Source organism: Streptosporangium amethystogenes (assembly GCF_000721075.1).
Lineage (GTDB): Bacteria > Actinomycetota > Actinomycetes > Streptosporangiales > Streptosporangiaceae > Streptosporangium > Streptosporangium amethystogenes.
The window spans coordinates 571,675-685,773 of the sequence record NZ_JOEQ01000004.1 but is presented as its reverse complement, the minus strand read 5'-3'; the positions used below and the strand labels follow the sequence as shown (position 1 = coordinate 685,773).

104 protein-coding genes (2 of these 104 cut by a window edge) are annotated in these 114,099 nt (G+C 70.6%); 70 read left to right on the top strand and 34 right to left on the bottom strand.

From position 1 onward, the window contains the following. The 7 genes from IG98_RS0107835 to IG98_RS0107805 all read left to right on the top strand — a co-directional run. Window positions 1-63 carry the 3' end of an ABC transporter substrate-binding protein gene (locus IG98_RS0107835; RefSeq protein WP_030907716.1) on the top strand. Its footprint begins 1,242 nt before the window's first position, so 63 of the gene's 1,305 nt are visible here — the last part of the coding sequence; its start codon lies beyond the left edge, outside the window; the stop codon is at window positions 61-63. Window positions 64-143: 80 nt separating this feature from the next. Next, window positions 144-1,022 (top strand): carbohydrate ABC transporter permease, encoded by an 879-nt coding sequence (locus IG98_RS0107830; RefSeq protein ID WP_030907713.1) that lies wholly within the window; start codon window positions 144-146, stop codon window positions 1,020-1,022. Next, a complete protein-coding gene (locus IG98_RS0107825; protein WP_030907710.1) occupies window positions 1,019-1,834 on the top strand; it encodes a carbohydrate ABC transporter permease in 816 nt (271 codons plus the stop codon). The genes IG98_RS0107830 and IG98_RS0107825 overlap by 4 nt, the downstream gene beginning before the upstream one ends. An 83-nt stretch (window positions 1,835-1,917) precedes the next feature. Then, window positions 1,918-4,845 carry a glycoside hydrolase family 3 protein gene (locus IG98_RS0107820; protein ID WP_030907708.1) on the top strand — a complete coding sequence of 976 codons (2,928 nt, stop codon included), beginning with the start codon at window positions 1,918-1,920 and terminating at the stop codon, window positions 4,843-4,845. A gap of 163 nt (window positions 4,846-5,008) precedes the next feature. After that, window positions 5,009-5,875 carry an aldo/keto reductase gene (locus tag IG98_RS0107815; protein ID WP_030907706.1) on the top strand — a complete coding sequence of 289 codons (867 nt, stop codon included), beginning with the start codon at window positions 5,009-5,011 and terminating at the stop codon, window positions 5,873-5,875. Between the two features lie 206 nt (window positions 5,876-6,081). Continuing rightward, complete coding sequence (locus IG98_RS0107810; protein WP_030907703.1) at window positions 6,082-6,537, top strand: Hsp20/alpha crystallin family protein; 456 nt, start codon at window positions 6,082-6,084, stop codon at window positions 6,535-6,537. A 105-nt stretch (window positions 6,538-6,642) separates the two neighbouring features. After that, complete coding sequence (locus IG98_RS0107805) at window positions 6,643-6,954, top strand: MerR family transcriptional regulator (protein WP_030907701.1); 312 nt, start codon at window positions 6,643-6,645, stop codon at window positions 6,952-6,954. Between the two features lie 52 nt (window positions 6,955-7,006). Here the strand turns inward: IG98_RS0107805 and IG98_RS0107800 are convergent, their stop codons facing one another. Next, window positions 7,007-7,453 carry a hypothetical protein gene (locus tag IG98_RS0107800; protein WP_030907698.1) on the bottom strand — a complete coding sequence of 149 codons (447 nt, stop codon included), beginning with the start codon at window positions 7,451-7,453 and terminating at the stop codon, window positions 7,007-7,009. 535 nt (window positions 7,454-7,988) lie between these two features. On the opposite strand from IG98_RS0107800, the gene IG98_RS0107795 reads away from it, so the two are divergent. After that, window positions 7,989-9,071 carry a GRAS family protein gene (locus IG98_RS0107795; RefSeq protein WP_157594197.1) on the top strand — a complete coding sequence of 361 codons (1,083 nt, stop codon included), beginning with the start codon at window positions 7,989-7,991 and terminating at the stop codon, window positions 9,069-9,071. A 57-nt stretch (window positions 9,072-9,128) separates the two neighbouring features. On the opposite strand, the gene IG98_RS0107790 is transcribed toward IG98_RS0107795, so the two are convergent. From IG98_RS0107790 to IG98_RS0107780, 3 genes are read right to left on the bottom strand one after another with little or no spacing between them, the layout of a single operon-like run. Continuing rightward, on the bottom strand, window positions 9,129-10,028 hold the full coding sequence (locus IG98_RS0107790; RefSeq protein WP_030907691.1) for a carbohydrate ABC transporter permease: 900 nt from the start codon (window positions 10,026-10,028) through the stop codon (window positions 9,129-9,131). Further along, complete coding sequence (locus IG98_RS0107785; RefSeq protein ID WP_030907688.1) at window positions 10,025-11,047, bottom strand: ABC transporter permease; 1,023 nt, start codon at window positions 11,045-11,047, stop codon at window positions 10,025-10,027. The genes IG98_RS0107790 and IG98_RS0107785 overlap by 4 nt, the downstream gene beginning before the upstream one ends. Continuing rightward, window positions 11,040-12,734 (bottom strand): extracellular solute-binding protein, encoded by a 1,695-nt coding sequence (locus tag IG98_RS0107780; protein WP_211263891.1) that lies wholly within the window; start codon window positions 12,732-12,734, stop codon window positions 11,040-11,042. The genes IG98_RS0107785 and IG98_RS0107780 overlap by 8 nt, the downstream gene beginning before the upstream one ends. A 211-nt stretch (window positions 12,735-12,945) precedes the next feature. Here IG98_RS0107780 and IG98_RS0107775 point away from each other — a divergent pair, with 211 nt between their 5' ends. From IG98_RS0107775 to IG98_RS0107765, 3 genes are all read left to right on the top strand, one after another. Then, the gene (locus IG98_RS0107775) at window positions 12,946-14,151 is read left to right on the top strand and encodes an ROK family transcriptional regulator (RefSeq protein WP_030907682.1); all 1,206 of its coding nucleotides are present in this window, start codon (window positions 12,946-12,948) and stop codon (window positions 14,149-14,151) included. Window positions 14,152-14,321: 170 nt separating this feature from the next. Next, entirely contained in the window at window positions 14,322-17,093 is a 2,772-nt protein-coding gene (locus IG98_RS0107770; protein ID WP_030907680.1) for a glycoside hydrolase family 3 protein, read from the top strand. Next, a complete protein-coding gene (locus IG98_RS0107765; RefSeq protein WP_030907675.1) occupies window positions 17,090-18,094 on the top strand; it encodes a LacI family DNA-binding transcriptional regulator in 1,005 nt (334 codons plus the stop codon). The genes IG98_RS0107770 and IG98_RS0107765 overlap by 4 nt, the downstream gene beginning before the upstream one ends. 127 nt (window positions 18,095-18,221) lie before the next feature. On the opposite strand, the gene IG98_RS51835 is transcribed toward IG98_RS0107765, so the two are convergent. The 3 genes from IG98_RS51835 to IG98_RS0107750 form a co-directional block, all read right to left on the bottom strand. After that, window positions 18,222-19,580, bottom strand: coding sequence for a hypothetical protein (locus tag IG98_RS51835; RefSeq protein ID WP_030907672.1), 1,359 nt, complete (start codon window positions 19,578-19,580; stop codon window positions 18,222-18,224). 273 nt (window positions 19,581-19,853) lie between these two features. After that, window positions 19,854-21,608 carry an acetyl/propionyl/methylcrotonyl-CoA carboxylase subunit alpha gene (locus tag IG98_RS0107755; RefSeq protein ID WP_030907669.1) on the bottom strand — a complete coding sequence of 585 codons (1,755 nt, stop codon included), beginning with the start codon at window positions 21,606-21,608 and terminating at the stop codon, window positions 19,854-19,856. Between the two features lie 91 nt (window positions 21,609-21,699). Next, on the bottom strand, window positions 21,700-22,422 hold the full coding sequence (locus IG98_RS0107750) for an SDR family NAD(P)-dependent oxidoreductase (RefSeq protein ID WP_030907666.1): 723 nt from the start codon (window positions 22,420-22,422) through the stop codon (window positions 21,700-21,702). A 173-nt stretch (window positions 22,423-22,595) separates the two neighbouring features. Between IG98_RS0107750 and IG98_RS0107745 the strand changes: the two genes are divergently transcribed. Continuing rightward, window positions 22,596-22,868: a WXG100 family type VII secretion target gene (locus IG98_RS0107745; RefSeq protein WP_030907662.1), complete on the top strand. Its 273-nt coding sequence runs from the start codon at window positions 22,596-22,598 to the stop codon at window positions 22,866-22,868. Between the two features lie 47 nt (window positions 22,869-22,915). Here the strand turns inward: IG98_RS0107745 and IG98_RS0107740 are convergent, their stop codons facing one another. Next, complete coding sequence (locus IG98_RS0107740) at window positions 22,916-27,475, bottom strand: type VII secretion EssC family protein (protein WP_030907658.1); 4,560 nt, start codon at window positions 27,473-27,475, stop codon at window positions 22,916-22,918. A 156-nt stretch (window positions 27,476-27,631) separates the two neighbouring features. After that, a complete protein-coding gene (locus IG98_RS0107735; RefSeq protein ID WP_030907655.1) occupies window positions 27,632-27,982 on the bottom strand; it encodes a hypothetical protein in 351 nt (116 codons plus the stop codon). A 329-nt stretch (window positions 27,983-28,311) separates the two neighbouring features. Here IG98_RS0107735 and IG98_RS0107730 point away from each other — a divergent pair, with 329 nt between their 5' ends. From IG98_RS0107730 to IG98_RS0107675, 12 genes are all read left to right on the top strand, one after another. Then, complete coding sequence (locus tag IG98_RS0107730) at window positions 28,312-29,013, top strand: CpaB family protein (RefSeq protein ID WP_051751733.1); 702 nt, start codon at window positions 28,312-28,314, stop codon at window positions 29,011-29,013. Then, entirely contained in the window at window positions 28,976-29,806 is an 831-nt protein-coding gene (locus IG98_RS0107725) for a hypothetical protein (protein WP_245651431.1), read from the top strand. Before IG98_RS0107730 ends, IG98_RS0107725 begins: the two co-directional genes overlap by 38 nt. After that, window positions 29,803-31,104, top strand: coding sequence for a TadA family conjugal transfer-associated ATPase (locus IG98_RS0107720; protein ID WP_037969505.1), 1,302 nt, complete (start codon window positions 29,803-29,805; stop codon window positions 31,102-31,104). Before IG98_RS0107725 ends, IG98_RS0107720 begins: the two co-directional genes overlap by 4 nt. Then, complete coding sequence (locus IG98_RS0107715) at window positions 31,101-31,988, top strand: type II secretion system F family protein (protein ID WP_030907642.1); 888 nt, start codon at window positions 31,101-31,103, stop codon at window positions 31,986-31,988. The genes IG98_RS0107720 and IG98_RS0107715 overlap by 4 nt, the downstream gene beginning before the upstream one ends. After that, complete coding sequence (locus IG98_RS0107710) at window positions 31,981-32,916, top strand: type II secretion system F family protein (protein ID WP_030907639.1); 936 nt, start codon at window positions 31,981-31,983, stop codon at window positions 32,914-32,916. The genes IG98_RS0107715 and IG98_RS0107710 overlap by 8 nt, the downstream gene beginning before the upstream one ends. A gap of 29 nt (window positions 32,917-32,945) precedes the next feature. Then, window positions 32,946-33,173 (top strand): hypothetical protein, encoded by a 228-nt coding sequence (locus IG98_RS0107705; RefSeq protein WP_245651430.1) that lies wholly within the window; start codon window positions 32,946-32,948, stop codon window positions 33,171-33,173. A 163-nt stretch (window positions 33,174-33,336) separates the two neighbouring features. Further along, complete coding sequence (locus IG98_RS0107700) at window positions 33,337-33,717, top strand: TadE family protein (RefSeq protein ID WP_245651429.1); 381 nt, start codon at window positions 33,337-33,339, stop codon at window positions 33,715-33,717. Continuing rightward, a complete protein-coding gene (locus tag IG98_RS0107695; protein WP_051751731.1) occupies window positions 33,714-34,121 on the top strand; it encodes a TadE/TadG family type IV pilus assembly protein in 408 nt (135 codons plus the stop codon). The genes IG98_RS0107700 and IG98_RS0107695 overlap by 4 nt, the downstream gene beginning before the upstream one ends. A gap of 176 nt (window positions 34,122-34,297) precedes the next feature. Further along, the gene (locus IG98_RS0107690) at window positions 34,298-34,705 is read left to right on the top strand and encodes a pilus assembly protein TadG-related protein (protein WP_051751729.1); all 408 of its coding nucleotides are present in this window, start codon (window positions 34,298-34,300) and stop codon (window positions 34,703-34,705) included. A gap of 52 nt (window positions 34,706-34,757) precedes the next feature. Beyond that, window positions 34,758-37,694 (top strand): hypothetical protein, encoded by a 2,937-nt coding sequence (locus IG98_RS0107685; protein ID WP_030907624.1) that lies wholly within the window; start codon window positions 34,758-34,760, stop codon window positions 37,692-37,694. Between the two features lie 218 nt (window positions 37,695-37,912). Next, the gene (locus IG98_RS0107680; protein ID WP_157594196.1) at window positions 37,913-38,569 is read left to right on the top strand and encodes a hypothetical protein; all 657 of its coding nucleotides are present in this window, start codon (window positions 37,913-37,915) and stop codon (window positions 38,567-38,569) included. A 46-nt stretch (window positions 38,570-38,615) separates the two neighbouring features. Next, entirely contained in the window at window positions 38,616-39,551 is a 936-nt protein-coding gene (locus tag IG98_RS0107675; RefSeq protein ID WP_030907618.1) for a hypothetical protein, read from the top strand. 147 nt (window positions 39,552-39,698) lie between these two features. Here the strand turns inward: IG98_RS0107675 and IG98_RS0107670 are convergent, their stop codons facing one another. The 5 genes from IG98_RS0107670 to IG98_RS0107655 form a co-directional block, all read right to left on the bottom strand. Beyond that, complete coding sequence (locus tag IG98_RS0107670; RefSeq protein ID WP_030907615.1) at window positions 39,699-40,205, bottom strand: methylated-DNA--[protein]-cysteine S-methyltransferase; 507 nt, start codon at window positions 40,203-40,205, stop codon at window positions 39,699-39,701. Further along, window positions 40,202-41,623, bottom strand: coding sequence for a DNA-3-methyladenine glycosylase 2 (locus IG98_RS0107665; RefSeq protein ID WP_030907612.1), 1,422 nt, complete (start codon window positions 41,621-41,623; stop codon window positions 40,202-40,204). Before IG98_RS0107665 ends, IG98_RS0107670 begins: the two co-directional genes overlap by 4 nt. Before the next feature lie 102 nt (window positions 41,624-41,725). Further along, the gene (locus IG98_RS0107660; protein WP_030907609.1) at window positions 41,726-42,673 is read right to left on the bottom strand and encodes an NYN domain-containing protein; all 948 of its coding nucleotides are present in this window, start codon (window positions 42,671-42,673) and stop codon (window positions 41,726-41,728) included. Between the two features lie 101 nt (window positions 42,674-42,774). Next, on the bottom strand, window positions 42,775-42,981 hold the full coding sequence (locus IG98_RS54760; protein WP_084195181.1) for an acyl-CoA carboxylase subunit epsilon: 207 nt from the start codon (window positions 42,979-42,981) through the stop codon (window positions 42,775-42,777). Beyond that, window positions 42,978-44,582 carry an acyl-CoA carboxylase subunit beta gene (locus tag IG98_RS0107655; protein WP_030907605.1) on the bottom strand — a complete coding sequence of 535 codons (1,605 nt, stop codon included), beginning with the start codon at window positions 44,580-44,582 and terminating at the stop codon, window positions 42,978-42,980. The genes IG98_RS54760 and IG98_RS0107655 overlap by 4 nt, the downstream gene beginning before the upstream one ends. A gap of 107 nt (window positions 44,583-44,689) precedes the next feature. Between IG98_RS0107655 and IG98_RS0107650 the strand changes: the two genes are divergently transcribed. The 3 genes from IG98_RS0107650 to IG98_RS0107640 all read left to right on the top strand — a co-directional run bounded on the left by IG98_RS0107650 (window position 44,690) and on the right by IG98_RS0107640 (window position 49,778). Further along, entirely contained in the window at window positions 44,690-45,472 is a 783-nt protein-coding gene (locus IG98_RS0107650) for an ABC transporter ATP-binding protein (protein WP_030907602.1), read from the top strand. Next, a complete protein-coding gene (locus IG98_RS0107645) occupies window positions 45,448-47,076 on the top strand; it encodes a hypothetical protein (protein ID WP_030907599.1) in 1,629 nt (542 codons plus the stop codon). The genes IG98_RS0107650 and IG98_RS0107645 overlap by 25 nt, the downstream gene beginning before the upstream one ends. Window positions 47,077-47,141: 65 nt before the next feature. Beyond that, window positions 47,142-49,778 carry a phosphoenolpyruvate carboxylase gene (locus IG98_RS0107640; RefSeq protein ID WP_030907596.1) on the top strand — a complete coding sequence of 879 codons (2,637 nt, stop codon included), beginning with the start codon at window positions 47,142-47,144 and terminating at the stop codon, window positions 49,776-49,778. 48 nt (window positions 49,779-49,826) lie between these two features. On the opposite strand, the gene fdhD is transcribed toward IG98_RS0107640, so the two are convergent. Beyond that, on the bottom strand, window positions 49,827-50,714 hold the full coding sequence (gene fdhD / locus IG98_RS0107635) for a formate dehydrogenase accessory sulfurtransferase FdhD (protein WP_084195180.1): 888 nt from the start codon (window positions 50,712-50,714) through the stop codon (window positions 49,827-49,829). 152 nt (window positions 50,715-50,866) lie between these two features. On the opposite strand from fdhD, the gene IG98_RS0107630 reads away from it, so the two are divergent. From IG98_RS0107630 to IG98_RS0107595, 9 genes are all read left to right on the top strand, one after another. Then, window positions 50,867-51,691, top strand: a complete 825-nt coding sequence (locus IG98_RS0107630) for a biotin--[acetyl-CoA-carboxylase] ligase (protein WP_030907590.1) — start codon at window positions 50,867-50,869, stop codon at window positions 51,689-51,691. A 33-nt stretch (window positions 51,692-51,724) separates the two neighbouring features. Further along, window positions 51,725-52,243 (top strand): PH domain-containing protein, encoded by a 519-nt coding sequence (locus IG98_RS0107625; RefSeq protein WP_030907587.1) that lies wholly within the window; start codon window positions 51,725-51,727, stop codon window positions 52,241-52,243. Between the two features lie 6 nt (window positions 52,244-52,249). Beyond that, window positions 52,250-53,290 carry an adenylate/guanylate cyclase domain-containing protein gene (locus tag IG98_RS0107620; RefSeq protein ID WP_245651428.1) on the top strand — a complete coding sequence of 347 codons (1,041 nt, stop codon included), beginning with the start codon at window positions 52,250-52,252 and terminating at the stop codon, window positions 53,288-53,290. Window positions 53,291-53,371: 81 nt separating this feature from the next. After that, a complete protein-coding gene (locus IG98_RS0107615) occupies window positions 53,372-54,457 on the top strand; it encodes an S-(hydroxymethyl)mycothiol dehydrogenase (protein WP_030907581.1) in 1,086 nt (361 codons plus the stop codon). Further along, window positions 54,454-55,071: an MBL fold metallo-hydrolase gene (locus IG98_RS0107610; protein WP_030907578.1), complete on the top strand. Its 618-nt coding sequence runs from the start codon at window positions 54,454-54,456 to the stop codon at window positions 55,069-55,071. Before IG98_RS0107615 ends, IG98_RS0107610 begins: the two co-directional genes overlap by 4 nt. Window positions 55,072-55,197: 126 nt before the next feature. Next, window positions 55,198-55,419, top strand: a complete 222-nt coding sequence (locus IG98_RS48410) for a (2Fe-2S)-binding protein (protein ID WP_342666797.1) — start codon at window positions 55,198-55,200, stop codon at window positions 55,417-55,419. 15 nt (window positions 55,420-55,434) lie between these two features. Next, a complete protein-coding gene (bfr, locus tag IG98_RS0107605) occupies window positions 55,435-55,917 on the top strand; it encodes a bacterioferritin (protein ID WP_030907574.1) in 483 nt (160 codons plus the stop codon). Between the two features lie 251 nt (window positions 55,918-56,168). Continuing rightward, a complete protein-coding gene (locus tag IG98_RS0107600; protein WP_012888073.1) occupies window positions 56,169-56,837 on the top strand; it encodes a response regulator transcription factor in 669 nt (222 codons plus the stop codon). 3 nt (window positions 56,838-56,840) lie between these two features. Then, on the top strand, window positions 56,841-58,118 hold the full coding sequence (locus IG98_RS0107595; RefSeq protein ID WP_030907569.1) for an ATP-binding protein: 1,278 nt from the start codon (window positions 56,841-56,843) through the stop codon (window positions 58,116-58,118). An 8-nt stretch (window positions 58,119-58,126) separates the two neighbouring features. Here IG98_RS0107595 and IG98_RS0107590 read toward each other — a convergent pair whose 3' ends face one another. Beyond that, window positions 58,127-58,660 (bottom strand): GtrA family protein, encoded by a 534-nt coding sequence (locus tag IG98_RS0107590; RefSeq protein WP_084195178.1) that lies wholly within the window; start codon window positions 58,658-58,660, stop codon window positions 58,127-58,129. A 286-nt stretch (window positions 58,661-58,946) separates the two neighbouring features. On the opposite strand from IG98_RS0107590, the gene IG98_RS0107585 reads away from it, so the two are divergent. The 5 genes from IG98_RS0107585 (at window position 58,947) to IG98_RS54215 (ending at window position 63,036) form a co-directional block, all read left to right on the top strand. Continuing rightward, entirely contained in the window at window positions 58,947-59,891 is a 945-nt protein-coding gene (locus IG98_RS0107585) for a DUF8094 domain-containing protein (RefSeq protein ID WP_030907561.1), read from the top strand. Between the two features lie 126 nt (window positions 59,892-60,017). Next, complete coding sequence (locus tag IG98_RS0107580) at window positions 60,018-61,175, top strand: 5-(carboxyamino)imidazole ribonucleotide synthase (RefSeq protein ID WP_281178446.1); 1,158 nt, start codon at window positions 60,018-60,020, stop codon at window positions 61,173-61,175. Window positions 61,176-61,362: 187 nt separating this feature from the next. Continuing rightward, a complete protein-coding gene (gene purE, locus IG98_RS0107575) occupies window positions 61,363-61,866 on the top strand; it encodes a 5-(carboxyamino)imidazole ribonucleotide mutase (protein ID WP_030907546.1) in 504 nt (167 codons plus the stop codon). Window positions 61,867-62,274: 408 nt separating this feature from the next. Next, complete coding sequence (locus IG98_RS0107565; protein ID WP_030907543.1) at window positions 62,275-62,511, top strand: DUF397 domain-containing protein; 237 nt, start codon at window positions 62,275-62,277, stop codon at window positions 62,509-62,511. A 390-nt stretch (window positions 62,512-62,901) separates the two neighbouring features. Next, window positions 62,902-63,036: a hypothetical protein gene (locus IG98_RS54215; protein WP_281178444.1), complete on the top strand. Its 135-nt coding sequence runs from the start codon at window positions 62,902-62,904 to the stop codon at window positions 63,034-63,036. 286 nt (window positions 63,037-63,322) lie between these two features. On the opposite strand, the gene IG98_RS0107555 is transcribed toward IG98_RS54215, so the two are convergent. Then, window positions 63,323-64,642, bottom strand: a complete 1,320-nt coding sequence (locus IG98_RS0107555; RefSeq protein WP_030907540.1) for a UDP-glucose dehydrogenase family protein — start codon at window positions 64,640-64,642, stop codon at window positions 63,323-63,325. 145 nt (window positions 64,643-64,787) lie between these two features. On the opposite strand from IG98_RS0107555, the gene IG98_RS0107550 reads away from it, so the two are divergent. The 4 genes from IG98_RS0107550 (at window position 64,788) to IG98_RS0107535 (ending at window position 68,393) form a co-directional block, all read left to right on the top strand. Next, window positions 64,788-65,951: an acyl-CoA dehydrogenase family protein gene (locus IG98_RS0107550; RefSeq protein ID WP_030907534.1), complete on the top strand. Its 1,164-nt coding sequence runs from the start codon at window positions 64,788-64,790 to the stop codon at window positions 65,949-65,951. 190 nt (window positions 65,952-66,141) lie between these two features. Further along, window positions 66,142-66,528, top strand: a complete 387-nt coding sequence (locus tag IG98_RS0107545) for a hypothetical protein (protein ID WP_030907532.1) — start codon at window positions 66,142-66,144, stop codon at window positions 66,526-66,528. 183 nt (window positions 66,529-66,711) lie between these two features. After that, the gene (locus IG98_RS0107540) at window positions 66,712-67,641 is read left to right on the top strand and encodes a type II CAAX endopeptidase family protein (RefSeq protein ID WP_037969502.1); all 930 of its coding nucleotides are present in this window, start codon (window positions 66,712-66,714) and stop codon (window positions 67,639-67,641) included. 92 nt (window positions 67,642-67,733) lie between these two features. Further along, window positions 67,734-68,393, top strand: coding sequence for an HNH endonuclease family protein (locus IG98_RS0107535; protein ID WP_030907528.1), 660 nt, complete (start codon window positions 67,734-67,736; stop codon window positions 68,391-68,393). Between the two features lie 510 nt (window positions 68,394-68,903). Here the strand turns inward: IG98_RS0107535 and IG98_RS0107525 are convergent. Together IG98_RS0107525 and IG98_RS0107520 are read right to left on the bottom strand one after the other, a co-directional pair. Further along, a complete protein-coding gene (locus tag IG98_RS0107525) occupies window positions 68,904-69,383 on the bottom strand; it encodes a DUF2231 domain-containing protein (protein WP_030907526.1) in 480 nt (159 codons plus the stop codon). Window positions 69,384-69,529: 146 nt separating this feature from the next. Beyond that, window positions 69,530-70,483, bottom strand: coding sequence for a rubrerythrin family protein (locus IG98_RS0107520; RefSeq protein ID WP_030907524.1), 954 nt, complete (start codon window positions 70,481-70,483; stop codon window positions 69,530-69,532). 376 nt (window positions 70,484-70,859) lie between these two features. On the opposite strand from IG98_RS0107520, the gene IG98_RS0107515 reads away from it, so the two are divergent. Next, window positions 70,860-71,189, top strand: coding sequence for a hypothetical protein (locus IG98_RS0107515; protein ID WP_211263890.1), 330 nt, complete (start codon window positions 70,860-70,862; stop codon window positions 71,187-71,189). A gap of 120 nt (window positions 71,190-71,309) precedes the next feature. Here the strand turns inward: IG98_RS0107515 and IG98_RS0107510 are convergent, their stop codons facing one another. Both IG98_RS0107510 and IG98_RS50180 read right to left on the bottom strand, forming a co-directional pair. Further along, window positions 71,310-71,654 carry a hypothetical protein gene (locus IG98_RS0107510; RefSeq protein WP_051751726.1) on the bottom strand — a complete coding sequence of 115 codons (345 nt, stop codon included), beginning with the start codon at window positions 71,652-71,654 and terminating at the stop codon, window positions 71,310-71,312. A gap of 30 nt (window positions 71,655-71,684) precedes the next feature. Continuing rightward, on the bottom strand, window positions 71,685-71,927 hold the full coding sequence (locus IG98_RS50180) for a hypothetical protein (protein WP_157594195.1): 243 nt from the start codon (window positions 71,925-71,927) through the stop codon (window positions 71,685-71,687). A gap of 476 nt (window positions 71,928-72,403) precedes the next feature. Here IG98_RS50180 and IG98_RS0107505 point away from each other — a divergent pair, with 476 nt between their 5' ends. From IG98_RS0107505 to IG98_RS0107495, 3 genes are all read left to right on the top strand, one after another. Beyond that, a complete protein-coding gene (locus IG98_RS0107505) occupies window positions 72,404-72,997 on the top strand; it encodes a DUF305 domain-containing protein (protein ID WP_030907517.1) in 594 nt (197 codons plus the stop codon). Window positions 72,998-73,127: 130 nt separating this feature from the next. Further along, window positions 73,128-73,400 (top strand): hypothetical protein, encoded by a 273-nt coding sequence (locus tag IG98_RS0107500; RefSeq protein WP_157594194.1) that lies wholly within the window; start codon window positions 73,128-73,130, stop codon window positions 73,398-73,400. A 59-nt stretch (window positions 73,401-73,459) separates the two neighbouring features. After that, the gene (locus tag IG98_RS0107495; protein WP_030907510.1) at window positions 73,460-74,491 is read left to right on the top strand and encodes a LacI family DNA-binding transcriptional regulator; all 1,032 of its coding nucleotides are present in this window, start codon (window positions 73,460-73,462) and stop codon (window positions 74,489-74,491) included. Window positions 74,492-74,568: 77 nt separating this feature from the next. On the opposite strand, the gene IG98_RS0107490 is transcribed toward IG98_RS0107495, so the two are convergent. From IG98_RS0107490 to IG98_RS0107480, 3 genes are all read right to left on the bottom strand, one after another. Further along, the gene (locus IG98_RS0107490) at window positions 74,569-74,964 is read right to left on the bottom strand and encodes an STAS domain-containing protein (protein ID WP_051751723.1); all 396 of its coding nucleotides are present in this window, start codon (window positions 74,962-74,964) and stop codon (window positions 74,569-74,571) included. A 353-nt stretch (window positions 74,965-75,317) separates the two neighbouring features. Next, complete coding sequence (locus IG98_RS44600) at window positions 75,318-75,686, bottom strand: STAS domain-containing protein (protein ID WP_051751794.1); 369 nt, start codon at window positions 75,684-75,686, stop codon at window positions 75,318-75,320. Between the two features lie 57 nt (window positions 75,687-75,743). Then, window positions 75,744-77,246 carry an LCP family protein gene (locus tag IG98_RS0107480; protein WP_030907502.1) on the bottom strand — a complete coding sequence of 501 codons (1,503 nt, stop codon included), beginning with the start codon at window positions 77,244-77,246 and terminating at the stop codon, window positions 75,744-75,746. A gap of 66 nt (window positions 77,247-77,312) precedes the next feature. On the opposite strand from IG98_RS0107480, the gene IG98_RS0107475 reads away from it, so the two are divergent. Continuing rightward, window positions 77,313-78,332 carry a glycosyltransferase family 2 protein gene (locus IG98_RS0107475; protein ID WP_030907499.1) on the top strand — a complete coding sequence of 340 codons (1,020 nt, stop codon included), beginning with the start codon at window positions 77,313-77,315 and terminating at the stop codon, window positions 78,330-78,332. A 25-nt stretch (window positions 78,333-78,357) separates the two neighbouring features. On the opposite strand, the gene IG98_RS0107470 is transcribed toward IG98_RS0107475, so the two are convergent. Then, complete coding sequence (locus IG98_RS0107470) at window positions 78,358-79,707, bottom strand: bifunctional cytidylyltransferase/SDR family oxidoreductase (protein ID WP_030907496.1); 1,350 nt, start codon at window positions 79,705-79,707, stop codon at window positions 78,358-78,360. A 155-nt stretch (window positions 79,708-79,862) separates the two neighbouring features. Between IG98_RS0107470 and IG98_RS0107465 the strand changes: the two genes are divergently transcribed. The 8 genes from IG98_RS0107465 (at window position 79,863) to IG98_RS0107430 (ending at window position 87,969) form a co-directional block, all read left to right on the top strand. Continuing rightward, on the top strand, window positions 79,863-81,491 hold the full coding sequence (locus IG98_RS0107465; RefSeq protein WP_030907494.1) for a CDP-alcohol phosphatidyltransferase family protein: 1,629 nt from the start codon (window positions 79,863-79,865) through the stop codon (window positions 81,489-81,491). A 214-nt stretch (window positions 81,492-81,705) separates the two neighbouring features. After that, entirely contained in the window at window positions 81,706-82,329 is a 624-nt protein-coding gene (locus tag IG98_RS0107460; protein ID WP_030907491.1) for a DUF5941 domain-containing protein, read from the top strand. Window positions 82,330-82,435: 106 nt separating this feature from the next. Further along, window positions 82,436-83,170 (top strand): phosphocholine cytidylyltransferase family protein, encoded by a 735-nt coding sequence (locus IG98_RS0107455; protein WP_030907488.1) that lies wholly within the window; start codon window positions 82,436-82,438, stop codon window positions 83,168-83,170. 5 nt (window positions 83,171-83,175) lie between these two features. Continuing rightward, window positions 83,176-84,216, top strand: coding sequence for an iron-containing alcohol dehydrogenase family protein (locus IG98_RS0107450; protein WP_030907485.1), 1,041 nt, complete (start codon window positions 83,176-83,178; stop codon window positions 84,214-84,216). After that, window positions 84,194-84,961, top strand: a complete 768-nt coding sequence (locus IG98_RS0107445; protein WP_030907483.1) for a CDP-alcohol phosphatidyltransferase family protein — start codon at window positions 84,194-84,196, stop codon at window positions 84,959-84,961. Before IG98_RS0107450 ends, IG98_RS0107445 begins: the two co-directional genes overlap by 23 nt. A gap of 196 nt (window positions 84,962-85,157) precedes the next feature. After that, entirely contained in the window at window positions 85,158-86,039 is an 882-nt protein-coding gene (locus IG98_RS0107440) for a glycosyltransferase family 2 protein (RefSeq protein ID WP_030907480.1), read from the top strand. A 12-nt stretch (window positions 86,040-86,051) separates the two neighbouring features. Then, window positions 86,052-86,927 (top strand): sugar kinase, encoded by an 876-nt coding sequence (locus IG98_RS0107435; protein WP_030907477.1) that lies wholly within the window; start codon window positions 86,052-86,054, stop codon window positions 86,925-86,927. A 109-nt stretch (window positions 86,928-87,036) separates the two neighbouring features. Further along, window positions 87,037-87,969: a ribonuclease Z gene (locus tag IG98_RS0107430; protein ID WP_030907473.1), complete on the top strand. Its 933-nt coding sequence runs from the start codon at window positions 87,037-87,039 to the stop codon at window positions 87,967-87,969. A gap of 198 nt (window positions 87,970-88,167) precedes the next feature. Here the strand turns inward: IG98_RS0107430 and IG98_RS0107425 are convergent, their stop codons facing one another. From IG98_RS0107425 to IG98_RS0107405, 5 genes are all read right to left on the bottom strand, one after another. Beyond that, the gene (locus IG98_RS0107425) at window positions 88,168-88,905 is read right to left on the bottom strand and encodes an acetoacetate decarboxylase family protein (RefSeq protein WP_030907470.1); all 738 of its coding nucleotides are present in this window, start codon (window positions 88,903-88,905) and stop codon (window positions 88,168-88,170) included. Further along, window positions 88,890-89,978 carry a glycosyltransferase gene (locus IG98_RS0107420; RefSeq protein ID WP_051751722.1) on the bottom strand — a complete coding sequence of 363 codons (1,089 nt, stop codon included), beginning with the start codon at window positions 89,976-89,978 and terminating at the stop codon, window positions 88,890-88,892. The genes IG98_RS0107425 and IG98_RS0107420 overlap by 16 nt, the downstream gene beginning before the upstream one ends. Before the next feature lie 49 nt (window positions 89,979-90,027). Then, window positions 90,028-91,932, bottom strand: coding sequence for an acyltransferase family protein (locus tag IG98_RS46640; protein ID WP_051751719.1), 1,905 nt, complete (start codon window positions 91,930-91,932; stop codon window positions 90,028-90,030). 419 nt (window positions 91,933-92,351) lie between these two features. After that, the gene (locus tag IG98_RS0107410; RefSeq protein ID WP_030907461.1) at window positions 92,352-93,968 is read right to left on the bottom strand and encodes an LCP family protein; all 1,617 of its coding nucleotides are present in this window, start codon (window positions 93,966-93,968) and stop codon (window positions 92,352-92,354) included. A gap of 156 nt (window positions 93,969-94,124) precedes the next feature. After that, window positions 94,125-95,585, bottom strand: coding sequence for a hypothetical protein (locus IG98_RS0107405; RefSeq protein ID WP_245651426.1), 1,461 nt, complete (start codon window positions 95,583-95,585; stop codon window positions 94,125-94,127). A gap of 254 nt (window positions 95,586-95,839) precedes the next feature. On the opposite strand from IG98_RS0107405, the gene IG98_RS0107400 reads away from it, so the two are divergent. From IG98_RS0107400 to IG98_RS0107385, 4 genes are all read left to right on the top strand, one after another. Further along, entirely contained in the window at window positions 95,840-98,020 is a 2,181-nt protein-coding gene (locus IG98_RS0107400; RefSeq protein WP_051751717.1) for a hypothetical protein, read from the top strand. A gap of 162 nt (window positions 98,021-98,182) precedes the next feature. After that, entirely contained in the window at window positions 98,183-99,082 is a 900-nt protein-coding gene (locus tag IG98_RS46635) for a permease-like cell division protein FtsX (protein ID WP_157594193.1), read from the top strand. A 142-nt stretch (window positions 99,083-99,224) separates the two neighbouring features. After that, window positions 99,225-100,118 (top strand): glycosyltransferase family 2 protein, encoded by an 894-nt coding sequence (locus IG98_RS0107390; RefSeq protein ID WP_030907449.1) that lies wholly within the window; start codon window positions 99,225-99,227, stop codon window positions 100,116-100,118. After that, window positions 100,119-101,189 carry a glycosyltransferase family 4 protein gene (locus tag IG98_RS0107385; RefSeq protein WP_030907445.1) on the top strand — a complete coding sequence of 357 codons (1,071 nt, stop codon included), beginning with the start codon at window positions 100,119-100,121 and terminating at the stop codon, window positions 101,187-101,189. 13 nt (window positions 101,190-101,202) lie between these two features. Here IG98_RS0107385 and IG98_RS0107380 read toward each other — a convergent pair whose 3' ends face one another. After that, window positions 101,203-102,168 carry a lysylphosphatidylglycerol synthase domain-containing protein gene (locus tag IG98_RS0107380; RefSeq protein ID WP_063766170.1) on the bottom strand — a complete coding sequence of 322 codons (966 nt, stop codon included), beginning with the start codon at window positions 102,166-102,168 and terminating at the stop codon, window positions 101,203-101,205. Window positions 102,169-102,346: 178 nt separating this feature from the next. Here IG98_RS0107380 and IG98_RS0107375 point away from each other — a divergent pair, with 178 nt between their 5' ends. The 4 genes from IG98_RS0107375 (at window position 102,347) to manB (ending at window position 106,486) form a co-directional block, all read left to right on the top strand. Then, complete coding sequence (locus tag IG98_RS0107375; protein ID WP_030907439.1) at window positions 102,347-103,186, top strand: class I SAM-dependent methyltransferase; 840 nt, start codon at window positions 102,347-102,349, stop codon at window positions 103,184-103,186. A 7-nt stretch (window positions 103,187-103,193) separates the two neighbouring features. Beyond that, on the top strand, window positions 103,194-104,162 hold the full coding sequence (locus tag IG98_RS0107370) for a lysylphosphatidylglycerol synthase transmembrane domain-containing protein (protein ID WP_245651425.1): 969 nt from the start codon (window positions 103,194-103,196) through the stop codon (window positions 104,160-104,162). A gap of 90 nt (window positions 104,163-104,252) precedes the next feature. Continuing rightward, window positions 104,253-105,374, top strand: a complete 1,122-nt coding sequence (locus IG98_RS0107365) for a glycosyltransferase family 4 protein (protein WP_030907434.1) — start codon at window positions 104,253-104,255, stop codon at window positions 105,372-105,374. Between the two features lie 32 nt (window positions 105,375-105,406). Then, window positions 105,407-106,486 (top strand): mannose-1-phosphate guanylyltransferase, encoded by a 1,080-nt coding sequence (gene manB, locus IG98_RS0107360; RefSeq protein ID WP_245651424.1) that lies wholly within the window; start codon window positions 105,407-105,409, stop codon window positions 106,484-106,486. Window positions 106,487-106,537: 51 nt separating this feature from the next. Here manB and IG98_RS0107355 read toward each other — a convergent pair whose 3' ends face one another. Then, window positions 106,538-106,738, bottom strand: coding sequence for a hypothetical protein (locus IG98_RS0107355; protein WP_030907428.1), 201 nt, complete (start codon window positions 106,736-106,738; stop codon window positions 106,538-106,540). A 221-nt stretch (window positions 106,739-106,959) separates the two neighbouring features. On the opposite strand from IG98_RS0107355, the gene IG98_RS0107350 reads away from it, so the two are divergent. The 3 genes from IG98_RS0107350 to IG98_RS0107340 all read left to right on the top strand — a co-directional run bounded on the left by IG98_RS0107350 (window position 106,960) and on the right by IG98_RS0107340 (window position 111,951). Next, the gene (locus IG98_RS0107350) at window positions 106,960-109,584 is read left to right on the top strand and encodes a bifunctional FO biosynthesis protein CofGH (RefSeq protein WP_084195175.1); all 2,625 of its coding nucleotides are present in this window, start codon (window positions 106,960-106,962) and stop codon (window positions 109,582-109,584) included. A gap of 101 nt (window positions 109,585-109,685) precedes the next feature. Then, the gene (locus IG98_RS0107345) at window positions 109,686-111,416 is read left to right on the top strand and encodes a substrate-binding and VWA domain-containing protein (protein WP_245651423.1); all 1,731 of its coding nucleotides are present in this window, start codon (window positions 109,686-109,688) and stop codon (window positions 111,414-111,416) included. Window positions 111,417-111,696: 280 nt separating this feature from the next. Next, the gene (locus IG98_RS0107340) at window positions 111,697-111,951 is read left to right on the top strand and encodes a hypothetical protein (RefSeq protein WP_030907419.1); all 255 of its coding nucleotides are present in this window, start codon (window positions 111,697-111,699) and stop codon (window positions 111,949-111,951) included. A gap of 212 nt (window positions 111,952-112,163) precedes the next feature. Here the strand turns inward: IG98_RS0107340 and IG98_RS46630 are convergent, their stop codons facing one another. Further along, a complete protein-coding gene (locus IG98_RS46630; RefSeq protein WP_030907416.1) occupies window positions 112,164-112,892 on the bottom strand; it encodes a hypothetical protein in 729 nt (242 codons plus the stop codon). After that, window positions 112,889-113,227 carry a hypothetical protein gene (locus tag IG98_RS0107330; protein ID WP_030907413.1) on the bottom strand — a complete coding sequence of 113 codons (339 nt, stop codon included), beginning with the start codon at window positions 113,225-113,227 and terminating at the stop codon, window positions 112,889-112,891. Before IG98_RS0107330 ends, IG98_RS46630 begins: the two co-directional genes overlap by 4 nt. Window positions 113,228-113,625: 398 nt before the next feature. On the opposite strand from IG98_RS0107330, the gene IG98_RS0107325 reads away from it, so the two are divergent. Further along, window positions 113,626-114,099 carry the 5' portion of a helix-turn-helix domain-containing protein gene (locus IG98_RS0107325; protein WP_051751716.1) on the top strand. The gene runs 357 nt beyond the window's last position, so the window shows 474 of its 831 coding nt (coding positions 1-474); it begins with the start codon at window positions 113,626-113,628; its stop codon lies beyond the right edge, outside the window.

The following is a 114,099-nucleotide window of genomic DNA, read 5'->3' as shown; positions in this document are numbered from 1 at the left end:
GACGCGGTCCTGGACGAGATCGCCGCTCCGTACGCCGAGAACCTCGCCGACATCGGTAACTGACCCCTCCCGCGGCCCGCGCCGTGACGATCACGGCGTCACGGCGCGGACGGTACGCACAGAACAGAGAAAGGAGACCTCCGATGCCGAGGTCTCGTGACCGCGGGTACCGGGTGTTCCTGCTGCCGAGCGCCGTGCTCTTCACCGCGGTCATCGTCGTGCCGTTCCTGATGAACGTCGGCATCGGCTTCACCCGCTGGCAGGGGATCGGCGACCCGAGGTGGATCGGGCTGGAGAACTACACCCGGCTCCTCGCCGACGAGCGGTTCTGGTCCTCCTTCCGCAACAACGTCGCGCTCATCGTGGCGATGGCGGTCGTCCCGACGCTCATCGGGCTCGTCCTGGCCGCCGCGCTCTTCGACTACGTGGGCAAGAAGGTCGGCCCCCGCGCGGCCGGCGTGCTGCGGGCCGCGTACTACCTGCCGCAGGTGCTGCCGGTCGCGGTGGCCGGGATCGTCTGGGGCTGGATCATGCACCCCAGGTTCGGGGCGCTCAACGAGCTACTCGGGCTGCTGGGGATGGAGCCGAGGAACTGGCTGGGGGACCCGGACTGGGCGCTGCCGAGCGTCATGGTGATCATGGTCTGGTTCCAGATCGGCTACCCGGTAGTGATCTTCATGTCCGGGCTGCAGCGGGTCGACCCCGCGCTGTACGAGGCCGCCGAGATGGACGGTGCCTCGTGGTGGCGGCGGTTCTGGCACATCACCATCCCGCAGATCCGGCCGGAGATCTACGTGGTCCTGCTGACCTGCACGATCGCCGCGCTCAAGGTCTTCGGGCCGATCTTCGTGCTGACCAGGGGAGGCCCCGGCGGTGCCACGCTCGTGCCCTCCTACTTCAGCTACCAGAACTTCTTCGAGAAGGCCAACGTCGGCTACGGCGCGGCGATCGCCACCGTGCTCACCCTGGTGATCATCGCGGTGACGGTCTTCTTCCTGCGGGTTCAGGACAGGGAATCATGATCCGGAAGTACTCGGTCCTGGTCTCGCTGGTCGTGCTGGCCGTCGTGATGCTGGTGCCGTTCGTCATCGTCACGCTCAACGCGGTCAAGTCCCCGGCCGACTACTCCTCGGGCGGGCCGCTGAGCCTGCCGAGCGAGCTGTACCTCGACGGGATCGTCGACTTCTGGAACCGGGTCGACTTCGGCGGCAAGCTCTGGAACAGCCTGCTGATCAGCGGCTCGGTGGCCGTGCTCGCGACGGTCCTGTCGGTGCTCAACGCCTACGCGCTCGGCATCGGCAGGGTGCGCGGGCGGGTGTGGATCCTGGTCGTCTTCCTGGTGGCCAACACGCTGCCGCAGGAGGCGCTGGTCTACCCGCTGTACTACCTGGCCAAGCAGGTCGGCCTCTACGACACCAGGCTCGGGGTGATCATCATCTTCACGGTGATCCAGAGCGCTTTCGGGACCTACCTGCTCTCCTCGGTGCTCGGCCGCTTCCCGCACGAGATCCTGGAGGCGGCGGCTCTGGACGGGGCGGGAAAGTGGCGGGCCCTGTGGCGGATCGTCGTGCCGATCAGCAGGCCCACGCTGAGCGTGCTGCTCGTCTTCTTCTTCATCTGGACCTGGAACGAGTTCTTCCTGCCCCTGGTCTTCCTCATCTCCAACGAGAACCAGACGGTTCCGGTCGCCCTCGGGGTGCTGCAGGGCGACAAGATGATGGACGCCACGATGTCCAGCGCCTCGGCGCTGCTCGGCATCCTGCCCGCGGTCGCCTTCTTCCTCATCTTCCAGCGGACCCTGACCCGCGGTGTGACCGTGGGCGCCGTCAAGTGAGCCCTCAGACGCCGTACGCCGCTCGGGGGCGGACGGCGTCCCCAGACCCGCAGTTCTTCGACTCCCCCTGACCTGGAGGCGAGATGTCCTTATCGACCAGGGCCGTCGCGGCCGTGGCCACGACGGCCCTGACCCTGGGGCTGTGCGCGGCCCCGGCCCGCGCGGCCTACGAGTACCCCTTCCGTGATCCCGCACTCCCGCTGAGCCAGCGCGTCGACGACCTGCTCGGCCGCCTCACCCAGGCCGAGAAGATCTCCTGGCTCCACCAGTACCAGCCCGCGGTGGACCGCCTGGGCATCGGGCTGTTCAAGACCGGCACCGAGGCGCTGCACGGCGTCGCCTGGTCCACCGACATCGACAACGGCGGCGGCGTGGTGACCGCCGAGGGGACCGTGTTCCCGCAGGCCGTCGGCCTGGCCAGCACCTGGAATCCCGACCTGATCAAGAAGGTCGGCGCCGCCGTCGGCGACGAGGCCAGGGGATACCACGCGGAGAACCCCCGGCTGTGGGGCCTGCAGCTCTGGGCGCCGGTGGTCAACCTGCTCCGCGACCCTCGATGGGGCCGCAACGAGGAGGGCTACTCCGAGGACCCGCTGCTCACCGGCGCGATCTCCACCGCGTACGGCTCGGGCATCCAGGGCGACGACCCGGACCACCTGCGGGCGGCCCCGGTGCTCAAGCACTTCCTGGCCAACAACAACGAGGTCCGCCGCGACACGACCTCCTCCAGCCTGCGCCCGCGCGTCCTCAACGAGTACGACGTCCCGGCGTTTCGGACCGCGCTGGAGGCGGGCGCGGCCACCGGTGTGATGACCGCCTACAACCTGATCAACGGGCGGCCCGCCACGGTCACCGACCTCAACTCCACGGTCAGGACCTGGACCGACAGGCCGCTGTTCAACGTCTCCGACGCCGGAGGGCCCAACAACCTCACCGGCTCCCAGGGCTACTTCGCCACCCAGGCGGAGGCCGCCGCCGCCATGCTCAAGGCGGGCGTGGAGAGCTTCACGGTGAACGACACCAACGCCGCCCCGACGGTGGCCGCGGTCAACGAGGCGCTCTCGCGCGGCCTGCTGACCCAGGCCGACATCGACACCGCGGTACGCAACATCCTCGGCATCCGGTTCCGGCTCGGCGAGTTCGACCCGGACGGCGGGCCGTACGGGAAGATCACCAAGGACGTGGTCGACAGCCCCGCGCACCGCGCGCTGGCCCGGCGGACCGCGGCCGAGGCGGCGGTGCTGCTGAAGAACTCCGGGAGGACCCTGCCGCTCAGCCCCGCCAAGAAGGTCGCGGTGGTCGGCCCGCTGGCCGACACCCTCTACACCGACTGGTACTCCGGCAGGCTGCCCTACAAGGTCACCCCGCTCGCCGGGATCAGGGCGCGGTCCGCCGCCGCCGTCACCAGCGAGGGCGTCGACCGGATCGCGCTGAAGTCCGGCGGCAGATACCTCACCGCCGGCACCGGGGCGGGCGCCGACCTGAAGCTCTCGGCGACCACCGCGGGCGCGACCGAGCAGTTCGACGTCTTCGACTGGGGCCAGGGGATCGTCACCCTGCGCAGCGTCGCCAACGGGAGGTACGTCAGCCGGGCGAACTGGTCCACCCTGGTCAACAGCCAGGAACAGCCCACCGGCTGGTTCGTCCAGGAGCAGTTCAGGCTGGAGGCGCAGGCCGACGGCACGACGCTGCTGCGCTACGCCGGCTACGAGACCGCCTACGACTGGTTCGGCCCGAACAAGTACGTCAAGGCCGCGGTCGACGGCACGCTCAGCCTGACCACGGCCGAGGACGCCACCCGCTTCGAGAAGGAGACCGTACGCAGCGGGATCGCCGAGGCGGTCGCGGCGGCGAAGGGCGCCGACGCGGCGGTGGTCGTGGTCGGCAGCATGCCGTTCATCAACGGCCGGGAGGACCACGACCGGACCGACCTCGGTCTCGCCGAGGGACAGCGGGCGCTGGTGGAGGCGGTGCACGCCGCCAACCCGAACACCGTGGTCGTGCTGGAGAACAGCTATCCGACCACGATCGACCGGCTGCAGGAGAAGGTCCCGGCGATCCTGTGGACCACGCACGCCGGAGCCGAGACCGGCAACGCGCTGGCCGACCTGCTGTACGGCGACGCCAACCCGGCCGGCCGCCTCACCCAGACCTGGCCCAAGGCGGGCACCACCCTGCCGGACATCCTCGACTACGACATCGTCAAGACCGGCGCGACCTACCTGTACTCCAAGGCCAGGCCGCTGTACGCCTTCGGCCACGGCCTGAGCTACACCACCTTCGGCTACCAGGGCCTCAAGGCCACCGCGAAGAGCGGCGGGTACGAGGTGAGCGTCAAGGTGACCAACACCGGCTCGCGCGCGGGCGACGAGGTGGTCCAGCTCTACACCCACCAGCACACCTCCCGGGTGGAACAGCCGGTCAAGCAACTGCGCGGCTTCCAGCGGGTGAGCCTGGCCCCCGGCGAGTCGAAGACGGTGAGGTTCTCGCTCAAGACCGCGGACCTGGCCCTGTGGGACGTGACCGGGGGCCGCTTCGCGGTGGAGCCGTCCACCCACGACGTCCTGGTCGGCTCGTCCTCGGACGCCATCCGGCAGCGCGTGACCGTGCGGGTGGACGGTGAGCGGATCGGTCCTCGTGATCTCACCCGGCCCACCCGGGCCGCCGACTTCGACGACTACGCGGGGGTCGAACTGGTCGACGAGACCAAGGTCCGCGGTGACGCGGTCGGCGCCTCGGCGGGCGAGTGGATCGCCTTCAAGGACGCGGACCTCCGGGCCGGGGTCACCGGCGTGCGGCTCGGGGTCGCGGCGAGTGCCGCCTCCTCGGTCGAGATCCGGCTCGGCTCCCCGACCGGCAGGCTTGCCGGAACCGTACCGGTGACCGCCACCGGCGGGATCTACTCCTGGGCCACCGCCGGTGCCCCCGTCACCGGTGTACGGGGCAGGCAGGACGTCTACCTGGTCTTCAGGGGCGCCCTGCGGGTGAAGGACGTGACCTTCACCCGCTGATCCGGCTCCGACCCCGGCTACGGCCCGCTTCCCCGAGGGGAGCGGGCCGTACGTGGTTGGAAGCGGTTTTCCGGGTACGGGCGCTGAAAAGGGAAGCATCGGCCTAGGTAGTGCGTTGTGGCCGTTTCGAACCGTGATTTTGATCAATTCTGAGGAGAACACCATGACGAGTACGGAACGTCCCGCCGAGGCGTCGGGCCAGTTCGCCATCGGGGGCGACCTCACGGTCAACCGCCTGGGGTACGGGGCGATGCAGCTCACCGGGAGGGGCGTGTGGGGGGAGCCGAGCGACCCCGAGGAGGCGGTCCGCGTGCTGCGCCGCGCTGTCGAGCTGGGGGTCAACTTCATCGACACCGCCGACTCCTACGGCCCGTTCGTCTCCGAGCTGCTGATCAGGAAGGCGCTGCACCCTTACCCCGAGGACCTGGTCATCGCGACCAAGGCGGGACTCACCCGGTCGGGCCCCGACGACTGGCGCCCGGTCGGCCGCCCCGAGTACCTGCGTCAGCAGGCCGAGCTGAGCCTGCGCCACCTCGGCGTGGAGCGGATCGACCTGTTCCAGCTGCACCGCATCGACGCGAAGGTGCCCCTCGCCGACCAGGTCGGGGAGCTCGCCCTGCTGCAGCAGGAGGGCAAGATCCGGCACATCGGCCTCAGTGAGGTCAGCATCGAGCAGGTCGAGGAGGCGGGCAGGTTCGCCAGGATCGTCTCGGTGCAGAACCTCTACAACCTCGCGCACCGCGACGCCGAGCCGCTGCTGGAGTACTCCGAGGCCAACGGCATCGGCTTCATCCCGTGGTTCCCGCTCGCCACCGGCAAGCTGGCCGAGGAGGGCGGCCCGCTCGCCGAGGCGGCCAGGGCGCACGGCGCCACCCCGTCGCAGCTCGCCCTGGCCTGGCTGCTGAAGCGCTCCCCGGTGATGCTCCCCATCCCCGGCACCTCGAAGGTCGCCCACCTGGAGGACAACGTCGCCGCCGCCGGCGTCGAACTGACCGACGAGGAGTTCGAGGCCCTGTCCAAGGGGGCCTGAGAGGGGAGGCACGGGACCGCCGGTGGCAGGCTCCCACGCTGCGATCGTCAAGGACGGCCGGTTTCCCGTGCCCCCCGCCGGCGGGAGCCGAGAATTTCCGCGAGGGTACTTGCGTATCGATCTGTCGGTAACTTATAACTTCACTAAGAGCTTTTCGAGAAGGCGGGCTTGAGGATACCTGCCTGTTCACATGGAGGTGGTTACCGATGCTGCTGACGTCGATCGACCCGTTCATCCAGGAGTTCGACCGGCAGTTCGACCGGATCACGCGTCAGGCGTTCGGATCGAGTGATGGCGCCGCGCGCGGGGCCATGCCGCTGGACGGCGTCCGCCGCAAGGACGACGTCCTGCTGAAGTTCGACCTTCCGGGCATCGACCCCGACTCCATCGAGGTGACCGTCGACCGTGGAGTGCTCTCGGTGAGTGCCGGCCGCGAGGAGGAGTACGGGCAGGACGACCGCCTGTTCGTCCGCGAGCGTCCGATGGGCACCTTCACCCGCCGCGTCTACCTCTCCGAGCACCTCGACAGCGACAAGATCGACGCCGCCTACTCCAACGGTGTCCTGGCGGTGCGCATCCCGGTCATCGAGCGGGCCAGGCCCCGCAAGGTCGAGATCCAGAAGGCCGAGCACACCTCGGACCAGAAGTCGATCAAAGCCTGAGAAGGCAGGGTCTGACCGTTCGACCTCCACGGGGTGGGCGCCGGGTTCCGGCGCCCACCCCGCGCGTTTCACACACCTGTCGTCCCCCACAGGAAAGGAGCGGTGATGGTCAGGTTGCCCTTTGACGACGAGCACGCCCCGCTGTACTCAGTCGGTCAGGTCGCCGACATGCTCAATGTGGAGCAGGCGTTCCTGCGCCGGCTCGACGAGCACGACGTGGTCCGTCCCGCCCGTTCCGGCGGCGGCCAGCGACGCTACACCCGCCACGAGATCGGCGACCTCCAGGACGCCATCCAGCTCATCGGCGAGGGCATGAGCCTCGCCGCGGTACGCCGGATCTTCATCCTGCAGCAGCAGGTCGACGACCTGCGGGAGGAGTTGGCCAGGGAGCGCGCCGCCCGCCCGACGGACCGGTGATCCGGGCGGGTGGGACCGCTCAGCCTCCGATAGCGGGAAACCGGAGGCGAGGTCAGCCGCGGGCGCGGTTGACGGCGGTGGAGACCGCCAGCGGGATGGCCAGCAGGCCCAGCAGGGTGAGCTGGGTCGTTCTCGCTTCCAGGCCTCCGCATTCCGCGGGGTCCACACCGAACCAGGGGACCAGCGTCCCGATGGGCGGACCACAGCTCCCGATCGGCCACAGGACCAGCGCCAGGATCAGCGCGAAGAGCAGGACCAGCCATTGCTGCGCGACGGGGGACTCCAGTTCGGGCTCGAAGCGGCGGCGCCACTGGCCGTAGGCCCAGAAGTAGACCGCGAGCGCGAGCAGGTTGAAGATCGTCAGGGGTTCCCGGTCCAGCACGAAATGCGCTGTGGCCGACGCCACCAGGGCGGCGGCGAACCACCAGGCGAAATGCCAGGGCACCGTCCACGGGCCGATCCGCGCCCACCCGGCCCTGTTCTCGATTCCGTTTCCCATGGGGACGAGCATGGTCCGAGCCGCTTGCGGGCGGGTTGGAGCCGGCTAGGGCGGCGAACGCGCCGGTCCGGGCGCCTGGTCGACGGTCCTGCTGAGACCCGGGCATCGCTTGGTGTGCTCCGGCGGAGCTCTAAGCCGATGCCAAAGCGCGTACAAGTCGATTCCAAGAGCGCTGGCCAACTATGCACTTGACGAGGAGAAAACAGGCGGGAAGACGTTTTCCCGACTCAGGGATCTTCTCGTAGGGGCCGACGTCATTCTTTCACGGAAAAGTCACCGGGAGAAACGAGAGGCAGCACGTACGGATCGGTGCGCAGTGGTCCCGTTCGAAACCGAGAATCACTCCGACCATGAACCCAAATGGGCGCCCGAGCCGTCAGACGACCGGCTTTACCGGCCGTGCCCCGCTCCCCGAACGTGCCCGGCCGCAGCGGACGTGTACCGCGGTCTGGCCCCCTTCCGGAGTGCGGCGGAGAAGACACTCGCGGCCCATGCCACCGGGCAGCCGTCACGCACAGAAGTGAAGAGGACCAACGTGAGTGTTCATGCATTCGACATGCTGTGCCGCGCCGTGGAAGAAACGGACGCGGGCCGCACTGACACCGCCCGGCGCTGGCTGGACAAGCTACGCGGCCTGATCGCCCCCGAGAAGGTGGGCGATGACTTCCTCTACCTGCTCTACCACGACGCCTTGGCCCGTCGGCTCGGCACTCACCAGGATGAGCGGGACAATCTGTATCTGTGCCGTTTCGAACGGCCGCAAATCGAGTTGTTCGACCTGGTGGCCGAACACCTGCCGGTGGTGACTCTGGCCGGTCGTATCGGCGGCGCGCTGCTCGCCGGTCACCTCGCCGGACGGGAAACGGCCACCCTGATGTCGGTGGGCATCGGCTCGGGAGGCCAGGAGACGGTGGTGCTCGCCGCGCTCGCGAATCGCGGCCAGGCCCCCGGGCGGCTGACGGTGATCGGGGTGGACCCCGCGGTGGGCAGCCTCCACCAGGCCGAACGATCCATCCGTGACACTGGTGTCCCGCTGGACTTCCATCAGGTGCCCCGCTTCGCCGAGCAGATGACCGACGAGGACTGGGAGCTGGTGCGCCGGGCACCACGCCCGCTGGTGGTGAACGCCGCGTTCGCGCTGCACCACCTGCGGGACGCCGCGTCCGGCGTCGACGAGAGGAACACGTTCCTGGCGAAACTGCGCGATGCGGAGCCGGACGGCGTAGTGCTGTGCGAGCCGGACTCCGATCACCATCGGGTGGCACTGCCCGAGCGATTCCACAACTCGTGGCGGCACTTCCACTCCGTCTTCCGGCTGATAGACGCGCTGGACGTCTCGGCCGCCGACCGTAACGCGATGAAGCTGTTCTTCCGGCGTGAGGTGGTCGACATCGTCGGCACGGCGGACGACGAGGAGCGCTACGAACGTCACGAGCCGACCGAGACATGGCTCGCGCGACTGCGTGAGGCCGGTTTCCGGCCGATGCCCGCGCCCGCGGAGTCAGTGTCGGAACCGATCCCTCCCGCTTTCATCCGCCAGGATCCGGACAGTGTACGAATCGGGTTCGACGGCGAGCCGCTCCTGTCCGTCATCTACGCGGTGCCGGCGCACGGGTAGGTGACGGCCGACCGGCACGGGCCGGCAGGTCCGTGCCGCTTGCGGATGATGTGCGGCCTACCCCTTGATGGCGCCGATGATGACCCCCTTGGTGAAGTGGCGTTGGACGAACGGGTAGACGAAGAGCACCGGCAGCAGTGCGACGACGACGATGGCCATCTGGATGGCCAGGCTCGGCGGCAGGCTCTGGCCGGGGAGGGTGCCGACGCCGCTCTGGCCGACGATCAGGGACTGGCCCTGCAGGACGTACTGCCGCAGTACCACCTGCAGTGGCCACTTGGCGTTGTCGTTGAGGTAGAGAACGGCGTTGAAGAACGAGTTCCAGTAGCCGACCGCGTAGAACAGGCCGATGACCGCCGTGACGCCCTTGGACATGGGCAGCACGATGGTGCGCAGGATGCGGAACTCGTTCGCGCCGTCGATGCGGGCGCTGTCGGTCACCTCGTCCGGGATGTTCATGAAGAACGCCCGCATCACCACCAGGTTGAACGCGGTGACCGCGCCGGGCAGGATCAGCGACCAGTACGTGTCGATCAGTCCCAGCGAGCTGACCAGCAGGTAGTTGGGGATCATCCCGGGGCCGAACAGGAAGGTCAGCAGCACCAGGAAGAGCATCGGCCGGTGCAGCAGCGAGCCGGGCCGGGACAGCCCGTAGGCGGCCAGCACGGTGACGGTCAGGCTGATCGCGGTGCCGACCAGGGTCACGCCGAGGCTGACCAGGACCGACCGGGTCACCACGCCGCCTGCGAACAGTTCCTGGTAGGCGGCGAAGGAGAGCCCGCTCGGCACGGTGACCAGGCCGCCGGCCTCGGTCACCGCCTCCTGGGTGGACAGGCTGGTCAGCGCGACCATGTAGATCGGGAACAGCACGCCCACCGTGATGAGCGTCAGCAGGAGCCCCTTGAGGAGCGCGCCGACGCGGCTGGGCCGCTCGGCCCAGGGGGGAAGAGTCGTCATGATCGTTTGTAGATTCCCTGCTCGCCGAATCGATGGGCGACCCTGTTGGAGATCAGGATCAGCACCAGCCCCACCAGGCCCTTCACCAGACCGGCCGCGGCGCCGTAGCTCCACTCGCCGGTGAGCAGCGTGCGCCAGTACACGAAGGTGTCCAGCACCTCGGCGGCGTCCCTGCCGACCGCGTCGCGCTGCAGGAAGAACTGCTCGAAGCCGACGTTCAGCGCCTCGCCGAGGCGCAGGATCAGCAGCAGCACGATGACCGGGCGCAGGCCGGGCAGGGTGATGTGCCAGAGCCGCCGCCAGCGGCTCGCGCCGTCGACGGCGGCGGCCTCGTAGAGGTTCTGGTTGATGGCCGCCAGTGCGGCCAGGAAGATGATCGTCCCCCAGCCGGCGTCCTTCCAGACCGTCTCAGCGGTCACCAGCACGAGGAACGTGTCCGGATTCGTCATGAGGTCGAAGCCGGTGTAGCCGTGGTCGCGCAGCGTCTGCGAGAGCAGGCCCGCGCCGCCGAACATCTGCTGGAACAGCGTGACCACCAGCACCCACGAGAAGAAGTGCGGCATGTAGACGATGCCCTGGATGAACAGGCGCAGCCGGGGCCGCACCACGCTGTCCAGCAGTACGGCCAGCAGGATCGGCACCGGGAAGTAGAAGACCAGCTGGAACGCGGTGATCGTCAGGGTGTTGAGCGTCGCGTCCCAGAAGCTCTCGTCGAACATCAGCCACTGGAAGTTGGTGAACCCCACCCACGGGCTGTCGGCGATGCCCACGTACGGCGAGTAGTCCTGGAACGCGATCACATTGCCGAGCAGCGGGACATAGTGGAAAACGAGCAGCAGCCCGATCGCCGGCAGCGCCATCAGCAGCAGCTGCCAGTCACGTTTCAGTCGCGATCCGAAGGGTCGTGGGCGCGCCCGCCTTGTCCTGGAGCCCCTTTTACGGACATCCTTGGAGGTGCCGGTGCCGGCGGGTGAGGTCAGGTCACCCGCCGGCCCGGTCTTCGCGTGGTCGCTAAGCACGGCCGTTGTCCCGCAGGACCTTCAGGTAGAAGTCGCGGGCCTCGTCCCCGCCGTCCCGCCGCCACTCCGTGACGATCTGCTTGGCGTCGCTCACCGGGCGACGGCCGCGCATGATGTCGGTGAACTTGTCCTCGGTGGGCACCTGCAACCCGGAGTACTTCGACGGTCGCTGGATCCTGATCCCGTCGAAGGGGCCCTTCTCGATGAACGGGAAGCCGGCGTTCTGCCACTCCACGTTGAGCTTGACCGCGTCGGGGTAAGGCCAGTCCACATAGAGCGGACGCCCGCCGAGGAAGCCGTAGGTGTAGGCGACCTCCTTGCGGCCGAGGTCGTTCGTCTCCGGGATGCCGTTCGCGCCCCGGGTGAAGTGCTTGTCCTCCACGCCGAAGTTGGAGAGCTCGTACTCCTTGGTCCCGAACGGCGCCGCGCACCAGTTGAGGATGGCGAGGATCTCCTCCACCTGCTCCTTGGGCAGCCCCTTCTTGACGAAGGTGAAGATGCCCGCCGCGGTGTTGTGGTACATGATCGGCGTGCCGCCGTCGTGGGCGAAGAGCGGGAAGGCACCCAGGCTGAAGTCGGGGTTCTTGCCCCGGTGCTGCTGCAACAGCTCCTTCCAGCCGCCCAGCCCGTCGCGGTAGACGAGGATCTGCCCGGCCCCGATCAGGTCCTTCTCGTTGGCGCCCTTGCTGCCGGCCACGTTCGGGTGGACCAGCTCCTCGGCGAAGACCTTCCGCATGAACTCCAGCATCAGCTCGAACTCGGGGGTCTCGTACTTGTGGACGAGCTTGCCGCCCTCGTACCGCCAGTCCTGCGGGATCCGGAAGGTCGGCCACATCACCTCGTGGATGCTGCCGAACGCCCAGCGCTTGGCCTTGGGGTCGGTGATCTCCTTACCGAGTTGGAACAGCTCGTCGGCGGTCTTGGGGTTGGCGTTCCAGCCGCCTGCGTCGAACAGGTCCTTGCGGTAGAGCAGCGCGAAGGGGTAGGGCTCGGTCGGGAACGGCACCGCCATGAGCTTGTTGTTCCAGACCGACCACTGCCAGGCGGCCGTCGGCAGGTTGGCCAGCAGCGGGTAGGGGGCGACCTTGTCACCCTGCAGGTAGGGGGTGAGGTCCTCGAACGCCTTGTCGACGGCGGTGTTGAAGTCCGCCATCTTGTCGATCTCCCAGCTCGGGATGACCATGATCTCCGGGATGTCCCCCGCGGCGAGCCTGGCGATCGCCTTGTCGCCGTAGACGTTACCGTCGGTGATCTGAAACTCCACGGTGGCGCCGATGTCGGCGTTGACCGCCTGGAAGTAGGAGTTGCTCGCCAGGCCGGGCGGTGGCGGTCCCCAGAGCGGGGTCATGGCCTTGTAGGTGCCGCCCTTGCCGGCCTTCTGGGTGAGCGCCGCGGTGGGGGCGGCCGGGTAGGAGGTGAAGCCGCCGCTGACGTCGGGGACCCCGGGCAGCGTGGAGACCGTGCCGGGCAGGTCGGGCTTGACGCCGGGGAAGGCGGTGTAGGTGGGGGTGAGGGACGTCAGTTTGTCCGCCGCGGCGGCCGTGGCGCCGCCGCCGCCCGGCCGGGGGCCGCTGGGCGCGGAACACGCGGCCAGCAGGCCGCCGCCGGCGACCGCGGCCGCGCTGAGCCCCACCAGGCCGAGGAAGCCTCGGCGGCTGGTCATCGCGCCCTGGGGAAGATCTTTCACGGGGCGCTCCCTTCATTGGTTCGAGACGGATCGGGGGGTGTCGGGGAGCATGGCTCCGGGGTAGAATTAGTTCGTCTTTCGACCAAACAAATTAGTCGAGGGTGACCGTCGCCACAAGGGACCGCCGATCGCGGGCCGGGGGGGCGGTCACAGATTGGTGGACGATGGGGCATGATGGGGCCAGCCTGGCCGAGCGGGAGCGGGACTCACCTTGATCACATCTACGACTGACCCGCGTCCGGCCGACTTCGCCGACGTGCGGGCCACCAACCTCGCCGTGGTGCTGAGGTTCGTGCGCGAGCACGCGCCGTGCTCGCGGGCCGACATCGCGGCGTCCACCGGGTTGAACAAGGCGACCGTGTCGAGCCTGGTCGCCGACCTGATCGACCGTCGCCTGGTCAGGGAGACCGGCCTGACGGAGAACCGCGTCGGCCGCCCGGCCACGATGCTGGTGCTCGACGGCTCGCCGTACGCGGCGATCGGCATCGAGATCAACGTCGACTATGTCACCGCGGTCGCGGTGGACCTGTCGGGGGAGAGGCTGCTCTCCTGGCGGAGGTCCTTTCCCGGCGCCGCGGGCACGGTGGGGCAGGCGATGGCCACCGTCGCCGGGATCGTCCGCCGGGTGGTGAACCGGATGACCAAGCAGGAGCGCCAGGTCCTGGGGCTGACCGTGGGCGTACCCGGACTGATCGGCACCGACGGCACCGTGCGCATCGCGCCCAACCTCGGCTGGCGCGACGCCGACCTCTGCGGCGACCTCACCAAGGCGCTGCGCGACCCGGGTTTCCCGGTCCAGGTCGACAACGACGCCAACCTGGCGGCCCTGGCCGAGCACCGCTTCGGCCCGTATGCCGGGACGGCCAACCTGATCTACCTCACCGGCGAGATCGGGGTCGGAGCCGGGATCATCCTCGACGGCCGGCTGCGCAGGGGAGGCCAGGGCTACGGCGGCGAGATCGGCCACATCCAGCTCGACCCGCTCGGCGCCGAGTGCCGGTGCGGGCGCCTGGGCTGCCTGGAGGCCGTCGCCGGGATCGGCGCCGTGCTGGAGCACGCCACGATCTCGCCCGCCGAGGTCGAGCTCGAACTCGACGAGGTGGTGCGGCTGGCCCGCGGCGGTGACCCGGGCACGCTCGGGGTCCTCGACACCGTGGGCCGCAACCTCGGCAAGGGCGTGGCGGTGCTGGCCAACCTGCTCAACCCCGAGGTGGTCATCCTGGGCGGCTACTACGTACCGCTCGCGCCGTGGCTGCTGCCCGCGGTGGAGATAGAGACGCGGGGACGCACGATCGCGCCGGACGCCGGGGGCTGCCGGGTCGTCGCCTCCACCCTCGGTTATGGCGCGGCGGCGCTGGGTGGTGCCGCGCGAGTGCTCGACTCGGTGGATTCGGGTCGTTTGCCGCGAATCTCTTGACCTGGGCCGCATGGGAGTGCACCCTTCAGGGAAGCTCCGCTCGAAACACGCGCGTAACGCACGGGTGACGACCGGAGTTTTCCCGGACCGATTATCGAAGCGCTTCGACAGAGGCGTTTTTCCAGGACAGAAATCGAAGCGCTTCGACGCTCTCAAAGGGATGGTCCCCGATGAACGAACCGTTCCGTGACCCGGAACTTCCCCTCGCGCAGCGGATCGCGGACCTGCGGGGCAGGCTCACGCTGGAGGAGAAGGTCGGGCTGCTGCACCAGTACCAGCAGCCGGTGGAGCGGCTCGGGCTCGGTCCCTTCCGCACCGGCACCGAGGCGCTGCACGGCCTGGCCTGGCTCGGTCCCGCGACGGTGTTCCCCCAGGCGATCGGACTGGCCAGCACCTGGGACCCCGATCTGGTGCGGCGGGTCGGCGAGGCCACCAGCGACGAGGTGCTGGCCTTCCACCACAAGGATCCGGCGGGGGCCGGACTCAACGTCTGGGCGCCGGTGGTCAACCCGCTGCGCGACCCCCGCTGGGGCCGCAACGAGGAGGGCTACTCCGAGGACCCGTGGCTGACCGGTGTAATGGCGACGGCCTACGCCTCCGGCCTTCGTGGGAGCGATCCCACGGTGCTGAAGACCGCCCCCACCCTCAAGCACTTCCTCGGCTACAACAACGAGACCGACCGTTGCGTCACCTCCAGCAACCTGCCGCCCCGGGTGCTGCGCGAGTACGAGCTCCCGGCCTACCGGTCCGCGCTGGCCGGCGGTGCCGCGGTCGCCGTGATGCCCTCCTACAACCTGGTCAACGGCCGCCCGGCCCACCTCAGCCCGCTGATCGGCGAGGTGCTGCGAGCCTGGGCGCCCGACGACCTCCTCGTGGTCAGTGACGCCTACGCGCCCGCCAACCTCACCGGCCTGCAGGCCTACTACGACGACCTTCCCGAGGCCTACGCGCACGCGATCAGGGCTGGGCTCGACAGTTTCACCCAGGACGACGACCGCACCGAGGCCACCGTCGGGCACATCCACGCCGCGCTGGAGCGCGGCCTGCTCACCGAGGCCGACGTCGACCTCGCGGTACGGCACACGCTCTCCATCCGCTTCCGGCTGGGCGAGTTCGACCCCGCCACCCCGTACGACGACATCACCGAGGCGGTGGTCAACTGCCCCGAGCACCAGGAACTGGCCCGCGAGGCCGCCCGGCGCTCGATCGTGCTGCTGCGCAACGACGGAATCCTGCCGCTGACCTCGGTACGCAGGATCGCGGTCATCGGCCAGCTCGGCGACACCCTCATGGAGGACTGGTACTCCGGGACGCTCCCCTACGCGGTCACCGCCCGCGCCGGGCTCGCCGAGCGCTGCGAGACCGTCTTCTGCGAGGCGGTGGACCGGATCACGCTCTCGGTGGACGGCGGCCACGTCGTCGCCGACCTCGACGGCGGACCGCTCGGCGTCGGTGCCGACCCCGGCCACTTCGACCTGTTCGACTGGGGCGGCGGCTGCTACGCCCTGCGGGCCGTGGCGACCGGGCGCCACCTGTCCGTCGACGACGACGGCGTGCTGGTCAACGACCAGCCGGGACCCAACGGCTGGGAGGTGCGCCAGACCTTCCGCACCGAGGAGCGCCCGCGCGGCACGCTGGCGCTCAGGCACATCTCCACGGGCCGCTACGTCGCGCTGGACGGCGAGGTCTTCCGCCTGGTCGACGACGCCGACGCCGCCGCCTGGCTCAGCGTGGAGCGGGTGGTCAGCGGCGCCGAGGCCGCCGCCGCGCTCGCCGCGACCGCGGACGTGGCCGTGGTGGTCGTCGGGGACCATCCGCTGGTCAACGGCAGGGAGACCGAGGACCGTCTGGACCTGGCGCTGCCCGCCGCGCAGCAGGCGGTGGTCGAGGCGGTGCGCGCGGTCAACCCGAGGACCGTCATGGTGATCAGCAGCGGCTACCCGGTGACCTGGGACGGCGACGACCCGCCCGCGGTGCTGTGGTCCTCGCACGGCGGGCAGGAGTACGGGCACGCGCTGGCCGAGGTGCTGTTCGGCGACGCCGACCCCGAGGGGCGGCTCACCCAGACCTGGTACGGCTCCGCGTGCGAGCTTCCCGACCTGCTCGACTACGACATCATCGCCGCCGACGCGACCTACCAGTACTTCCGGGGCACCCCGCTCTACCCCTTCGGCCACGGCCTCAGCTACACCACCTTCGACTACACCGACCTGGCCGTCGCGGTGCGGGACGGCCGGCTCACCGCCTCGGCCACCGTCACCAACACCGGTGCCCGAGCCGGGGTGGAGGTCGTCCAGATCTACACCCGCCAGCGGAACTCCCGGGTCAAGCAGGCGCTGCGCCGCCTGCGGGGCTTCGTCAAGGTGCGGCTCGCCCCCGGCGAGAGCACCCGGGTCGACTGGGACCTCGACATCCAGGAACTGGCCTTCTGGGACGTCACCGGGGGCCGGTTCGTCGTCGAGGACGCGTCCCACAAGATCATGATCGGTGGCTCCGCGCGCGACATCAGGCTCTGTGCCTCCTTCCACGTCGACGGCGAGCGGATCCCGCCGCGCGACGCCTTCGCGGGCCCGATCGCCGCGGTGGACCACGACGAGTACGACTCGGTGGCGTTCGTGGACGCGGCCAGGGTCTCCGGCGACGCCGTGCGATCCACCGCCGAGGGGGCGTGGATCGTGTTCCGCTCGGTCGACCTGGGGAAGGGGGCCGCCTCCTGCTCGGTCGGCGCCACCAGCGCCGAGGGCGGCGTGATCACCCTGCGCCTGGACGACCCCCTCTACGGCCCCGTGATCGGCGACATCCCCGTCCCCCGCGCCGGCCGCCATGACCTCACCGAGGTGCGCGCCGGGCTTGCGGAGCAGGGGGGAGTCCACGATCTTTATGTGGTGTTCGAGAACGTGGGGATCACCGTGGCCACCCTGAGCTTCTACGAGACCGCATGAGCGAGCGGGCGGTGACCATCAGCGAGGTCGCCAGGCACGCGGGGGTGGCGGTCAGCACCGTGTCCTACGTGCTCAGCGGGAAGCGCGCGATCTCGGCCGACACCCGGCGCAGGGTGCTCGACAGCGTGCGGGTCCTGGGATACCACCCCAACGCCGGGGCGAGGGCGCTGGCCAGCAAGCGGGCCAACGTCATCGCGCTGGTGCTGCCGCTGCGGGTGGGGATGCACGTCCCGGTGCTGATGCAGTTCGCCACCTCGGTGGTCACCGCCGCGCGGCAGTACGACCATGACGTGCTGCTGCTGACCGCCGACGAGGGGTCGGACGGGCTGCGCAGGGCGGCGGCGAGCGCGCTGGTCGACGGGCTGGTCCTGATGGACGTGGAGCTGCACGACAGCCGGGTGCCGCTGCTCAAGGATCTTGCCGAGCCCAGCGTGCTGATCGGTTTTCCCGCCGACTCGGCCGGGCTGACCTGCGTCGACCTCGACTTCGCGAGGGCGGGTGCGCTCTGCGTGGAGCACCTGGCCGAGCGCGGGCACACCGAGGTCGCGCTGCTCGGCGCGCCCTCGGTCGTCTACGAACGGGGCACCGGTTTCGCCCGCCGCACCCGGGAGGGCTTCGCCGCGGCCGTGGCCGACACCGGCCTGAAGGGGGTGGCCCTGTCGTGCGAGGAGAACTTCGACCAGGTGTCCGCCGTGATCGCCGAACTGCTGGACACCAGGCCGGGCCTGTCCGGGCTGGTCGTGCACAACGAGGCCGCGGTCAACCACGTGCTGGGGGCACTGCGCCAGCACGGCAGGCGGGTGCCCGACGACATCGCCGTGGTGGCGATCTGTCCCGACGACATCGCGGAACGCTCCAGTCCGCCGCTGACCTCGGTGCTGATCCCGGCCGAGGAGGTGGGCCGCCAGGCGGTCCGGCTGCTCATGGAGAAGCTTGAGGGCCACGTCGTCCCCGAGGACACCCTGCTCCAGCCCTGGCTCACCGTACGCGACAGCACCTGAGAGCCTCCGTACGGCGGGGATGGACGCCTTCCGGGGCCCGCGTGCTCCGGTGACGACGAAGGGCGCGCTCCCTCGAAGGGGAGGCGCGCCCGGTGTCGTGCCAATCGTCGTCCTGCTGTGGGTGGGGTTACCAGTCGCCCCCGCCGAAGTCCCCGCCGCCGAAGTCGCCTCCGCCGCCGAAGTCCCCCCAGCCGCCGCCGCCGAAGTCGCCGCCACCGCCGAAGTCGGTGCCGCTGTCGGCGACCCCCTGCTCGTAGCCGGCGCCGTAACCGCCGTGGCCGCCGAATCCGCCGCTCAGCATGCTGCCCATCATGGTGCCGACGAGCATGCCGGTCATGACGTCGCCGAAGCCGCCGTAGTAGCCGTAGGCGTAGGGCTGGTAGGCCGGTCCCGCGTCGTAGTACGGGCGGCGCTGGCCGTTGACCATGACCTCGCGGGTCTGCGGCTCGAAGCCGCGCTCGACGGCCTCGGCGTCGGCCGCGCAGGCGGGCACGTCGCGCAGCGCGCCACCGGGCGGGGCCCAGCGCACGTCGCGGACGGAGGGCCCGTGCTGCGGGTTGAAGAAGCACGGGGAGCGCCGCTCGGGCAGCGGCTGGTTGTTGACGCGCGCCTTCACGCAGGCGAGCGCGTAGCGGCCCTCCTCCAGCGCGGTGGTCACGCCGCGGAGCTCGTCGGGGCGCTTGACCGCCGCGAGCTCCACCTTGGCCCGTTCGTAGGAGTCCAGGGCGCGCTGCCAGTCCTGCAGGTGGTCGGCGCCGTTGCCGAGCAGCTTGACGTCGGTGTCGAGGTCGGTGATCTCCTCGCCGAACTTGGTAACGTCCTCGTCCACGGTCTGCTTGACCGCGGCCAGCTCGGCGGCCTCACGGATCTCACGATCCTTCTTCTTCTTTCGGGAGTAGAAGAAGATGCCCGCGCCACCGGCCAGGGCCAGCACCAGGATGCCGACCAGCACACCGCTGCTGGAGCCGCTTGAGGAGCTGGAACCGGAGGAGTTGGCGGGGACACCGGCGCCTTGCGCCGCGTCGCTCGCCAGCTTGGTGAAGTTGATCACGCTGTCGGTCGGACTGTTGGTCTTGGCCCGTCCGAGCAGTTCGTCGATGTCGACGCCCTTGATGTTCGTGACGCCGAACGGGGTCCTGCCGCTCATCACCAGGACCGTCGACTTGGGGCCGACGCTCTTCAGGAGCGAGCTCAGCAGGGTACTCGCCTGGGACTGGCTGGTGATCGAGTTCTCGGGGAGCAACGCCACGTAGACGGAGGAAGACTTTTCGGCCGCGCCGCGCATGGCGCCGACGGCGTTGGCGGGCAGGCCCGCCGCGGGATCGGCGTAGAAGCGGTCCCCGTCCTTGAGCTCCGAGGCGATCGCACTGGGATCTGGCGCCGCGGCGTGGGCCGCCGGGGCGAGCATGAAAACGGCCAGCAGCCCGGCGAGCAGTGCCATGAGCATGGCACCGAAACGGCCTGGCGCGGTTCTTATCGTGGTCACGGCAGAAAGCCTCCTTCGTCCTGAAGACGAATGAGTGGACGTCAGAGTTCCTACATCCCGACCGTATCCTTTTCCGAACCGGGTCAGGCGCCTACCGGGGCATCCGGTGTGTGATCGTCGCGTCACGGTCCGCGCGGGTCCGCGCACCCGAAAACTCCAGCGGGCGTTCCCGGTGCGAGGTCCACGACCTCCCACCGGATCTCCAGGGGTTCCGTCTTCGGAACGGTGTGCCGAAGACGGTGAACGCGGGCGGACACCGCGCCGGGCGGGACCTCAGACGTCCTTGATCTCGCAGATCGTGGCGCCCGAGGTGACGGTCTGGCCGACCTGCGCGGCCAGTCCGGTGATGGTGCCGGCCTTGTGCGCGGCGAGTGGCTGCTCCATCTTCATCGCCTCCAGCACGACGATCGTGTCACCGGCCGCGACGGTGTCGCCGTCGGTGGCGACGACCTTGACGATCGTGCCCTGCATCGGGCTGACCAGCGAGTCGCCGCTCGCGGCCTTCTTGGCCACCCCGCCGCCGCCGCGGCGCGGTGCCTTCGACGCCGCGCCGCCCGAGCCGGGGTTCCCGGCGGCGAACCCCGCGGGGAGCACCACCTCCAGCCGCTTGCCGGCCACCTCGACGGTGATCCGCTGCCGCTCGCCCGGCTCCTCGGCCTCGCCGTGCCCTCCCGCGTGCGGCGCGATCGTGTTGTCGAACTCGGTCTCGATCCACCGGGTGTGCACCGAGAAGGGCTCGCCGGTGAACGCGGGATCGGCCACCACGGCACGGTGGAAGGGCAGCACGGTCGGCATGCCGTCGATCTCGAACTCGGCCAGCGCCCGGCGCGAGCGCTCCAGGGCCTGCGCCCTGCTGGCCCCGGTCACGATCAGCTTGGCGACCAGGGAGTCGAAGGACTGCGGGACGGTCATGCCGGCCTCGTAGCCGGCGTCCAGGCGCACCCCGGGACCGGAGGGGGCGCTCATCCGGGTGATCGTGCCGGGGGCGGGCAGGAAGCCGCGCCCGGCGTCCTCGGCGTTGATCCGGAACTCGATCGAGTGGCCGCGCAGCACGGGGTCGCCGTAGCCCAGCTCCTCGCCGTCGGCGACGCGGAACATCTCGCGTACCAGGTCGACGCCGGCGACCTCCTCGGTCACCGGGTGCTCGACCTGCAGCCGGGTGTTGACCTCCAGGAAGGAGATCGTGCCGTCCTGGCCCACCAGGAACTCGCAGGTGCCGGCCCCGACGTAGCCCGCCTCGCGCAGGATCGCCTTGGAGCTGGTGTAGAGCAGGTCGAGCTGCTCGGAGCTCAGGAAGGGGGCGGGTGCCTCCTCGACCAGTTTCTGGTGGCGGCGCTGCAGCGAGCAGTCACGGGTGGACACCACGACCACGTTGCCGTGGGTGTCGGCCAGGCACTGGGTCTCGACGTGCCGGGGACGGTCCAGGTAGCGCTCGACGAAGCACTCGCCCCTGCCGAACGCGGTGACCGCCTCGCGGACCGCGCTGTCGTACAGCTCGGGGATCTCCTCCAAGGTGCGCGCCACCTTCAGCCCGCGCCCGCCGCCTCCGTAGGCGGCCTTGATCGCGATCGGCAGGCCGTGCTCGGCGGCGAAGGCGACGACCTCCTCGCTCCCGGAGACCGGGTCCTTGGTGCCGGCCACGAGTGGCGCGCCGACCTTCTGCGCGATGTGGCGGGCCTGCACCTTGTCGCCGAGCGCGATGATCGCGGCCGGCGGCGGGCCGATCCAGGTCAGGCCGGCGTCGATGACCGCCTGGGCGAAGTCGGCGTTCTCGGCCAGGAAGCCGTAGCCGGGGTGTACGGCGTCCGCCCCGGTCTCCGCGGCGACCCGCAGCAGCTTGGTGATGTCGAGATAGGTTTCCGCGGGCGTCTGGCCACCAAGGGCGTGCGCCTCGTCGGCCACCCGGACATGGAGTGCGTCCAGGTCCTGGTCGGAGTAGACGGCGACGCTGGCCAACCCGGCGTCCTTGCACGCGCGGGCGATTCGCACCGCGATCTCACCACGGTTGGCGATCAAGACCTTATGCACCGACGTCGTTCCCTTCAGGCGTGCGAACAGGGGGGCTGGCGGGCCTCCAACGGAGTGTAAGCGGCGCCTGATGGCGGAGCGGAGGAGGGTCCTACCTGCCCAGGTACGCGCCGCCGTTGACGTGCAGGACCTGCCCGGTCACGTGGCGTGCCTCGGCGGAGGCGACGAATCGTACGGTCTCGGCGACGTCGTCCGGGGTCCCGGCCCTGCCGTTCCTGGTGCCCTCGACTCTGCGGCGCACCCCCTCCGAGGTGAGACGGCCCCGGAAGAACTCGGTGTCCACGATCAGGCCGGGGGAGACCACGTTGGCGGTGACGCCCCGTGGCCCCAGCTCGGCGGCCAGGTCGGCGGTCCACGCCTCCACGGCCGCCTTGGCCGCGCCGTACGAGCCGGAACCGGTGCCCCTGGCCGCGATGGAACCGATCGTGATGATCCGGCCGCCCTCGGCGAGGCGCGGGATGAGCGCGCTGGTGACCAGTACGGCCGATATCAGGTTGGCGTTGAGGTTGGCCCACCAGCCCTCCGCCACGTCCATCAGGTCGTCGCCGGACGGCACCCGGTCCAGGTTGGTGTTCCCGCCCGCGTTGTTGACCAGCACGTCCACCCGCGCGGGCAGCCGCTCCAGCGCCTCGCCCACCGCCACCGGGTTGGCCGCGTTGAACGCCACGTACGAGACGCCCAGCCGGTCGGCCGCCTCCTTGAGCACCTGCTCGCGCCGCCCGGTGACGGTTACCCGGTCGCCCTGCGCGGCGAACACCGTCGCGATGGCGTAGCCGATTCCGGTGCCTCCGCCCGTCACCACAATCTCACGCACTGCCCATATCTCCTTGAATCACTAAAAATCAAGACAATGAAGAACGTTAGCCTCTCGATGGAGAAGGGAACGTCCATAGCCGCTCGGTATATCCCGGATACCCCTGTGATCCGTACGCCTATCGTGATTTCGTTTGGTGACCAACCCCCGACACCGATCCGAAGGAGACTGGCATGAGCCAGAACTTGCTCGGCGGCAACCCCGCGGAAATGCAGCAGATGGCCACCCAGTTCACCCAGCAGGCCGACCAGGTCAGAGCCACCGTGGCCGCCCTTGACAGGGAGGCGGCGAAGGTCGGAACCGCCTGGACGGGGCCCGGCGCCCAGCGTTTCAGCGAGGCCTGGCAGAACTACCGCGCCGCTTTCCAGCGCATGTCCGAGGAGCTCGGCGAGGCTTCTCGGGTGATCAACACCTACCGCGGCAATATCGAGTCCGCCACGCGATAGGAAACGGCCCGCCGAAATGCCCCGGTTCTTGAAAGACCGGGGCATTTTCATGTGACGGCCGCCTGGATGGGGGTCACCGAGCCCAGGGTCACCAGCAGGCCGCGTCCCGGGGGGCCGCCGACCGCGCCGCGGGGCAGCCGGACCGTGAACAGGTCGCCGTCGGCGGGGCTCTGCACCGAGAGCAACAGGCCGGTGCGCCCCTTGCGGGTCTCGGCCGCGAAACCTCGGTAGGCGGTGGTCAGGTCGCCCGTGGTACCACCGATGATCATGCCGTGCTCGCCGTCCCTGCCGCTGCGGAGCACCTGTTCGAGCGCGGTGCCCAGGGGGGAGTCCGGGGAGATCAGCTCGGCGTCGTCGACGATCACGACATAGCGGTCCTGCCCCGCCACGGCCTCGGGCAGGTCACCGTTCGCGTCCAGCACGGCCAGCACGCCGGGGGTGTCCACCAGCGTGCACAGCGGGCTGCGCCGGGGAGTCACCAGGACAGTGGGGGTGCCCTGGGAGAGCAGGGAGTGGGTGGCGGTCAGCAGCGCCGTGGACCTGCCGGACCTGGGCGGCCCCGCGACGACCGCGCCGGGGCCGTGGGCCAGCAGGTCGACGCCGAGCGGGGCCAGCGAGTCGCCCCCGGCGCCGAACAGCGCCCACAGCGGAGACGGCGGCCGGAAGGAGGGCGCCAGATCCAGGACCTGCGCCGCGGTGACGCGCATCGGCAGCGCGTCCACCCGCATCGGCGGGTCTGCGGTGATCTCCGGTGCCGACCGGGCCAGCGCCTGGAGCGCGGCGACCTGCGCCGGCCCCGAGGGGTCGTCGCAGAGCAGCGCGATCTGGCTCTCGGTGGTGCCGTACTCGCCGACGGACAGCGCGCGGCCCGGCGCCAGGGTGGCGGGCAGGTCCTTGACCGGCAGCCCGGCCAGGCCGTAGTCGGACGGGTCGGCCAGCCGCAGGATCAGCCGGTCGTCGAAGACCGTGGAGATCTGCCCGAGCAGCACGGACCTGTCACCGGTCACCACGGCGCGCAGTCCGACCGCGGGTCCCTCCCGCAGCAGCTGCATCAGCGAATCGATCAGCCGCCCGTAGTCGTAGCCCTCGAACGCGGCGACGAACCCCTCCCACCGGTCGAGCATCAGGACCAGCCACGGCAGCCGGGGGCCGTCCGTGCCGGCGCGCAACTCGGCCAGCGAGGCGTACCCGGCCTCGGCGAGGAGTTGCTGGCGCCGCCCCACCTCCGCGCGGAGCCGGGCCAGCAGCCGTTCCACCCGGTCGAGCTGGTCGCGCGTCACCACGGCACCGCAGTGCGGCATCGCCATCAGGGGCAGCAGCGCCCCCGAGCCGCAGTCGATCGCGTGCACGTGTACGTCGTCGGGGGAGGTCCGGCCGGCGATCGCCCCCGCGAGCGTGCGCAGCGCCGTGGACCGCCCGCTGCGCGAGGCGCCCGCGATGAGCAGGTGCCCCCCGCCCGCGAGGTCGAGCGCCAGGGCCCGCCGGTCCTGCGCCCAGGGCATGTCGGTGACCCCGAAGGCCAGCGGTGGCACCTCCTCGACCCCCGCCCGGTAGGGCAGGCCGGTGGACGGCGCGGAGAGGCCGGGGACGACCATGAGCTCGGGGAGCGGTTCGAGCCAGGGGCTCGGCTGCTCCGCGACCCCGGCGACGCGGGCCGCCTCGACGAGGGCGTCGGCGAGTACGGACAGGTCGGTGACGTGGCCTCCCTCGGTCCCCGCGCGCACCGGCCTGGGGCGCCCCAGAGCCTGCCAGCCGACCTCCGTCACCCGCACCCTGGCCTCGCCGCCCGAGACGCCGGGGCTCCGTCCGCCGATCCGCGCGGTCTGCACCGCCGTCGCCGCGCCCGCGCCCGACTTCACGTAGCACCGGCCGGGAGCGGACTTGGGGATGTACGCGGCGTCCGGGCGGTCGATGACGTCGGCGGACTCGGTGCCCTCGGTGACCCGCAGCGCGATCCGCAGGGACGTGTTGGCCTGGATGTCGGCGGTCACCACCCCGCCAGGGCGCTGGGTGGCGAGGATGAGGTGGATGCCGAGCGAGCGCCCCCGCCTGGCGATGTCGACCAGTCCGGTCATGAAGTCGGGCAGCTCGCTGACCATGGCCGCGAACTCGTCGATGACCAGCACCAGCCGGGGCAGCGGGGCCGGCGGCTCGGCGCGCCCGCGCAGCGGCCTGACCGGCGCGCCGCTCCCGGCGACGAGCAGGTCGCGGGAGGCACGGGCCGTGCGGGCGTCGCGCAGCTCGTGGTAGTCCTCGATGTCCTTCGCCCCCACGGCCAGCAGCAGGCGCTCACGGCGCCGGATCTCGGCGGCCAGGGAGGCCAGGGCCCGCTGGGTCAGGTGGCCGTCGAGGTCGCTGACCATGCCCACGGTGTGCGGCAGCCGCACGCACTCCTTGAACGCGGCGCCGCCCTTGTAGTCGATCAGCACGAACGTCATCTCGTCCGGCCTGTTGGCCACCGCCAGCGAGCAGATCAGGGTCTGCAGCAGCTCCGACTTGCCCGCGCCGGTGGTGCCCGCGATGAGCGCGTGCGGCCCGTCCCTGCGCAGGTCGACCGAGAACAGCCCCTCGGGGCCCACCCCCACCACGGCCTCGGTCGCCCGGCCCCAGCGCTCGGCCAGGGCCGTACCGGAGACCGACGGCAGCTCCAGCAGGTCGAGCAGCCGCGCGGAGCCCGGCAGGGCGAGGCCGGCATCGTCGCGGCTGACGTCGCGGATCGGCGCCAGCGAGCGGGCCAGCCGGTCACACCAGGCGGCCGTCACCTGGTCGGCCAGGATCTCGCCGAGGTCGTCCAGGCCGCCGCCGCGCAGCCGCACGGTGCCGTCGGCCTCCATGGCGGCGACGGTGGCGCACTCCTCGGGCAGCAGCCGCTGGTCGCCGTCCACCGCCAGGGTGTAGACGCCCGCGCGGGGCCCCTGGCGCAGCACCTGGGGCATGCCCGGCAGCGCGCGCAGCACCTGCGCGCCGTCCAGCACCACCAGCACGTCGTAGGGGCGCTCGTCGTAGACGGGGGCGGCGTACGGCTGTTCGGACCCGCCGCCCCCGCCCAGATCGCCCCAGCCGGCCGGTACGCGGCCGAGCCTGGCCGCGGGTCCCGCGGCGGCGTCCTCGCCGAGGCGCTCGTCGATCAGCGCGGCCAGCTCGCCCACCCTGCGGGCCGCGGCCTCGGGGTCGGCGCCGACCAGGGCCACGCAGTCCTCGCCGCCACGCGGGGCGCAGTGCGGCAGCCACCGTACCCAGCTCCACCGCTCCTCGCCGTCACCGTGCGCGGAGAGCACGACGATCGCCAGATCGCGCGGGCTGTGCAGGGCGGCGGCCTGGCCGACCAGCCAGCGTGCCAGCCCGGCCGTCGTCTCCCTGGGCCCGGTCAGACCGGCGACGCCCAGGCGGCGCATGGCGAGTGCCACCGGCACCGCCTGGCAGGTGGGCGGGGCGGGCATCGGGGTGTCGGCCGGCGCGGAGCGCTCGGGGGTGAACTCCAGCTCGGCGGGGAGGTCGGCGAGGCCGACCCGGAGCCGCAGCGCGTCGGGGTCGTGGTCGCGCCGCTCCCAGAGCCGCCGCCGGGGGCCCGTCACGGTGAGCAGCACCTCGGCGGGGTCGGGCGCGGCGGCACGGCGGGCGGTCTCGTCGTCGGCACGGGCGCGCTCCACGGTCGCCTCGAAGACCTTCAGCCGCTCCCGGTACTCCTTGAGTTGTCGGCGGTACTGCTTGCGGCCGTGCCGCCGGTCGCTCCACCACTGGCCGATCATGATCAGCGGGGTCATGAACGCGAACAGCAGGAAGTACGGCGACTGGAGGGCGATGGCCATGCCGACGCCCAGCGCGGCGGGCAGGAACGCGGTCAGCAGTTGCAGCCGCATGGTCTCGGCCCGCCTGGGCTCGGCCGGCACCTCGAAACGCCGCGCGCCGCCCGGCGGGCGGAACCTGGGCGGCCGGTTGTAGGCCAGGCCGCCGTCCGGCTGCGCGTCCAGGTGCGCGTCGGGCGGCTCCACCGCCTTGAGGGTCAGCACGCTGCCGCCGCAGCTCAGCAGGGCGTGCTCGGGCCAGGGCAGCGGATCTTCCAGCCGCTCGCGGTCGAGCAGGGCCCCGGCCCTGTTCCCAGGGTCCCCCGGCTCCACGGTGATGGCGTCCGGGGTGAGCCGCACCACGGCGGCCAGCGCGGGCAGCCGGGGGTCGGACACGGCCACCGAGCAGGCGGGGTCGGAGCCGATGGTGTGCACGCCCAGGCTGAGGCGGTGCACCGATCCGGCGGCGGGCCCGCCGACCACCCGGATCTCCACGATCCCGCCGGGCTCCTCGGCGAGGGTGGCCAGGGCGAGCGAGCGGTCCAGGGTGACCAGGTCGCCGTCGCGGAGCAGGCCGAGCGCGGGGGCGTCGGGGTCGAGGGGGCGGCCGTCCAGCCAGAGCGCCGGGGGCTCGGCCCCGGCCGCGTCACGGCCCAGCCCGTACGGGGCCTTGCTTCGCGTCAGCCGCACCACGTTGCTCGGCCGCTCGCCGCCCTGGCCCGCGAGTGACTCCGCGAGCCGTGCCACCGTGGTCGTCTCGTCGCCCTCGACCACGACATCGCGGTCGGCGTGCTCGCTGAGCACAGTGAGCATGATCCGCATCGACGCTCTCCTCGGGTCAGGCCCCGGGTCCACCGTACAGAGTGAAAACGGGGTCCGAGAGGGTGTTCGCGGCAATCTCATGGCTCGCGACCCGGTATGTGGAAAACATCCCAACCTGTGGATAACTCTCCGCAGGTGGCTGCTGTTTATACCGATTTATGGGGATATTTGGTGATTTATCGCCTCGCGGGTGTCGGCCTGCCCGAGGTACGGAGCTGTGGAAAACCTGTTCGGAGAACCGGCGGCACGGCGGGCCGAGGTCCGGGCCAGAAGCTCGCCCGTCTTCTCCTCCAGTAGCCCGGCGTACGCGCTGACCTCGGAGGTCACCTCGGCCAGCCCGACGGCCGCGCGGTGCAGTCCCTCGATCATTCGCTCGGTCATTCGGTCCGTCGTGGGGACGGCGGCGAGGTGTTCGGCCCTGCGGCGGCGCATTCGCCCGGCCGCCGAGCGGAAAAAGAGCCTGACGCGTCCCCCGCCCGAGGCGTCACGCCCGGATGATGTGGCCATCTCTCCAGGGTGCCACATTTTGAACAGGTTCAGGGTTAAGGAGAACGCACACCTGTGAGCAGAGGAGGGTGATGGGGTGCCGTAATGATTGGGGGTAAATGCTGTGACGATTGGTACAAGAGTTAATTGCCGCCCATATCACCTAGATAAGTGTCCCGTCATCTAGCGAAACCGCCACTTTCTTCTGAAGCGGCATTGACAGACGTGTTCCTATCAAACGAGCATGGGTTCTGGTTTTTGTCCGACAGCCCGTCGGCATGGTGCGCATAATGGCGTAAATTCGACCAGTAGTCCCCATATTTATGATCACTCTGGGAGTCCCCCTACCCATGAGGACCAGTGAGAAGCCAACGGGCCGTGTCCCGGTGAACGCCGAGCGCCAGTCGTCGGCGGGCACCCTGTCCGGGCCGGCGTCGCGCAAGCTTCCCGTGCCCCCACGCGAGCGCAAACCAGCCCTCGCCGCCCTCGCCGTCCTCCTCATCCTGGGCGGCGCCCTCGCCACCACCCTGCTCGTGCTGCGCAGCGGCGACCGCGTCTCGGCGATCGCCGTCTCCCAGCAGATCGGTGCGGGCCAGCAGTTCACCGAGGCGATGCTCAAGGAGGTCCAGATCGCCGACACCGGAATCGGCTACGTGGCCTGGTCCCAGCGCGCCCGCGTCGCGGAGAACTTCGCCCGCGTCACCCTCATCCCCGGAACGCTCCTGACCCGCGAGATGGTGGTCTCCGCCAGCAGGGAACTGGGCCCCGGCAAGGCCCAGGTCGGTCTCGCCCTCAAACCCGGACAGTCACCGGGCACCCTGGAGCGCGGGGATCGGGTCCAGGTCGTCTACGTGCCGAGCAGGGGCGGCGGCGCCGGCCAGGAGCGGCGGGTGCTGGCGCAGAGCGCCCTGGTCCACCAGATCGGCACGCCCGGCAGGAGCGGCGCGAACGGCCTGGTCACCATCATCGTGGACAGTTCCATCTCACCGGAGGTCGTCGCGTACGCCTCCACCGGTGAGATCGCGCTCGCCGAGCTGCCGGGAGCGCGCTGAGGTGGCGCTCATCGTGCTGGCCGCGGACAAGGGCGCGCCCGGAGTGACCACGGCGGCCACCGCGCTCGGCGCGATCTGGCCGCGTCCGGTGCTGCTCGCCGAGTGCGACCCGGCGGGCGGCGACCTCGCCTACCGCCTGCCAGCGGCCGACGGCGGTGTGCTCAACCCGGCCAGGGGCCTGCTCACCCTGGGGGCCACGGCCCGTCGCGGACTGCACCCGGAACAGATCCACGAGCACACCCAGAAGATCATCGGCGGTCTGGACATCCTGGCGGGGCTGACCCACGGCGAGCAGGCGGCCGGGCTGACCTGGCTCTGGGGTCCGCTCGGCCGGGCACTGGCCACGATGCCCGGCGCCGACGTGCTGGCCGACTGCGGACGCCTCGGCGGCCACCCCCAGCTGGCCGAGCTGACCGCGGAGGCCTCGCTGGTGGTGCTGTTCACCAGGGCGAGCCTGGACCACGTCGCCCACCTGCGGGAACGCCTGCAGATCATGCCTCGCGAGCCGCAGGTGGGCGTGGTCGTGATCGCCGACCCCCGGCAGTACCGCACGACGATCGAGGAGGTCCGCCGGATCGTGGTGGGCACCGGCAGGAACCTCGCCTTCGTGAGCGGGCTCGCGCACGACCCCAAGGGCGCGGAGCTGCTGCGCGGCCAGTGGGGCGGGCGCCTGGACCGCTCCCTGCTGATCCGTACCGCCCGGGAGCTGGGCGGCCGCCTCGCCGCACAGGTCAGCGCTCCCGAGCCGGTCATGGGCGTGCCCGTCGAGCCGTCGAGCGGAGCCAGGCCGTGACCATCGACCACACGCTGGTCAAGCGCTTCCGGCAGGACGTCGGAGACAGGCTGGCCCACCAGCGCCGGCTGGACCAGGCCAGCGGCCTGCAGCCGATGACCGGTGAGGACGAGCGCCAGTTCGCCCGCGCGCTGATCGCCCAGATCCTGGAGGAGTTCGCCCGCGGCGAGATCGGCGTCGGCAGGACCCCGCCCACCGCCGAGGAGGAGGAGGCACTGGCCGCGGGGATCCACGCGGCCCTGTTCGGCGTCGGCCGCCTCCAACCCCTGCTGGACGACCCCGAGGTCGAGAACATCGACATCAACGGCTGCGACCGGGTGTTCGTCGGCTACGCCGACGGCCAGGAGCTCATGCGCGAGCCGGTGGCCGAGTCCGACGAGGAACTGGTCGAGCTGATCCAGATCCTCGCCGCCTACAGCGGCCTGTCCAGCAGGCCGTTCGACACCGCCAACCCCCAGCTCGACCTGCGCCTTCCCGACGGCTCCCGGCTCTCGGCCGTGATGGACGTGACGGTCCGCCCGTCCATCTCCATCCGCCGCTCCCGGCTGGGCAAGGTCTTCCTCAGCGACCTGGTGGGGAACGGCAGCCTGACCCCGGAGCTGGGGCGGTTCCTGGCGGCGGCGGTGGCGGCCAGGAAGAACATCATGATCTCCGGTTCGACCAATGCAGGGAAGACGACACTGCTGCGCGCCCTGGCCAATGAGATCCCGCCCTCCGAGCGGCTCATCACCGTCGAGCGCGCCCTCGAACTCGGCCTCGACCAATTCCCGGAACTCCACCCCAACGTGGTCGCCTTCGAGCAGCGGCTGCCCAATTCCGAGGGCCAGGGCGAGATCACCATGGCGGAACTGGTCCGCCGCTCCCTGCGGATGAACCCGTCCAGGGTGATCGTCGGAGAGGTCCTCGGCGACGAGATCGTCACCATGCTCAACGCGATGACCCAGGGCAACGACGGCTCGCTGTCGACGATTCACGCCAACTCCTCGATGGAGGTCTTCAACCGCATCGCGACCTACGCGCTCCAGGCCACCGAGCGCCTGCCGATCGAGGCCACCCACATGCTCATCGCGGGCGCGATCGACTTCGTGGTGTTCATCGAGAAGCGCAACGACTACGCGGTGGGAGGCAGGCTGCGGCGCTTCGTGTCGAGCGTGCGCGAGGTGGCCGGAGTGGACGGCAGGGTGCTCTCCTCGGAGGTGTTCGCCATGGCGCCCGACGGCCGGGTCGTGCCGCACGCGCCGCTGTCCTGCCTGGAGGAACTCGCCCACTTCGGCTACGACCCGGGAGGCTGGACATGACCTCCCTGCCCCCGGGCCTGTTCGACCCGCTGGTGATGCTGGCCGGCATCGCGATCGGCGCGGGGCTGTTCCTGCTCGTCGTCGCGCTGTACGGGGTGCGCCCCCGCCCGTCGTCCCCCGGCAGGAAGGCGGGCAGGCGCGAGTTCGTCCGGGCCCTGTCCACCCGTACCGCGGTGGGGGCCATCGTCGGGGTGGTCGTGCTCGTGGTGACCGGGTGGCCGGTCATGGCGGTCGGAGCCGTGCTCCTCGCCCTGGCCTGGCGGGGCCTGTCCGGCGGAGCCGCCGAGGAGCGGACCGCGATGCGCAGGCTGGAGGCCCTGGCCGCCTGGACCGAGTCGCTCCGCGACACCATCGCCGGGGCGGCCGGGCTGGAGCAGGCGATCCCGTCCTCGATCCGGGCGGCGGCCCCCACGCTCCGCCCGCACCTGCGGTCGATGGTCGACCGCCTGCACACCAGGATGGCGCTGCCCGACGCGCTCAGACGCTTCGCCGACGAGCTCGACGACCCCTCCGCCGACCTGGTCGTGGCCGCCCTCATCCTCAACTCCAAGCTGCGCGGCCCCGGCCTGCGTGACGTGCTCGGCGCGCTGGCCGTCTCCGCCCGCGAGGAGCTCGACATGCGCCGCCGGGTCGAGGCCGAGCGCCGCTCCACCCGGCGGAGCGTACAGATCGTGGTCGGCACGGCCATCGCCTTCGCCGTCATGCTCGTGGTGTTCAACCCCTCCTACGTCGAGGAGTACGACAACGCGCTCGGCCAGGCCGTGCTCGTGGTGGTCGCCGGTCTGTTCGGCGCCGGGTTCGCCTGGATGCGCCGCCTGGCCCGCTTCGACAAGCCCGCCCGCCTGCTGGGCCTGCCCTCCGGGGGTGAGGTGTCCGATGACTGAGGCGCTGCTGGCGGGCTCCGTGCTCGGGATGGGCCTGTTCCTGTTGTTCCGGGCGCTGTTCCCGGCCCGCCCGGGGCTGGTGACGCGGCTGCTGGCGCTCGACGCGGCCCGCGAGGGCACCGACGCGCCTCGCGCCCGGCTCATCCTGCCCGACGAGGAGGTCAGCGTCCTGCGGCGCGGCCTGGGCGAACGGATGGCCCGCTTCTACGCGGCCAGGGGCTGGGAGGCGCGCTCCGCCAGGGCCGACCTGGCGCTGCTCGGCAGGTCGTTCGAGGGCTTCCTGGCCACCAAGGTGCTGCTGGCGGTCTCCGGGCTGCTGGCCTTCCCGCTGCTGGTCGGCTGGTTGGTGCTGATGGACTGGGGCATCTCCCTCACCGTCCCGCTCTGGGCGGCGCTGGTGGTCGCCGGGGTCTTCTTCGTCCTGCCGGACCTGCAGGTCAAGCGGGACGCCGCGCGGATGCGCCGCGACTTCCGGCACGTCGTCGGCTCCTTCCTGGACCTCGTCGCGATGAACCTGGCGGGCGGGCGCGGGGTGCCCGAGGCGCTGATGATGGCGGTCTCGGTGGGCAGCCCCGGCCCCGACGAGGAAGGCGCCAACTGGGCGATGTCCCGCATCCGCGAGGCGCTCGGCAACGCCAGGATCGTCGGCATCACCCCCTGGCAGGCCCTCGGCCAGCTCGGTGACGAGATCAACGTGGACGAGCTGCGCGACCTGTCCGCGGCGCTCGGCCTGGTCGCCGACGACGGCGCCAAGGTCCGCTCGTCCCTCACCGCCCGTGCCGCGACCATGCGCCGCCGCGAGCTGGCCGAGATCGAGGGGCAGGCGGGTGAGCGTTCCCAGTCGATGCTCGTCGCCCAGCTGCTGCTCTGCGCGGGTTTCGTGATCTTTCTAAGTTTTCCGGCCGCTATGAAGATGTTGGGGTCCTGACCATGCTGAGCCACCCGTGGATCACTTACGTGACCGCCGTTCTGAGCGTCCGGATCACCAGGGCGCGCAACGCCCCCACCAGGGGGGCCTCCGCCGTCGAATGGGTCATCATCACGGCCATCATCGCCGGGGTGGCGCTCGGTCTCGCCACGCTCATCAAGACCCTCGTCGAGGGGAAGCAGGCGGAGATCTCCAGCCAGTTCGGCGGCGGGGGCGGCGGGGGCGGGGGCGGGGGCGGCGACCTTGGAGACCCGTGACCGTGAGCGGGGCCGCCCCGGGAACGGGGAGGCCAGGCCCGGCCGGGACGGCAGCCGGAGTGACGAACGCGGCGCCACGGGACGCGGTGCGGGTTCGGCCACGCGCCGACGAGGCCGGGCCGGTGGCCGGAGCAGTGGCCGGGGCGGTGAACGCGGTGCCACCGTGGTCGAGTTGGCGATCATCATGCCGGTGGTGCTGGTCGTCATCCTGCTCATCGTGCAGTCCGCCCTCTGGTTCCACGGGCGCCAGATCGCCGACGCCGCGGCCAGGGAGGGGGCGCGACTGGCCCGGGTCGACACCGAGTCCTGGCAGCAGGACGCCGAGTCCCGCGCCCAGGAGGTGATCCGGACCGTCGGCCCGAAGCTCCTGGAGGGCGCCACGGTCACCGCCTGGGAGGAGGGCGACCGGCGGGGTGTCGAGGTGACCGCCTCGGCGGTCCAGGTCGTCCCGCTGCTGCCCTCCACCACGTTCACGGTCACCGCGCGTTTCGGCGGTCCCGTCGAGTGTTTCCGGCCCGACGACGGAAGCGAAGGATGCCTGTGAGCCGGCCGATTCCCGCGGCCGGGGACGATCGGGGGTCGCTCAGCGCCGAGACGGTGCTGCTGGCCCCGGTCTTCCTGCTCTTCCTGCTGTTCCTGGTCGGCGCGGGAAGGGTGGTGGAGGCCCAGGGCGAGGTCAACGGCGCCGCCAGGGACGCGGCCAGGGCCGCCTCCGTCGAGCGCACGCTGGCCAATGCCGAGGACGCCGCGGCCGAGGTGGCCCGCGCCGCGCTATCGGGCGAGTGCGAGCCCGAGGTCAGCCTGGCCGGTACGGACTGGAAGGAGGGCGGCCGGGTCCACGCCCAGGTGACCTGCTCCCTGGACCTTGAGTTCCTGGGCTTCGGCGCCGCCAAGGAGATGAGGGGCGACTCGGTGGTCCCGCTGGAACAGTTCCGGAGAGTCGAATGAATCTCGTGAACCCATCCTCGCGGTGCCGGGGCCTCCCCCGTCGAGCGGTGGCACGCCGGGGGTCCGGGCACTCGCCCGCTCCGTGTCGCCTCGCACCCCTGCCCGTGGCATGCCGGGCGTCCGGGTGCCCGGCGGGTTCGGGTGCGGGGAGAGGGCGACACGGTGAGCGGGGATCGATGTCGATCTTCACGGTGATCTTCTCGGTGGTGGTGTTCCTGCTGGCCGGGCTGCTCGTGGACGGCGGGGCCGCCATCAACGCCCGGCTGCGGGCCGCCGACGTCGCCGAGCAGGCCGCCAGGGCCGCCGCGGACCAGATCGACGTCGAGCACCTGCGCGCCACCGGCCAGGCCCGGCTGCTGGGCGAGGGCGAGGTCTGCGCGAAGGCCGAGGAGATCGTCTCCGCCCATGGCGCCGGCGACGTCCAGCTCACCCAGTGCGCGCTCGGCGGAGCCCAGGCCGAGGTCACCGTGAACGTCTCCGTCACCTGGAAGGCGTTCTTCCTGGCCGCGTTCGGCTTCCCCGGCTCGGACATGGAGGCCCTGGCCGCGGCGGGGCCGGACATCGGGGCAGACCAATTGCCGTGAATCGCTGGCCCACCGGTTGACCGACGACGAATCTGGACGGGGAGGGAGACGAATGCCCACGCGACAGCCCGTGCGTATCAAGGACAGGCGCACACCGGGAGACCTGCTGGCGGGCCTGCTCGCGCTGGCCGTCCTGGTCGCGCTCATCGTGGGGGTCCCCTACGCCCTCTTCCGGCTGGCCGGGCCGCCGCTCCCGCCCGAGCTGCGCAACCTCGACCTGCTGACCAGCCAGGTGGGTACGAGCACGATCGTCGCGATCCTCGTGCTGCTGGTCTGGCTCGCCTGGCTGCAGATGGTGGCCTGCGTGCTGGTCGAGATCTACGCCGGAGTGCGCCGGGTCGGGATGCCGGCCCGGGTGCCGTTCTCCGGGGGCACCCAGATGTTCGCCAACCGGCTGGTCTCGGCGGCCATGCTGCTGTTCACCGTCTCGGCGGTGGCTCTGCCGATCGCGAAGCTGACCAGCCTGCCGCCCGCGACCTCCGCCATCGTCTCGACCGGGCTGTCGGCGGCGTCGGCCCCGGCCGACGCCGAGCGGGTGGAGCTGGCGCCGGTGCAGAAGGCCAAGAAGGTCTACGTGGTGCAGCCGCCGCACGGCCGCCACCACGAGAGCCTGTGGGAGATCGCGGAGAAGTGCCTCGGTGACGGGCGGCGGTATCCGGAGATCTACCGGCTCAACCAGCACCGGGAGCAGCCGGACGGCAGCCGCCTGCGGATGGCCGACCTGATCAGGCCCGGCTGGGTCCTGGACATGCCGGACGACGCGCGCAACGTGCACATCGTCCCGGCGTCCCAGCCGCGCGACGACACCCTCAAGGACCACCCTGGCAAGCCCGCCGAGCTGGACGGCCGTACCCAGACCTTCACCCCTGGCGGTGCGGACCTCCCGGCGGAGCCCGCACCCGAGATCTCCACTCCTGGCGAAGGCGCGGGCCGGGCACGGGAGAACGGGCGCCACGACACGGCCGAGCGCCGTTCCGACACCGCCGCCTCGCACGACCCGCGCCAGGTGCCCGTCCCCAGGGCGACCGCCGAGCGCGGTCCGGACACAGCGGCCACCACGGCGGCCACCACCGCACCCGCCACCAACGCGCCCGAGCGGCAGAATTCCGGCGCGGCGGATCCGGGAGCGGCGGTGGCGGGGCACGCGGAGAACGGGCAGGACACCGGGCTGGAGATGCTCGACTACCTGGCCGGGGCCTCGCTGGCCGCGGCCGGGCTGCTGGTGGCGCTCGGCCGCAGGCGCAGGCAGCAGCTCTGGCACCGGGCGTTCGGGCGCCGGATCACCCGGCCGAGGGAGGACGCCGCCCAGGCCGAGCTGGCGCTCAGGCTCGGCGCGGACGCCCCGGGCAGCCGGATGCTCGACGTCGGGCTCCGGCTGCTGGGCAGGTCCCTCGCCGCCCAGAACCGCGTCCCGCCCACGGTCTACGCGGCCCACCTGTCGCCGCAGACCCTCGACCTGTGGATCCACCCGCCGGACCCCGACGCGCCCGCGCCCTGGAGTGCCCATGACGGAGGCCAGGTCTGGCGGCTTCCCGCGCACGAGGGCCGGATGCTCGACGAGCAGGCACTCGCCGACGCGCCCGCGCCGTACCCGGGGCTGGTCTCGCTCGGTTCCAGCGGCGAGGGCAGGGTGCTCGTCGACCTGGAGGCCGCCCACGGTCCGATCAGCATCGGGGGCGCACAGGCCACCGCGGCACTGGCGGCGCTCGCCGTGGAGCTGGCGACCAACCGCTGGTCGGACCGGATACGCGTCACGCTGGTCGGCTTCGGCGAGGAGCTGACCGTGATCGCCTCCGACCGGATCAGGTACGTGGGCAGCCTGGCGGAGATCCTGCCCGAACTGGAGGCGTCGGGCAAAGACGGCGGTAACCGAGGCGAGGTGCTCACCGGCAGGATCCACGGACGCGCCGCCGACCCGGTCTGCACCCCGCACTACCTGCTGTCCGCGATCGCCCCCACCGAGGAGGAAGGCCGCCGCCTGGCGCTGCTCGCCAGGAAGGGCGTCAGGACCGCCGCCGGGTACGTCATCGCGGGTGACGTGCCGCACGCCACCTGGAACTGGACGATCACCGAGGAGGGCCGCGCCAGGGTGGACGCGCTCGGGTTCGACGTGGCCGCGCAGCTGCTGCCCCGGCGGCAGTACCGGGCACTGATCGATCTGTTCCTGGCGACCGAGCGACTGGAGGGCGAGCCGCTCGCCGACGAGCCGGAACCGGTCATCGGGACACCCTCGGTCGAGGTGCGGATCCTCGGCCCCGCCGAGGTCGTCGGCCCCTCGCCGATGGAGGAGGGGCGAGCCGTGATCGCGGTCGAGCTCGTCGTCTACCTGGCGACGCACCCCGGCGGCGTCCACCCCGTCGTGCTCGGCGGCATCCTGTGGCCACGTGGCGTGCAGGCGGTCGTCAGGGACGCCACGATCGCCAGGGTCGTCGCATGGCTGGGCACCGACAGTCAGGGGCGGCCCAACCTCTACGCCGACACCTCGGGGCGGCTGCGGCTCGGCCCCGAGGTGCGCACCGACTGGATGCTCTTCCGCGACCTCGTCCGGCGGTCGCACGCCAACCCCGGCGGGCGTCCCGAGCTCCTCGATCGGGCACTGGGCCTGGTACGGGGTCCGCTGCTGAACGGCCGCCCGCGTGGCCGCTACGCCTGGCTGGCGGCCGACGACCTGGAGTACGACGTGACCGCGGGCGTCGCGGACGCCGCGCACCGGCTCTGCGAGGTACGGCTGGCCCGCGGTGAGACCGACCAGGCGGTGGCGGCGGTGCGGGCCGGGCTGCTGCTGGCCGCCGACGACGAGGGGCTCTGGCGCGACCTGCTGCGGGCCACGCATCTCACCGACGACCCCGTCCGCTTGCGTGCCGTGGCCGACGCCCTGCACCGGCGGGCCGCCTCCCACCCCTACGGCGGTGGGATGGCGCCGGAGACCGAGGCCCTCATCGACGAGCTGCTGCCCGCGTGGCGGATGCGCTCGGCCCCGACGGCATGACGGGCCCGGCCGACCGGTCGGACCCTGCCCGCACGTCGGGTGCCGGGTCAAAGAGTCGTCACCAGGGCGATGCCGCGGGGCTCGCGGGAGAGGACGCCGGGGTGGCGAGCCGTCGCCCGGGGGGCGAGGTGGCGGAGTGTGGCGAGATCGAGGGGAGAGCCATGCCGAATCGTGCATATCGGTGGTTCCGCCGGGCGGGCGATCCTAGCGTGATCGGTGTGCGTGTGGTGATCGCGCTGGTCATGCTCCTGACGGCGGCCTGTACCCCGTCGGCGGCTCAGCCGTTCACTCCCGTTGATCTTTCCGCGGAGGCCTCCTCGCCGGGATCCGCGCAGCCCTCCCCCGGCGGCTCCGATCAGACGGTGCCGAGGGTGGAGACGGTCAAGGTCGCGCCAGAGGTACGGGTGGTGGTCGAGTGGCCCGCCGCGCCCGACGCCGACACGACCGCGATGATCGAGGTTCTCCGCGACTACTTCGCCGGAGCCTTCAGGGCGGTCGTGAGCCAGGGCCGTGACACCGGCTACCTCGACGTGGTCGAGTACGACGCGGTCGACGACGCGTCCTCCTGGGTGGGGGCGTTCCTCGACGAGCGCAGGTCGGTGCGGGGGACCGCCCGGCTGTACGCCCTGAACGTCAGCGCGGCCAGCGGCTCGGGCGACGACCGGGGGGCGCAGCTGGACGTCTGCGTCGACGAGTCGAAGATGCGCCTCCTCGACCTCTCCACCGGCAAGCCCGTCGCCAGGCAGCCCGAATGGACCAGGAAGCCCTTCCTCCAGTCCGCCGCGATGGGGCGGGCCGCCGACGGGGGCTGGCGTATCAGGCTCTTCCGCCACGCGAAGCTCCCCGACGAGCGCGCGAAGGGCTGCCTCAGATGACTCTCTTCCCGCGGCCGGAACCCGGTCCCCCCACCGGAGGTGTTCGATGATCGGAAAAGTGGTCCTCGCGGGGTCGCTGCTGTTCACCCCCTCGGTGCCGTCCGCTCCGCCCGACACCGGGGGAGTGACCGGTGAGGCCCATCAACGCGGCCGCGAGGCCGGGGTCACCCTCAAGGACTCCCGGATCGTCGTCACGGGCACCGGGCTCAGCGGGAAGAGCGACGGGTATCGGATCAAGCGCCCCTGCTGGTACGAGCCCCGGGGCAACGCCGCCGACATGCTGGACGCGCAGCGAGACGCCCTTCCCGACGCCCTCCCCGGGCAGGAGTGGGAGCGGCGGAAGGAGGCGCTGGAGCCGTTCGAGGCCCGGGTCGGCCAGGAGGGCACCTGGTGGCAGCGCGCCTACAACTCCGCCGACCCGAACGGGCTGGCGTGCGTGGCCGCACTGGGCGAGCCCTATGTGTTCGCCCCCCCGAACACCACGCCGCCCGCCGGGATCACCATCGCCGAGCTGGTCGAGATCGCCCGTGCCGCGCTGACCGTGCCCGAGCCGAAGATCGAGCTCAACCCGGACGCCAAGAGCTACGTCAACCTGCCGACCTGGGTCTGGCTGAGCGGCGTCGGCGAGACCACCAGGTCCGTGACGGCGACGCTGCCCGGGGTGATGAGCGCCACCGTGACCGCCACCCTTGAGGACATCCGGATCGACGCGGGCACCACCGCCGACCGGGCGGAGGTCAAGGAGGAGTGCGGCCCCGGCGGCAAGCCGTACGCGAAGGGCGGCACGTTCACCTGCGGTGTGCGCTACCTGCGGGCCTCGGTCGATCAGCCGCGTGACGTCTACGTGCTGACCGTCACCTCGGTCTGGCCCATCGAGATCGAGGACGACGTGGTGCCCTTCGCCTACGACCCGGTCGAGGTCGGGGTCACCCGCGACGTCCCGGTGGGCGAGGTGCAGAGCACCGTCAGGAAGACCGGCTGAGGCGGTCACCCGCCACCATCCGGGCCGGCCTCGACGTCAAGGTGCGGTGACCGCCGATGTTCAGCCGGTTCGGCGGCAGGAGGCCGCCGGAGACGACCCCGGCCCGGGAAGCCGGCGAGGGCGCCTGGCCGGACACCTCCGCTCGCGCTACTCGCCGGCGATCGCCTTCTCGTGGGTGAGCAGCCACCGCTTGACCGGCGTGCCGTAGTAGTAGCCGCCGAACCCGCCGGTGGACGGCAGGACGCGGTGGCAGGGGACGAACGGCGCGATCAGGTTCTGCGCGCACGCGCCCCCGGCCGCCCTGGCCGCGGTCCTCGGCAGGCCCGCCCGCTCGGCGAGCTCGGCGTAGCTGATCGTGACGCCTGGCGGGACCTCGCGCAGGGCGGTGAGCAGCCGCTGCCGGGTGGGGGTGCCCGGCTGTTCCAGCGCCACGGAGTCGAGGGCCGCCAGATCGCCGTCCAGGTAGTCGCGTACGGCACGCGCCGGGTGGCCCAGGTCGGCGGTCAGGGCCAGGCCCTCCGACCGGAGGCCGGGGGAGAGGCGCGCGAACATCTCGTCCGGGGCCTCGGTGAAGCCCGCCGCGACCAGGACGCCCTCGCGGGCGAGCAGCGCCAGCGGACCGGTCGGGGTGGTGAGTACCTGTGCTTCTATCATTCCGAACTCCAAAGATGCAGTGCGGCGTACGCCCGCCATGGGCGCCACCGCTCGATGTGGTCTTCCGGGATGCCCAGGCAGGCCATGGCCCGCCGCAGGCCGAGGTCTCCGCCAGGCCAGGCGTCCGGGTCGCGCAGCGCCCGCAACGCGATGTAACCCGAGGTCCACGGCCCGATCCCGGGAATCTCCAGCAGCCCGGCCACCGCCTGGGCGGGCTCCTGCGCCCCGTCCAGGTCGATCTCGCCGTCCGCCACCCTGGCGGCGAGCGCCTTCAGCGTGGCCACCCGCCGCCCGGTCAGGCCCAGCCCGTCCAGATCCGCCTCGTGGAGCTCGGCCGCGGTCGGGAACAGGTGGGCCGGCCCCTCGCCGCCGCCCGTCCCGGGCTGCGGGCGCCCGGCTCGGGCGGTGACACGCCCGAGGATGGTGCGGGCACCCGCGACGGAGATCTGCTGGCCGATCACGGCGCGGACGGCGACCTCGAAGCCGTCCCACGCGCCGGGCACCCGCAGCCCGGGACGGGCGGTGACGAGCGGTTCCAGCGAGGTCTCGCCAAGGACGGCGGAGATGGCCTCGGGGTCCGCGTCGAGGTCGAGGAGGCGGCGGCAGCGGGCGACGATCCTGGCCAGATGACCGGTGTCGTCGACGCTCACCTCCAGCCGGACGTGGTCCACCTCGGGGGTGAGGGTGACCGTGCCGCCGGGGACGGCGCGGCGGTAGGACGTGCCGTCCGCGTGCTCCAGACCGGGGATCGCCCGCGCGGCCAGGAACCGCATCAGGGCCGCGGCGTCGTACGGCTCCCTGCGGTGCAGCCGCAGGGTCAGTGCGTCGCCCGAGACGTCGGTGCGGCGTCGCGTGGTCGCCCGCAGATCGCCCGGGGTGAACCCGTAGGTGTCCTTCATGGTCGCGTTGAACTGCCGGACGCTGCCGAAACCCGATGCGAACGCCACGTCGGCGATCGGCAGCCCGGTCTCGGTCAGCAGCTGCTTGGCCAGCAGCAGGCGCTTGGTCCTGGCCACGGCCAGCGGCCCCACGCCGATCTCCGTGGTGAACAGCCGGTGCAGGTGCCGCTCGGTGATGTGCAGCCGCCCGGCCAGCCGAGTCATCCCGCCGTCGTCCGCCACGCCCTCGTCGATCAGCCGGAGCGCCCTGCCGACCAGGTCGCCACGGTGGTCCCAGCCGGGGTCGCCGGGGCTCAGTTCGGGCCGGCACCGTTTGCACGGCCGGAACCCGGCCGCCTCGGCGGAGGCCGCGTGGCGGTAGAACCGCACGTTGCGGCTGGCGGGGGTGCGTGCCGGGCAGATCGGCCGGCAGTAGATGCGGGTGGAGGTGACCGCCGTGTAGAAGCGCCCGTCGAACCGGGCGTCCCTCGCGGCCACCGCGCGGTAACAGGCGTCGAAGTCGAGCTCTCTCACGGACATGCCGACGACGTTACTCGCAGCCCACCCCGTACGACTGGCGGGAATCGGACATGGTCGTGGCGGCCGTCGGGGGGAGGGCCGTGACCCGCCGAGGCGTGCGCGTCACTTGGAGGAGACGCCGACCCCGATCTCGAACTCCCGGTAGACGCGGGCCCAGAATCCGTCGCGCAGCCAGACCCGTGCCTCGGGGTAGGGGCGCAGGGAGTGGCCCAGCTCCTTCTCCGCCTCGATGAGCAGCTCGGTGTCGATGACCGTGGGCAGGATCGGCCCCGGGAGCAGGTCGCGGATGTTGTCGCGGCCACGGGTGAGGATCCACTTCTGGGCCACGTGCTCGCCGACCTCCTCGACGCGCGGACGGCTCGGGCCCAGCTTGGTGACCTGGCCGGCGGGAGCCTTGGGCTTGGCGGTGGCGGCGGTGCGCCCGGCGAAGACCTGGGCGGGGGAGGGGGCGATCGGGGCGGCGGGCACCGGGACCGGCGCGGGGGCCCGGCTGAAGAAGGAGCGCAGGAAGTCGGCACTGATGATCTCGACGGTGTCGGACTCCCAGACCAGGCGCTCGGCCTGGTTGGTGCCGTACGGCGGCTCCACCCCCCACAGGTGGATCCGCACCCCGTAGGCCTGGGCGGCCTCGACGGCGGGGACCATGTCCTCGTCCCCGGCCAGCAGGATGGTGTCGCTCACCGCGTGGTGCCTGGCCAGCGCCTCCAGGTCGCTCCTGATCTGCGCGTCCACGCCCTTCTGCTGGCCCCTCGCATTGAGGTTGCCCAGGCGGACCTTGACCCAGGGGAGCTGCGCGATGACCCGCTGGTCGACGGTCGGCACCCGGTCGCGGGCGGCGTCGTACCAGTAGATCCTCAGCAGCTCGCCGTGGATCCGTTCCTCCGCGTGCTTCTGCAACGCCTGGATCAGTTCGTCCGCCGCGACCCGGTACTCCTTGCGCTCCTTGGCACTCAGAAGCACCTCCCCCGCCGCGGCGTACAGGTACCCGACGTCGACCAGGACGGCGTACTTCGCGGCGATGGGGTGTGACGTGAGGTCCAGGATGGTCATGTCGTCCTCCAGGCCTCGGAACTAGCTGATCGGCTGACTATATGCGCCCATTTCTTAGATGGTCCCAACTCTCGTGCAAGTTGACACCCCGTTCTGAGGATCTATCTCGGCAGTGCACTCGATCTCCACGCACCTTGTCCGTTAGGAAGATGTTTTCGCATGCGATGTGAGTGATTGCTCCAGGATTTTGGTGTCTGCAGGACTTTCGGGCCCGAAGTCGCGGCCGCGGTGTGCACGGAGAGAGCGATCACCACCGCGGCGATCTCCTCGGGGGTCGCGTCCCCTTTAATGATCTTCAGATGTCTCACAGCGGGATGTTCCCATGCTTCTTCGGCGGCAGGGTCGCGCGCTTGTTGCGCAGGGTCCTGAGCGCCTTGACGATCTGGACTCGGGTGGCGGAGGGACGGATCACCGCGTCCACATACCCACGTTCGGCCGCGAGATACGGGTTGGCGAGCGTGTCCTCGTATTCAGCGATGAACCGGGCCCGCTGGGCGTCCGGATCGGCGGCCGAGGCGAGTTCGCGCCGGTAGAGGACGTTGACCGCGCCCTGCGCTCCCATCACCGCGATCTGCGCGGTCGGCCAGGCCAGGTTGATGTCGGCGCCCAGATGCTTGGAACCCATGACGTCGTAGGCTCCACCGTACGCCTTGCGGGTGATGACCGTGACCAGCGGCACCGTCGCCTCGGCGTAGGCGTAGAGCAGCTTGGCGCCGCGGCGGATGATCCCGTTCCATTCCTGGTCGGTGCCGGGAAGGAATCCGGGAACATCGACAAATGTCAGTACCGGAATGTTAAAGGCATCGCATGTACGTACGAATCTCGCGGCCTTCTCCGAGGCCGCGATGTCCAGCGTGCCCGCGAAACTCATCGGCTGGTTGGCGACGATACCCACGGAGCGTCCTTCGACCCGGCCGAAACCCACCAGGATGTTCGGCGCGAACTGCGCGTGCACCTCAAGGAATTCGCCGTCGTCCAGGACGTGTTCGAGAACCTTGTGCATGTCGTAGGGCTGGTTCGCCGAGTCGGGGATCAGCGTGTCGAGCTCCCGGTCGGAGTCGGTGGTCTCCAGCACCACCTCGGTGTCGAACACCGGGGTCTCGTCCAGGTTGTTGGACGGCAGGTAGGAGAGCAGTGCCCTGGCGAACTCCAGGCAGTCGGCCTCGTCGGAGGCCTCGTAGTGGGCGACACCCGAGCGGGAGTTGTGCGTGTGCGCGCCGCCGAGCTCCTCGAACGTCACCTCCTCGCCGGTGACCGTCTTGATCACGTCGGGGCCGGTGATGAACATGTGCGACTTCTCCGACACCATCAGCACGAAGTCGGTGAGGGCCGGCGAGTAGACGGCGCCGCCCGCGCACGGGCCCATGATCAACGAGATCTGCGGGATCACTCCCGAGGAGTGCACGTTCCGCTTGAAGATCTCGGCGTACAGGCCCAGCGAGACGACACCCTCCTGGATGCGCGCCCCGCCGGAGTCGTTGATGCCGATCACCGGGCATCCGGTCTTCAGCGCGTGGTCCATGACCTTGACGATCTTCTCTCCGAAGACCTCGCCCAGGGAACCGCCGAAGACCGTGAAGTCCTGGGAGAACACCGCCACGGGGCGGCCGTCGACGGTGCCGTATCCGGTCACCACCCCGTCGCCGTACGGACGCTCGCGCTCCATGCCGAAGCTGGTGGACCGGTGCCTGGCGAGTTCGTCGAACTCCACGAAGCTGCCCTCGTCCAGGAAGGCGAGGACCCGCTCCCTGGCGGTCATCTTGCCCTTCGCGTGCTGTTTCTCGATGGCGCGCGCGGAACCCGCGTGGGCGGCCTCGTCCAGACGGCGTTCCAGCTCGGCCAGTTTGCCGGCCGTCGTACGGACATCGGGTTCGGCGGCCGTGGTCTCGGCACTCAGAGGCTCGCTCATGCCAGCAGGGTAAACCGCCCTCTGACAGTGCGAACTATCGGGGGCGACCGTTCGTTTTCCTGGCGAGTCGGCTGATTGCCGGAGCCATGATCCTGGAAGGGGGGAACATGCCGGACGCCATCGAGGCGGTGCGAACGCAGGGGCTGTTCAAGAGATTCGGGCAGCAGGTGGCCGTGGGAGGCGTCGACCTCGTGGTGCCCAGCGGCAGTTTCGCCGGACTGGTCGGTCCCAACGGCGCGGGAAAGACCACCACGCTCAGCATGGTCACCGGCCTGCTGCGCCCGGACGGGGGCTCGGTCCACATCGGTGGTGTCGACGTCTGGCGCGACCAGGTCGCGGTCAAGAGCCGCATCGGCGTGCTCCCCGAGGGGCTGCGCCTGTTCGAGCGGCTGTCGGGCAGGGAGTTGCTGTCCTACAACGGCCAGCTCCGAGGCATCCCCAGGGCCGAGGTGGAGCAGCGGGTCGACGGATTGCTGAAGGTCATGGGCCTGACCGAGTCGGCGGACAAACTCGTCGTCGACTACTCGACGGGTATGCGTAAGAAGATCGGCCTGGCCGCCGCGCTGCTGCACAACCCCGGTGTGCTCTTTCTCGACGAGCCGTTCGAGGGCGTCGACCCGGTCAGCGCCAACACGCTCGTCGAGGTGCTCAGGCGCTACACCGACTCCGGCTCGACCGTCGTCTTCTCCAGCCACGTCATGGAGCTCGTCGAGCGCCTGTGCGACTGGGTCTCGGTGATGGACGGCGGGCGGATCGTCGCCCAGGGGCCGCTGGACGAGGTCAGGGCGGGACGCAGCCTCAACGAGGCGTTCCTGGGGCTGGTCGGCGTCCAGGGTGACGGCGCGAGCGGGCAGGAGGGCCTGTCGTGGCTGGGCGCGACCCCGGCATGAGCGCGCCGGACCGGCGGTGGGCCGTGCCCGGGACCGTGCGGGTGGGGCCCTCGGTGTTCGTACGGCTCAAGCTCCGGCTCGTCGCCGGCAACCTGCGCGGCAGTGTCCAGCACCTGCTGGGGTTCGTCTTCACGGTGATCGCCGCGATCGTCTTCGCCGCCCTGGGCTTCTCCGCCATGACCACGCTGCGCCTCGCGTCCGCCGAGGTCGCGGGCGACGTCGTCACCGTACTGTTCGCCGCCTTCCTGGTGGGCTGGGCGGTCGTGCCGCTCCTCGCGTTCGGGCTGGACGACACGCTCGACCCGTCGCGGCTGGCGCTCTTCCCACTGCGGACCGGCCAGCTCGCCACCGGCATGTTCGCCGCCTCGATCACCGGTGTCTGGCCGGTCGCCACGCTGGTCGTCATGATCGGGGCGGTGGCCGGCCTGGCCGGCGGGGCCGGCGGGGCGCTCCTGGGTACGGTGGCGGTGCTGCTCCACTTCGCGCTCTGCGTCGTCCTCTCTCGGCTGGTCACCACGGCGCTCTCCGGTGTGCTGCGCACCCGCAGGGGCCGCGACGTGCTGGCCGTCTCGGTGATCTTCGTCGTGCTGGCGGCACAGCTGCCCAACCTGCTGCTCAACGGCGGTCTGTCGGCCGACCCGGGGGCGATGCTGCGCGGTGTCGCCTCGGTGCTGCGCTGGACCCCGTCAGGTATGGCGGCGCACGCCGTCGCCGACGGAGGAGTGGCGGCCCTCCTGGCGATCGTCGTGCTCGCCGCCCTGGTCGCCGGAGCGGGGTGGCTGTGGATCGCGGCGCTGCGCCGAGCCCTGGTCTCCCCGGACGCCTCCACCCAGAGCTCCTCGGTGCGCAACTCCCGGGGCCTGCTGGCAGGGGTCCTGCCCGACGGCCCGCTCGCCGCGGTGGTGGGCAAGGAGCTCAGGTACGCCCGCCGCGATCCGCGGGGCAGGGTCGGCTGGTTCGCCGCCGTCGCGGTCGCGGGCATCATGGCCTTCTCGCTGAACGGGGAGGGCGGTCCGACCGGGGTCGCCCTGGCGGTCGCTCCCGCCTGCATCGGGGCGGCGCTGATCAGCATGCAGTGGTGCAACGCCTTCGGCATCGACGGCCGCTCGCTGTGGATGAACGCCGTCGCCTACGGCAGCGACCGCGACTGGCGCACGGACATCGCGGGGCGGCACCTGGCCGTGGCGACGATCGGCGTGCCGTTGCTGCTGGCGCTCTCCCTGGTCGCGGCGCTGCTGGCCGGAGACGTCGGCTGGGCGGTCCCGGCCACCCTGACCGCCTGGGGCGTCCTCGGGGTCGGGCTCGGGGTGGGTGCGCTGACCAGCGTGCAGATGCCCTACACCGTGCCCGAACGCCTGAACGCCTTCACGGGTGCGGCTCCGGGGCAGGGCGGCATCGCCTTCGTCGCCTCGTTCGGCGCGCTGATCGGCACCGGCCTGCTCGCGCTGCCGATCGTCCTGCCGGTGCTGTCCGGCCTCACCTGGGTCGCCGTGCTGGCGGTGCCGTACGGACTGCTGCTCTCCGCCGGCGGCCGGAGGGTCGCGGGTAAAGCCGCTTTCGCCAGGTATCCAGCGCTGCTGCAGGCGACCTCCAGGGCCACCTGAGTGGTCTAGTCCAATGGGTGAGACCGGTCTCCGCCGGAGAAAACGGACTGGGTACGCTGACAAACATGCCAGCCACCGTGTCTCATCAGGTAGAGCGCTCCTCCGCTGTCACCGAGATGCCCGACGAGCTGCGCGCGGACGTGCGACTGCTCGGCGAGCTCCTGGGGCAGGTCATCGCCGAGCATGGTGGCGATGACCTGCTCGCCGACGTCGAACGGCTGCGCAAGGCGGTCATCGGCGCCCGCCGCGGGCAGGTGTCGGTCGACGAGATCACCGCGATGGTGGCCGAGTGGCCCGTCGATCGCGCGGTACAGATCGCCCGCGCGTTCACGTGCTACTTCCACCTGGCGAACCTGGCCGAGGAGCACTTCAGAATCCGCACGCTCAGGGTCCGCGACACCGGCGAGGAGCCGCTGCCGGAGTCCCTGGCCCAGGCGGTCCAGGAACTCGGTGGTGAGAAGGTCGCCGGCCTGGTCGAGGAGTTGCGCCTGCACCCGGTGCTGACCGCGCACCCCACCGAGGCCCGCAGGCGCGCCGTGGTCACCGCGATCCAGCGCATCAGCGGCCAGCTCGCCCTGTACAACAGCCCCGAGCGGGGTGCCGCCGAGCGGGCGGAGACCCGCCGGCGGCTGCTGGAGGAGATCGACCTGCTCTGGCGGACCGCCCAGCTCAGATCCACCAAGCTCGACCCGCGAGACGAGGTCCGCACCGCCATGGCGGCCTTCGACGAGACCCTCTTCCGGGTGGTCCCGCAGGTCTACCGCGCCCTGGACGCCGCGCTCGGCGGGGGCGGCGGCACCGAGAAGCCCCGGGCCCGCGCCTTCATCAGGTACGGCAGCTGGATCGGCGGCGACCGCGACGGCAACCCGAACGTCACGGCCAAGGTGACCAGGGACGCCGTGCTCATCCAGGCCGAGCACGTGCTGATCGCCCTGGAGACCGCCGCCGGCCGGATCGGCCGCTCGCTGACCCTCGCCGCCGGTTACGCCCCCGCCTCGCCCGAGCTGCGAGCCGCGCTGTCCGCCGCGGTGAACGACCACCCCGACCTGGTCTCGGAGATGGCCACCCGCTCCCCGCAGGAGCCGCACCGGCAGTGGCTGATGTTCGTCGCCGCCCGCATCGCGGCCACCAGGCAGCGCGGGCTCGACCTGGCCTACCGCTCGCCCGAGGAGCTCCTGGGCGATCTGCGGATCGCCCAGGAGTCGCTGGTCGCGGCCGGGGCGAAGAGGCAGGCGTACGGGGAGCTGCAGCACCTCATCTGGCAGGTGGAGACGTTCGGCTTCCACCTGGCCGAGCTGGAGGTCCGCCAGCACTCGCAGGTCCACGCCGCCGCGCTGGAGGAGATCGCCGCCGGGCGCGTCTCCGAGCGGACCGAGGAGGTCCTGGCCACGATCCGCACGATCGCCTGGATCCAGGAGCGGTTCGGGGTGGCCGCCTGCTCCCGCTACGTCGTCTCCTTCACCCGCTCGGCCGACGACATCGCCGCCGTGCACGCGCTGGCCGCGCACGCGCTGGGCGAGCGGGCCCCCCGGCTCGACGTGGTCCCGCTCTTCGAGTCCGGCGCCGACCTGGCGGCCGCCCCCACCGTGCTGTCGGGGATGCTGGAGATCCCCGAGGTCCGGGCCAGGCTGGCCGACGACCGGCGCCTGGAGGTCATGCTCGGCTACTCCGACTCCGCCAAGGAACTCGGCCCGGCCGCGGCGACGCTGAAGCTGTACGAGGCCCAGGAGGCGCTGGCCGCCTGGTCGGCCGAGCACGACGTGCCGCTGACGCTCTTCCACGGCCGGGGCGGTGCCCTGGGCCGGGGCGGCGGTCCCGCCAACCGGGCGGTGCTCGCACAGGCCCCGGGGTCGGTGGGCGGCAGGTTCAAGGTCACCGAGCAGGGTGAGGTCATCTTCGCCCGCTACGGCCACGACGCCATCGCCCGCCGTCACATGGAGCAGGTCACCTCCGCGGTGCTGCTCGCCTCCACCCCGTCCATCGAGGCGCGCACGGCCGAGGCCGCGGGACGCTTCCGGGCGGTGGCCGGGCAGGTCGCCTCCGCCTCGGAGAAGGCGTACCGGCTGCTGACCGAGGCGCCCGGCTTCCCGGAGTGGTTCTCCCTGGTCAGCCCGCTGGAGGAGATCGGCTCGCTCCGCCTGGGCTCCCGCCCGGCCCGGCGCGGCCTCGGCGCGCCGCGGTCCCTGGACGACCTGCGGGCCATCCCGTGGGTCTTCGCCTGGGCTCAGACCAGGGTCAACCTGCCCGGCTGGTACGGCCTGGGCAGCGGCCTGGAGGCGGTCATCTCCGAGACGGGCCTGGACGAGCTGCGCGCCGCCTACCGGGAGTGGCCGCTGTTCGCCTCGCTGCTGGACAACGTGGAGATGTCGCTGGCCAAGACCGACCGCGACATCGCCGCCCGCTACCTCGCGCTCGGCGCCAGGGACGACTTCGTCGCGCAGGTCCTGGCCGAGTACGACCTGACCCGCCGCCTGGTCCTGGAGATCACCGGCCACACCCGCCTGCTGGAGGACCGCAAGGTGTTGTCCCGCGCGGTGCAGCTCCGCGACCCGTACGTCGACGCGCTCTCCCACCTGCAGCTCCGCGCCCTGTCCACGCTCCGCGCGGACGAGGGGCTGTCGGAGGAGGAGCGCGAGCGCCTGTCCACGCTGCTGCTGCTCTCGGTCAACGGCGTCGCCGCCGGTCTGCAGAACACGGGCTGATCTTCTCGCCGCCACCCGCCGGCCCCGCACGGGGCCGGCGGGCGGCGCTCACGGGCCGACGCGGTGCGCCCCCGCGTAGAGGTTGAAGCGCTCCTCGCGCAGGAAGCCGACCAGTGTCATCCCGAACTCCCTGGCCAGGTCGACGGCCAGGGAGGAGGGCGCGGAGACCGCGCAGACGACGGGCAGGCCCGCGGTGAGGGCCTTCTGCATGATCTCGTAGCTGGTCCGCCCGCTGACCATGAGCACGTGCCCGCCCAGTGGCAGCCTCCCGGTCATCATGGCCCAGCCGACCAGCTTGTCCACCGCGTTGTGCCGTCCCACGTCCTCGCGGACCGCGAGCGACTCGCCTTCCGCGGTGAACAGCCCGGCCGCGTGCAGTCCCCCGGTCTTGCCGAAGACCCCCTGGGCCTGCCTCAGCAGGCCGGGAAGGCCGTACAGGACCTCGGGGGAGACGCGCAGCGGGTCATCGGCGGCGGGCAGCGGTGAGCAGCGGCCACGCAGGGCGTCGAGGCTGGCGGTGCCGCAGACGCCGCACGCGCTCGACGTCATGAAATGCCGGTCGAGCGAGGGCAGATCAGGCAGGGCGTCGCCGCGCAGCCGTACGGTCACCGTGTTGTAGCGGGCCTCGGCCGGTACGTCGTCGTCCGTGCAGTAGGCGATGGAAGCCACGTCGGCGGGTGCCGCGACACCCTCGCCGTACAGGAACCCGGCGGCCAGTTCGAAGTCGTGCCCCGGGGTGCGCATGGTGATCGCGACAGTGCGGCGCTGCTCGCCCGCCTGGATCCGGATCTCCAATGGCTCCTCGGTGGCCAGGTCGTCCCGGCGCTCGTGGAGCGTCCCCGAGCGCATCTGCCCGACCCGTGCCCGCGTGGTGGGTCCCGGCCTCCGCACGGCCTCCACCTCGATACCGTCCCGCGGGTCAAGGTCTCTGCTCATGCGACCTTTTTCTCTTTCGCTACTGTCCGAATGGTTTCATCCCCGTTCGGAAAGCCGGGCTTCGCCTGCGCGCCCAGACTTCGTTAATAGTATTCCCTGGTCATTGCCCTAATTCGGTAACAGGGGGGCGTTAAGGGAGGCAAGATGGCTAAGTGCTCGACTCGCCCTTCACTGATCTCGACCGTCCGCCGCTCTCCCCGGCGGCGCTCACCCGCGCGCTGGTCCGTCCCGGCGGCCTCTGGTCCGACATCGCCGTCGTCGCCAGGACCGGATCGACCAACGCCGACCTCGCGCAGGCCGTCCGCGACGGCGCGCGACAGGGAGCCGTCGTCGTCGCAGAGGCCCAGTTCGCCGGGCGTGGCAGGCTCGGCAGGGCCTGGAGCGTTCCGCCGCGTTCCGGCCTGACCTTCTCGGTGCTGTTGCGCCCGGACCCGCCCCCGGCCAGGCAGAGCTGGCTGTCCCTGCTCGTCGCCCTCGCGGTCGCGTCGGCCGTACGGAAGGTCGCCGAGGTCGACGTCCGGCTCAAGTGGCCCAACGACCTGCTGATCGGCGGGCGCAAGGTCGCCGGGGTGCTCGCCGAGCGGATCGACAACGCGGTGATCGTGGGCGTCGGGCTCAACGTGAGCGTGCGCGCCGAGGAACTGCCGGTGGAGACCGCCACCTCCCTGGCCATCGAGAAGGCCGCCTGCGTCGACCGCGACCCCATCCTGCGGGCGGCGCTACGGGAGATCGAGCTTCACTACCGGGAGTGGTCGGAGGCGGACGGTGACGCCGAGGCGTGCGGCCTGCGGGCCGCCTATCTCGCGGTCAGCGCCACGGTCGGCCAGGAGGTCCGGGTGGAGCTGCCGGGTGAGCGGGTGCTCACCGGCACGGCCACCGGCGTCGACGGCGCCGGCCACCTGCTTGTCAGCTCCAAGGGGCAGGAACACGCGCTCAGCGTGGGAGACGTCGTGCATGTTCGTCCGCACAGCTCATGACGTGGAGCACGAAGGCGTGTCACGATTTGCCCCATGGGTCTACCCGATCACCACATGACGGAGGGGGAGCGGCGAATCCGGTCGTTCCACCCGCACTGGAAGCGCCTCATCGGCCCGTTCCTCGCGTTGATTCTGATCATCGCGGGGTCCGGTGCCGCCATTTTCTTCATGCCCGCCTTCGACTACGACTCCTACGCGCGCGTCGCGGTGGCCGTGGTCGCCGTCGGCCTGCTGACCGTGTGGTCGTTCGTGCCGTACCTGAGGTGGAAGAACACCTCGTACGTGCTCACCTCGCACCGGTTCACCATCAGTACGGGGGTGCTGAACAAATCCATAGACGACATCCCGATGGCCAAGGTCAACACGGTCAGCGCCGACCAGACCCTGATGGAGAGGATCCTCGGCTGCGGCACGCTCGTCGTCGAGTCGGCGGGCGACCACGGCCGGATCACGCTGCGGGACATCCCACGGATCCAGGATGTGCGGGCCGAGGTGTTCCGCGCGCTCGACGACGCGATCGACGGGGAGCCATCGGAACACGGCGGGCGGTGACCGGCGGTGGGGCGTAACCTTCTGGGCCGGGGGGAAGGCGCGGGTGAAGAGGAGGAGGTCTTCACCGGACGTCCCACGGCCGAGCAGATCGAGCACCTGTTCGTCGGTACCTCGCCCAGCTACACCCGGATCCAGGTGGCGAGCCTCGCCGAGCTCCCGCAGGAACTCACCGAGCGGATCTGGCGCGCGCTGGGGTTCGCCACGCTCCCCGACGACGAGGTGGCCTTCACCGACGCGGACGTGACGGTGCTCAAGCGGGTCCGGACGATGATGGAGAGCGGCCTGCTGGACGACCGGACCGTCATCAAGATGGCCAGGGCACTCGGCCAGACGACGGCCAGGCTCGCGCAGTGGCAGGCCGAGATCATGGTCGGGGCCCTGCTCGACCCCGACCGTCCGCCCACGGACGAGGACCTGGCCAGGGTCATGGAGACCTCGCGCCGGATGCTTCCCGGCTTCGAGCAGGTCCTGACCCACGTCTGGCGCGCCCAGCTCGCCGCCGCGGGGACCCGCCTGCTGGCGATCGCCGACATCACCGACGACACCGTGCCGACCCGGCTCACCCTCGCGGTGGGCTTCGCCGATCTGGTCTCCTTCACCCGGGCCACCCGCGAGCTGGACGAGCGTGGCCTGGCCGAGCTCGTCGAGGGCTTCGAGGGGAGAGCCTCCGACGTGGTCGCCGAGCACGGGGGACGGCTGGTCAAGACGCTCGGCGACGAGGTGCTCTTCACGGCGGCCGACCCGCGGACCGCCGCCATGATCGCCCTGGAGCTGGTCGACGTCATCCAGCGGTACGGGCCAGACGTGCGGATCGGGCTGGCGTACGGGCCGGTGCTGCCGATCATGGGCGATGTCTTCGGGACCACGGTCAACCTGGCCGCCAGGCTCACGGCCATCGCCCGCCCCGGCACCGTCGTCGTCGACAGCGAGCTGGCCGAGGCGCTGGAGGGCGCGCCGGGCGTCGAGGTCGGCCGTATCCGGCGGCGGCCTGCCCGAGGCCTGGGGGTGGTGCAGCCGTACGTGTTGCGCCGGACTGGTAATGATTGAGGCGGGGCCTCTCCAAGGCCGTTCAGCCGGTAAGCGAGCCCGTACGGCTCGATGAGTTTCACAACAGATGAGGTGCAGGACATGCCGTACACCGTCCAAGGCGTGGTCGCGCGTGGCAAGGGCGAGCCCGTCTCGCTGGAGACCGTTATCGTGCCCGATCCGGGGCCGGGTGAGGCCGTGGTGACGGTGCAGGCCTGTGGTGTCTGTCACACGGACCTGCACTACCGCGAGGGCGGCATCAACGACGAATTCCCGTTCCTGCTCGGCCACGAGGCCGCCGGAGTGGTCGAGGCCGTCGGTGCGGGTGTCACGGAGGTGGCGCCCGGTGACTTCGTGATCCTGAACTGGCGGGCCGTCTGCGGCAACTGCCGGGCGTGCCTGCGCGGCCGTCCCTGGTACTGCTTCAACACGCACAACGCCACCCAGAAGATGACCCTGGAGGACGGCACGCCGCTCAGCCCCGCCCTGGGCATCGGCGCCTTCATCGAGAAGACCCTGGTCGCGGCCGGGCAGTGCACCAAGGTCGACGCGTCCGCGCCGGCGCAGGTGGCCGGGTTGCTCGGCTGCGGCGTGATGGCGGGCCTGGGTGCCGCCATCAACACCGGCGCGGTGACCCGCGGCGACAGCGTGGCGGTCATCGGGTGCGGCGGCGTCGGTGACGCGGCCATCCTCGGCGCCAGGCTGGCGGGCGCCTCGAAGATCATCGCGGTGGACGTGGACGACCGCAAGCTGGAGTGGGCCAAGGAGTTCGGCGCCACCCACACGGTCAATTCCAGCGCCTCGGACATGGTCGAGGCGGTCAGGGAGCTCACCGGCGGCAACGGTGCGGACGTGGTCATCGAGGCGGTCGGCCGCCCGGAGACCTACAAGCAGGCGTTCTACGCCCGTGACCTGGCCGGGACCGTGGTCCTGGTCGGGGTGCCGACCCCGGAGATGACGCTGGAGCTGCCGCTGCTCGACGTCTTCGGCCGCGGTGGCGCGCTGAAGTCCTCCTGGTACGGCGACTGCCTGCCCAGCCGTGACTTCCCCATGCTCATCGACCTCTACCTGCAGGGGCGGCTCGACCTCGACCGCTTCGTCTCCGAGACGATCGGCCTCGGCGACGTCGAGGACGCCTTCGCGAAGATGCACCGCGGCGAGGTCCTGCGCTCGGTGGTGGTCCTGTGATCGACAAGGTGGTCACCTCCGGCACCTTCTCGCTGGACGGCGGGACATGGGAGGTCGACAACAACGTCTGGATCGTCGGTTCGGCCAGCGAGGTCGTCATCATCGACGCCGCGCACGACGCCGCCGCGATCGCCGAGCGGGTCGGTGACCGCGAGGTGAAGGCCATCGTCTGCACCCACGCGCACAACGACCACATCGACGCGGCGGCCGACCTCGCCACGCGGGTGGGTGCGCCGATCCTGCTCCACCCGGCCGACCAGGTGCTGTGGGAGATGGTCTACGCCGACCTGCCGTACACCCCGCTGCAGGACGGTCAGGTGATCTCGGCCGGAGGCGTGGACCTGACCGTGCTGCACACGCCGGGTCACGCTCCGGGAGCGGTCTGCCTGTACGGGGCGGAGATCGGCGCGCTCTTCAGCGGCGACACCCTGTTCCGCGGCGGTCCCGGCGCGACCGGGAGGTCCTTCTCCTCCTTCGACACGATCATCGAGTCGATCAAGGGGAGGCTGCTTACCCTGCCGCCGAAGACGATCGTGCACACCGGCCATGGCGACTCCACCTCGATCGGCGAGGAGGCAGGGCATCTGGAGGAGTGGCTGGCCAGGGGACACTGACCGGTGAGTCCGTCGCGACGCGCCCCGGCCCACGCCAGGGCGCGTTCGCGTGTCGGGCGCCGGGGGGGGTTAGGGGGGGTGTGTCGTAGCTCACGTAGGCAAGGCTAACCAAATGGGTTACTTTAGGTGTGCCTAACCTATGGTACTCTCCTGAGAGGTCGCACCCCCGTGTATGTATGCGTCTGCCGCGCGGTCACCGAGAATGAGGTGCACGACTGCATCTCGGCAGGAGCGAAGAGCGCGCGCCAGATTCGCGACGCTACGGGTGCCGGTGGCGACTGCGCTTCTTGCGTGCGCAAGATCTGTGCGATCCTGAAGCGGTCTGAGGATCTGATTCCGACCGCATAGCACGAGGAGCCCGCCATGCAGGGCGACAAGAAAATTATCGAGCTGCTCAACGAGCAGTTGACCGCGGAGCTGACCGCGATCAACCAGTACTTCCTGCATGCCAAGATGCAGGAGAACTGGGGATACACCAAGCTTGCGAAATACACTCGCGAAGAGTCCATGGACGAGATGCGGCATGCGGAGAAGCTCACCGACCGCATCCTCTTCCTTGAAGGACTGCCCAACTACCAGAAGCTGGGCATCCTGCATATCGGCCAGACCGTCGCGGAGCAGCTCCGCGCCGACCTGGACGTCGAGCTTGAGGTGGTCGGCCGTCTGAGGCCCGCCATCGCCCTGATGCGTGAGAAGGGCGATATCACCTCGGCCCGCATCTTCGAGGAGATCCTTGAGGACGAGGAGCACCACATCGACTACCTGGAGACCGAACTGGGGCTGATGGACAGTCTCGGGGAGCAGCTCTACCTCGCCCGCTATGCCGAGCCGCCGTCGCCGTCTTGAGGTGAATTGAGGAGAACACGCCCACCGGATCCCCTCTGGTAGGGCGTGTTCTGCTTTGCCGGTCAATCCTTTGGGGCGCCTGTGCTTTCGAGGGACTTCCAAGGTGGGAGACCTACTCCGAAAGCCTCGGCCGTTGCGGGATGACTATCCGGGATTTATCAGTGTTTGCCCAGGTCAATGGATAGGTCAACGACGAGTCAAACCGCGCGCTGTACCCGGGAAACGATCCTCTAAGGTCCTACGATCGCAACATGACCTGTGTACTACTCGCCGAGGATGACACCTCGATTTCCGAGCCACTGGCGCGAGCTCTGCGCCGCGAGGGTTATCAAGTAGAGGTGAGCCCTGACGGCCCGCAGGCTCTGGAGCGGGCTCTGTCGGGTGGCATCGACCTGATCGTTCTCGACCTTGGGCTGCCCGAGATGGACGGCCTGGAGGTGGCCAGGCGCATCCGCGCCGAAGGCCATGGAACTCCGGTGTTGATCCTCACCGCCCGCGTCGACGAGGTCGACACCGTGGTGGGCCTCGACGCCGGGGCCGACGACTACGTCACCAAGCCGTTCCGCCTCGCCGAGCTGCTGGCGCGCGTCCGCGCCCTGCTGCGGCGTGGCACGTCCGAGACGCCCGTGGTCCAGGGCGTGCGCATCGACGCCGACTCACGTCGGGCGTGGATGGGCGACAAGGAGCTGCATCTGACCACCAAGGAGTTCGACCTGCTGAGGGTCCTGGTCCGCGACGCCGGAAAGGTGGTCACCCGCGAGCAGATCATGCGCGAGGTGTGGGACACCAACTGGTGGGGCTCGACCAAGACCCTGGACATGCACATCTCGTGGCTACGCCGGAAACTCGGTGACGACGCCGCCAAGCCCCGGTACATCACAACCGTTCGAGGGGTCGGCTTCAGGTTCGAGCGCGAGTAGGAAATGCGCCGACGCCTGCTCTCCTCAACCCTCCTCGTTGCGGTCATCGGGGTGTTGCTGCTTGGCATACCTCTCGCCGTGGCGGTCAACAGGCTCATCGAGGAGGAGGCGGCCCAGCAGCTCGCCTCCCATGCCAAGAGCCTGCTGGGGGAGGTCGAGTACGCCCGGATCCAGGATCAGCCCATCGATGAGCAGCAGCTGGAACGTAAGTATTCCCAGCTTTACATTCAGATCTATGCAAAAGGCACACCTCCCCAGGTGATAACGGTGGGCACCGAGCCCCCCGAGAGTCAGAAGATGACCGCGGACGCACAGTCGGAGAACGGCGTGTACGTCGCGGTCAGCCGGGACAAGACGGGGGTGGAGCGTGAGGTCCGCGCATGGCTCTTCCTCATCCTGGGGCTCGCCGCGGCTGCTCTCGCGGTCGCGGTCGGGCTTGCCATCGTGCAGTCGCGCCGCCTGACGTTACCGCTCAGCGACCTTGCGATGATCGCTGAGCGGCTCGGCTCCGGTGACGCGAGGCCGAGCAAGCACCGCTACGGCATCCAGGAACTCGATCGGGTGGCCGAGGTGCTCGACCGTAGCGCGACCCGCATCTCCGATCTCCTGGCCAGGGAGCGGGAGTTCGCGACCGACGCCTCCCACCAGCTCCGCACCCCGCTCACCGGCCTGACCATGAGGCTTGAGGAGATCGTCGCCGCCGCGGACGAGCCGGGGATCGTCAAGGAGGAGGGCGAGGCCGCCATCGTGCAGGCCGAACGGCTCACCGCGGTGATCGACGAGTTGCTGGCCACCGCCAGACGACAGCGTCAGGCGCAGGCCGAGAGCGTCAAACTCGACGTGCTGCTCGACCAGCAGTTCATCGAGTGGGGCCCGGCGTTCCGCAGGGCAGGGCGGCAGCTGAGGCTGGCGGGCACGCGTGGGCTCCAGGCACTGGGCACCGGCGGCGGCATCAGCCAGGTGATCTCCACCCTGCTGGAGAACTCGCTGGAGCACGGCGGCGGCACGGTGACCGTGACCACCAGCGCCAAGGACAAGTCCATCGTGATCGAGGTGGCGGACCAGGGCAGGGGGATACCCGACGACCTTGCCCCGAGGATCTTCGAGCGGAACGTGAGCGGGGCCGGCGGTACGGGTCTCGGCCTGCCCCTGGCGAGGGCGCTGGCCGCCGCCGACGGGGGGCGCCTGGAGCTGGTCCGACCGCGTCCCGCGGCGTTCGCCTTCTTTCTGCGCGAGGTGGGCGACACGGGCAGGAAGCGGGTCGTCCGGGGACCCGCCTGAGCCTTGCCCTAGCGAGGCAGGGGTGGCGGCGAGTTCTTCTCCGAGCTCTTGTTCAGCAGGTACACGTGGCCGTTGATCTGGCTCTGCGACACCGCCGGCGGACTCGCCTCGGCACCGGGCAGGAAGACCCACTTCTTGTACGACCAGAACCTGAAGAGGGTCCCGAGGGCGGTGCCGGTGAGTATGGCGATGTTGTAGCTCAGGGCGTCTTCCAGGCCCAGGGTGTAGGTCACGAAGCCGATCACCAGCAGCGAGATCAACAGGCCGATGGCGTTGAGGACGAAGAACAGGAAGTACTCGCGGGCCAGGCCGCTCTGCTCCCGGTGCCTGAAGGTCCAGTAGCGGTTGCCGAGATAGGCGAAGGTGGCCGCGATGACCGTGGCGATGACCTTGGAGATGAGCGGCCCCCAGCCGATGCCGAACCGGAGCAGGTTGGTGCCGCCCGTGTCGATCACGAAGGCGACCGCACCGATCGCGCCGAACTTGACCAGTTCTCGCGCCAGTTCGGCGAGCCGCCGGTAGGCGTGTCGGAGAAACTCCACGTTTCCTGCACGGTCCCTTCGGGGGTCGGCCACTGATCCGCCACGTTGGAGGACCTCGAACACTGTCGAGCCAGGTTACCGGTGCTCGGCCACGGTCCGCGCGGCATCGCTGCACCGGAGGACATAGTCCTCATCAAGCGCTATTTCAATAAATATCGCATAACTTCGGTTAAATCGGCTCGCTCGACGTTACGCTAATCCGGTAGATCACGGAATGCCGCTGGAGAACCGTGATCGGTCCTGACGGACTGCCGTACGCGACGGCCACTACCCCGGGGATCAACCCTTGCGCCGCCGACTCCTCGCTCTGATTCTCGGTCTGTCGATGATGACCGGTTGTGGCGCGCGGGGAGACGCGCAAGGCACCGTCCCCGAGGCCGGACCGTCGCGTGAGACGTCCGCCGGGGTGGAGCTCGCGGAGGCGACCCAGGCCTTCACGCTGCTGAGAAAGCTTGACGACGCCTGGCGCGACCGGGACTGCGCGGCCGTCGGCAGGCTCACCACCTGGGCGGAGAATGCGCTGGGCGGTCGTGCCTGTGAGGCGACCCGGAACGGCCGCCCAGCCCCCGCCAGGAAGTCCTACACCGAGGCGGAGTTCTACCTGCCCGGCGCCGCCGACACCGACCGCTGGTTCGTCGCCCTGGCCCGCGAGCCCGACCCGGCCTACTTCCTGTTCGTCCACGAGGGAGGCGAGTGGCGGCTCGGCGCGGGCCCCATCCCGATACGGGGCAAGGTCCGCGAGCCGACCGAGGGGGCGGTGCCCACCGACGACCCCGCCATGGGGGTCAGGGCCCGTCTCGTCCCGCAGCGCTATCTGACCTACCTGACCGATCCCGCGGGAGTGAGCGGGGTGACCTTCCCCAAGGCCGACCCGGTACGCGACCTCTTCGACGAGCTGGTCAGGCGCCCGCAGAAGGTGCGGCCCGACCGGCTCACCGCGGACGTCCGCCTGCTCGTCGGCCCGCAGCGCGCACTGCGACTGCCCGACGGCGGCGCGCTGGTCATCCATGCCCTGGAGATCGAATACCGGCAGCGGGCCCGCTCCGGCCGATCCTCCCTGGCCCACCCGATCTACGGCAAGGCCGACCTGCGTGGCTTCACCGGCCGTGCCAGGGCGGCCGAGCTGACCGGGACCGAGATCGCGCTCGTCGCCACCGAGATCGCCGGCACGGGGGCCAGGCTCACCACGGCCGGCCTCCGCCGCGGCCTCGCCACCCTGACGACAAGCTGAGAGCCTCCCAGGATCCTGCCGAGGGCCTTCACGGCGGCCTGGCGCCTCACCGGGAGCGGTTGTCCGGATCGGCTGGGTGCCTCCCGTCGGCCGCTCCCGTACCGCGTGCCGGTAAACTTAACCCCCGTGAGCAGCCCTTCCTTGGCCAGTCCCATCGGACCCGTCGTCGGCGTGATCGGAGCGGGCCAGCTGGCCCGGATGACCCAGCAGGCGGCCATCGCCCTCGGCGTCGAGCTTCGGGTCCTGGCCAACTCGTCAGACGAGAGCGCCGCCCGCGTGATCGCCGACGTACGCCTGGGCGACTACCGGTCCCTGGCGGACCTGCGCGACTTCGTCAAGGGGTGCGACGCGGTCACCTTCGACCATGAGCACGTGCCCACCGAGCACATCCGTGCCCTGGTCGAGGACGGCTTCGTCGTGCACCCCGGCGCCGACGCGCTCGTACACGCCCAGGACAAGGCGGTGATGCGCGAGCGGCTGACCGGGATCGGCGCCCCGTGCCCGCCGTGGCGGCGGGTCGAGGCGGCCGCCGACATCGAGGAGTTCGCCGCGGAGAACGGCTGGCCGGTCGTGCTCAAGGCGATCAGGGGCGGTTACGACGGGCGTGGCGTCTGGATCTGCCGCTCCGCGGATGACGCGGCCGAGCCCCTGGCCTCCGGGGTGCCGCTGATGGCCGAGGGGTTCGTGCCGTTCGAGCGGGAGCTCGCCGTGCTGGTCGCCAGGTCGCCGCACGGCCAGGGCGTCAGCTACCCGGTGGTGGAGACCGTCCAGCGTGACGGCATCTGCGTCGAGGTCCTCGCCCCCGCACCCGGCCTCGATCCAGAACAGGCCGCGGTGGCCCAGCGGATCGCCCTGAACATCGCCAAGGAACTGGGCGTGACCGGGCTGCTGGCCGTGGAGATGTTCGCCACCTCCTCGGGCCTGGTGGTCAACGAGCTGGCCATGCGCCCGCACAACAGCGGCCACTGGACGATCGAGGGGGCCCGCACCTCCCAGTACGAGCAGCACCTGCGCGCGGTCCTCGACCTCCCGCTCGGCTCACCCGCGCCGGCCGCTCCCGTCGTGGTGATGGCCAACCTCCTGGGCGGTGACGACTCCGACATCTTCTCCCGGTACGAGCACGTGATGGCCCACGACCCGGGGATCAAGATTCACTTCTACGGCAAGGAGGTGCGACCGGGGCGCAAGATCGGCCATGTCACCGCGCTCGGCACCGACCTGGAAGAGGTCCGCGCCCGTGCCCGGCACGCCGCCGTCTACCTCACCGAGGGAAGATACACCTGAGCCCCAGGGCCGGCCCCGTCGTGAGCCGTCGGACTGGTCGACGGCGGCGCTCCCGGCCCCTGTGCCCGTCTGGGCCACGGTGCCACCGTGAGCCGTCGTACCCGCGCGGGCCACGTCACCACTGCGTCACCACTGCGTCACCACTGCGAACGCGCGTGGCCCCCGGGTCGCGTGGCAAGGAGAGAGCATGACCACCGTTGGCATCGTCATGGGCAGCGACTCCGACTGGCCGGTGATGAGGCTCGCCGCCGAGGCACTGGCCGAGTTCGAGGTGGAGTTCGAGGCCGACGTGGTCTCCGCGCACCGGATGCCCGAGGAGATGATCGCCTATGGCGCGCAGGCGGCCGGGCGCGGGCTGAAGGTGATCATCGCGGGTGCCGGGGGAGCCGCCCACCTGCCGGGCATGCTCGCCTCGGTGACCCCCCTGCCGGTGATCGGTGTCCCGGTCCCGCTGAAATACCTCGATGGCATGGACTCCCTGCTCTCGATAGTCCAGATGCCCGCCGGTGTCCCGGTCGCGACGGTCGCCGTCGGCGGCGCCCGCAACGCGGGCCTGCTGGCCGTCCGGATCCTCGCCGCCGCCGACGAGGAACTGCGGGCGAAGATGGAGGCGTTCCAACTCGCTCTCAAGGAACAGGCTCACGCCAAGGGCGCCAGGCTCCGCGCCGAGGCCGCCCAGCTCGGCGCCTGATATCGCCACCTTTGCCGGATAGCTTGGTGACAGCGCGGATATACGAGGACTCATAGGGAAGGGGGAGATCGACACGGACCTTGGAGGTTGAGAATCATGAGGAACGCGATCCGCGCCCTCCTCGGGATCACGACGGCCATACTGGCGGTGTTCGGAAGCCTGGGCGCGGGTGAGAGCCACCGGCCCGCCGACTCCGACGTAAGCTCCGTATCCACGCATTAGCCGTGCGTCCACTCGATGCTTTTGTCATTGCGGGCGTCGAAGGCGGCCCGGATACTGTATTTGTGGAGTCTGTTGCCGGAGGGCACGTCACAGACCATCCCCAGGACGTGACGGAGACGTGCGAGCCTTACGGAGCAATCCGCCCGTTCGGGCGATCGGCGGCCTCATAGCGAAGGGGATGACGACATGGAAGCAGACCTGAGCAACGCCGTCTGGCGCAAGGCGGCTCCGAGCGACGACGTCGGCGGGGACTGCGTCGAGGTGGCCGTGGTGGACGGCCTCGACGAGGGGCACAAGGCCGGTGCCGGCCCCCTGTACGTGTTGCGCGACTCCAAGAACCCCGACGGGCCGAAGCTGTTCTTCACCCAGTCGGAGTGGGACGCCTTCGTCGGCGGTGTGAAGCTCGGCGAGTTCGACAACTGACGGAGCCAGGCTCGAAGACCCCCGTCCGAGACGGGGGTCTTTCCGTTCGGCGGCCCATGGACCTTCTTTACCGGCGTGGCCGATGCCCGTCCGGCCTTCCGGGTCTGCGCGGTCGGCTCCCCCGGCGGGGTTCCTTTCCCCGGCCTTGACCGGGGCGGTGCCTCCACGACCCGCGCCTTCCGGAATCAGGCTTCCCCGCCCTGGCCTGGCCGAACATCCGGTCGGCCGGGAAAGCCGGGCCTGCGAGGCCGGCCACGCGGTTGAGATCGGCCGAGTGTTGTTGAAATACAGTATCCCCCAAAAGCATTCTTATACTAAATTAGGAGTGTTTTTGTGGGTTTATGTAGATATAGCGCATATTGTGATTATTGGGGGATTCGAAGGATTGACATGAGGAGGGCTTATGAACTTCAACATGATCTTTCCTGGAGGAGAGCGGGCAGAATGCTGCCGCTGGAGGCGCCGCTGGCGTCGTCACTGGCGCAGGCGCCGCTGGGACTGGTGGTGGTGAGCGCGGCACGGTGAGGAGCGACGAGGCTCCCGAACCGTCAACACACATTCGAACGGGTCCCTGGTGCCTACTGGGAACCCGTTCATCGCGTTCGGAGACGGCTCGCGCCGTCCGCCCATCCTGAAGATCCTCTGCCGTTCCGGCTTCGCGCGGTGTTCACCGGCTGATCGCGCTCGTTCACCGCTGGCATCGCGGACCCTCGGCGCCAACGCACCTCTCCGTGCGTATCCGCCGGGATGTCGCCACGGCCCGCTCCGCGTGTCGCGGAAGCGGGCCGTGCTGGGAGAGGCGACGGGTACGTCAGGGACGGCCGAGGGCGCGGTAGTGCCAGCCTGCGGCTCGCCAGGTTTCGGCGTCGAGGGCGTTGCGGCCGTCGACGATCTTGCGAGAGGCCACCATGGCGCCCAGCTCCTCGGGATCCATGGTGATGAACTCCTGCCACTCGGTCAGCAGCAGCACCACATGGGCGTCCCTGGCCGCCTCCAGGGCGGAGGTGCCGTAGGAGAGCCGGGGGTGGGCCCGGCGGGCGTTCTCCTGGGCGACGGGGTCGTAGACGGTGACCTGGCCGCCCTGCTCGCTGATCTTGACGGCGACGTCCAGGGCGGGGGAGTCGCGGATGTCGTCGGAGTTGGGTTTGAACGCGGCGCCGAGCACGGCGACGGTGCAGTTGCGAAAGGAGCCTCCGGCCAGCTCGCGGGCCAGGTCGACCATGCGGGCCCGGCGGCGCATGTTGATCGCGTCCACCTCGCGCAGGAAGGTCAGCGCCTGGTCGGCGCCGAGCTCCCCGGCGCGGGCCATGAAGGCGCGGATGTCCTTGGGCAGGCAGCCGCCGCCGAAGCCCAGCCCGGGGTTGAGGAACTTGCCGCCGATGCGGTCGTCGAAGGAGAGCGCCAGGGAGAGTTGCTTGACGTCGGCGTGCGCGGCCTCGCAGACCTCGGCCATCGCGTTGATGAAGGAGATCTTCGTGGCGAGGAAGGCGTTGGCGGCCACCTTGACCAGTTCGGCCGTGGGGTAGTCGGTGATCACCATCGGGGTGCCCATCTCCAGCATGGGGGCGTACACCTCCCGCATGACCTTCTCCGCCCGGTCGGAGGCGACGCCGAGCACGATCCGGTCGGGGTGCAGGGTGTCCTTCACCGCGAAGCCCTCGCGGAGGAACTCGGGGTTCCATGCCAGCTCGGCGCCCGCGCCGATGGGGGCCAGCCGCGCCAGCTTGTCGGCCAGGCGCTGGGCGGTGCCGACCGGGACCGTGGACTTGCCGACGACCAGGCACTCACGCGTCAGGTGGGGGGCCAGCGACTCGATCGCGGCGTCCAGGTAGGAGACGTCCGCCGCGTACTCTCCCGGCTTCTGGGGGGTGCCCAGACACAGGAAGTGCACGTCTCCGAAGGCTGCGGCCTCCTCGTACGAGGTGGTGAAGCGCAGCCGCCCGTTGGCCAGGTTGCGTCGCAGCACCTCTTGCAGGCCTGGTTCGTGGATGGGCAGGTCGCCGGCCTGTAGGCGGCCGATCTTCTCCGCGTCCACGTCGAGGCTGAGGACTTCGAAGCCCAGCTCGGCCATGCAGGCGGACGTCGTCGCACCGAGATATCCGGTTCCCACCATCGTCAGGCGGTAGGCCACTGGTGCTCCTTTCGGTTCTGCCCGATTATTTGCCGCCAGAGTATCGGCATCTGGCACTTCCACTTTGCCACCTGCATAAACGCGAGAGGGCATACCACATGGGGTGGAGCGCTCCAGTGTTTGTTGGACGTCCTACTATTTCCCTATGAGCTACCCTCTCTACGCACTGCCCGAGGAGCACCAGATGCTCCGCGAGACGGTCCGCGCCCTCGCCGACGAGAAGATCGCCCCTCACGCCGCCGAGGTGGACGAGACCGCGGAGTTCCCCGCGGACGCCTACAAGGCGCTCGTCGCGGCGGACCTGCACGCCGTGCACGTTCCCGAGGAGTACGGCGGCGCCGGTGCCGACGCGCTCGCGACGGTCATCGTCATCGAGGAGGTGGCGCGGGCCTGCGCCTCGTCCTCGCTGATCCCCGCCGTCAACAAGCTCGGGACCGTCCCGTTGCTGCTGTCGGCCTCCGAGGAGCTCAAGCAGCACTACCTTCCGCAGGTCGCGCGGGGTGACGGGATGTTCTCGTACGCCCTGTCGGAGGCGGAGGCGGGCAGCGACGCCGCCGCCATGAAGACCCGCGCGGTCGCGGACGGCGACCACTACGTGCTCAACGGCGCCAAGATGTGGATCACCAACGCCGGTGTGTCGGAGTACTACACGGTGATGGCCGTCACCGAGCCGGGCGTCGGAGCCAGGGGCATCTCCGCGTTCGTCGTGGAGAAGGCCGACGAGGGCGTCAGTTTCGGGGCCAAGGAGCGCAAGCTCGGCATCAAGGGCTCTCCGACCCGCCAGGTCATCCTGGAGGACGTGCGGATTCCCGCCTCCCGGATGATCGGCGCCCCCGGCACCGGTTTCAAGACCGCCCTGGCCACCCTGGACCACACCCGCATCACCATCGCCGCCCAGGCGCTCGGCATCGCCCAGGGCGCGCTGGACTACGCGATCGGCTACATCAAGGAGCGCAAGCAGTTCGGCAAGGCCGTCGCCGACTTCCAGGGCGTCCAGTTCATGGTCGCCGACATGGCCATGAAGCTGGAGGCCGCCCGCCAGCTCACCTACGTCGCCGCTGCCAAGTCCGAGCGCGCCATGCACGGTGAGCCGCAGGCCGACCTCACCTTCATCTCCAGCGCGGCCAAGTGCGCCGCCTCCGACGCCGCCATGGAGATCACCACCGACGCCGTCCAGCTCCTCGGCGGGTACGGCTACACCAGCGACTACCCGGTCGAGCGCATGATGCGCGACGCCAAGATCACCCAGATCTACGAGGGCACCAACCAGATCCAGCGCCTGGTGATGGCCCGCCAGCTCCTCAAGTAACCCCTGAAATGCACAAACCCCGCCTCCATCTCTTCAGGGGCGGGGTTCGCTGTCTCCTGGCTTCGATGCTGAACGATCACTGTTCCGTGAGAGACGGCGCGCGGCCGGAACGTGTGCTCGTCGATGAAGAGCACCGGCGCGCCGGGAGTGTCCGGGCGGCACAGCGCTTCCGCACCCGCTGGCGATCAGCATGGCGCTCGTGGTCCCGCTGGCCCTGGTCTTCCTGTTCTGGGGGCTCGTCCTGGGCGCAGAGGACAACCTGCCCGAGGTGCTGCTCGCGATCGTCCCCGCCGTCCTGCTGGGCGTGGTGATCGCGGCGGCCGCGCTCCTGCTGTGGCGGCTGAACGCCTTCATCGCGGTGCTCGGCGGAATCGGCGGCCTGCTGATGTCGGTGGAGACCGTCGGTCACTTCGTGGACCTGATGCCGGGGTCGCCGGGACGTACCTTCAAGGCTCTGATGATCGTGGTCCTTCTGCTCACCAGGTTCACGCTCGGTGCCTGGCTCGCGCTGCTGGGCGGCATGCTCACGCTGCGGGCCGTACAGAGCAGAAGAGCATCAGGTCGCGGTCGCGGCTGAAGACCGTTTTCTGGCCCGTACGGCGTGCTCGGCAGCCTTCTCCTGACGAACGCTCTGAGCTGGACGTTCTCTCCTCGGTACCGCTGGCTGTACCTCCATTGGGGCGTACGCGGGAACGACCGGGAGGGTCCGCTCCTGGTGTGCTGACGGCTGTCCGTCAAGCTCCGCCAAGGAGAAGATGAAATGGCAGTCAACAGCCGGCCGAGTGTCGAGCGATATCCGAGTCAGACCGGGCTTCGGGGTTTCATCCGCCGCCGTCCACTGATCAGTTTCTTCGTCCTGGCCAACCTGATGAGCTGGGTCGCCTGGCTTCCCTACATTCTCTCGGCGACCGGCCTGGGGGTGTTGGACTTCACGTTCCCCTCGCTGCTCGGCGGCACGCAGCTCACCGGCGTTCTCCCCGGCGCCTATCTCGGGCCCATCCTCGCCGCGTTCATCGTGACCGCGGTCGCGGACGGCAGGGAAGGCGTCCGTCGATGGGTCGGGCGGATGACGAAGTGGCGGGTCGGCTGGGTCTGGTACCTGGTGACCCTCGTCGGCGTTCCCGCCGTCATCATCGCCACCGGTCTCGCGATGTCCGAGGGGGACATCCACCTGCCACCTGCCGCCGTGCTGGTGGCCTACCTGCCGGGCCTGCTGCTCCAGATGGTCACCACCGGCCTGGCGGAGGAGCCCGGCTGGCGTGACTTCGCGCTGCCCCGCCTGCAGCGCAGGTTCGGCCCGCTGACCGCCAACCTCGTCCTGGGCCCGCTGTGGGGCCTCTGGCACCTGCCGCTGTTCCTGAGCGAGTGGGGCGGGTGGCCGAACGTCACCTGGACGAGGGTCGGTGAGTTCGTCGCCTTCTGCTGCGTCTTCAGCGTGGTCGTCACCTGGGTGTTCAACCGGACCGGCCAGAGCCTGCCGTTGGTCATGCTGCTGCACGTCGGCGTCAACAACTTCATGTCGCTCGCCTACGCGGACATGTTCCCGTCGCTCGCCACCGCCGAGCAGGCGTCCCAGGTCACCCTGCTCGCGGGCACCACGGCGGCGATCGTGGTGCTCGTCGCGACCCGTGGCCGCCTCGGCTACCGTCCGACGGAGGAACCCGGACCGGAGGTCACCCGTCAGAACTGAACGACATGTCGCAGTGCGTCAGCGCCCCGGCCAGGTCCGGCCGCTCCTGCCGGCTGCCGGTATCGGGGCTGTCGTCGGGTATAGGTAAAGCCATGATCTTCCTGAGGCGGGCAACCCACGTCGCTGTACTCACCCTCGTGCTCATCCCGATCACCTCCGCCCTCACCACCCCGCAGGCGGTGGCCGAACCGCGCAAGCGGTCACAGGCGGAGGCCACGGCCCTCGCCCGGCGCATGCTGGCCCAGCTCAAGGTCGCCAGGCCCCTGTCCATCCGGGGCTACAGCCGCGAGCGGTTCCAGCCCCGATCGACGCACCGCAAGGGCAGGTGCAGCACGCGGGAGATGGTCCTGGCCCGCGACGGGCGGAACGTACACCGCAACGCGGCCTGCCACCCGGTCAAGGGACTCTGGTACAGCCCGTACGACGGCAGGTGGCTGAAGAGCGAGAAGTACGTGGACGTCGACCATGTGGTGCCGCTCGCCTATGCCTGGCGCTCGGGCGCCAAACGATGGAGCCAGGCCAAGCGGCGTGCCTTCGCCAACGACCTGATCCGCCCGGAACTGCTCACCGTCAGCCACTCCGCCAACATCGCCAAAGGCGGCGAAGGCCCGCAGGGCTGGCGCCCGCAACGCCGCGCCCACTGGTGCCGGTACGCGACCTCATGGATCACCGTGAAGCGCCACTACCGGCTCTTCGTGACCCGTAAGGAGAAGGTGGCCCTGCTCAACATGCTCCGCACCTGCCGAAGCTAGCGTTTGCCGGTGATCCTTGGGCGGAACTCCGCCTGGAGCACGTCGTGAAGATGCCAGGGGAGTTCTGCCGGCCGCCGCTGACGTTGATCGGTTAGCGCCCGTCATCCGGCGTCATCATGGTGTGAACGAGATGCCTGACGTCGGCTGATACGCGGTGACAAGCTCCGTGACGCGGGCCGGCCGGTCGCCGAGACTCGCCGTTACGGCAACGTCTACGCCATCGACCGCCGGAGCATCGAAGACCGCCACGCCGCCGGCGACGTCTGGTTGCTCCCCGAGGCCGGTCACGCCATCTTCGGCCAGGCCGAGCCAATCGCCGAGTTCCTCCGGGCCTGAGATAAAAGTTGCCCAACACCGAAGGCATGGAGAAGAAAGCCCTCGGTGCAGGACACTCGGCAGGTCCTCGTACGCTCTGAGGCGACCGGGGGAGATGGCCGGGCGGACGTCCGGTGAGCGTGGCCGGCAACCGGGCATCGGGTTCGCGCCGGGGATTTCGGCGAGTCCGCGCCACTACTTGGTCCAGACGGCCTGAGCGCCACTGTGGCCGGCACGCACCACCTCGATGGTGCCTACGACGCCGCCGATCAGGGCGAGGGCCGCCAGGGCGACCACCGTTACGGAATGCCACCGCGATCGGGGGCCGGTGCGCTCCGTACGCGACCGCGCGCTGTGTCCCATGAGACGGGCCCTCAGGGAGATACCCAGGGTCGCGAGCCAGAGCACGATGACGAACGGCAGCACCTGCTCGCCCTGCTCCGCGTGGGCTTCGACGAGCGCGTTCTCTCCGACCTTTTTCTCAAGCGTCTCGCCGCTGCTGGTCGACAGCGGCACGGCGGCCAGTGCGATGGTGGCGACGAACAGCACCGCCGGCCACAACCGGCGTGCCGCGACCGGCCAGAACGCCATCAGGATCGTGCCGAGCGCCGCGAGCGGCACGCATACCACGACGGCGTGGACGATCAGTGGATGCAGAGGTAGACCGAAGAACATGTTCGCTCCCTGTCTTGCCCGGCCCGAAGCGCGGGTGATCGCGGCTGGGGAGAAAGCGGCGAGGCCGGGAGCGGTGGCGGCGTGTACGGCGTACGGCATCGCCCGGACAGTCCTGTGCCCCCTCTTGGGCGCCGGTCACGGCCCGCTCAGGGCAGTCGGTCCAGCGCCTGCTGGAAGGCGCGGGCGTGCCCGGCCTCGTCTTCGGCGTTGTTCGAGAAGCGCGCGGCCGCCTGGCTGTCGCCCGCCACCTTGGCGCGTTTGGCGAAGGTCGGGTACATGGTCTGGGACTCGTACCGCTCGCCGGCGATGGCCTTGGTCAGGTTGGCGCGGGTCGTCCCGACAAGCCCGGCCATACCGGCCGCGTCGGCGAAGTGCTCGTGCAGTTCCACATCGGCGTTGCCCCGGAACAGCTTCGCCACGGCCGAGTTCTTGGAGTGCTCGGCGTACAGCCGGTACTTGGCGTACGCGAGTGCCTCACCGTGCATGGCCGTGTCCAGGTTGGACTTGGTCTGCTGCGCGTGGACTTTCGGCGGACCTTGCGGGACCTGCACCGGCTTGGCCTTCGGCGGTGCGGGGACGTTTCCCTGGCCGGATTCGACGGCGCGCAGCGCGGTGCCGAACGCCCGCGCGTGCCCCCCTTCGTCACGGGAGATCTCGGAGAAGAGGGTGGCCGTCGTGCTTTCACCGTCGGCCTTGGCCTGCCGCGCGAACCCGGGATACAACTTCTGGGACTCGTACGTCTCACCGGCCATCGCGGCACTCAGGTTCGCGGCGTCGTTGCCCACCAGGCCGCTCAGCGCGGCCTCCTCCTTGAAATGCTCGCCCAGCTCCACATCGGCCGTGCGCTCGAACAGACGGGCCACCGACGGCAGCCCCTCCCGCTGGGCCTGCGCCGCGTAGAGCCGGTAGGCGGCGTTGGCGAACGCCTCACCTCGCATCGCCCGCGCCAGGTCCGCGCGGGTTTGCGGGCTCGGTGCGTCCACCGTGTCGGCGGAGGTGCCCGATGGTACGGCCGAGGCGGCGAGCGCGCCGCTTACGGGAGTGCTCAGTGCGATCGTGAACGCGCCGGTCATGAGCGCGCGTACCGGGAAGGGGATCATGCCTCGACCTCCGCCATCGGAGTGTGCGTGGACGTCTGCAACCTTCATCGGGTATCTAACCTGGTGAAGTGATCGATAACGACCCATCACGGCATGACTGCGTAATGCTTATGCGGTCAACGTAAAGCATGTCCTGTGTCCCTGGATGTCCCCGGATGTCCCCGGATACAGAGGTCGGCCGCGATCCCGTACCGATTCAGGGCCCACGGGGCGGGTCTGGGCGCCGATCCCGGTCTCCAGTCCGGCCCAGGGCGGCTTCCGGATAGCTGAGTGTGCCGGGGGGTGAACTTCTCCTGTGCAGGGCGGGCGGGAGGAGCCGGCCGCCCGCTGTTCCGCCGAAGATCGAATGATGCCCGTTATCCGGCATCATTACGGTGTGATCGAGATGCCTGACACCGGCTGGTACGCGGTTCGATGTGTTTTCCGCTGGGGGGCGCCACACGACACCTACGAGGAACGGGTCACCCTGTGGAGGGCCGGTTCGTTCGACGAGGCCATTGTCATGGCGGAGCGCGAAGCCGCGAGGTACGCCACCGGTACCGCGTTCGAGTATCTGGGACTGGCGCAGGCGTACCGGCTGTCAGACGACGTGATCGAGCCGGGCACGGAGGTCTTCTCCCTCCTCCGGGACAGCGATCTCGAACCGGAGGAGTATCTCAGCACCTTCTTCGACACCGGTGACGAGCGGCAGGAACAGATCTCGTAGGGCCACGCCCGATCGCCGGCGCTTGTTCACCCGCCGAGAGCGGCGGAGCCGCGCGGGTTTTCCGGCGAGCGTGCCCGTCACGACCGGTCGGCGGGGCCGAGCCGTGTGACGGATCCCGGGTCAGCCCGGGGAGGAGCTCGGCTTGGGCGACGGAGGGGTTTTCGAGTGCTCGGCGCACTTGGCGTCCCACTCGGGGATGCGGAGCAGTGCCGGGTTGGCGACGCCGCTCTCGCCGCGTGTCCCGCTCGACGTGCTGGCGAAGGCCAGGCCCTCGACACAGATCCGGGCGACGTTGGGGAAGTTGTCGGCGTTGCGGAAGACCTCGACGTAGTCGACGTCGCCGACACTGTCAGGCGCCGCGTTCTCCTTCCCGCCGCGATCGCCCAGCTGGTCCGAGGAGCAACCGGCCAGCAGGAGGGCGGCGACCACCGCTCCTGTCCAGGCGACAGCCACCGAGCGTGCCATGAGTTACTCCCTGTAACCGGCAAGGTCATTTCAAATATCGGGCGTCGATCTTCCCGACACGGCCAGCATATCCACCGCGGGTCGGCGGTGATCGGGTGACGAATCCCGCATTGCGCCGATCTGGTGAGCGGCACCGAAATCACCTTGAACCGTCCGCCGAACCCGCCGTGCCGCCCCTCGCCCTCGCCGGTGGGCAGGGTTGCCGATGTCCCGCATGAGCACGCCCTGACGGCCCTTGAGGGCGTTGACCCGGGCGACGATCTTGTTCTTCACGCGCTGCCGCCGCGCCGTAGGCGGCGCCCTCGGATGACGAGGCGGTCGCCGTCCTGCCCTGTGACAGCAGGGTGTCGGCCGCCGCCGCGCGGGGCCGGCGAATGCCGGACCGGAGACGACCAGGGCCGCGAGGGCGGCGATGACCAGAGCCAACCGGAATCCGCCCGAACCACGAGCTGGATGCACGATCTCTCCTCGAAAGGGGATGCCCGCCGTCAACGCGACAGAATGGGAGAGCGCTCTCCGTAGCCGAGAGTGCTACCGGAGATCGAGCGGTGTCAAGGCCCGGTCAGGCTCCGCCTGGGACTGGTCGTCGCCACGCTCACCGCGCTGGTCGCGGCCGGGCTGGCGATCATCCCTCCGGCCACCGCGGCGGACGCCCTGCTCTCGCAGGGCCGGCCCGCGACAGCCTCCACCGAGGGAGGCGGGTACGGTGCCGGGGCCTGGCATCCGCCTCCTGACAGGAGAAGGCCCAGATGCGACGTGCCGGCGCGATTCTCACCCTGTTCCTTGTGTCCGGCCCGGTCGCCGGCTGCGGTGCCCACTCCCCGGCGGCCGCGCCGGGCCACCACCATGAATCCCCGGCACCGGTCGTTCCCGCCGCCCCCGCCGCCACGCCGACGGCCGGTTTCAACACCACGGACACCGCGTGGCTCCAGTTGATGATCCCAATGGACGAGCGGACGCTGCCCCTGCTCGACCTCGGTGCCGAACGCGGGCACGACCCGGCGGTACGGCGACTGGCCGCCAGGATCAGGAAGGCTCATCTGGCCGAGCTCGAACGCCTCACGGAGACGCTGGGCCGTACCGGGCTGCCCGCGACGAACGTGCACGAAGGGCATGACATGCCAGGTATGGTCACCGCCGCCGACCTGGCGGTGCTGAGGAAGGCCACCGGTCCGGCCTTGGACCGGCTCTTCGCCGACCGCCTACGCGAGCACCTCGACCAGTCGGCCGCGGTCGCCCGCTCCGAGCAGACCGCCGGTGCCGACGAGGGGACGAGGACTCTGGCCGCCGCCGTCGAGCGGACCCGTGCCGCCCAGAGCGACCTGCTCGACGGCATCCGCTGACCGGATTCCCCGGGCCGTCGTCGGGGCCGTCGTTTTTGGACATTGACAGCGCGCGGACACCATGACGTACCGGAGAGCGCTCTCCAAAAGTGATCTACAGGAGCGATCTCCAACGGTGAAGGAAAACCAGGTGAGCATCGACGAGCCGGAGACGGGCATGGCCCGCCCGGTGCGCTGGCCGGCCGGCTACGCCCTGGCCGACGCGGGGCCCGGCGAGGTCGTCGGCATCACGGTGGACATCCCGGCGCGGGCCTTCCGGCACTGGTCGGCCGAGGAGGGCGCCTTCACGGTGCTCGCCGGACGCTCGGCCGCCGACCCGCCGTTGAGCGTCGAAGTGCTCGCCGGTGAGCAGGCGCCGGCCCTGCGGAAGCCCTTGGGAGAGCGCTCTCTCGCTGTGCTATAAAAGCTTATCGACGTACTCCCACAGCTGAGGCCGGGGGTCTCCACGCTTAAGGAGAGGTGATGGTGTCGGCACCCCCCACGCTGGAGGATGTGGCACGGGCGGCGGGGGTCTCCCGGGCCACGGTCTCGCGCGTGATCAACGGAATTCGCAATGTGGATCTCGCGATCCAGGAGAAGGTCAGGCAGGCGATCGCCCTCACCGGCTACGCGCCCAACCAGGCGGCGCGCTCGCTGGTCACCCGGCGGACGGGGGCGATCGCCCTGATCGTCTCCGGGGCCGGCGGCGACGAGGAGAATCCGTTCCCCGGCCATGTCTTCGCCGACCCGTTCTTCGGGCGGGTGGCCGGAGGGGTCGTCGGTTTCCTGCGTCCGCTGGGCATCCACCCGATCCTGATGTTCGCCGACACCCCGGAGAGCCGCGACCAGGTCATCGCCTACCTGCGCCAGGGCAACGCCGACGGGGCCATCCTGGTCTCCATCAGCGCCGAGGACACGCTGCCCGGACTGCTCGCCGAGGCCGCGCTGCCCACCGTGCTCTTCGCCAGGCCGGCCAGGCCGATCCCGATCAGCTACGTCGACGTCGCGCACCGGGCCGGGGGCAAGCTGGCCGCCGACCACCTCGTCGCCCGGGGCTGCCGCCGGCTGGCGACCATCTCCGGCCCGCTCGGCGTCCCGGCCGGCCAGGACCGCCTGGCGGGCTTCCAGGAGGCGATGGCCGTCCACGGCCACCCCTACATTCCCTGCGTCGAGGGCAACTTCACGCTCGCCAGTGGCGAGGTGGCGATGGAGCGGCTGCTCGCCGAGCACCCCGACATCGACGGTGTCTTCGCGGCCAACGACCTGATGGCCCAGGGGGCCCTGCTGGTGCTGCGCCACCACGGGCGCCGGGTGCCCGACGACGTGGCCATGGTGGGCTTCGACGACAGCAGTGCGGCGCTGGTCTGCCGCCCGCCGCTCACCACGGTCCGCCATCCCGTCGAGGACATGGCCGCCGAGATGGGACGGCTGCTGCTGGCCCATATCGAGCGGCCGGACCACCCGGTGACCTCACGGATCTTCGAACCGACCCTGGTGGTCAGGGAGTCGGCCTGACCTCGGAGGCCGGTAAGGCGGCGAGGGGGGCGTGAGACGGCCGTGGTGGCCGCCTGCGCCGGTGTGGCGGGGCCTGCCTACCGGTCGGCGAGGGGGGTGATCGCCTGGACGGACGGTGCGTGCCGGGGGCGGCCCGGCGGGGGCCCCATCGCCTCCGAGCGGGAGATCACCGTGAAGGAGGCCTCGAGATGGGTGAGCTTCAGCAGCTTGAGGACCACGGGTGGCGCTCCGGCCAGGAGCAGCGGGGTGTGGTGTTCGCGCGCGTACCGCTTGACGCCGATCAGCGAGCTCAGGCCGCAGGCGTCGATGAAGGTGACCCCGGAGAGGTCGATGATGACCGTGCCGTGGCAGGCGTCGATGGCTTCCTGCACGCAGTCGGACAGTTCCGGCCTGGTGGCCAGGTCGAGCTCACCGGCCACCGTGATGACCACGAAGCCGCTCGCGTGTTCGCTCGTGAGTTGAAGTGCGTTCATCGCCCACTTCCCTGCAGGCTCACGTGAATGTACCTATCCGGCCGGGGAGTGTCACTCTGACCTCCGGCCTCAGCTCGTCCTCCCGGTCGCGTATTGCCCGCTGCGAAGAAGGATGGACGATCTGAAGCCACGATACTCCCTAACGGTGCGAACCATCGCTTTCCGTGATCGTGTAGCTTCGAAGCGAAGTGTAGATGCCTACCCGTATATGTGCCAGCTATTCGAGGAAACAGTTTGCGGGTGGCGCGTGTCGGCCCTCGGCCGGAGGGCTCGAAAAGGGGTGGGAAGGTGGGGCGAGAGTTGGCGAAGAGGGGGGTGGATCGGCTGGGAAAGCTGCTCTGAACTGGGGTGACTCAGTTCGGCGAGTGGCTCGGGGCCAGCGCGTCCAGCGCCTCGCGCAGGCTGCCGCGTACCTCGAAGTGCCGGTCGAGATTGGTGATCGTCAGCAGGTGGGTGATCATGCCGGGGCCCGTCACCAGGATGAGGCGGCAGCGGGCCTCCCTGAGCCGGGTGAGGGTGCCCACCAGGACGCCCAGCCCCACCGAGTCGCAGAACGGCACCTTGGTCAGGTCGACCACCAGACCCGGGACGCCGGCACCGTCCAGGACGCGGTCGATCTCCGCGCGCAGCCGGGGAGCGACGGCCAGGTCAAGCTCGCCTGTCGCCCGTACGACCGCGCAGGGACCGCTGCGCCACGTCTGAACGTCGAATGTTGAGATCACGGTCATCACCTCCGTGCCCCGCTGACTGCCCTGGCCGAAGATTGTTATGCGCACAAGTCACTTTTTACAGATGTTCTCCGTGGCCGTCCTCGCCGTCGGGGCCGTCGAGGGGGAGGCGGCCGGAGTCGCCGGTGCGGTCGTCTCCTTCACGGTGACCTTCTTCGGCGGCTCGTGCTTCAGGCCGATGACCACCTCGATCGCGTCACCGAGGCTCTCCACCCGGCGCGACTCGGCGCCGGGCAGCGCGGCGGCGACGGTGCGCGCCGAGTCCTCGCGGCCCGGACCGTACCGGACGACCGTCCTTTCGAAGCCCTTCTGCGGGGTGTTACCGGCCGTCTCGGGCACCAGGAATCCGACCTTCTGCAGCTCGGCCCTGGTCTGTGCGCCCAACCCCTTGACCGTGGTGCCGTTGAGAACCCGGAGGGAGATCCGCGCGGGCGGTACGGTCAGGGCGGGAGCCGAGGGGGAGGCCGAGGCACTCGGGGTGGGTGTGGACTTGGCGGGTTTGGTCGGCTTGACGAGCGTCTCGTCGGCGGCGATCCGGCGGAACAGCTCCTTGGCCGCGCCGGAGTCCCAGAGCACGGCGGACTCGCCGGTCGGCGTCCGGTAGTCGACGTCGGCGAGCGGGACCGTGGCGAAGGCCACGTCGTCCGTGGAGACGTCCTTGAGCTGGTCGGCCAGGCCGAGCAGGTCCTTGCGGAGCGCGTCGTCCACCCGGACCGTGTCAAGGGCGGTGTCGACGAACGAGGCCAGTCTGATCGGGTTGGTGAGCGTGTCGCCGCTGAGCGCCTGGTTCAGCAGCGCGGAGATCACCTGCTGCTGGCGGTCGATGCGGTCCAGGTCGGAACGGGCGGTGGCGCGGGTGCGGGCGTAGGAGAGGGCCTTGACGCCGTCGAAGGAGTAGGTGCCCGGCTCCAGGTTGAGCGCGGTCTTCGGGTCGTTGATCGGGACCGGCGTGCAGACCGAGATGCCGCCGAGCGCGTCGACCACGTTGATGAAGCCGAGCACGTTGACCTCGACGTAGTGGTGGAGGGTCAGGCCCGTGGCCGCCTGCACCGTACGTGTCGCGAGCTTCGGGCCGCCGAGCTGGTAGGCCGCGTTGATCTTGTGCTGGCCCTTGCCGGGGATCGTCGTCCAGGTGTCGCGGGGCAGGCTGACCACGGTGACCCTGCGGTGGTCCTCCGACAGGTGGATCACCATCATGGTGTCGGTGCGCTCGCCGCTCTCGCGGCCCAGCTTGAGCTGGTTCTGCTGCTTGCGGGTGAGGTCGTCGCGCCTGTCGACGCCGACCACCAGGATGTTCATCGCACCGGTGCTCGGCCGCGACTCCTGCAGCCCCGCGTCGACCGACTTGATCTTTGTCGTCGCGTAGTTCGTCAGCGCCCACGTCACTCCGGAGCTGCCCAGGACCAGGCACGAGAGTGTGCCCGCGATGACGAGACCGCGTCGCCTGGTGCGGGCACCCCTGGCTGACCTGCGGTCACGTCTCGGGTTCAATCGGACGCTGCCGTAGGCGTCGCCGCCTACGTGCACACCCGAATCCTCATGCGGGTCACGCATGCATGGCCCCCTAGGCTCCTGCTGGGTCGATGAGGTACCCGTTCGTACAGTAGCGTGAGCGACGCCATGAAGCAGTTCCCCGACTCGCCCGCGCCGGCGTCGTCTTCCGAGACACGTGTCTGGCCTCCGATCTCCATCGTCATCCCGGTGCTGAACGAGGAGCGCCATCTGCGGGAGGCGGTGCGTCAGGTCCTGTCGCAGCGGTACGAAGGACCGATCGAGGTCGTCCTCGCGATCGGCCCCTCCCGCGACCGCACCCAGGAAGTCGCCGACGAGATCGCCGCCGACGACCCTCGTGTGATCGTGGTCCCCAACCCCACGGGCCGGACTCCCAACGCGCTCAACGCCGCCATCGCCGCGTCGAGCAACAAGATCATCGCCAGGGTGGACGGCCACGCGATGCTCCCCGACGACTACCTCCGGGTCGCGGTCGAGACCCTTGAGGAGACCGGCGCGGACAACGTGGGCGGCATCATGGCCGCCGAGGGCGTCACGCCGTTCGAGCAGGCCGTGGCCCGCGCGATGACCTCCAAGATCGGTGTCGGTGGCGCCAGATTCCATACCGGTGGCACCGCGGGCCCGGCCGACACGGTCTACCTCGGCGTGTTCCGCCGGGAGGCTCTGGAGCGGGTCGGCGGCTACGACGAGCATTTCCAGCGGGCCCAGGACTGGGAGATGAACCACCGCATCCGCGAGACGGGCGGCCTGGTCTGGTTCCAGCCCCGGATGCGCGTCTCCTACCGGCCGAGGCCCAACCTCAAGGCACTCGCCAAGCAGTACTTCCACTACGGCCGCTGGCGCAGGGTGGTCGCCCGCACCCACGAGGGCACGATCAACCTGCGCTACCTGGCGCCGCCGCTGGCCGTGCTGGCCATCCTCGCCGGCCTGCTGGTCTCCCCCTTCCTCTGGCCGGGTCTGCTGATCCCGGGCGGTTACCTGGCGGCGATCCTGGCCGGCTCCGCGGTCACCGGCAGCGGCCTGCCGGCCCAGGCGCTCGTCCGGCTGCCGCTGGTCTACGTCGCCATGCACATGTCGTGGGGCTGGGGCTTCCTGACCAGTCCGAGAAGGCTCGGCAAGCCGGGCTGACCCACTTCACCGAGGCGGGAACCGGTCAGGGGCGGGCATCGACCACCTGGCCGGTGACGCCGGAGGCGAGCACGTCCAGCGCGGTGCGGGCGACGGTGCGCGGCGCGCCGCTCCGCCCGGGAACGACGCAGTTGACCCGTACCCCGCAGAAGGCCCATTCCTCCGCCAGCGCCCGGGTCAGACCGGCCACCGCGGCACCCGCGGCGGAGCGCAGGCTGTCATCGGCGCCCTCCCGGGCTGGGGCGTGGAACAGCAGGTGGCCCCGGGTCTTGCGGAGATGGGGGAGGGCGGCCCTGGCGATGTTGACCGGGCCCAGGTGGTACACGTTCACGCTCTCGGCGATCGCGGTGTCGTCCACCGCGTCGAGCCGGCCCGAGGGCGCGGCCCCCGGGGCGTTGACCACGTAGTCGATCCCGCCCGTCTCCTTGGCGGCGTGGGCGAGCGCGTCGGCCACGGCGCCGGGGTCCTCGACGCGCACCCCTTCGAGCGCCCCTGAGCGGTCGGACGGCCCGGGGAGGCGGAACACGCGGGCGCCGTACTCTCCGGCCAGCTCCGCCACCTCGGCGCCCGCGCCGAAGACCACCACGGTCCTGCCCTCCATCGCCTCGCGCAGGGCGGGGGCCGAGGCGGCGGGAACGTCGCTCGCGGCGAGCCGCAGGAGCGTGTCGGCGATGAGGAGGTCCACCGGGTGGGTGACCTTCATGTTCCGCTCGCTGCCGGTCACCACGTGGATCGGCACCTCGGGCAGGTAGCGCAGCAGCACGCCGCAGTCGTCGGTGGGCGGCCGGTCGCCGAAGCCGGGGTCGGCGAAGGCCCGCTGGTACGCCTCGCGGATCACCGAGAGCCGGAAGCACTGCGGGGTCTGGACGCGGCGCAGGGTGGCACGGTCGGGGACGTCACGGACGATCTCCCCGTCCGGCCCCTGCGAGGTCACCACGATCGTGTCGGAGCTCGGGATCGCCACCTCGACGGCCGAGCAGGTCCTCAGCGCCTCGACGCAGTCGGCGATGATCCTCCTGTCCGCCAGCGGGCGTACGGCGTCGTGCAGCAGCACGTCGCACTCCCGTGGCCCCAGGGCCCGCAGCGCCCGCCAGGTGGTCTCCGGGCGGCTCTGGCCGCCCTCCAGGACCTGGGTGACCTTCGTGAAGCCGCTCCGCTCGACGATCCGCCCCACCTCCCCGGTGAAGCCGGGCGCCATCAGCACGATGACCTCGTCGATCTCCGGCGCCTCCTCGAACAGGGCGAGGGTGTGTTCCAGGATCGTCCGGCCTGCTATCTCCAGCAGCTGCTTGGGGGTGCCGAGGCCGACGCGCCGGCCGACGCCGCCTGCCAGGACCACTCCAACGGTTCGAAGACGCGGTTCACGTTCGGCCAAGATCAGATTCCTTTGACAGTTCGGATATGGCGAGCGTAATGGGTGCGTACCCGATCGTCCGGCGCGCTCCCGTGCTATCCCGTCAAGATCTAGCTACCCTGAGTGCGCACTCCCCGATTCGTACGGTGATCCCGTCGGATACGAAGGAGCCCGGATTGCCTGACTCTCACGCCGCCTCCCAGACGGCCGCGGTCGTGCTCGCCACCACCGAGGCGTCCGCGCTGCGCTGTCCCGCAGGAACACTGCTCGACAGGCTGACCGGACAGCTTGCCACACTCTCGGTGCGCGAGGTGCACGTGGTGGCCCGCTCCAGCGACATCATCCACGCGCCCGGCGGCACCCACATGATCGGGGCCGAGGGGTCGCGGGGGCTCGCCGACGACCTGCGCAGGGTGGCGAAGGTGGCTCGCTCGTCCATCGGCCCCGTGCTGCTGGTCGCCGGTGACCTGGTGGCGCACACCGAGGCGCTGGCCATGCTCACCGAGCATCCGGCCCGTGACACCCGCGCGCTGGTGAGCGAGGGCGAGAGAGTCGCGCCGGGGCCGTCCCGCCCGCCGGTCAGGATCGACGGCGGGAACGTGGCGGCCGCGGGCAGCTCCTTCCACGAGGTGGGCGAGGCGGGCGGCACCTTCAGGGGCGCGCTCCAGGTGGGCGTGTCCGACCTGACACGCCTCGCCGAGGCCGCCGAGGCGCTCGCCGAGCTCGCCGAGGCGGGCTGCTTCGGCCCGATGGACGGCGGCGAGGCCCCACAGCTGCTCCTGGTCGGTCTGGTCCGCGCCGGTGTCCCGGTGCGCGCGGCCGGGCTCGGCCGGCTGCACGGCGACCGGATGGTCGAACAGGCGGACGTGGACTCGGCGGTGCCGAGGCTGGCGGAGGTCGACGAGGCCGAGGCCCGGCTGGACGGCGCGGTCAAGGCCAACGACGGCTTCTTCGCCACGTACGGGGTGAGCTCCTGGTCCAGGCATCTGGTGAAGCTCGCCGCCAGACTCGGTCTGACGCCGAACGCGATCACCGGCATGTCCGTCGGCCTGGCCGCGCTCGCCGCGATCTGGTTCTCCACGGGCACCCGGCAGGCTCTGATCGCCGGGGCGGTACTGCTCTACCTGTCGTTCGTGCTCGACTGCGTCGACGGCCAGCTCGCCCGCTACACCCGTGCCTTCTCGCCGTTCGGGGCCTGGCTGGACGCCACCTTCGACCGGGTCAAGGAGTACGCCGTCTACGTGGGCCTCGCCTTCGGGTACGCGGCCGGGCTGGACGCCACCGGCGGCGGACCCGACGGCATCTGGGGGCTCGCGGTGGCCGCGATGATCCTGCAACTGCTCCGGCACGTGATCGATTTCTCGTACGCGGGGGCGCGCGCCGACGCCGCCCGGGTGGGCGCGGCCTGGGCCAGGACACCGGGGTCGCTGGGTGACCCGGCCGACGACACCAGGCGGCCGGTGCCGCTCCGCGAGCCGGGGCGGCAGGCCGCGCCGGCGGGTGCCGGTGCCGTGCGGGCCGCGGACGGCGGGGCCGAGCAGGGCACCGGGAGAGCGGCCGGGGACGGCGACGGGCCGGGGACGGGCAACGCGATCGTGCGGCTCTCGCGGACCATGGAGAAGGCGTCCCCCACCCGCTGGTTCAAGAAGATCATCGTGCTGCCCATCGGGGAGCGGATGGCCCTGATCGCGGTGACCGCAGCCCTCTTCAACGCCCGGGTGACCTTCGTCGCGCTGCTGGTCTGGGGCGGGATCGCCGCGAGCTACACGCTCGCGGGCCGGATGGGCAGGTCGTTGAGCCGGTGACGGGAGACGGCGGGCGCGCGGCAGGGCGGGGTGGGCCCGCCATGGGACGGGAGACCCGGGCATGGACGGGTGCTCCGCCGAGGCGGCGGTTTCCGCCGTCGAGGCGGCCGGTCACGGGATCGGACGGGCCTGCCACGGGGCGGGCGGTGTCCGACGCGGGGCAGGCAGGAATGGTCGGGCTTTCCGCGGGGCGACTGGGAAAACGGATGTGATCATGGTTTCTGTGCATATGGCGCCGGTGCCGCGTAGCGCCGTGGTCGCCTACCGGGACGACGGGGTGCCATCGAGGGCCATGGGCGCGCTGGTCGCCGGGCAGCTACCGCCGCTGCCGCCCGCCATCGTCGGGATGTTCGTGACCGGGGTGCTGCTGCTGGTCGGCGTGGCCGGCACCGACGGGCCGGCGGTCTTCGCCCCCGCGGTGGCGCTGTTGCTCGCCGGTCCGGGCAGCTCCCACCCGCACGACGGCCGGCTCGACTGGCTGGTGCCGCCGATCCTGCGCCTCACCGAGTACGGCTTCGTGGCCTCGGTGGGCTTCGCGCACGACGTGCCGCCGTGGCTGATCCTCATGCTGCTCGGCGCGATGGCCTTCCACCACTACGACGTCGTCTACCGTCTCCGGCAGCGGGTCTACCCGCCGGCCTGGCTGGCCACATCCGGCCTCGGCTGGGACGGCAGGATGCTGCTGGTCGCCCTCGGCGGCCTCGCCGGGCAGGTCACGCTGGTGTTCGTGCTGCTCTCGTTGTACCTGTGGTGCCTTTTCGGCTGGGAGAGCATCACCTGCTGGCTGGCCGCCCCGAGGTTCGGGGTGGACGCGGCCGACCTCGGCGCCCACGATTGAGAACGCCCGGCGCACCCTCGATTACACGATCAGGGCCTGAAGGCAACTAACCTTTGGGGCCTAGGAGTGCCCGCCGGGAGGCTCTCACCCGAATGAGGAGTGCGCGTTGCTGGGAATGGTGCTGGCCGCCGGGGCCGGACGGCGTCTGCGGCCGTACACGGACACGCTGCCCAAGGCGCTCGTGCCGGTCGACGGCGACACCACGATCATGGACATCTCGCTGCGCAACCTCGCGGCGGCCGATCTCCGCGATGTCGTGGTCATCGTCGGTTACCAGGCGCAGGCCGTACACGAGCGCAAGGCCGAGCTGGAGCGGCGGCACGGCGTGAAGCTCACCCTCGTGCACAACGACAAGGCCGAGGAGTGGAACAACGCCTACTCCCTGTGGTGCGCGCGCGACTACTTCGACCAGGGTGTGCTCCTGGTCAACGGTGACACGGTGCACCCCGTCTCGGTGGAGGAGACGCTGCTCTCCGCGCCCGCGACCACCGACATCCTGCTCGCGGTCGACGACGTCAAGAAGCTCGCCGACGAGGAGATGAAGGTCACCCTCGACGGTGGCCGTCACCTGCGGCTGATCACCAAGCTGATGGACCCGGCCGAGGCCGCCGGTGAGTACATCGGCGCCACGCTCATCCGTCCCGGCATCGGTGAGCGCCTCGCCGACGCCCTCCAGGCCACCTTCGAGCGCGACCCGCAGCTCTACTACGAGGACGGCTACCAGGAACTCGTCGCCCGAGGCGAGAAGATCGCGGTCGCCCCGATCGGCGACGTCCCGTGGGTCGAAGTAGACAACCACGACGACCTCGCCAAGGCGCGGGAGATCGCGTGCCGATACTAGCCCGGATGCTCCCGGCCCCCCTGTCCATGGAGGTGCGGCGGGGCGCGATCGCCCAGCTCGGATCGTTGCTGGCGGACAGCCGGGTGGCGACCTCCGGGCGGGTGGCGGTGGCGGTGGGGCCGGGCCAGGGAGACCGGATCACCTCGGTGATCGCTCCCTCGCTCGATGAGGCCCGGTTCTTCCGGGTCCCCGACGGCTCGGTGGACGAGGCGGTCTCGCTCGGCGCCGAGCTGCGCAAGGGCGCCTACGAGGCGGTGGTGGGCATCGGCGGCGGCAAGACCATCGACGTGACCAAGTACGCCGCGTCGCTGGCCGGGATCCCGATGGTGGCGGTGGCCACCAACCTGTCGCACGACGGGATCTGCTCGCCGGTGGCCTCGCTGACGCACGACGGCGGCAAGGGCTCCTTCGGTGTGCCCATGCCGCTGGCCATCATGGTGGATCTCGATTTCGTCCACGACGCGCCCGCCTCGCTGGTCCGTTCCGGGGTCGGCGACGTGGTCAGCAACCTCTCGGCGATCGAGGACTGGCAGCTCGGCGCGAGCGAGCGAGGTGAGCCGATCGACGGCCTGGCCTGCGCGATGGCCCGCACCGCGGCGGAGGCGGTGATCGGCAGGGCCGACTCGATCGAGGCCGACGCGTTCCTGACCGTACTGGCCGAGGCGCTCATCCTGTCGGGCATGTCGATGGTGGTCGCCGGGTCCTCCCGTCCTTCGAGTGGCGGAGACCATGAGATCCTGCATGCCGTGGATCAGCTTTTTCCCGGCACCTCCAACCACGGCGAGCTCGCCGGGATAGGTGCCGCGTTCTGCTTCTTCCTCCGCGAGGACTCACGGAGGCTCAACCAGGTCGTCGACTGCCTGCGCGGGCATGAGCTGCCGGTCAGCCCCACCGACGTGGGGCTGACCGCGGCCCAGTTCACCGAGGCGGTCATGCTGGCGCCGGCCACCCGCCCCGGTCGTTACACGATTCTTGAGCATCTGCGTCTGTCGGAACCGGAGATTCGCGATCGGGTGGAGGATTATGTCCGGGCCGTCGGTCGCTGAGCTGCGTGCGGTGGCCCAGCCGCACTCGACCATGGAACGCAACAGCGGCGAGCACTGGGCCGGCGTGCTCTACATGCGCAAGCTGTCGATCTACGTCACCTGGTTCCTCGCCAAGACGCCGATCACGCCCAACCAGACCACCTGGCTGATGATCCTCACCGGGTTGCTGGCCGGAGTGGTGCTCGCGCTGCCCGGCCTCTGGGCGGCCGTGCTGGCGGCACTGCTGGTCCAGCTCTACCTGCTGCTCGACTGTTCCGACGGCGAGCTGGCCCGCTGGACCCGGCGCACCTCCATCACCGGTGTCTACCTCGACCGGGTCGGCCACTACTTCGCCGAGGCCGCCCTGCTCATCGGGCTGGGGTTCCGGGCGTCGGAGATCCTGCCCGACTGGTACACCGTGACGGGTTTCGCCGCCGCGCTCGGCGCCATCCTGATCAAGGCGGAGACCGACCTGGTCGACGTGGCCCGCGCCCGCTCCGGGCTGGTCGCGGCGAGTGAGGCCTCGGCCGAGCACTTCCAGTCGCGCGGTCTGGGCCTGGCGCGCAAGGCCGCCGCGGCACTGAGGTTCCACCGGATCGTGCAGGCGGTCGAGCTGTCCCTCCTCGTCGTGGTCGCGGCGATCTGGGACGCGATCAACGGAGGGCTGGCCGCGACGAGGGTGCTCGTGGTGGCCTGCGTGGTCGTCGCGGTGCTGCAGATGATCCTGCATCTGATCAGCATTCTGGCGTCCAGGCGGCTTTCATGAGGAACCGGATGGCGTCCGGGCGCGTCGTAAGTGCGAACACCTTACTGTTTGGCGGGTGTTCGCCGACGGTTCCGATACGCTTGTTTCCCGGTAAACAAGGAAGCGTTGACCCTGCCAGAATTGCCCGATCCAGCAGACTCGGTGATCATGAACGTATGCTCCGTACGTGCTTTCGACGCGTCAAGGCGATGACCCGTTGAAGATCTCGTGCGTCATCCTCACCATGGGCAACCGGATCCCAGAGCTGGACCGGGCGGTCGAGTCCGCGCTGAACCAGGTCGACGGCGACGTCGAGGTGGTCATCGTCGGCAACGGAACCGATGTGCCCGAGCTGTCGGCCACCGTACCCGAGGGGTCCTCGGCCTCGATCAGAAGCGTGCGGCTGAGTCACAACACGGGCATTCCCGCAGGCCGCAACCGCGGTGTCGAGGAGTGCACGGGTGACGTCGTCCTCTTCCTCGACGACGACGGCTGGTACGCCGACCAGGGGCTCGTCTCCCACCTGCGGGAGCGCTTCTCCACCGAGCACGATCTCGCGGTCGTCTCCTTCCGGGTGAAGGACCCCGACGGCGGTATCGGCCAGCGCCGCCACGTTCCCCGCCTGCGGGCGGGCGACCCCGAGCGTTCCTCCCCGGTCACCACCTTCCTGGGCGGCGCGTGCGCCATCCGCAGGTCGGCGTTCCTCCAGGTCGGCGGGCTTCCCGAGCGGTTCTTCTACGCCCACGAGGAGACCGACCTGGCCTGGCGGCTCCTCGGCGAGGGCTACCGCATCGAGTACGACGCCAAGACGGTCATGTACCACCCGCAGGTCCCCCCGACCAGGCACACCGACTTCTACCGGCTCAACGCCCGCAACCGGGTCTGGCTGGCCCGCCGCAACCTTCCCTGGGTGCTCGCGACGCTCTACCTGCTCAACTGGAGCGTGCTGACCCTGGTCCGCGAGCGCTCGGGCCCCGCCCTGCGCGCCTGGTTCAAGGGCTTCGGCGAGGGGCTCAGAGAACCCGCGGGAGAGCGCCGCCCGATGGGCTGGAAGACCGCCTGGCGCATGCTGCGCCTCGGCCGCCCACCGATCGTCTGAGTCCGATCCGGCATGGACGTCTACACCCTCGGCGAGGCCTTCGGCGTGGTCACCAGCGGCCGGATCCGCCATGAGCACGAGGCCAGGCTGGATGTCGCCGGAGCCGAGTTCAACGTCGCGATCGGGCTGTCCAGGCTCGGCCACCGGGTGAGCTGGCTGGGCAAGGTCGGCGGCGACGAGCTGGGGTCCAGGATCCTCACCGTGCTGCGCGGCGAGGGGGTGGACGTCTCCGACACCCGGGTGGACGAGGGATCGCCGACCGGGATGCTCCTGAAGGAGTCGAGGCTCGGTCAGACCGCCAGGGTCACCTACTACCGCACGGGCGCCAGGCTCGCCCAGGGGAACGTTCCCGTCGACCGGGTCGCGGCCTCGCGCGTCCTGCACGTCAGCGGGATCACCGCCGCACTGAGCGCGCGCGACGCCATGCATGCCGCGGTACGGGCCGCGCGGACCGCGAGGGTCCCCGTCTCGGTGGCGATCGACTACCACGACCAGCTCTGGCCCGACCTGCGGGAGGCCGAGGAGACCCTCAGCGTGCTGGCCTGCTCGGCGGACGTGCTGTTCGTCCGGCAGAGCGAGCTCGACCTGGTCAAGCCCGCGCTCACCGGAGACCGCGAGGTCATCGTGATGCGCGGTGCCCGGGGGGCGAGCGTCCGGGTCGACGGCGTCCGCCATGACGCCGCCGGCCTCTCCGCGCCGGTGGTCGATCCCAACGGCTCGGGGGACGCCTTCGTCGCGGGTTATCTCAGCGCGGCGCTGGACGGACTGCACCCGACCGACCGGTTGCGCCGCGGATTCCTGCTCGCCGCCTTCGCCTCGTCCGGCCCCAGCGACTGGCAGGGCCTCCCGACCAGGGCCGAGCTGCCCCTGCTGGAACTCGACGGCTGAGGCTCCGTACCCGGGCCGTCTCGCGCCGCGCGATCCGCCACTGGGCCGGAGCCGTTCACCCGGTCGTTATTCGGTCGCTCGCCGCCCCCCGTTAAGTGATCATTGATGTATGTCCGCACGTGAGATTGTTGTGCTCGGTTCCGCCAGTGCGGTTCCCACCCGTACCCGTAATCACAACGGCTATCTGCTGCACTGGGACGGACACGGCCTGCTGTTCGACCCGGGAGAGGGTACGCAGCGGCAGATGATTCACGCCGGGCTCAGCGTGCACGACATCGACTGGATCTGCCTGACCCACTTCCACGGCGACCACTGCCTCGGAGTGCCGGGGATCGTCCAGCGGATGTCACGGGACGGGGTGGCCGAGGCGAACGCGGCCTTCCCCGCCAGCGGTGCGCTCTACTGGGAGCGGCTGCGGCACGCGACGATCTTCCACGACACCATCCGGATCCGCGAGCAGCCGCTCGGCGGCTCCGTGGTGGAACTCGACACCGCAGACGCGCCGTTCACCCTGACGGCCCGCCGGCTCGACCATCCGGTGGAGGCGTACGGCTATCGCCTGGTCGAGCCCGACGGCATCACCATGCTGCCGGACGAACTCGCCGCCCGAGGCGTGCACGGCCTCGCCATACGCCGGCTGCGGGAAGACGGCCAGGTCACCGCTCCGGACGGTACGGTGGTGACCCTGGGCGAGTGCAGCGTGCATCGCCCCGGGCAGCGGTTCGCCCTCATCATGGACACCCGCCTCTGCGACCCGGTCTTCGAGTTGGCCGACGGGGTGGATCTGCTGGTCATCGAGTCGACCTTCCTGGACGAGGATGCCGCGCTGGCCCGTGACTACGGCCACCTCACCGCCGGCCAGGCCGCCAGGGTCGCCGCCGAGGCAGGCGTCCGGCGGCTGGTGCTCACCCATTTCTCCGAGCGGTACCGCGCCGAGGACGAGCACCGCTTCGCCGACCAGGCGGCCGCCGCCTTCCGCGGCGACATCGTCATCGCCCACGACCTCGACCGCATCCCGGTGCCACCCCGCAGACGGGTGTGAAACCCGCCTGCCCGTTCGCCGGGCGTTGACGCCGACCAGGAAGGCGCTGTTCCAGGTCGGCGACAGCGGCCCGGGACGCATTCGGCGGCCGGCGGCCACAGGGTGGTACGGCTCCGCCAGGCGCCCGCTCCGGTCTCCGTCATGGGTGCGGTGGTCGAACCGCGGGCTCTCGTGGTCGCGGTGGCCGGCCGGACCTCGCTAAGGCTCCTTGGCCTCGTTGAAGGTCATGGCCATGTGGGAGACCGTGGCCGTGGCCAGGGCTCGTCTGGGCAGGCCGAGTTCGCTCAGTTCCCTGGCGATCGGGTGGTTGCCCAGGCGGATCAGGGCGCCGCCGGGGCGGGCGCGGATGCCGCGGGGGGACATCGACCACGGGATGCGGCGGGTGACGCCGTCTGAGTGGCTGTAGGCGTCGAGGGCGGTCGTCATGCCGGTGCCCGGCACCGGGACGCCGGGTTTGATCAGCAGGTCCAGCACCAGGCGGCCGTCCTTACGCAGGATGCACCGTTTGTAGGGGGAGGACGTGCGCAGGTCGATGTCGGCGAGTTCCTTGGGAAAACCCCAGATCGTGCGGCCCGCCTCCAGGGTGAGGCCCTGGTCGACCGGGAGCCAGTGGACGAACGCCCCGGCGCCGGTCCTGTGTAGCTCGGACAGGTTCGCGCGCAGCCCGCCGCCGGGGGCGTGGTCCGCGCCGGGCGGCCTGGCCAGGAAGGCGATGCCGAACTCGTGGTAGGGGCCCAGGTCGCCGTCGCGGTAGTCGGCGAACATCAGCGTGCACAGGGCCTTGCGGGGCAACACCTCGGCGACGTCGAGGTGGGAGTAGGCGATCACGGCCCGTGCGGCGTCCGCCCGGACCAGATAGGAGGCGCCGCAGACCATGGCGTCTCGGACGCGGACCGGCATGGCGATCTCGCGGCCCTGAATCAGATGGCGTGCCATGCCTCCAGTAGACCAATCTCCAGGCCGGACGTCACCGGCCTGCCCGCCCATTCCTCCAGCCGCCCGACGAACGCGCCCGCGTGGTCCGGCCAGTTGTGGTGGGCCAGGGCCTCGGCGTGGCCGCGCCCGCCCATCTCCGCGGCCCCGGTGGGGTCGTCCCGCAGCGCCAGCACCGCGCGCACCGCCGCCCCGGCGTCGCCGAAGGGTACGACGACCCCGCAGCCGGTCCGCTCGACCAGGGCGGCGACGGCGGGCAGCGGCGTGGCGACCACGGGGACGCCCCGGGACATGTAGTCGATGATCTTGGCCGGTACGGGCCGGCGACCGGGTGCGTCGTGCGGGAGCGACAGCCCGGCGATCGCCCCCTCGGCCATCCGCAGCGCGTGCCGGTTGGGCACGTAGCCGTACCAGTCGAGCAGGCCCTCCCGCTGCGCGTCCCGGAGCAGCGGCCTGACCCCGGCGTCGGCGGCGCCGATCAGGTCGAGCCTGATCCCGTGGGGGAGCAGCCGCCTGGCCGTCTCGATCAGCTCGGCCACGCCTCCCGCCTCGGAGAGGTGACCGATGTGGACCACCCGGTCGCGGCCGGGCCGCGCGGGCGGGTTCTCGGGTACGCAGGCGGTGTCGGGGACGACCGGGTGGGGCAGGGAGAAGCGGTCCCGGTAGGAGTCGTCGGCCAGGATCAGGCGCAGCCGGTGTTCCGCTCGGGCCTCGATCCGGCGTGCCGGCGAGGGCAGGGCCCGGCGCGGGGCTTCGCCGCGTACGTCCCAGACGGTGGTGGGGCGGCGCCTGGGCAGGCGGGAGAGCAGCTCAGGGTCGTAGACGATCAGCAGGTCGGCGCCCTCGACACCGCGGCTGAGAGCCCCCCTGGCGGCCTTCAGCGCGCGCCTGCGGTGGTTGCCGATCGCCCGGGGCACGTCGATCGCCCGGATCCGTGGATCCGGAGTGACGTTGCAGTCGGTGAAGGGGGCGACGTAGGTGATGTCGTGCCCGGCGTCGAGAAGCGCCCGGATCTGCCGATGCGCGATCCGGGCGTCTTCTGGATGATGAACGATTGTCGCGACGCATACCCGCATATGCCGATGCTGGGTGGCTGTTCCGTCAGCACCGGATGTGTTGAGTTAACTACCGGGGAACTGCCGCTGAACTCTCCTTGGGGGCGGGCGCGGCCTCGGTGGTGGACGCGGTGGCGGGCGCGGCCTTGGCGGCGGGGGCCTGGGACGGCCGCCGGTAGAGCCAGACCAGCCTGGGTTCGAGCAGCCACTTGAAGAGTTTGCGGGTCTCCGGCAGGCAGAGCACGATGGCCAGGGCCAGCGAACTCGACGCGATCGCCGCCACGCCCAGCGGGCCGTACAGCCAGGGGAAGCTCAGCCAGCCCTGGTCCTTGGCGATGACCACCACGACGCCGTGCAGCAGGTAGGCGTACAGGGTGCGGGTACCGAGGTCGGAGAACCAGGTCTCACGGCGGGGCACCAGCGCGAGCAGCGCGGCCGTCATGATCAGCGCCGCGACCAGTACGGCGGCGCGCACGCCGAAGCCCATCCACCAGGACATGTCCATGGCCTTGAAGCTGTAGCGGAAGTAGATCGGGTCGCGCGGGACGTGCGGTGCGATGAGGATCGCCACCCCGGCGGCCCCGACCAGGACGACGGCTGAGGTGATCTTGACCCAGGTGGGCTTGAGCAGGTCGAAGTGCTCGGGCTTGAGTAGCAGGCCGAGCACGTAGAACGGCAGCAGGCCGAAGAAGCGGTCGATGCTGAAGTCACCGGAGATCTCGGAGAAGCCCGCCGCCATGTAGATGACCACCGCGACCAGCAGCGGTTGCCGCATCCGGGTCCAGATGGGTGTGGAGATCCGCCAGAGGACCAGGGCCACCAGATACCAGTTCAGCCAGGCCGGATCAATTATCGTCAGCGTCCACTTCTGGCCAAGCCCGTAGCGGAGCAGCGCGTAGCCGATCTCCACGACCACGTACGGGATCAGCAGCGTGTCCACCAGCTTGTTGATCTTCGCGTTGGAGTGCCAGAAGTTGCGGCCCAGGTAGCCGCTGATCAGCACGAACGCCGGCATGTGGAACATGTAGACGAACAGGTACACCGCGCTCGCCGAGTGCGCCTTCAGGGTGGGAACCAGCGAGTGGCCTATCACCACCAGGGCGATCAGAACGAACTTCACATTGTCGAGATACGGCTCGCGCTTCTTCTTGGCAGGGAGAGCCGCGGCCTCCTCCTCGACCTGCGGCTCGCGCTCCCGCTCCGCCCGCAGTTCCTGCTCGGCCTGCGGGCCCTGGTTCCAGAACGAGGATTCGCTCTCCCGGTGGTTGTTCTCCCAGTAGGAGAAGGGGCGCTCGTTGCCCGTGGGCGGCGCCTGCCGGGGGGGCGTGGCGGTCTGCGGGTGCCCGGCGCCCGGGAACATCCCGGGACTCGCGGGCTGCCCGGGAGCCTGGGGCGCTCCCGGGCCGGGTGCCTGGGGCTGGGGGGCGCCATAGGGGTGCGTGCCCGTTTGCGGCTGTGACACGGGCGGCGGGGCCCAGTCAGGCCGGGGGAGGGGCACCTGGGGGGCGCCCTGCGGGGAGGGGGCCTCCCGCACCCAGGACGGCTCCTGGGCCCACACCGCGCTCTCCTGGGCCCACGCGGTGCTCTCCTGCGTCCAGGCCGGGCCGTCCTGAGTCCACGGCTGGGGCGTCTCGCGGGCCCAGGTGGACTCCTGGGGCACCGGTTCGGGTTCCAGGGGCTTGGACAGGTCGAGCGGGTCGCCGGGGTGGGGCTCCCGGTATGCCGGGTAACCGCCCCACTCGGTGACCTCGCCGGGGCTCTCCTCTTCCCGGGCGTGCCGGGACGGGCGGCCGGTGGCCGGGCCACCATCCGGCGGCTCCGGCCACGTGGGCTGGTGTCCGCCGGGTGCCTGCGCCTGGCCGGGCATCGGCCACGGGGCGGGCTTCCGGCCCTGTCCGCCGGCGGACCCGCCGTGGCCGTCGGAACCGCCGTCGTCCTGGGGGGCCGGCACCTGGAAGGATCGGATGTCGCTCACGAGGGGAAGGCTCAGCTATCTGTCGGAGACCGGGGAGTAGTCGGGCAGACCGGCGGGGGCGCCCGGGGCTGGCCGGGGGGTGTGGCCGGGCAAGCGTTCGCCTCACCGCCTCGACCACCCTAAACCGACTGCGAGCCCGCTGTCGCACGCACGCACTCTGATTCAGGAGGTTCTCGGGTAATCGTGACTGTCCAAAACCCGGGAACGGCGGGTGCTCGCCGTTTTCCTGGGCGGTGCCCCCCGCTGTCCGGTGATGGGTGTCCGGTTCGCCCGGTTCCGCGGCGGCGCCCGGTCATCCGGACGCCGCAGCCTCGCGGCTCGACCCGGTCACGAGGCCCGGTCACGAGAGTTCGGCCGGGGCGTCCGGGCATGGTGCTCCATCTGGACGCCCTCGCCCGGCCGCGTGCCGGGCGGGGATGTCAGCTGCAGGGGTTGGTCTTGCTGTCGACGACCTTGTCCGTGAGGGCGTCCGGGATCTTGGGAAGGGCCCGGACCCCCGGCCAGTCGGCACCGATGATCAGCTGGATGACCGGTCCGGTCGGGGCCTTGGCACCGGGGGTGGCCTTGGGGGCCGTGGGCGGCGTGTACTTGTCGGTGGTGACCGGCTTGACCTTGCCCGCGACCGGGGTGCGCTTGTCGCCGGAGAGCCTGGCGGCCACCGCGTCGCCGTAGGCGGGGCCGTCCTCGGTGTCCTTCTTGGCATAGCGCACCGTGGTGGTGGGCACGTTGCCGGCCGCAGGGCGGGCGTTGCCGACGTGGGTGACCACGAAGCCCTGCTCCGCCAGCTCGGCGGCGACCTCCCTGGCCCGGTTCGGCGTGTCCGTGCCGTTGAACACCTGGAGCCTGACCTGCTCGCGGTTGACGGTCTTGACCGTGGTGTCCGGGGGCGGGGTGACCTCGGTGTCGCTCTTGATCGCGGCGAATAGCTGGTCCGCGTACGGCTGCACCCAGGCGACCCGGTTCTTGTCGTCCGGGTGCGGGCCCCACGGGACGGTGATCAGCTTGACGCCGTTCGCGGTCAGCTTCTGGGCGCTCTGCCCGATCTGGAACAGGGTGCCGCTGTCCTTCGCGAGGTCCTCGTCCATCCGGACGGACTGGGCGGCGACCTTGATGAAGTTCTGCAGTTTGAAGGGGTCGGTCAGCAGCTCGCTGCTGGTGGCCTTCTTCACCACCTGGCTGAGGAAGACCTGCTGGCGTTTGATCCGGCCGATGTCGCTGCCGTCGCCGTAGTTGCGCAGCCGGACGTAGCCCAGTGCCTTCTCGCCGGCCAGCAGGTGCCAGCCGGCCGGGAGGGTGAGCTTGGACTTCTTGTCGTCGACCGGCTTGGTCAGACAGATCCGGACACCGCCGAGGGCGTTCACGATGTTCTTGAAACCGGTGAAGTCGACCTCGACGAAGTGGTCGATCCGGATGTCGGTGAGCGACTCGAGGGTGGAGATCGTGCAGGTGATGCCGCCCTCGTTGTAGGCGGCATTGATCATCTCGGTGCGGGCCGCGACCGGCGCGCCGGTCTCCGACGTGCAGGCGGGCATGGCGACCACCGAGTCGCGGGGGAAGCTGATGAACGTCGCCTTGTCGCGGTCGGGCGCGATGTGCATGAGGATGATCGTGTCGGTGCGCTTGCCCGCGTCGGCCATCTTCTGGCCGTACTTCAGGTTGTCGCCCTCGCGGGTGTCGGAGCCCACGATCAGCACGTTGAGTGCGCCCGTGGCGTTCACCGGCCGGTTGTTGCCCAGCTTGCCGGTCAGGTTGACCGTCTCGACCTCACCGAGCGTGTCCCGGTAGACCTTGTAGCCGCCCAGGGTGCTGAGCACCAGCAGGCCGGTCGCCGCGATGCCGGACCAGGCGCCGATGCCGAGCCGCCTCTGCTTGCGGCCCTTGCCCTTCGGCGGAGCATCCTTCGGCTGCGGTGGAGGGGCTATCGGTGGCTGCTCGGGAGGAGGTCCCTCCCCGCCCGCGCGCCGGGCCCCTCTGCGGCCGTGGGAGGCGGGTGCCGTCCGCTGGTCTCTCGCGGAAGCCTGCCGGTGGTCGCTCATCCGATTCCCCTGCTTGGCGGCATCGTCCGGTTCTCGCGCAGCTCGCTCATCGCGCCCAGAGAGTAGATCACGAGGGGCACGCCAGGAGTCGTGATGATGCGAACTTGGCCAAGACCGCCCCCTGCCACCGCCGTGATGATCCGGCGGCCAGCATACTCAAATGCGGACATTTAGTGGAATGTTACTGAAATTAGGTTTACGCATAGCCAGTGCCGCCGCGAGGCAGGCGGCGGGTACGGCCGGCAGGACGTACCGGTAGTCGAACTCCGCCACCGCGGGGGGCATCGCGAGCAACACCACCGCCACCGACCAGGGCAGCACCCACGCCGTGGTGTCCGGGCGGAACCGCCGGACGCACGCCACCGCGGGTGGCAGCAGCAGGATCACCAGCACCGCCGCGCCGGGCAGTCCGGCGCCTTTCTGGTAGGTACGGATCCAGCCCGCGTACGGTTCGACGATCCGGGTGGTGATCGGACCCCGCTGGTAGCGCTCCGCGGCCTGGGCGCCCACGGTCGCCGGGTAGCGTCCGGGCGGCGCGGGCGGCGTCGCGGGGAACAGGTAGTGGTCGTAGATCTCCTGATCCGGGTAGACCGGGCGGCCCATCGTGAACGAGCGGGCCAGTTCCGAGGCGACCGAGCCCAGGTAGTCCAGCGGCTGGCTCCGGATCGCCAGTGACGCGAACCGCCCGGCCAGCGCGTCGTTCCCGCGGCTGAAGGTGATGCCGGGCAGCTTGACCAGCGGCGAGTCCTGCGCCCAGACGTACTCCTGCGCGGGCGGGCGCAGGGCGGGCGGGCGGGGGTCGCAGAGCACCGCCAGGTCCGGTGGCGGGCGCATCACGTCGCAGTCGGCGAAGGTCATCGTCTTGGCGTAGAGGAAGACCCCGTTCGCGCCCACGATGCCGATCCGCTGGTAGGTCGCGTGGAACCAGGCCCCGTACCCGAGGATCGGCACCGCGGCGGCGGCGATCATCACCCCCGCCGTGGCCACCCGGCCCCGCTGCTTGAAGATCAGCCAGGCCGCGAAGAGCGCGACCAGCGGCAGCCCGACGGTCCTGGTCAGCGTGGCCGCCGCGAGCAGCAGCCCGATCCCGCACGCGGTACGCCGGCCGACGGATCGGCGCACGGCCAGGCAGACCGCCGAGAGGATCAGGACCGTGAACAGGGTGTCGGAGACCAGCAGGTGTTCCAGCTCGATCTGGTAGGCGTCCAGCAGGGAGGGGACGGACGCGAGCGTCGCGACCCAGCCGGGCGCCCCCAGCCGCCGCGCGGTGAGGTAGACCAGCACGCCGACCCCCAGCCCCAGCAGGTGCTGGGCCAGCGCGACGAGGGCGAAGTCGTGGAACGGTTCGAGCAGCCGCAGGAACATCGGGTATCCGGCCGGGCGGACCAGGTCGGGCCGGGGCTTCAACGCGGTGACGACGTAGGTGTAGGAGTCGGGGAACCAGAGCGCGGGCCGGTAGCCGAGCATGGCGATCACCCGCAGCGCGGCCCCCACGCCCAGCAGGAGCAGGAACCAGCGGTGCTCGAAGAACCGGCGACGGTCCGGGAACCGCCGCCGGCCGGAGGGCCGGCGACGTCTCAGAAGCCCGCGAGGGGCAGGGAGGACGTCGTCGCTCATGCGATGGTCACGAATCCCCGCCGAGGCCGCCGTGCGGGATCGCGAGTCGCCGGACCCGGTCGACACGCGTGGTCACCGCCCCTTGGGACCGGTGATGCCGCAGCCCAGCCCACCCGACCACTCTTCCCCCTTCTGACGCGCTGCGCGTACGCTACCGGCTTCCGTACCCGGGAGACGCCGGGCGGCACGGCGCCGCCGTCCCGCGTGCCCGTGCCCGGCACAGGCCTCGGTTGCCAGTACGCTCGGGTCGAATCATGACCACCGGCTGGCTGGATCGTACGCGCGGGCCCTCGGCGGGCCTCTCGGCGGGCAAGGTGCTCGCCGTGGTCTCGGTCGTGCCCGCGCTCGTCCTGGCGGGCTGGCTGCTGGCCGGGTTGCCGCTGCTGCTGCTCGGCTGGTTCCGGCCGCTCGCCGCGGTCCCGCTGGGCCTGTCGGCCGCCGCGCTGCTCTGCCGGTACGGCCTGCGGCGCCTGCCGGAGACCATCCCGGCGACGGCGTGGCAGGTCAGCGGGGTGATCGCGGTCGCACTGGCCTCGGGGGTCTTCAACGGCCTGTTCCGCAGCGAGCAGCTGATCGTCCGACGCGACCCCGCCACCTACGCGCAGTACGGCATCTGGCTGGCCAGGCACGGCTCGCTGCCGGTGCCCTTCCAGGAGCAGGCCTTCGGCGGCCTCGACCCGGCGCTGCACTTCGACAGCGTGGGCTTCTACGGCTTCGGCGGCGCGGTCGTGCCGCAGTTCATGCCGGGGGCGCCGATGCTCCACGCGGTGGGCGCCTGGCTCGGTGACGTCGCCGGGCTGCTGCTGGTGCCACCGGTGCTGGGGGCGGCGGCGGTGCTGGTGCTCGCCGGGGTCGTCGCCCGGTTCGTCGGGGCCCGCTGGGCGCCTCTGGCCGCCCTGGTCTTCGCCGTCAGCCTGCCGATCCTCTACACCTCGCGGACCACCTTCAGCGAGATCCCGTCCCTGATCCTGCTCTTCGGCGGCCTCGCCCTGCTGTACGACGCCGAGGCCAGGCTCCGCTCCGCCGTCTCCGCCTCCCCGTCGCCCGGCCCCCCGGGCGGTGCGGAGGCAAAGAGCCGTTCCGGCGCCGCCGGTGCCGGCCCGGCGGCGATCCGCTCCGCGCGGACCGGGGCCGCCCTGGCGGGGCTGGTGTTCGGGCTGGCCGTCATGGTCAGGATCGACGGGCTGCGCGACGTGCTTCCCGTGCTCGTCTACGCCGGGCTGCTCATCGCCGTCCGCCGGGCCGGGAACCGCGACGCGGGGCGGCTGGGCGTACCGCTGCTCGGCGGGCTGGCGGTGGGGGCCGGGCTGGGTTTCGCCGCCGCCTACCTGCTCTCCCGCCCCTACCTGACGTACCTGTCGGGCTCGCTCGTCCCGCTGCTGGCCATCTGCGGCGCGGTCGTGGTGCTCACCGTCGCGGTGGCGGCGCTCGCTCCCCGGCTCGCGGCGCCGCTGCGGCGTGTCGCCCGGATGCCGAGGCTGCCCGAGATCGCCGGCGGCCTGGTGGTGCTGGTCGGGGCGGCCTTCGCGGCCCGGCCCTGGTTGCAGACCGTGATCCGGCCACCCGCCACCGTCGAGGACCGGCTGACCGCCGACTTCATCGCCGGGGTCCAGCGGGTCAACGGCCTGCCGATCGACGGTTCCCGGCTCTACTACGAGAACTCGGCGTACTGGGTGATCTGGTACGTCGGGCTTCCCGCGGCGCTGCTGGCCACCTTCGCAGCGGCGCTGCTCACGCGCAGGCTGGTGCGGGGGATGGCTCCGGAGTGGCTGCTGCCGCTGGCCGTCATCGCCTGGACCACGGTCACCACGCTCTACCGCCCCGGGATCACTCCCGACCAGCCGTGGGCCGCCCGGCGGCTGGTCCCCGTCGTCATCCCCGGCCTGATCCTGCTGGCCGTCTGGGGCCTGGACCGGGTACGCGAGCGGGCACGCGGGTCCGGGTACGGTCCGCGTGCCCGCAGCGGCCTCGGCACGGCCGGTGCGGTCCTCCTTCTCGCCCCGGTGGCGTTCGTCTCGGGGGGAACCGCTTTCACTCCGATCGAGCGCGGCGAGCGCGCCGCGGTCGAGGCGCTGTGCGCGGCCCTGCCCGCGCGTGCCTCGGTGCTCGTCGTCGAGCGTGTCACCGCCGCCCGCTTCACCCAGCTCGTCCGGAGCAGCTGCGGTCTGCCCGCCGCCCGGGTCACCCTCTATCGCACCAACGTTCCCAGGACGAGCGACGTCACCCGCCTGGCGGCCCGTATCCGGGCGGCCGGCCGCGTCCCGGTCCTGCTGGCCGCCGAGGCCCGCCAGGTCTCCGGGTACGGCACCCCCGTCCACATCATGAACCTCCGCGTCCGCCAGGACGAGCGCTCCCTCGTCGACCCCCCCAACGGCACCTGGTCCCTGGCCGCCGACGTCTGGATGACGGTTCCTCGTGAGGATCCGAGAACCTGAGAAAAGCGATCATCGAATCGCAGGGGTGCGTGTCAGGATATTGGCGGAAAGATTTGCTTATATCTAGGTGGCACATTGAACGTGACGGATCCGACGGTCGGCTCGGATGATGGAGACGCCGGGACCCGCGGTGCACGGGGCCTTGGCCCTGTGCCCGCCGACATGGCGGCCTTCGAGACCGAGGAGTCGTCCCTCGGGAGCCCCGGGCAGGGGGTTCGTGCCGGGAGGTGGGCCGGGGTTCGTCGTGCTCTGCCGGCCAGTGTGGTGGTCGCCGCCGTGCTGCTCGGGGCGGTGGGGAGTATCGGCTCGCCTCTCCTGGAGGGCACCGCCAGGGGAGTGGCGGCTCCCGATGGGCCGTGGCCCGGGAACAAGGAGGTGTCCCCGCCGCCGGACGACTGGCCCCAGGGCGGTACGTTCTCCGTCTTCCTGTGCCAGGATCAGGACCCCTTCGAGCAGTGCCACAGTCGGGCGATCACGGCGAATCAGCGACGCGCGCTTGAGGCGAGGCTGCGGGCGATGCCCGAGGTGGCGGAGGTGGAGTTCGAGTCCCAGGAGGAGGCGTACGCGAACTTCAGGGAGCAGAACGCCGACAACAAGGTTCTGCTCTCCGCCATCCAGCTGGAGGACATGCCGGAATCGTTCAGGGGCAGGCTCCATCGGTGGCGTGACCTCGCACCGTTCGGATCCGCCATGAAAAAGGTGCCGGGCGTCTCCAATGTCATAGCTTTCGGAGGGTTCTTCTGGCAGGGCAGAGCGGACGTCGTCGTCTCGCTGTGCGGGCGTAAAGGGACGATCTTCGCCTGTAAGGGGCGGGGGCCGGTCACGGTCCGGGAGAGGAAGGCCGTCGGGGCCAGACTCATCGCGCTGCGGGAGATCGAGAGCGTCTACTTCGAGGACGTCGCCCACGCCCGCCGGACATGGGCGTACCTGTGGGGGGAGAAGTTCAGCGACGCACCTCTTCCCGAGAGCTACCACGTCAAGCTCGCGGATCCGGGGGGTGCGCCGGTGGTCATCGACGCGGTCGAGGGGATGGCGGGCGTCAAGTCGGCCGAGAGCGCGTGAACCGAGACTTCTCCTGGCCGAGAGTCACCTAAGAATGCTCCGGGAAGCTGTCCTGAGAAGGTGATGTGCGACCGGCTTGTGGCTGGGCAGAGTATCCTCGCCCGTCGGAGAGCATGCCCGAGAGCCTGAGAGTGGATCAGCTGTGGACGCAACGCCGTACGTGACCATCGTCCTGCCCTGTTACAACGAGCAGGACCACGTCATCGCCGAGGTCGAGCGCATCTGCGAGGCGATGGACCACAGCGGATACACCTACGAGCTCGTGGCGGTCGACGACTTCTCCACGGACAAGACCCTGGCCAGGCTGGAAGAGGCCGCGCCGAGGTTTCCGCACATGCGGATCAGGGCCTTCCACCGCAACGGCGGTTCCGGCACGGTGCGCAGGATCGGCACCCAGGAGGCGCGCGGCGAGATCGTCGTGTGGACCGACGCCGACATGACCTACCCGAACGAGCGCATCCCCGAGCTCATCCAGATCCTGGAGAAGGATCCGGCGATCGACCAGGTCGTGGGCGCGCGGACCAGCGAGGAGGGCTCGCACAAGTTCCTCCGGGTGCCGGCCAAGTGGTTCATCCGCAAGGTGGCCGAGCGGCTGGCCGGGCAGAAGATCCCCGACCTCAACAGCGGGCTGCGGGCGTTCCGCAAGTCGGTCGCCAAGCCCTACCTGCGGCTGCTGCCGCCGGGCTTCTCCTGCGTCACCACGATCACGCTGTCGTTCCTGTCGAACCAGCACGACGTCTACTACCTGCCGATCGCCTACAGCAAGCGGGCCGGTACGTCGAAGTTCAGCTTCGTCTCCGACGCGTACCGCTACATCCTGCAGGTGCTGCGGATGATCATGTACTTCAACCCGCTCAAGGTCCTCATGCCGCCCGCGATCTGGCTGATCTGCATCGGGCTGGCCAAGGGGGTCTACGACAACGTCAAGACGCCGTTCTACCTGGCCAGCAACACCATCGTGATCTTCATCTCCGGTCTGCTCATCGGCTCGCTGGCGCTGCTGGCCGACCTCATCGTGCGCTCCAGGAGCGAGTAGATGCGGATCGCCGTCGTCGGGCCGACGTACCCCTACAAGGGCGGCGGCGCCGCGCACACCACGGAGCTGGCCCATCGGCTGAGCGCGGCCGGGCACGACGTGGTGATCGAGTCGTGGCGGGCGCAGTACCCCTCCTTCCTGTACCCGGGGCAGCAGACCGTCGACACCCCCGACGGCGAGCCGTTCCCGCACGTCCGGCGTGACCTCGACTGGCGCCGCCCGGACGGCTGGGTCCGCGCCGGACGACGGCTGCGGAGCACCGACCTGGTCGTCCTCGCCGTCCTCAGCCCGGTGCAGGTCCCGGCCTACCTGGGCATCCTTTCCGGCCTGGGGCGCAGGACCCGGGTCGTGGCGCTCTGCCACAACGTCCTGCCGCACGAGCGCAAGCCGTACGACACACCGCTGATGAAGGCGCTGCTGCGCAGGGTGGACGCGGTGCTCGTGCACTCCGGGCGGCAGGCCGCGCAGGCCCGCGAGCTGACCGCCGCGCCCGTGCGGGTGGCCGAGATGGCTCCGCATCTGCCATCGGGGAGCGCGGGACGCGGCCCCGCGGAGGGTGTGCACGACCGGCTGCTGTTCTTCGGCCTCGTCCGGCCGTACAAGGGGCTTGACCTGCTCGTCCGGGCGCTGCCCGAGGGTGTGTCGCTGCGGGTGGCCGGGGAGTTCTGGGGTGGCCAGGAGGAGGCGACGAGGGCGCTGGTCGCCGAGCTCGGGCTGACCGGGCGGGTGGAGCTGCGGCCGGGCTACGTGCCGGCGGCGGACGTGCCCGAGCTGTTCGCGGACGTGGACGCGCTGGTGCTGCCCTACCGGAGCGGGACGGCCAGCCAGCAGGTGTGGTTCGGCCACGAGCACGGGGTGCCGGTGATCGCCAGCCGGGCGGGCACGCTCGGCGACCACGTCACCGACGGGGTGGACGGGCTGCTGGTCGAGCCGGGTTCGGTGGAGGAACTGCGCGCCGCGCTGACCGCGTTCTACCGCCCGGGCGAGCCCGAACGGCTCCGCGCCGGGGTCAAGGCGGTCGACCCCGAGCCGTACTGGACCGCCTACGTCGAGGCACTGGTCTCGCGCTGAGCCGGGCCGGGTCTCAGGCGGTGCCCTCCCGGGTCGCCACGGGCTCGGGGCCCGCCGGCCGGCCGGGCTCCCCGGCGGTGCCGGAGACCCTGCCCCACAGGAAGCCGATCCCGGCCCAGCTCACGTCGGCGAGGGTGAACATCACCCGGGACACCACCGCGGCCACCAGCGCCCCGGGGGAGTCGAGCACCGGAGCCAGGGCGAGCACCATAGCCCCCTCGCGGACGCCGATCCCGGCGGGCACGACCACGGTGAGGATGCCCGTCGCCCAGGCCAGCGCGTACGCGCCGGTGGCCACCAGGTACCGGGAGTCGCCGGAGGCGCCCAGGTCCGCGATGGGAAGGAGCAGGTGGGGGCCGTAGGTCAGCCAGCCGGCCACGGTGAGGGCCACCGCGGTGAGCACGGCACGGCCGCTGAGCAGCCGGCCCTGCCCGAGCGGTTCCTGGCGGGCGATCCGCATGGCCAGGTTGAGCCCGAAGGTGAGCACTCCGGGGTGCAGGCAGACGGCGATGACGGGGATCAGCGCCAGCAGGTACCACGCCTGGGTCATGGTCTCGCGCAGGGTCACCGCCGCCACGACGAGGGCGCAGCCGAGGGAGACCAGCACCGACAGGGTGATGGAGCCGAACATGCGCCGGGGCGGGACGCGGTGGTCGCGGCCGAGCTCGATCATCGCGGCGTACGCCCAGACGCTGCCCGGCACGTACTTGCCGAGCTGGCCGACGAAGAAGATCCTCGCGGTGGTCCCGAGGGGCAGCGGGGAGCCCATTCCGGCCAGCAGCGCCCGCCAGGCCAGCATCATGAGACCGATCCCGGCCATCACCGACAGGTAGGACCCGGCGAGCGACCACCAGGAGAGCTGCGAGATCGCGGCCACGGTCCCGTCGCGGTTCCTGGCCAGGCCGTAGCCGAGGAAACCCACCGCGACCAGCGCGAGCAGCACTCGGAGCAGGCGGCTTGACCGCAGTCGGCTGAGCATCCGCCAAGGGTACGACGCTCTTCTTACTCGGCGGTAGGGTCGCCGGTCACCGGTACTCTTGGGCGGCGTGGTGGAGCGCCCGCGGGCGGCGTGCGCGGTCCGGCACCATCCGGAGGGGAAGTCCCGGCGTCATGCGAACCGGCGGCACGCGAAGGGGAAGAGGAGCGGTGAGCGAGTGATGAGCGCCGAGCGGGTCGCGCAGCTTGAGTACTCCGAGTTCCAGGCGGCGATGCTGGACGAGGAGAAGCGCCGCAGGAAGGCCGCGAAGATCGTCGCGGTGCTCGGGCACTTTCTCGGCAGGGAAGAGGACGTCCTCGCCGGTCTGACCGTCGCCGACATCGGCTGCTCGGCGGGGTTCATCGCCGACGAGCTGGCCGCGGCGGGCGCGAGCCGGACGTTCGGCGTCGACATCGACGTGCCGGGCCTGCGCAAGGCGGCCCAGCGGTTCGGCGAGCGGGTCGAGTTCGTCTGCGCAGACGGCACCGCACTGCCCTTCCCCGACGGCTCGATCGACGTACTGGTCTTCAACCACATCTACGAGCACGTGGTCGACCCGGACGCGATCATGGCCGAGATGCGCCGGGTGCTCTCCGCGGACGGTGTGCTCTATCTCGGGCTGGGCAACCGGCTCGGTGTGATGGAGCCGCACTACAAGCTGCCGTTCCTGTCCTACCTGCCGCCCGCGGCGGCCGACCGCTACGTGCGGCTCTTCGGCCGGGCCGACAGCTACTACGAGCGCTATCGCACCCGGCGCGGCCTGCGCAGGATGGTGCGCGGCCTGCGGGTGTGGGACTACACCTTCCCGGTGCTCGCCACCCCGGCGGCGTTCGCGGGTGACGAGCTCTTCGGCGGTGCGGCGGGGCGGGTGGCCGGTGGCGTGCTGTCGCGGCTGCCCCGTCCGGTGCTGCGCGCCCTGCTGCCCGTGGTGCCCACCTACCTGTGGGTGGCGACCAGGGGTGAGCGCCGCCCGGCCGGGCGGTCGCTGCCGCAGCCGCCCGAGTCGGTACGTCCCCTGTGAGCCCGCGGTGAGCGAGGACGAAGGAGCCGTCCGATCCGGCGCGTCCACCCTGAGACGGCTGGCCCGCGTCGCCTTCCTGCTCCTCGCGCTCGGGTTCGGCGCCTGGGTGGTGCTGAGTCAGTGGGACGACATCCGCGCGGGGTTCGCCCGGCTGTCCGCACTGTCGCTCGTGTTGTCGCTGGTGGCGGTGCTCGCCGCGCTGTGCGGCGGGATGATGACCTGGCGGGCGCTGCTGGCCGACCTGGGCTCGCCGCTGCCGCTGCGCGCGGGGGCGAGGGTCTTCTTCGTGGGCCAGCTCGGCAAGTACATCCCCGGTTCGCTCTGGCCGGTGATCGCCCAGATGGAGATGGGGCGGGAGCTGGGCGTTCCCCGGTCGCGCAGCGCGGCGGCGTTCTTCCTGACGCTACCGGTGCAGCTCGGCAGCGGCCTGGTGGTTTCGGGGGTGACGCTGCTGGCGGCCCGGCCGGGCGCGGCCGCGCCGTACGCCTGGGCGTTCCTGCTGATCCCCGTGCTCGCGGTGGCCTTCGAGCCGAGGGTGGTCAACGCGGTCCTCGGTTTCGGGCTGCGCAAGCTGAGGCGCGAGCCGCTGGAGCGCCCCCTCACCCGCAGGGGCATGCTCACCGCGCTGGGCTGGGCACTGGGCGGCTGGATCGCGTACGGACTGCACCTGGCGGCGATCGTGCACGACCTCGGACCTTCCGGGTTCTCCGCGGTCCTCTTCTCCATCGGCGCGTTCGCCCTGTCGTGGTGCCTGGGCATCATGACGTTCGTCGTCCCGGCGGGGGCGGGCGTGCGGGAGGTGGCCATGGTGGCCGTCCTGGCGCCCGTGCTGGACCAGGGATCGGCCATAGCGGCGGCGCTCTGCTCCCGGATTGTGATCGTTCTTGGCGATCTCGTCTGCGCGGGTCTCGCGGGTCTGGCCGCGCGCCATGCCGCGGCTTCCAATAAGGACCACGCTTCGGGAAAAGCCGTGTGATTTCCCCCATGATTTCGGAGACTCTGGCAATAGAGTGAACGAAGGAAGGGGACGGCCGTCCCGTGTGAATCATGAGGGGAGCGATCCTTCTTGACGCCTAGAGTGCTCGTCGACGCGGCCGCGGTTCCGGCCGATCGCGGTGCGCTGATCAGGTACGTCGATGGACTCGTCGCCGCGCTGGACAGGGCGGGCGCTGATCTCGTGGTCGTCTGCCAGCGTGCCGATGCCGCCCGATATACCGGACTGGCGCCCTCCGCGCGGATCGTGCCGGGGCCTCACGGGATCACCAACAGGGCCGCCCGCCTGACCTGGGAGCAGACGGGTCTGCCCTTCCTCGCCCGGCAGGTCGCCGCCCAGGTCATCCATGCCCCCTACTACTCGATTCCGCTGAGCTCGGGCCTGCCGACCGTGGCGACGGTGCACGACCTCACCTGTTTCACCGAGCCCCTGCAGCACGACGCGGTCAAGGCGGCGTTCTTCCGCGCGGCGACCCGCACGGCGGTCCGGCACGCCAGCCGGGTGATCGTGCCCTCCAAGGCGACCAGGGACGAGCTGATCAGGCTGCTCTCGGCCGATCCGACCCGGATCGACGTCGCCTACCACGGTGTCGATCCGGCGCTGTTCCATCCGCCGTCCGAGCGTGAGGTCAAGCACGCCTCCGACCGGCTCGGCCTGCACGGCACCCCCTACGTGGCCTTCCTCGGCCCGCTGGAGCCCCGCAAGAACGTGCCGAACCTGATCCGCGGCTTCGTACGCGCGGTGGAGGACATCGCCCACCCGCCCGCCCTGGTGCTCGCCGGGGGCATCCGCGACGTCGAGGTGGACGCCGCGGTGGAGCAGGTCCCCTCGACGGTACGGGTGCTCCGTCCCGGCTTCCTGTCCTTCGCCGACCTGTGCGGTTTTCTCGGCGGGGCGGTGATCGCGGCCTTTCCCTCGCGGGGCGAGGGTTTCGGGCTGCCGGTGCTGGAGGCCATGGCCTGCGGCGCGCCGGTGCTCACCACGCATCGCACCTCGCTGCCGGAGGTGGGGGGCGACGCGGTCGCCTACACCGAGCCGGACGCCGAGAGCATCGCCGCCGCGCTGCGCACGCTGCTCTCCTCACCCGAGCGCAGGGACGTGCTGTCCGCGGCGGGTATCGCCCGTGCCAAGGAGTTCACCTGGGACGCCTCGGCCGAGGCACACCTGCTCTCTTACCAGCGCGCGGCCGAGTAGTGAGTTAACCTCGCGGAATGATGGAGACACCTTTGCCGGACCTAGAGGCGATTCTCCTTGTCGGTGGACGAGGGACGCGCCTGCGTCCGTTGACGCTGGACACCCCGAAACCTCTGTTGCCCACGGCGGGAGTTCCCTTCCTCTCCCACCAGCTCGCCCGTGCCAGGGCCTTCGGCGTGCGGCGCATCGTGTTCGCCACCTCCTACCGGGCGGAGATGTTCTCCGAGGCGTTCGGGAACGGCGAGGCCTTCGGCCTTGAACTCGAGTACATGACGGAGGAGGAGCCGCTCGGCACCGGCGGGGCCATCCGCAACGCCGCCAAGGCGCTGACCTGCGGCCCCGATGATCCGGTGCTGGTGCTGAACGGCGACATCCTGTCCGGTCACGACATCGGCGACCAGATCGCGACGCATGTCGCGCGGGGGGCCGCCCTCACCCTGCACCTGACCGAGGTGGACGACCCGTCGCGCTTCGGCTGCGTGCCGACCGACGACGACGGGAGGGTGACCGCCTTCCTGGAGAAGACCCCGAACCCGGTCACCAACCGGATCAACGCCGGATGTTACGTCTTCACCCGCTCGGTGATCGACACGATCCCGGAGGGGCAGGTCGTCTCGGTCGAGCGCGAGACCTTCCCCGGCCTGATCGAGGACGGCGCCCTGGTGCTCGGCTACGCCGACGCGTCCTACTGGCTCGACGTGGGCACGCCCGCCGCCTTCGTGCAGGGCTCCCGCGACCTGGTCCTCGGCCGGCTCGTCTCGCCCGCACTGCCGGGTCCCACCGGTGACTTCCTCGCGCTGCCCGGCGCCATGATCTCGCCCGAGGCCAAGGTCTCCGGCGGTTCTGTGATCGGCGCCCGCGCGATCGTGGAGTCGGGGGCGCAGGTCGGTGGCAGCGTGCTCGGAGACGACTGCATCGTGCACTCGGGTGCGGTGGTGGTCGACTCGGTGGTCGGCATCGGCGCGCGCGTCGACTGTGGAGCGGTCCTGAGGGATGTGGTCGTCGGCGACGGAGCCGTGGTCGGCCCCGGGAACGAACTGCTCGCGGGCAGCCGGGTCTGGCCCGGTGTGGTGCTCCCCGAGTCCGCGATCCGCTTCTCCAGCGACATCTGACCGGTCCCGCCGTACGGCGTGCGGGAGGTGTTCTCCCGGCGGAACGCGGGGTCAGCCGGCCACCGGGGTCGGGCGGTGCGCGGCCACCCGCTCGCGGGCCGCGCCCGCCCGCGCGTGACCGGTGATCGTGCTGAGCGCCCCCTCGTCGGGGAAGGGGTCCTGGCGATGCCAGTCGAGGCTGTCGCGGGTGTCGGCGCCCACCAGCGGGGCGAGGACGGCGATGGCGACAAGGGTAAGGAGAAACCAGAACATCTTCGGCTCCTGGGGGTGGGGTCCGAGGTAGGTGCCTCGGTGGAGGACCGGGGGTCTTCGTGACTGCGAAGGTTCCGGCTGACATGTCTAAATCTATGTATCTGCAAGCATTTATGTCTATCTAGATCTGCTTGTAGTGATTCTTTAGCGAATCTGAAGCGTTGGATCGAGGTCCGGTACCCGCCGCCGGGCAGATGAGCGCCGCGCCGTACTGTGACGTCATGAGTCCCAACCCCACCGACAACGCGATGCGCCGGGCTCTGGCCAGGGCACGCGATGGCAAAACTCTTGATATCGCTGAGGCCACAACCCTGTTGCACGCCCGGGACACACACCTGGAGACCCTTCTTGACCACGCCGGGAGGGTCAGGGACGCGGGTCTGGAGGCGGTCGGGCGACAGGGGATCATCACCTACAGCCGCAAGGTCTTCATCCCCCTGACGAGGCTCTGCCGGGACCGCTGCGGATACTGCACCTTCGCCACCGCCCCGCACAAGCTGGAGAGTCTGTTCCTGAGCCCCGACGAGGTGCTGGAGATCGCCGCGCAGGGCGCGGCCATGGGATGCAAGGAAGCGTTGTTCACCCTGGGGGACCGGCCGGAGGACCGCTGGCACCAGGCCCGCGAGTGGCTGGACGCGCACGGCTACGACGACACGCTCTCCTACGTCCGCGCGATGGCCGTGCGGGTGCTTGAGGAGACCGGGCTGCTGCCGCACCTGAACCCGGGCGTCATGACCTGGCGGGACCTGCAGCGCCTCAAGCCGGTCGCGCCCTCCATGGGCATGATGCTGGAGACGACCTCGCGGCGGCTCTTCGAGGAGAAGGGGCAGCCGCACCACGGTTCGCCCGACAAGGACCCCGCCGTGCGGCTGCGCGTGCTGGAGGACGCCGGACGGACGAACGTGCCGTTCACCAGCGGCATCCTCATCGGCATCGGGGAGACGGTCGCCGAGCGCGCCGAGTCGCTGTTCGCGTTGCGCAGGGTGGCGCGCGAGTACGGCGGCATCCAGGAGATCATCGTTCAGAACTTCCGTGCCAAGCCGGACACCGCGATGCGCGGCATGCCCGACGCGGACCTGCAGGAACTGGCCGCCACCATCGCGGTGACCCGGCTGGTGCTGGGGCCTAAGACGAGGGTGCAGGCCCCGCCGAACCTGGTCGACTCCGAGTACGAGCTGATGATCAGAGCGGGCATCGACGACTGGGGCGGCGTCTCGCCGTTGACGCCCGACCACGTCAACCCCGAACGCCCCTGGCCGCAGATCGACGACCTCGCCGCCCGCACCGCCGCCGCCGGGTTCACGCTGCGCGAGCGGCTGACCATCTACCCCGAGTTCGTGCTGGCGGGGGAGCCCTGGCTGGACCCGAGGCTCAACGCGCACGTGGCCGCCCTGGCGGACCCCGACACCGGCCTCGCCCGCGAGGACGCGGTCGTGACCGGCCGCCCCTGGCAGGAGCCCGACGGGGGCTTCGTCTCCCTGGGCCGCGTCGACCTGCACACGGCGGTCGACACCGAGGGCCGTACCGCTGACCGCCGTGATGACTTCGACCACGTCTACGGAGACTGGGAGGCGCTGAAGGAGCGCCTGCCCGCCGCGGAGGGCACCGCCGGGAGCGGCGCCGTCAGGGGCGATGTGCGGGAGGCACTGCGGCAGGCCGAACGCGACCCGGCGAGGCTGAGCGACGCCCAGGCACTCGTCCTTCTCGACCTCGCCGGGGACCCGTCGGGCGCCGGAGCCGACGACGCCGCGCTGGACGAGCTCTGCCGGATCGCCGACGGCCTGCGCAGGGAGGCGGTCGGTGACGACGTCACCTACGTGGTGAACAGGAACATCAACTTCACGAACGTCTGCTACACGGGCTGCCGCTTCTGCGCCTTCGCGCAGCGCCGTACCGATGCCGACGCCTACACCCTCTCGCTGGACCAGGTCGCCGACCGTGCCTGGGAAGGATGGCAGGCGGGGGCGACCGAGGTGTGCATGCAGGGCGGCATCCACCCCGACCTGCCCGGTACCGCGTACTTCGACATCGCCAGGGCGGTCAAGGCCAGGGTGCCCGGGATGCACGTTCACGCGTTCTCGCCGATGGAGGTCATCAACGGGGCCAGCCGCACCAACCTGTCCATCGAGGACTGGCTGGTCGCCGCCAGGGAGGCGGGCGTCGACTCGCTGCCGGGTACCGCGGCGGAGATCCTCGACGACGACGTCCGCTGGGTGCTGACCAAGGGCAAGCTGCCCACCGCCGAGTGGGTCGAGGTCATCTCCACCGCGCACCGGGTCGGCATTTCGACGACCTCCACGATGATGTACGGCCACGTCGACAACCACGCGCACTGGGTGCGGCACATCCGGCTGATCCGCCGCATGCAGGAGGAGACCGGCGGGTTCTCCGAGTTCGTGCTGCTGCCGTTCGTCCACCACAGTGCGCCCATCTACCTGGCGGGGATCGCCCGCCCGGGGCCGACGGCGCGGGAGAACCGGGCGGTGCACGCGCTGGCCCGCGTCCTGCTGCACGGCGCGATCGCCAACATCCAGTGCTCCTGGGTGAAACTCCAGGACGGGCTCTGCCGCGAGGTACTCATGGGCGGGGTCAACGACCTCGGTGGCACGTTGATGGAGGAGACGATCAGCAGGATGGCCGGGTCGGAGAACGGCTCCTTCAAGACGATCAGTGAGATCGAGGCCATGGTCGCCCCGACCGGGCGGCCGATCCGGCAGCGGACCACCTCCTACGGCGTGCCCGACGCCGAGCGGCTGGCCGCGGCCAGGGCGAGCGACGGGGTCTGCCAGAGCGTCCGCCCCAACGCCCTTCCGCTGCTCCCGCTGGAGGCGCCGACAAAGTTATAACAAGTTCTATATTTGCTTGCCTTCCGCGAGGGGTTCATTGACACAATCGTCTTTCTCCTCTAGCGAGAGGTCTCCGTGTGCCCTCCTCCGGTCGACACCGTGTGGCCGTCGGCGCTGAGCGGCGTCGACGTCAGGTCCTGCTGCGCCTGTCGCTGGCGGCGGTCGCGATAGCGGTCGCCCTGGCGGGGAGCACCGTCCTGGTGCTCGACCAGGCGGGGGGCTCGTGCTCGGCCCGCGACCCGGTGCTGGTCGGGGTCGCCGCCGCCGTCGACATCGCCCCGACCGTCATGGAGGCGGCGGGGCGGTTCAACCAGAGCAGGGCGGGCGTCGACGGCCGGTGCGTGCTGGTGCAGGTGACCGAGCAGCCGCCCGCCACGGTGCTCCGCACCCTGCTCGGCGGCACCGCGGGGGTGCTCAGCGAGCGTCCGGACGGCTGGATCTCCGACTCCTCGGCCTGGATCCGGCTGGCCCGCAAGCAGGGGGCCGCGAACCTGGCCGGCACCGAGACCGTCATGGCGACCTCGCCCCTGGTCTTCGCCACCCGTAAGTCCCTGGCCCGGCGTTTCGCGGTCGGTAAGACCGACATGAACTGGCGGATGGTCTTCCCCGCGACCACCCGTGGCCGGATCCGGCCGACAGAGAACGAACCCGACGTGGTCCGCGTCCCCGACCCGTCGCTCGCGGGTGCCGGAATCGCCACCGTGGCCGCGGCCAGGGACGTGGTCGGCAGCGGCGCCGAGGCCGACCGCGCGCTCACCGCGTTCGTCCGCTGGGCGCAGGCGGGGGCGGCGCCCGACTACCGGACCATGCTCGCCGCCGTCGACGACCGCTCCTTCTGGCAGCGCCCCGTGGTGATCGTTCCCGAGCAGTCGGTCTGGGAGCACAACCGTCGGCCGTCGGACGACCCGGTGACCGCCCTGCATCCCCGTGAGGGGACCATCAACCTCGACTACCCGTACGTGGTCACCTCCCCCGACGAGGCGAAGGCGAGCGGGTCGAGGGCCTTCGCGGCCTGGCTGCGCTCCCCCGAGACCCAGGAGGCGGCCCGCAGGGCGGGCTTCCGCTCACCCGACGGCTCCCTGGGCCCGTACTCACCCGGTCCCGAGATCCCGACCGAGGCGCCCCGCACCCGCCCGACCATCCTGCCCGGCATGATCGACGAGGCGCTGGCGGCGTGGAGCAGGCTCGCCCCGCCGACCAACATCCTGGTGCTGGCGGACAGCGGCAAACACATGGCCGGGCCGATCAACGGGCAGCGGGGGAAGGCCCGGCTGACCGTCGCCCTCGACGCCGCCAGGCTCGGTCTGCAGCTTTTCCCCGACTCCACGCACATGGGCATGTGGGAGTTCTCCTCGGCCAAGGGCGAGGACCAGCGCGAGCGGGTGCGCCTCGGCCCGATCACCGAGCCCGACGGCGGTCAGGTCATCCGGCGCAGCCGCCTGGAGGAGCTGACCCGGACTCTGCGCGCCGACCCCAAGGAGCCCAGCGCCCTGTACGACTCGATCATCGCGGGGTTCCGCGCGCTGACCGAGTCCTACGACGAGACCATGAACAACACCCTGCTCGTCATCACGGCGGGCAAGGACGACGGCAAGGGCATCTCCAGCGCCAAGCTGGTGGAGAGGCTCCGCGATGACTGGAACCCCGAGCGACCCGTCCAGATCGTCGTCCTCGCCTTCGGCGCCGACCTCGATCGCGCCGCCCTGACCCAGATCACCTCGGTCACCAACGGCTCCCTGCACGTCGCCCAGCGTCCAGAAGAGATCATCGACGTCTTCCTGTCCGCCCTGGCCCGCCGCCTCTGTCACCCCACCTGCGCCAAGGCCCCCTGACCACCTGCCGCCGGGGGTGGGTGACCGCTCCGGCCGGAGGTCTGGATCGTTCCAGCGAGGAGATCGGAGAGGGTACCTGGAATTTCAGTAGTCATTGGCCTACTCTTAGTGACGAAATCCTGCTTCTCTCCAGGTAGGGGTACATCGATGGAAAGTGCCGACAGTCGGATCATGGCGCTCATCGTGATCGCAACGATCGTGTTCGCCATCTCGCAACTCTGACAGTTCCCCGTAAGCCGACAGTGACGAGGATCCTGCTTCCCCCCGGTAGGAGTGCGACGTGGACAGTTCGAACGGCCGGATGCTGGCCCTGGTTGTAGTGGCCACGATCGTGTTCGCCGTCGGACGGCGCTTCCAGCGGACGATGGACGCCTGGGCAGGATGGGGCAAGGCGATCGAAACGGCCGCCGAGGCCGCGTCGAAGATTCCTGACGCCAAGTCGGCGGCCTGGAAGGCGGTCCGCCGCATGATCGGGGTTGGCCTGGTAGCGCTCATCCTGTTCGCGGTGGTCGCGAACGTGATCCGCTACGGCTGATCCTCCGAAACCCAGATCGGGCCCCGGAGCCTTGCGGTGACCGGAAACGGTGCCGGCTCCCGTGAGGGCCGGGCGCCTGGTCGCTCCCTCTCCTCGCTCTGCGCGACATGGGGGATCGGCGTCGCGGGAATGCGCCTGTGAGCGGGGCCCTCGGCAGGGCGTGGTCGGTCGGGTGTGACCGTCCTGTGGGAAGGAGCTCTGCCGAGGGGGTCTCAACCGGTCCTGCTCACCAGGCGTGGCGCGGGCTGGAGGTCGTGGAGGCGGACGATCAACTGGGTGGCGAGCACCCTGCGCAGCAGGGCGGTCTCGTCCAGGCCGACGAAGACGTTGTGCCGGTCGGTGTGGATCGCGGTTCTTCCTGGGCCGGGGCGGAAGATGTCGGCCAGGATCGCTGCGGGCTCGCTGCGGGCCGCCGTGGCGACGGCGGAGGACTTGCGGAGTTGCAGACAGGTGGCGAGCGCCTCGGGAATGCAGTCCCGGCAGGTCGCGGGGGCGCTGGTGTAGCCGCTGCCCTCAACCCCTCGGATCGCGCGGAACGCGGTGGCGGTGATGACCCAGGGAATACGCCCGGTCTCCGGGTCGGTCGCCTCCTGGCCGCAGACTTGGCAGAGGACGCGTTCCATGCATCGCCACTGGCGGGCGGTGTTGAGCATCCGCCACAGCGGTGCGCCCTGGCGGTTGTCCAGGATGCGAGCGCGCAGCACCCCGTTGTCGGCCCGATCTCCGGGGCGTGGGGTGACGTAGGCGAGCCGTGGAGTGGTGAACGGCCTGCGTACGAACACCAGGGGGTGCGGCAGCGCCTCGTCGGCATGCGCGATGACATACGGGACGCGAAGCCGCATCGCCACCTCGCTCTTTCCGCCGGGCGAGCCGTCAGGGGCGGCCTCGCCCGGCCCGCTCTTTCCCTGGGCCGACTCGTGAGGAACGGTCGCGCCGGTCATGGCCTCCCTCCGGGATGGGCCGACAGGATCAGCTCCGCCACCTTCTCGGGCCGCTCCCTCCTGATGTTCCGGAGAGCGGGAACGTTGGGAAGGGACACCAGATAGCCGCCGGGACGCGGCCCCATGGTCACCGACGCGACCGTCCGCCCGCTCTCATCGCAGGCCACCAGCTCGGGGGCGTACCGGGTGCGCTGTCCCAAGGGCCACGACTTACCGCCCTCGGACAGCTTCAGGCCGATCGTGTGTACGGCGTAGGAGTGAACTCCCTTTGCCTTCAGCAGCTTCTGCACGACGGCCAGTGCCCTGTCGTGGTTCTCCGCCGTCGCGTCGGTCACGGCGGTTTTTTGATCCGTTCCCCTTGCGGGGACCATTGCTCTTTCCTGTCTGATGGTCACTTTCCCTGCCCTTTCTGGCCTCCACATTGAGCCGGTGAGTTGCGATGTCGTCGCGGGGTTTCAGAACACCGGCATCAGTCAGCTTTGATCCTGAAATAAGCGCGTCACCGCACCCGTCATCTATGTCCGATAAACAGCTTATGGGTGCCGCATCGGCAGTAGATTTCGGTGTGGGACGAGACTTATATCGTCCGCCGATTTCTCGCTTCTCCCTTCATAGCTTGCTGCTTGGGGAGTACTTTGTGGGAAAACTCGAAAGGGCAATCACCCTGCAAGCTGTGCTTTAGATGTCCGACGGATGTGTTGGATGTCGCCGGATACCCCATCGGGAGGTAGCTATGCCTGCACCGCGCGAGCTGGACCCAAAGGCGGGGAGAAACGCGGCATTCGGCGTTGAACTGCGGCGCCTGCGTTTAGAGGCGGGCCTGACCCAGGAAGAACTGGGGAACCGGATCGGATATTCGACGAGCCAGGTCGGTTCCGTCGAAGTCGGGAAGCGCGCTCCCACGGAGCCGTTCATCGCGGGGTGCGAGACGGTCTTCGGGCCGGGTCTGCGGGAGGTGTGGGCCGATCTCTCGAAACACAAGGACAGGGCGCCCAAGTGGTTCCGGCCCTGGCTGGACGAAGAGGCGGAGGCGGTGTCACTCAAGACATGGCAGCCGCTGGTCGTGCCGGGACTGCTCCAGACCGAGGCGTACGCACGGGTACTCCTGCGGTGTGAGCCCGGTTTCGGCCATGAGCAGGTCGAGGCCCTGGTCGCAGCGAGGCTGGACCGGCAGGAGATCCTCAACCGCACCAACCCGCCGATGTAT

What these genes read in the sequence shown, in the direction of transcription:
- IG98_RS0107830 (WP_030907713.1), top strand. Translation starts at nt 144, where the DNA reads ATGCCGAGGTCTCGTGACCGCGGGTACCGGGTGTTCCTGCTGCCGAGC.
- IG98_RS0107825 (WP_030907710.1), top strand. Translation starts at nt 1,019, where the DNA reads ATGATCCGGAAGTACTCGGTCCTGGTCTCGCTGGTCGTGCTGGCCGTC.
- IG98_RS0107820 (WP_030907708.1), top strand. Translation starts at nt 1,918, where the DNA reads ATGTCCTTATCGACCAGGGCCGTCGCGGCCGTGGCCACGACGGCCCTG.
- IG98_RS0107815 (WP_030907706.1), top strand. Translation starts at nt 5,009, where the DNA reads ATGACGAGTACGGAACGTCCCGCCGAGGCGTCGGGCCAGTTCGCCATC.
- IG98_RS0107810 (WP_030907703.1), top strand. Translation starts at nt 6,082, where the DNA reads ATGCTGCTGACGTCGATCGACCCGTTCATCCAGGAGTTCGACCGGCAG.
- IG98_RS0107805 (WP_030907701.1), top strand. Translation starts at nt 6,643, where the DNA reads ATGGTCAGGTTGCCCTTTGACGACGAGCACGCCCCGCTGTACTCAGTC.
- IG98_RS0107800 (WP_030907698.1), bottom strand. Translation starts at nt 7,453, where the DNA reads ATGGGAAACGGAATCGAGAACAGGGCCGGGTGGGCGCGGATCGGCCCG.
- IG98_RS0107790 (WP_030907691.1), bottom strand. Translation starts at nt 10,028, where the DNA reads ATGACGACTCTTCCCCCCTGGGCCGAGCGGCCCAGCCGCGTCGGCGCG.
- IG98_RS0107770 (WP_030907680.1), top strand. Translation starts at nt 14,322, where the DNA reads ATGAACGAACCGTTCCGTGACCCGGAACTTCCCCTCGCGCAGCGGATC.
- IG98_RS0107765 (WP_030907675.1), top strand. Translation starts at nt 17,090, where the DNA reads ATGAGCGAGCGGGCGGTGACCATCAGCGAGGTCGCCAGGCACGCGGGG.
- IG98_RS0107745 (WP_030907662.1), top strand. Translation starts at nt 22,596, where the DNA reads ATGAGCCAGAACTTGCTCGGCGGCAACCCCGCGGAAATGCAGCAGATG.
- IG98_RS0107740 (WP_030907658.1), bottom strand. Translation starts at nt 27,475, where the DNA reads ATGCGGATCATGCTCACTGTGCTCAGCGAGCACGCCGACCGCGATGTC.
- IG98_RS0107735 (WP_030907655.1), bottom strand. Translation starts at nt 27,982, where the DNA reads ATGGCCACATCATCCGGGCGTGACGCCTCGGGCGGGGGACGCGTCAGG.
- IG98_RS0107730 (WP_051751733.1), top strand. Translation starts at nt 28,312, where the DNA reads ATGAGGACCAGTGAGAAGCCAACGGGCCGTGTCCCGGTGAACGCCGAG.
- IG98_RS0107715 (WP_030907642.1), top strand. Translation starts at nt 31,101, where the DNA reads ATGACCTCCCTGCCCCCGGGCCTGTTCGACCCGCTGGTGATGCTGGCC.
- IG98_RS0107710 (WP_030907639.1), top strand. Translation starts at nt 31,981, where the DNA reads ATGACTGAGGCGCTGCTGGCGGGCTCCGTGCTCGGGATGGGCCTGTTC.
- IG98_RS0107690 (WP_051751729.1), top strand. Translation starts at nt 34,298, where the DNA reads ATGTCGATCTTCACGGTGATCTTCTCGGTGGTGGTGTTCCTGCTGGCC.
- IG98_RS0107685 (WP_030907624.1), top strand. Translation starts at nt 34,758, where the DNA reads ATGCCCACGCGACAGCCCGTGCGTATCAAGGACAGGCGCACACCGGGA.
- IG98_RS0107675 (WP_030907618.1), top strand. Translation starts at nt 38,616, where the DNA reads ATGATCGGAAAAGTGGTCCTCGCGGGGTCGCTGCTGTTCACCCCCTCG.
- IG98_RS0107670 (WP_030907615.1), bottom strand. Translation starts at nt 40,205, where the DNA reads ATGATAGAAGCACAGGTACTCACCACCCCGACCGGTCCGCTGGCGCTG.
- IG98_RS0107665 (WP_030907612.1), bottom strand. Translation starts at nt 41,623, where the DNA reads ATGTCCGTGAGAGAGCTCGACTTCGACGCCTGTTACCGCGCGGTGGCC.
- IG98_RS0107660 (WP_030907609.1), bottom strand. Translation starts at nt 42,673, where the DNA reads ATGACCATCCTGGACCTCACGTCACACCCCATCGCCGCGAAGTACGCC.
- IG98_RS0107655 (WP_030907605.1), bottom strand. Translation starts at nt 44,582, where the DNA reads ATGAGCGAGCCTCTGAGTGCCGAGACCACGGCCGCCGAACCCGATGTC.
- IG98_RS0107650 (WP_030907602.1), top strand. Translation starts at nt 44,690, where the DNA reads ATGCCGGACGCCATCGAGGCGGTGCGAACGCAGGGGCTGTTCAAGAGA.
- IG98_RS0107640 (WP_030907596.1), top strand. Translation starts at nt 47,142, where the DNA reads ATGCCAGCCACCGTGTCTCATCAGGTAGAGCGCTCCTCCGCTGTCACC.
- fdhD (WP_084195180.1), bottom strand. Translation starts at nt 50,714, where the DNA reads ATGAGCAGAGACCTTGACCCGCGGGACGGTATCGAGGTGGAGGCCGTG.
- IG98_RS0107625 (WP_030907587.1), top strand. Translation starts at nt 51,725, where the DNA reads ATGGGTCTACCCGATCACCACATGACGGAGGGGGAGCGGCGAATCCGG.
- IG98_RS0107615 (WP_030907581.1), top strand. Translation starts at nt 53,372, where the DNA reads ATGCCGTACACCGTCCAAGGCGTGGTCGCGCGTGGCAAGGGCGAGCCC.
- bfr (WP_030907574.1), top strand. Translation starts at nt 55,435, where the DNA reads ATGCAGGGCGACAAGAAAATTATCGAGCTGCTCAACGAGCAGTTGACC.
- IG98_RS0107600 (WP_012888073.1), top strand. Translation starts at nt 56,169, where the DNA reads ATGACCTGTGTACTACTCGCCGAGGATGACACCTCGATTTCCGAGCCA.
- IG98_RS0107595 (WP_030907569.1), top strand. Translation starts at nt 56,841, where the DNA reads ATGCGCCGACGCCTGCTCTCCTCAACCCTCCTCGTTGCGGTCATCGGG.
- purE (WP_030907546.1), top strand. Translation starts at nt 61,363, where the DNA reads ATGACCACCGTTGGCATCGTCATGGGCAGCGACTCCGACTGGCCGGTG.
- IG98_RS0107565 (WP_030907543.1), top strand. Translation starts at nt 62,275, where the DNA reads ATGGAAGCAGACCTGAGCAACGCCGTCTGGCGCAAGGCGGCTCCGAGC.
- IG98_RS54215 (WP_281178444.1), top strand. Translation starts at nt 62,902, where the DNA reads ATGAGGAGGGCTTATGAACTTCAACATGATCTTTCCTGGAGGAGAGCG.
- IG98_RS0107550 (WP_030907534.1), top strand. Translation starts at nt 64,788, where the DNA reads ATGAGCTACCCTCTCTACGCACTGCCCGAGGAGCACCAGATGCTCCGC.
- IG98_RS0107545 (WP_030907532.1), top strand. Translation starts at nt 66,142, where the DNA reads ATGGCGCTCGTGGTCCCGCTGGCCCTGGTCTTCCTGTTCTGGGGGCTC.
- IG98_RS0107540 (WP_037969502.1), top strand. Translation starts at nt 66,712, where the DNA reads ATGGCAGTCAACAGCCGGCCGAGTGTCGAGCGATATCCGAGTCAGACC.
- IG98_RS0107535 (WP_030907528.1), top strand. Translation starts at nt 67,734, where the DNA reads ATGATCTTCCTGAGGCGGGCAACCCACGTCGCTGTACTCACCCTCGTG.
- IG98_RS0107525 (WP_030907526.1), bottom strand. Translation starts at nt 69,383, where the DNA reads ATGTTCTTCGGTCTACCTCTGCATCCACTGATCGTCCACGCCGTCGTG.
- IG98_RS0107520 (WP_030907524.1), bottom strand. Translation starts at nt 70,483, where the DNA reads ATGATCCCCTTCCCGGTACGCGCGCTCATGACCGGCGCGTTCACGATC.
- IG98_RS0107510 (WP_051751726.1), bottom strand. Translation starts at nt 71,654, where the DNA reads ATGGCACGCTCGGTGGCTGTCGCCTGGACAGGAGCGGTGGTCGCCGCC.
- IG98_RS0107505 (WP_030907517.1), top strand. Translation starts at nt 72,404, where the DNA reads ATGCGACGTGCCGGCGCGATTCTCACCCTGTTCCTTGTGTCCGGCCCG.
- IG98_RS0107495 (WP_030907510.1), top strand. Translation starts at nt 73,460, where the DNA reads ATGGTGTCGGCACCCCCCACGCTGGAGGATGTGGCACGGGCGGCGGGG.
- IG98_RS0107490 (WP_051751723.1), bottom strand. Translation starts at nt 74,964, where the DNA reads ATGAACGCACTTCAACTCACGAGCGAACACGCGAGCGGCTTCGTGGTC.
- IG98_RS0107480 (WP_030907502.1), bottom strand. Translation starts at nt 77,246, where the DNA reads ATGCGTGACCCGCATGAGGATTCGGGTGTGCACGTAGGCGGCGACGCC.
- IG98_RS0107475 (WP_030907499.1), top strand. Translation starts at nt 77,313, where the DNA reads ATGAAGCAGTTCCCCGACTCGCCCGCGCCGGCGTCGTCTTCCGAGACA.
- IG98_RS0107460 (WP_030907491.1), top strand. Translation starts at nt 81,706, where the DNA reads ATGGTTTCTGTGCATATGGCGCCGGTGCCGCGTAGCGCCGTGGTCGCC.
- IG98_RS0107450 (WP_030907485.1), top strand. Translation starts at nt 83,176, where the DNA reads ATGCTCCCGGCCCCCCTGTCCATGGAGGTGCGGCGGGGCGCGATCGCC.
- IG98_RS0107445 (WP_030907483.1), top strand. Translation starts at nt 84,194, where the DNA reads ATGTCCGGGCCGTCGGTCGCTGAGCTGCGTGCGGTGGCCCAGCCGCAC.
- IG98_RS0107435 (WP_030907477.1), top strand. Translation starts at nt 86,052, where the DNA reads ATGGACGTCTACACCCTCGGCGAGGCCTTCGGCGTGGTCACCAGCGGC.
- IG98_RS0107430 (WP_030907473.1), top strand. Translation starts at nt 87,037, where the DNA reads ATGTCCGCACGTGAGATTGTTGTGCTCGGTTCCGCCAGTGCGGTTCCC.
- IG98_RS0107425 (WP_030907470.1), bottom strand. Translation starts at nt 88,905, where the DNA reads ATGGCACGCCATCTGATTCAGGGCCGCGAGATCGCCATGCCGGTCCGC.
- IG98_RS0107420 (WP_051751722.1), bottom strand. Translation starts at nt 89,978, where the DNA reads ATGCGGGTATGCGTCGCGACAATCGTTCATCATCCAGAAGACGCCCGG.
- IG98_RS0107410 (WP_030907461.1), bottom strand. Translation starts at nt 93,968, where the DNA reads ATGAGCGACCACCGGCAGGCTTCCGCGAGAGACCAGCGGACGGCACCC.
- IG98_RS0107405 (WP_245651426.1), bottom strand. Translation starts at nt 95,585, where the DNA reads ATGAGCGACGACGTCCTCCCTGCCCCTCGCGGGCTTCTGAGACGTCGC.
- IG98_RS0107400 (WP_051751717.1), top strand. Translation starts at nt 95,840, where the DNA reads ATGACCACCGGCTGGCTGGATCGTACGCGCGGGCCCTCGGCGGGCCTC.
- IG98_RS46635 (WP_157594193.1), top strand. Translation starts at nt 98,183, where the DNA reads ATGGCGGCCTTCGAGACCGAGGAGTCGTCCCTCGGGAGCCCCGGGCAG.
- IG98_RS0107385 (WP_030907445.1), top strand. Translation starts at nt 100,119, where the DNA reads ATGCGGATCGCCGTCGTCGGGCCGACGTACCCCTACAAGGGCGGCGGC.
- IG98_RS0107380 (WP_063766170.1), bottom strand. Translation starts at nt 102,168, where the DNA reads ATGCTCAGCCGACTGCGGTCAAGCCGCCTGCTCCGAGTGCTGCTCGCG.
- IG98_RS0107375 (WP_030907439.1), top strand. Translation starts at nt 102,347, where the DNA reads ATGAGCGCCGAGCGGGTCGCGCAGCTTGAGTACTCCGAGTTCCAGGCG.
- IG98_RS0107355 (WP_030907428.1), bottom strand. Translation starts at nt 106,738, where the DNA reads ATGTTCTGGTTTCTCCTTACCCTTGTCGCCATCGCCGTCCTCGCCCCG.
- IG98_RS0107350 (WP_084195175.1), top strand. Translation starts at nt 106,960, where the DNA reads ATGAGTCCCAACCCCACCGACAACGCGATGCGCCGGGCTCTGGCCAGG.
- IG98_RS46630 (WP_030907416.1), bottom strand. Translation starts at nt 112,892, where the DNA reads ATGACCGGCGCGACCGTTCCTCACGAGTCGGCCCAGGGAAAGAGCGGG.